The 115,343-nt window shown below is 40.4% G+C and carries 122 protein-coding genes, 2 pseudogenes and 1 riboswitch (2 of these 125 running past the window's edge); of the genes and pseudogenes, 98 read left to right on the forward strand and 26 right to left on the reverse strand.

Annotation, left to right across the window (positions count from 1 at the left end):
• A protein-coding gene (gene nirB, locus ACWPWY_RS01715; protein WP_454190095.1) for a nitrite reductase large subunit NirB crosses the window boundary here: on the reverse strand, positions 1-1,566 show its 5' portion. Its footprint begins 864 nt before the window's first position; only the first 1,566 of its 2,430 coding nucleotides appear in the window; it begins with the start codon at positions 1,564-1,566; its stop codon lies off the left edge, out of view.
• Positions 1,567-1,956: 390 nt separating this feature from the next.
• Between nirB and ACWPWY_RS01720 the strand changes: the two genes are divergently transcribed.
• The 11 genes from ACWPWY_RS01720 (at position 1,957) to ACWPWY_RS01770 (ending at position 10,631) form a co-directional block, all read left to right on the forward strand.
• A complete protein-coding gene (locus ACWPWY_RS01720) occupies positions 1,957-2,502 on the forward strand; it encodes a GNAT family N-acetyltransferase (protein WP_454190096.1) in 546 nt (181 codons plus the stop codon).
• A gap of 41 nt (positions 2,503-2,543) precedes the next feature.
• Positions 2,544-3,113, forward strand: coding sequence for a hypothetical protein (locus tag ACWPWY_RS01725; protein WP_454190097.1), 570 nt, complete (start codon positions 2,544-2,546; stop codon positions 3,111-3,113).
• A 168-nt stretch (positions 3,114-3,281) separates the two neighbouring features.
• Positions 3,282-3,878: a DJ-1/PfpI family protein gene (locus ACWPWY_RS01730; protein WP_454190098.1), complete on the forward strand. Its 597-nt coding sequence runs from the start codon at positions 3,282-3,284 to the stop codon at positions 3,876-3,878.
• Positions 3,879-5,337: 1,459 nt separating this feature from the next.
• Complete coding sequence (locus ACWPWY_RS01735; protein ID WP_454190099.1) at positions 5,338-5,601, forward strand: cytidine deaminase; 264 nt, start codon at positions 5,338-5,340, stop codon at positions 5,599-5,601.
• A gap of 8 nt (positions 5,602-5,609) precedes the next feature.
• The gene (locus ACWPWY_RS01740; RefSeq protein WP_454190100.1) at positions 5,610-6,197 is read left to right on the forward strand and encodes a haloacid dehalogenase; all 588 of its coding nucleotides are present in this window, start codon (positions 5,610-5,612) and stop codon (positions 6,195-6,197) included.
• A 29-nt stretch (positions 6,198-6,226) separates the two neighbouring features.
• Positions 6,227-7,138, forward strand: a complete 912-nt coding sequence (locus tag ACWPWY_RS01745) for a PhzF family phenazine biosynthesis isomerase (protein ID WP_454190101.1) — start codon at positions 6,227-6,229, stop codon at positions 7,136-7,138.
• 132 nt (positions 7,139-7,270) lie between these two features.
• On the forward strand, positions 7,271-7,897 hold the full coding sequence (locus ACWPWY_RS01750; RefSeq protein ID WP_454190102.1) for a histidine phosphatase family protein: 627 nt from the start codon (positions 7,271-7,273) through the stop codon (positions 7,895-7,897).
• Positions 7,898-7,931: 34 nt separating this feature from the next.
• Positions 7,932-8,453: a DNA topology modulation protein gene (locus tag ACWPWY_RS01755; protein ID WP_454190103.1), complete on the forward strand. Its 522-nt coding sequence runs from the start codon at positions 7,932-7,934 to the stop codon at positions 8,451-8,453.
• A 237-nt stretch (positions 8,454-8,690) separates the two neighbouring features.
• A complete protein-coding gene (locus tag ACWPWY_RS01760; protein ID WP_454190104.1) occupies positions 8,691-9,593 on the forward strand; it encodes a serine hydrolase domain-containing protein in 903 nt (300 codons plus the stop codon).
• A 24-nt stretch (positions 9,594-9,617) separates the two neighbouring features.
• Complete coding sequence (locus ACWPWY_RS01765) at positions 9,618-10,232, forward strand: M24 family metallopeptidase (protein ID WP_454190105.1); 615 nt, start codon at positions 9,618-9,620, stop codon at positions 10,230-10,232.
• Between the two features lie 39 nt (positions 10,233-10,271).
• A complete protein-coding gene (locus ACWPWY_RS01770) occupies positions 10,272-10,631 on the forward strand; it encodes a DUF3139 domain-containing protein (protein WP_454190106.1) in 360 nt (119 codons plus the stop codon).
• Positions 10,632-10,889: 258 nt separating this feature from the next.
• On the opposite strand, the gene ACWPWY_RS01775 is transcribed toward ACWPWY_RS01770, so the two are convergent.
• Together ACWPWY_RS01775 and ACWPWY_RS01780 are read right to left on the reverse strand one after the other, a co-directional pair.
• Positions 10,890-11,345, reverse strand: coding sequence for a DUF1097 family protein (locus ACWPWY_RS01775; RefSeq protein ID WP_454190107.1), 456 nt, complete (start codon positions 11,343-11,345; stop codon positions 10,890-10,892).
• Between the two features lie 99 nt (positions 11,346-11,444).
• On the reverse strand, positions 11,445-12,221 hold the full coding sequence (locus tag ACWPWY_RS01780; RefSeq protein ID WP_454190108.1) for an alpha/beta fold hydrolase: 777 nt from the start codon (positions 12,219-12,221) through the stop codon (positions 11,445-11,447).
• A 161-nt stretch (positions 12,222-12,382) separates the two neighbouring features.
• Between ACWPWY_RS01780 and ACWPWY_RS01785 the strand changes: the two genes are divergently transcribed.
• From ACWPWY_RS01785 to gdhA, 9 genes are all read left to right on the forward strand, one after another.
• A complete protein-coding gene (locus ACWPWY_RS01785) occupies positions 12,383-12,859 on the forward strand; it encodes an Rrf2 family transcriptional regulator (RefSeq protein ID WP_454190109.1) in 477 nt (158 codons plus the stop codon).
• A gap of 313 nt (positions 12,860-13,172) precedes the next feature.
• The gene (locus ACWPWY_RS01790) at positions 13,173-13,583 is read left to right on the forward strand and encodes a GNAT family N-acetyltransferase (protein WP_454190110.1); all 411 of its coding nucleotides are present in this window, start codon (positions 13,173-13,175) and stop codon (positions 13,581-13,583) included.
• A 48-nt stretch (positions 13,584-13,631) separates the two neighbouring features.
• Positions 13,632-13,808, forward strand: a complete 177-nt coding sequence (locus ACWPWY_RS01795; protein WP_454190111.1) for a hypothetical protein — start codon at positions 13,632-13,634, stop codon at positions 13,806-13,808.
• A complete protein-coding gene (locus ACWPWY_RS01800; RefSeq protein ID WP_454190112.1) occupies positions 13,808-14,596 on the forward strand; it encodes an alpha/beta hydrolase in 789 nt (262 codons plus the stop codon). The genes ACWPWY_RS01795 and ACWPWY_RS01800 overlap by 1 nt, the downstream gene beginning before the upstream one ends.
• 174 nt (positions 14,597-14,770) lie before the next feature.
• Complete coding sequence (locus tag ACWPWY_RS01805; protein ID WP_454190113.1) at positions 14,771-15,448, forward strand: hypothetical protein; 678 nt, start codon at positions 14,771-14,773, stop codon at positions 15,446-15,448.
• Positions 15,449-16,130: 682 nt separating this feature from the next.
• Positions 16,131-16,586, forward strand: coding sequence for a RidA family protein (locus ACWPWY_RS01810; RefSeq protein WP_454190114.1), 456 nt, complete (start codon positions 16,131-16,133; stop codon positions 16,584-16,586).
• A 62-nt stretch (positions 16,587-16,648) separates the two neighbouring features.
• Positions 16,649-17,647: an ROK family protein gene (locus ACWPWY_RS01815; RefSeq protein ID WP_454190115.1), complete on the forward strand. Its 999-nt coding sequence runs from the start codon at positions 16,649-16,651 to the stop codon at positions 17,645-17,647.
• A 22-nt stretch (positions 17,648-17,669) separates the two neighbouring features.
• Positions 17,670-18,200 carry a GNAT family N-acetyltransferase gene (locus tag ACWPWY_RS01820; RefSeq protein WP_454190116.1) on the forward strand — a complete coding sequence of 177 codons (531 nt, stop codon included), beginning with the start codon at positions 17,670-17,672 and terminating at the stop codon, positions 18,198-18,200.
• Between the two features lie 200 nt (positions 18,201-18,400).
• Entirely contained in the window at positions 18,401-19,780 is a 1,380-nt protein-coding gene (gene gdhA, locus ACWPWY_RS01825) for an NADP-specific glutamate dehydrogenase (RefSeq protein WP_454192765.1), read from the forward strand.
• A gap of 93 nt (positions 19,781-19,873) precedes the next feature.
• Here gdhA and ACWPWY_RS01830 read toward each other — a convergent pair.
• Positions 19,874-21,228 (reverse strand): IS3 family transposase gene (locus tag ACWPWY_RS01830; RefSeq protein ID WP_454190117.1). Its coding sequence is split into 2 segments (ribosomal slippage): positions 19,874-20,775 and positions 20,775-21,228, totalling 1,356 coding nucleotides; the frame shifts between segments, so codons are not numbered across the junction.
• A 228-nt stretch (positions 21,229-21,456) separates the two neighbouring features.
• On the opposite strand from ACWPWY_RS01830, the gene ACWPWY_RS01835 reads away from it, so the two are divergent.
• Complete coding sequence (locus ACWPWY_RS01835; RefSeq protein WP_454190118.1) at positions 21,457-22,017, forward strand: HAD-IA family hydrolase; 561 nt, start codon at positions 21,457-21,459, stop codon at positions 22,015-22,017.
• A gap of 77 nt (positions 22,018-22,094) precedes the next feature.
• Here ACWPWY_RS01835 and ACWPWY_RS01840 read toward each other — a convergent pair whose 3' ends face one another.
• Positions 22,095-22,238, reverse strand: a complete 144-nt coding sequence (locus tag ACWPWY_RS01840) for a hypothetical protein (RefSeq protein WP_454190119.1) — start codon at positions 22,236-22,238, stop codon at positions 22,095-22,097.
• 107 nt (positions 22,239-22,345) lie between these two features.
• On the opposite strand from ACWPWY_RS01840, the gene ACWPWY_RS01845 reads away from it, so the two are divergent.
• From ACWPWY_RS01845 to ACWPWY_RS01885, 9 genes are all read left to right on the forward strand, one after another.
• A complete protein-coding gene (locus ACWPWY_RS01845) occupies positions 22,346-23,365 on the forward strand; it encodes a GNAT family N-acetyltransferase (RefSeq protein ID WP_454190120.1) in 1,020 nt (339 codons plus the stop codon).
• 33 nt (positions 23,366-23,398) lie between these two features.
• The gene (locus ACWPWY_RS01850) at positions 23,399-23,569 is read left to right on the forward strand and encodes a hypothetical protein (RefSeq protein ID WP_454190121.1); all 171 of its coding nucleotides are present in this window, start codon (positions 23,399-23,401) and stop codon (positions 23,567-23,569) included.
• Between the two features lie 19 nt (positions 23,570-23,588).
• Entirely contained in the window at positions 23,589-23,990 is a 402-nt protein-coding gene (locus tag ACWPWY_RS01855; protein WP_454190122.1) for an NUDIX hydrolase, read from the forward strand.
• A gap of 268 nt (positions 23,991-24,258) precedes the next feature.
• Positions 24,259-25,026: an aminoglycoside adenylyltransferase domain-containing protein gene (locus ACWPWY_RS01860; RefSeq protein ID WP_454190123.1), complete on the forward strand. Its 768-nt coding sequence runs from the start codon at positions 24,259-24,261 to the stop codon at positions 25,024-25,026.
• Complete coding sequence (locus ACWPWY_RS01865; RefSeq protein ID WP_454190124.1) at positions 25,026-25,646, forward strand: NUDIX hydrolase; 621 nt, start codon at positions 25,026-25,028, stop codon at positions 25,644-25,646. The genes ACWPWY_RS01860 and ACWPWY_RS01865 overlap by 1 nt, the downstream gene beginning before the upstream one ends.
• A 124-nt stretch (positions 25,647-25,770) precedes the next feature.
• Complete coding sequence (locus ACWPWY_RS01870; RefSeq protein WP_454190125.1) at positions 25,771-26,229, forward strand: hypothetical protein; 459 nt, start codon at positions 25,771-25,773, stop codon at positions 26,227-26,229.
• Positions 26,230-26,281: 52 nt separating this feature from the next.
• On the forward strand, positions 26,282-27,064 hold the full coding sequence (locus tag ACWPWY_RS01875) for a GNAT family N-acetyltransferase (RefSeq protein ID WP_454190126.1): 783 nt from the start codon (positions 26,282-26,284) through the stop codon (positions 27,062-27,064).
• A 19-nt stretch (positions 27,065-27,083) separates the two neighbouring features.
• Positions 27,084-27,611, forward strand: coding sequence for a DinB family protein (locus tag ACWPWY_RS01880; protein WP_454190127.1), 528 nt, complete (start codon positions 27,084-27,086; stop codon positions 27,609-27,611).
• 249 nt (positions 27,612-27,860) lie between these two features.
• Positions 27,861-29,003 carry a YsnF/AvaK domain-containing protein gene (locus ACWPWY_RS01885; RefSeq protein ID WP_454190128.1) on the forward strand — a complete coding sequence of 381 codons (1,143 nt, stop codon included), beginning with the start codon at positions 27,861-27,863 and terminating at the stop codon, positions 29,001-29,003.
• 131 nt (positions 29,004-29,134) lie between these two features.
• On the opposite strand, the gene ACWPWY_RS01890 is transcribed toward ACWPWY_RS01885, so the two are convergent.
• On the reverse strand, positions 29,135-29,629 hold the full coding sequence (locus ACWPWY_RS01890; RefSeq protein ID WP_454190129.1) for a DUF2798 domain-containing protein: 495 nt from the start codon (positions 29,627-29,629) through the stop codon (positions 29,135-29,137).
• A gap of 168 nt (positions 29,630-29,797) precedes the next feature.
• On the opposite strand from ACWPWY_RS01890, the gene ACWPWY_RS01895 reads away from it, so the two are divergent.
• From ACWPWY_RS01895 to ACWPWY_RS01925, 7 genes are all read left to right on the forward strand, one after another.
• Positions 29,798-30,229: an NUDIX domain-containing protein gene (locus ACWPWY_RS01895; protein ID WP_454190130.1), complete on the forward strand. Its 432-nt coding sequence runs from the start codon at positions 29,798-29,800 to the stop codon at positions 30,227-30,229.
• Positions 30,226-31,029, forward strand: coding sequence for an HAD family hydrolase (locus tag ACWPWY_RS01900; protein ID WP_454190131.1), 804 nt, complete (start codon positions 30,226-30,228; stop codon positions 31,027-31,029). Before ACWPWY_RS01895 ends, ACWPWY_RS01900 begins: the two co-directional genes overlap by 4 nt.
• Before the next feature lie 31 nt (positions 31,030-31,060).
• On the forward strand, positions 31,061-31,714 hold the full coding sequence (locus ACWPWY_RS01905) for a hypothetical protein (RefSeq protein ID WP_454190132.1): 654 nt from the start codon (positions 31,061-31,063) through the stop codon (positions 31,712-31,714).
• Between the two features lie 125 nt (positions 31,715-31,839).
• On the forward strand, positions 31,840-32,268 hold the full coding sequence (locus ACWPWY_RS01910; RefSeq protein ID WP_454190133.1) for a hypothetical protein: 429 nt from the start codon (positions 31,840-31,842) through the stop codon (positions 32,266-32,268).
• A 169-nt stretch (positions 32,269-32,437) separates the two neighbouring features.
• Complete coding sequence (locus ACWPWY_RS01915; RefSeq protein WP_454190134.1) at positions 32,438-33,037, forward strand: hypothetical protein; 600 nt, start codon at positions 32,438-32,440, stop codon at positions 33,035-33,037.
• A gap of 61 nt (positions 33,038-33,098) precedes the next feature.
• Positions 33,099-33,587, forward strand: coding sequence for a DinB family protein (locus ACWPWY_RS01920; RefSeq protein ID WP_454190135.1), 489 nt, complete (start codon positions 33,099-33,101; stop codon positions 33,585-33,587).
• A gap of 14 nt (positions 33,588-33,601) precedes the next feature.
• Positions 33,602-33,802, forward strand: coding sequence for a DUF4177 domain-containing protein (locus ACWPWY_RS01925; protein WP_454190136.1), 201 nt, complete (start codon positions 33,602-33,604; stop codon positions 33,800-33,802).
• 16 nt (positions 33,803-33,818) lie between these two features.
• On the opposite strand, the gene ACWPWY_RS01930 is transcribed toward ACWPWY_RS01925, so the two are convergent.
• Positions 33,819-34,040, reverse strand: a complete 222-nt coding sequence (locus ACWPWY_RS01930) for a hypothetical protein (RefSeq protein ID WP_454190137.1) — start codon at positions 34,038-34,040, stop codon at positions 33,819-33,821.
• A gap of 83 nt (positions 34,041-34,123) precedes the next feature.
• Here ACWPWY_RS01930 and ACWPWY_RS01935 point away from each other — a divergent pair, with 83 nt between their 5' ends.
• On the forward strand, positions 34,124-34,807 hold the full coding sequence (locus ACWPWY_RS01935) for an HAD family hydrolase (protein ID WP_454190138.1): 684 nt from the start codon (positions 34,124-34,126) through the stop codon (positions 34,805-34,807).
• A 38-nt stretch (positions 34,808-34,845) separates the two neighbouring features.
• On the opposite strand, the gene ACWPWY_RS01940 is transcribed toward ACWPWY_RS01935, so the two are convergent.
• Positions 34,846-37,230 (reverse strand): putative bifunctional diguanylate cyclase/phosphodiesterase, encoded by a 2,385-nt coding sequence (locus ACWPWY_RS01940; RefSeq protein ID WP_454190139.1) that lies wholly within the window; start codon positions 37,228-37,230, stop codon positions 34,846-34,848.
• Positions 37,231-37,411: 181 nt separating this feature from the next.
• Between ACWPWY_RS01940 and ACWPWY_RS01945 the strand changes: the two genes are divergently transcribed.
• From ACWPWY_RS01945 to ACWPWY_RS02015, 15 genes are all read left to right on the forward strand, one after another.
• Entirely contained in the window at positions 37,412-37,897 is a 486-nt protein-coding gene (locus ACWPWY_RS01945; RefSeq protein ID WP_454190140.1) for a hypothetical protein, read from the forward strand.
• The gene (locus tag ACWPWY_RS01950; protein WP_454190141.1) at positions 37,894-38,385 is read left to right on the forward strand and encodes a hypothetical protein; all 492 of its coding nucleotides are present in this window, start codon (positions 37,894-37,896) and stop codon (positions 38,383-38,385) included. Before ACWPWY_RS01945 ends, ACWPWY_RS01950 begins: the two co-directional genes overlap by 4 nt.
• A 44-nt stretch (positions 38,386-38,429) precedes the next feature.
• On the forward strand, positions 38,430-38,582 hold the full coding sequence (locus ACWPWY_RS01955; protein WP_454190142.1) for a hypothetical protein: 153 nt from the start codon (positions 38,430-38,432) through the stop codon (positions 38,580-38,582).
• A gap of 62 nt (positions 38,583-38,644) precedes the next feature.
• Positions 38,645-39,181, forward strand: a complete 537-nt coding sequence (locus tag ACWPWY_RS01960) for an RDD family protein (RefSeq protein ID WP_454190143.1) — start codon at positions 38,645-38,647, stop codon at positions 39,179-39,181.
• 93 nt (positions 39,182-39,274) lie between these two features.
• On the forward strand, positions 39,275-39,778 hold the full coding sequence (locus ACWPWY_RS01965; protein ID WP_454190144.1) for a YcxB family protein: 504 nt from the start codon (positions 39,275-39,277) through the stop codon (positions 39,776-39,778).
• A 189-nt stretch (positions 39,779-39,967) separates the two neighbouring features.
• The gene (locus ACWPWY_RS01970; protein ID WP_454190145.1) at positions 39,968-40,771 is read left to right on the forward strand and encodes a glucosamine-6-phosphate deaminase; all 804 of its coding nucleotides are present in this window, start codon (positions 39,968-39,970) and stop codon (positions 40,769-40,771) included.
• Positions 40,768-41,973 (forward strand): N-acetylglucosamine-6-phosphate deacetylase, encoded by a 1,206-nt coding sequence (locus tag ACWPWY_RS01975; protein WP_454190146.1) that lies wholly within the window; start codon positions 40,768-40,770, stop codon positions 41,971-41,973. The genes ACWPWY_RS01970 and ACWPWY_RS01975 overlap by 4 nt, the downstream gene beginning before the upstream one ends.
• A 124-nt stretch (positions 41,974-42,097) precedes the next feature.
• Positions 42,098-42,493, forward strand: a complete 396-nt coding sequence (locus ACWPWY_RS01980) for an RDD family protein (RefSeq protein WP_454190147.1) — start codon at positions 42,098-42,100, stop codon at positions 42,491-42,493.
• Positions 42,494-42,655: 162 nt separating this feature from the next.
• The gene (locus ACWPWY_RS01985; protein WP_454192766.1) at positions 42,656-43,150 is read left to right on the forward strand and encodes a VanZ family protein; all 495 of its coding nucleotides are present in this window, start codon (positions 42,656-42,658) and stop codon (positions 43,148-43,150) included.
• A gap of 220 nt (positions 43,151-43,370) precedes the next feature.
• On the forward strand, positions 43,371-43,700 hold the full coding sequence (locus tag ACWPWY_RS01990) for a hypothetical protein (RefSeq protein WP_454190148.1): 330 nt from the start codon (positions 43,371-43,373) through the stop codon (positions 43,698-43,700).
• 15 nt (positions 43,701-43,715) lie between these two features.
• A complete protein-coding gene (locus tag ACWPWY_RS01995) occupies positions 43,716-44,546 on the forward strand; it encodes a VanW family protein (RefSeq protein WP_454190149.1) in 831 nt (276 codons plus the stop codon).
• A 63-nt stretch (positions 44,547-44,609) separates the two neighbouring features.
• Positions 44,610-45,047 carry a hypothetical protein gene (locus ACWPWY_RS02000; protein WP_454190150.1) on the forward strand — a complete coding sequence of 146 codons (438 nt, stop codon included), beginning with the start codon at positions 44,610-44,612 and terminating at the stop codon, positions 45,045-45,047.
• A 49-nt stretch (positions 45,048-45,096) separates the two neighbouring features.
• Positions 45,097-45,768, forward strand: a complete 672-nt coding sequence (locus ACWPWY_RS02005) for an HAD family hydrolase (RefSeq protein ID WP_454190151.1) — start codon at positions 45,097-45,099, stop codon at positions 45,766-45,768.
• Positions 45,769-46,056: 288 nt separating this feature from the next.
• Positions 46,057-46,671 (forward strand): hypothetical protein, encoded by a 615-nt coding sequence (locus ACWPWY_RS02010; protein WP_454190152.1) that lies wholly within the window; start codon positions 46,057-46,059, stop codon positions 46,669-46,671.
• Positions 46,672-46,753: 82 nt separating this feature from the next.
• Positions 46,754-47,170: a hypothetical protein gene (locus ACWPWY_RS02015; RefSeq protein ID WP_454190153.1), complete on the forward strand. Its 417-nt coding sequence runs from the start codon at positions 46,754-46,756 to the stop codon at positions 47,168-47,170.
• A gap of 92 nt (positions 47,171-47,262) precedes the next feature.
• Here ACWPWY_RS02015 and ACWPWY_RS02020 read toward each other — a convergent pair whose 3' ends face one another.
• The gene (locus tag ACWPWY_RS02020; protein WP_454190154.1) at positions 47,263-48,519 is read right to left on the reverse strand and encodes a cytochrome P450; all 1,257 of its coding nucleotides are present in this window, start codon (positions 48,517-48,519) and stop codon (positions 47,263-47,265) included.
• A 154-nt stretch (positions 48,520-48,673) separates the two neighbouring features.
• A complete protein-coding gene (locus ACWPWY_RS02025; RefSeq protein ID WP_454190155.1) occupies positions 48,674-49,447 on the reverse strand; it encodes a metallophosphoesterase family protein in 774 nt (257 codons plus the stop codon).
• Between the two features lie 129 nt (positions 49,448-49,576).
• Between ACWPWY_RS02025 and ACWPWY_RS02030 the strand changes: the two genes are divergently transcribed.
• The 4 genes from ACWPWY_RS02030 (at position 49,577) to ACWPWY_RS02045 (ending at position 51,404) form a co-directional block, all read left to right on the forward strand.
• Positions 49,577-49,711 carry a hypothetical protein gene (locus ACWPWY_RS02030; RefSeq protein WP_454190156.1) on the forward strand — a complete coding sequence of 45 codons (135 nt, stop codon included), beginning with the start codon at positions 49,577-49,579 and terminating at the stop codon, positions 49,709-49,711.
• Positions 49,712-49,859: 148 nt separating this feature from the next.
• Entirely contained in the window at positions 49,860-50,348 is a 489-nt protein-coding gene (locus ACWPWY_RS02035; protein ID WP_454190157.1) for a hypothetical protein, read from the forward strand.
• Positions 50,349-50,406: 58 nt separating this feature from the next.
• A complete protein-coding gene (locus tag ACWPWY_RS02040; RefSeq protein ID WP_454190158.1) occupies positions 50,407-51,027 on the forward strand; it encodes a CDP-alcohol phosphatidyltransferase family protein in 621 nt (206 codons plus the stop codon).
• 35 nt (positions 51,028-51,062) lie between these two features.
• Entirely contained in the window at positions 51,063-51,404 is a 342-nt protein-coding gene (locus tag ACWPWY_RS02045; protein WP_454190159.1) for a cupin domain-containing protein, read from the forward strand.
• Between the two features lie 186 nt (positions 51,405-51,590).
• Here the strand turns inward: ACWPWY_RS02045 and ACWPWY_RS02050 are convergent, their stop codons facing one another.
• Complete coding sequence (locus tag ACWPWY_RS02050; protein ID WP_454190160.1) at positions 51,591-52,103, reverse strand: hypothetical protein; 513 nt, start codon at positions 52,101-52,103, stop codon at positions 51,591-51,593.
• A gap of 211 nt (positions 52,104-52,314) precedes the next feature.
• Positions 52,315-52,974, reverse strand: a complete 660-nt coding sequence (locus tag ACWPWY_RS02055; protein WP_454190161.1) for a pentapeptide repeat-containing protein — start codon at positions 52,972-52,974, stop codon at positions 52,315-52,317.
• Between the two features lie 237 nt (positions 52,975-53,211).
• On the opposite strand from ACWPWY_RS02055, the gene ACWPWY_RS02060 reads away from it, so the two are divergent.
• The 5 genes and pseudogenes from ACWPWY_RS02060 (at position 53,212) to ACWPWY_RS02080 (ending at position 55,906) form a co-directional block, all read left to right on the forward strand.
• Positions 53,212-53,751 carry a hypothetical protein gene (locus tag ACWPWY_RS02060; protein ID WP_454190162.1) on the forward strand — a complete coding sequence of 180 codons (540 nt, stop codon included), beginning with the start codon at positions 53,212-53,214 and terminating at the stop codon, positions 53,749-53,751.
• Between the two features lie 57 nt (positions 53,752-53,808).
• Positions 53,809-54,285 (forward strand): NUDIX hydrolase, encoded by a 477-nt coding sequence (locus ACWPWY_RS02065; protein WP_454192767.1) that lies wholly within the window; start codon positions 53,809-53,811, stop codon positions 54,283-54,285.
• Positions 54,286-54,481: 196 nt separating this feature from the next.
• The gene (locus ACWPWY_RS02070) at positions 54,482-54,784 is read left to right on the forward strand and encodes a hypothetical protein (RefSeq protein WP_454190163.1); all 303 of its coding nucleotides are present in this window, start codon (positions 54,482-54,484) and stop codon (positions 54,782-54,784) included.
• A 139-nt stretch (positions 54,785-54,923) separates the two neighbouring features.
• Positions 54,924-55,187: pseudogene (locus tag ACWPWY_RS02075) on the forward strand (KGG domain-containing protein); the annotation flags it as partial.
• Between the two features lie 230 nt (positions 55,188-55,417).
• The gene (locus ACWPWY_RS02080) at positions 55,418-55,906 is read left to right on the forward strand and encodes a spore coat protein (protein WP_454190164.1); all 489 of its coding nucleotides are present in this window, start codon (positions 55,418-55,420) and stop codon (positions 55,904-55,906) included.
• Positions 55,907-56,062: 156 nt separating this feature from the next.
• Here ACWPWY_RS02080 and ACWPWY_RS02085 read toward each other — a convergent pair whose 3' ends face one another.
• Complete coding sequence (locus tag ACWPWY_RS02085; protein ID WP_454190165.1) at positions 56,063-57,421, reverse strand: APC family permease; 1,359 nt, start codon at positions 57,419-57,421, stop codon at positions 56,063-56,065.
• Positions 57,422-57,637: 216 nt separating this feature from the next.
• Positions 57,638-57,744, forward strand: a riboswitch (guanidine-I (ykkC/yxkD leader).
• A gap of 65 nt (positions 57,745-57,809) precedes the next feature.
• Here ACWPWY_RS02085 and ACWPWY_RS02090 point away from each other — a divergent pair.
• The 13 genes from ACWPWY_RS02090 (at position 57,810) to ACWPWY_RS02150 (ending at position 70,283) form a co-directional block, all read left to right on the forward strand.
• Entirely contained in the window at positions 57,810-58,532 is a 723-nt protein-coding gene (locus tag ACWPWY_RS02090; protein WP_454190166.1) for an urea amidolyase associated protein UAAP1, read from the forward strand.
• Positions 58,533-58,534: 2 nt separating this feature from the next.
• Positions 58,535-59,203, forward strand: coding sequence for an urea amidolyase associated protein UAAP2 (locus ACWPWY_RS02095; RefSeq protein ID WP_454190167.1), 669 nt, complete (start codon positions 58,535-58,537; stop codon positions 59,201-59,203).
• Positions 59,196-62,810, forward strand: a complete 3,615-nt coding sequence (gene uca / locus ACWPWY_RS02100) for an urea carboxylase (protein WP_454190168.1) — start codon at positions 59,196-59,198, stop codon at positions 62,808-62,810. The genes ACWPWY_RS02095 and uca overlap by 8 nt, the downstream gene beginning before the upstream one ends.
• Positions 62,807-64,549 (forward strand): allophanate hydrolase, encoded by a 1,743-nt coding sequence (gene atzF / locus ACWPWY_RS02105; protein ID WP_454190169.1) that lies wholly within the window; start codon positions 62,807-62,809, stop codon positions 64,547-64,549. Before uca ends, atzF begins: the two co-directional genes overlap by 4 nt.
• Before the next feature lie 228 nt (positions 64,550-64,777).
• The gene (locus tag ACWPWY_RS02110; RefSeq protein WP_454190170.1) at positions 64,778-65,377 is read left to right on the forward strand and encodes a GNAT family N-acetyltransferase; all 600 of its coding nucleotides are present in this window, start codon (positions 64,778-64,780) and stop codon (positions 65,375-65,377) included.
• Positions 65,374-65,916, forward strand: coding sequence for a hypothetical protein (locus tag ACWPWY_RS02115; protein WP_454190171.1), 543 nt, complete (start codon positions 65,374-65,376; stop codon positions 65,914-65,916). The genes ACWPWY_RS02110 and ACWPWY_RS02115 overlap by 4 nt, the downstream gene beginning before the upstream one ends.
• A 148-nt stretch (positions 65,917-66,064) precedes the next feature.
• Positions 66,065-66,250, forward strand: a complete 186-nt coding sequence (locus ACWPWY_RS02120; protein ID WP_454190172.1) for a hypothetical protein — start codon at positions 66,065-66,067, stop codon at positions 66,248-66,250.
• Between the two features lie 181 nt (positions 66,251-66,431).
• The gene (locus ACWPWY_RS02125) at positions 66,432-67,034 is read left to right on the forward strand and encodes a hypothetical protein (protein WP_454190173.1); all 603 of its coding nucleotides are present in this window, start codon (positions 66,432-66,434) and stop codon (positions 67,032-67,034) included.
• Positions 67,035-67,137: 103 nt separating this feature from the next.
• A complete protein-coding gene (locus ACWPWY_RS02130; protein WP_454190174.1) occupies positions 67,138-67,533 on the forward strand; it encodes an SRPBCC family protein in 396 nt (131 codons plus the stop codon).
• Between the two features lie 61 nt (positions 67,534-67,594).
• Positions 67,595-68,080, forward strand: a complete 486-nt coding sequence (locus ACWPWY_RS02135; protein ID WP_454190175.1) for an NUDIX domain-containing protein — start codon at positions 67,595-67,597, stop codon at positions 68,078-68,080.
• Positions 68,081-68,094: 14 nt separating this feature from the next.
• A complete protein-coding gene (locus tag ACWPWY_RS02140; protein WP_454190176.1) occupies positions 68,095-69,231 on the forward strand; it encodes a DUF4269 domain-containing protein in 1,137 nt (378 codons plus the stop codon).
• 19 nt (positions 69,232-69,250) lie between these two features.
• A complete protein-coding gene (locus ACWPWY_RS02145; protein WP_454190177.1) occupies positions 69,251-69,832 on the forward strand; it encodes a hypothetical protein in 582 nt (193 codons plus the stop codon).
• A 22-nt stretch (positions 69,833-69,854) separates the two neighbouring features.
• The gene (locus ACWPWY_RS02150; protein WP_454190178.1) at positions 69,855-70,283 is read left to right on the forward strand and encodes a hypothetical protein; all 429 of its coding nucleotides are present in this window, start codon (positions 69,855-69,857) and stop codon (positions 70,281-70,283) included.
• Between the two features lie 125 nt (positions 70,284-70,408).
• Here ACWPWY_RS02150 and pgmB read toward each other — a convergent pair whose 3' ends face one another.
• The 3 genes from pgmB to ACWPWY_RS02165 form a co-directional block, all read right to left on the reverse strand.
• Complete coding sequence (gene pgmB, locus ACWPWY_RS02155; RefSeq protein WP_454190179.1) at positions 70,409-71,068, reverse strand: beta-phosphoglucomutase; 660 nt, start codon at positions 71,066-71,068, stop codon at positions 70,409-70,411.
• A gap of 25 nt (positions 71,069-71,093) precedes the next feature.
• Positions 71,094-73,376, reverse strand: coding sequence for a glycoside hydrolase family 65 protein (locus ACWPWY_RS02160; RefSeq protein ID WP_454190180.1), 2,283 nt, complete (start codon positions 73,374-73,376; stop codon positions 71,094-71,096).
• 341 nt (positions 73,377-73,717) lie between these two features.
• Entirely contained in the window at positions 73,718-74,758 is a 1,041-nt protein-coding gene (locus tag ACWPWY_RS02165; protein WP_454190181.1) for a LacI family DNA-binding transcriptional regulator, read from the reverse strand.
• 446 nt (positions 74,759-75,204) lie between these two features.
• Here ACWPWY_RS02165 and ACWPWY_RS02170 point away from each other — a divergent pair.
• Positions 75,205-76,807 (forward strand): annotated as a pseudogene (locus tag ACWPWY_RS02170) (PTS transporter subunit IIBC).
• A 7-nt stretch (positions 76,808-76,814) separates the two neighbouring features.
• A complete protein-coding gene (locus ACWPWY_RS02175) occupies positions 76,815-77,636 on the forward strand; it encodes an endonuclease/exonuclease/phosphatase family protein (RefSeq protein ID WP_454190182.1) in 822 nt (273 codons plus the stop codon).
• A 59-nt stretch (positions 77,637-77,695) separates the two neighbouring features.
• On the opposite strand, the gene ACWPWY_RS02180 is transcribed toward ACWPWY_RS02175, so the two are convergent.
• The 3 genes from ACWPWY_RS02180 to ACWPWY_RS02190 form a co-directional block, all read right to left on the reverse strand.
• Complete coding sequence (locus ACWPWY_RS02180) at positions 77,696-79,681, reverse strand: FUSC family protein (RefSeq protein WP_454190183.1); 1,986 nt, start codon at positions 79,679-79,681, stop codon at positions 77,696-77,698.
• 117 nt (positions 79,682-79,798) lie between these two features.
• Positions 79,799-81,592 carry an ABC transporter ATP-binding protein gene (locus ACWPWY_RS02185; protein ID WP_454190184.1) on the reverse strand — a complete coding sequence of 598 codons (1,794 nt, stop codon included), beginning with the start codon at positions 81,590-81,592 and terminating at the stop codon, positions 79,799-79,801.
• Positions 81,585-83,321 (reverse strand): ABC transporter ATP-binding protein, encoded by a 1,737-nt coding sequence (locus ACWPWY_RS02190; protein WP_454190185.1) that lies wholly within the window; start codon positions 83,319-83,321, stop codon positions 81,585-81,587. The genes ACWPWY_RS02185 and ACWPWY_RS02190 overlap by 8 nt, the downstream gene beginning before the upstream one ends.
• A 374-nt stretch (positions 83,322-83,695) precedes the next feature.
• On the opposite strand from ACWPWY_RS02190, the gene ACWPWY_RS02195 reads away from it, so the two are divergent.
• From ACWPWY_RS02195 to ACWPWY_RS02250, 12 genes are all read left to right on the forward strand, one after another.
• Positions 83,696-85,189, forward strand: coding sequence for an alpha-N-arabinofuranosidase (locus ACWPWY_RS02195; protein ID WP_454190186.1), 1,494 nt, complete (start codon positions 83,696-83,698; stop codon positions 85,187-85,189).
• Positions 85,190-85,198: 9 nt separating this feature from the next.
• The gene (locus ACWPWY_RS02200; protein WP_454190187.1) at positions 85,199-85,480 is read left to right on the forward strand and encodes a DUF6171 family protein; all 282 of its coding nucleotides are present in this window, start codon (positions 85,199-85,201) and stop codon (positions 85,478-85,480) included.
• Positions 85,481-85,632: 152 nt separating this feature from the next.
• Entirely contained in the window at positions 85,633-86,355 is a 723-nt protein-coding gene (thyX, locus tag ACWPWY_RS02205; protein ID WP_454190188.1) for an FAD-dependent thymidylate synthase, read from the forward strand.
• 39 nt (positions 86,356-86,394) lie between these two features.
• Entirely contained in the window at positions 86,395-86,832 is a 438-nt protein-coding gene (locus ACWPWY_RS02210; protein WP_454190189.1) for a GNAT family N-acetyltransferase, read from the forward strand.
• 38 nt (positions 86,833-86,870) lie between these two features.
• Positions 86,871-87,215: a n-acetylglutamate synthase gene (locus tag ACWPWY_RS02215; RefSeq protein ID WP_454190190.1), complete on the forward strand. Its 345-nt coding sequence runs from the start codon at positions 86,871-86,873 to the stop codon at positions 87,213-87,215.
• 36 nt (positions 87,216-87,251) lie between these two features.
• Positions 87,252-87,584, forward strand: coding sequence for an SdpI family protein (locus ACWPWY_RS02220; protein WP_454190191.1), 333 nt, complete (start codon positions 87,252-87,254; stop codon positions 87,582-87,584).
• Between the two features lie 363 nt (positions 87,585-87,947).
• Positions 87,948-88,109, forward strand: a complete 162-nt coding sequence (locus ACWPWY_RS02225; RefSeq protein WP_454190192.1) for a hypothetical protein — start codon at positions 87,948-87,950, stop codon at positions 88,107-88,109.
• Positions 88,110-88,218: 109 nt separating this feature from the next.
• On the forward strand, positions 88,219-88,695 hold the full coding sequence (locus ACWPWY_RS02230) for an NUDIX domain-containing protein (RefSeq protein WP_454190193.1): 477 nt from the start codon (positions 88,219-88,221) through the stop codon (positions 88,693-88,695).
• A 211-nt stretch (positions 88,696-88,906) separates the two neighbouring features.
• Positions 88,907-89,563 carry a ribonuclease H gene (gene rnhA, locus ACWPWY_RS02235; protein WP_454190194.1) on the forward strand — a complete coding sequence of 219 codons (657 nt, stop codon included), beginning with the start codon at positions 88,907-88,909 and terminating at the stop codon, positions 89,561-89,563.
• 44 nt (positions 89,564-89,607) lie between these two features.
• Entirely contained in the window at positions 89,608-90,393 is a 786-nt protein-coding gene (locus ACWPWY_RS02240) for a Cof-type HAD-IIB family hydrolase (RefSeq protein ID WP_454190195.1), read from the forward strand.
• Between the two features lie 218 nt (positions 90,394-90,611).
• Positions 90,612-91,100, forward strand: coding sequence for an NUDIX domain-containing protein (locus ACWPWY_RS02245; protein ID WP_454190196.1), 489 nt, complete (start codon positions 90,612-90,614; stop codon positions 91,098-91,100).
• A gap of 108 nt (positions 91,101-91,208) precedes the next feature.
• Positions 91,209-91,841: a LysE family transporter gene (locus ACWPWY_RS02250; protein WP_454190197.1), complete on the forward strand. Its 633-nt coding sequence runs from the start codon at positions 91,209-91,211 to the stop codon at positions 91,839-91,841.
• Here ACWPWY_RS02250 and ACWPWY_RS02255 read toward each other — a convergent pair.
• Positions 91,822-93,252 (reverse strand): amino acid permease, encoded by a 1,431-nt coding sequence (locus ACWPWY_RS02255; RefSeq protein ID WP_454190198.1) that lies wholly within the window; start codon positions 93,250-93,252, stop codon positions 91,822-91,824. The genes ACWPWY_RS02250 and ACWPWY_RS02255 overlap by 20 nt on opposite strands.
• A gap of 174 nt (positions 93,253-93,426) precedes the next feature.
• Between ACWPWY_RS02255 and ACWPWY_RS02260 the strand changes: the two genes are divergently transcribed.
• From ACWPWY_RS02260 to ACWPWY_RS02280, 5 genes are all read left to right on the forward strand, one after another.
• A complete protein-coding gene (locus ACWPWY_RS02260) occupies positions 93,427-94,278 on the forward strand; it encodes a GNAT family N-acetyltransferase (RefSeq protein ID WP_454190199.1) in 852 nt (283 codons plus the stop codon).
• 20 nt (positions 94,279-94,298) lie between these two features.
• Positions 94,299-94,739, forward strand: coding sequence for a VanZ family protein (locus ACWPWY_RS02265; protein ID WP_454190200.1), 441 nt, complete (start codon positions 94,299-94,301; stop codon positions 94,737-94,739).
• A 201-nt stretch (positions 94,740-94,940) separates the two neighbouring features.
• Positions 94,941-96,410, forward strand: coding sequence for an N-acetylmuramoyl-L-alanine amidase (locus ACWPWY_RS02270; RefSeq protein ID WP_454190201.1), 1,470 nt, complete (start codon positions 94,941-94,943; stop codon positions 96,408-96,410).
• A 288-nt stretch (positions 96,411-96,698) separates the two neighbouring features.
• Positions 96,699-97,412 carry a beta-glucanase gene (gene bglS / locus ACWPWY_RS02275; RefSeq protein ID WP_454190202.1) on the forward strand — a complete coding sequence of 238 codons (714 nt, stop codon included), beginning with the start codon at positions 96,699-96,701 and terminating at the stop codon, positions 97,410-97,412.
• 259 nt (positions 97,413-97,671) lie between these two features.
• Positions 97,672-99,363: an extracellular solute-binding protein gene (locus ACWPWY_RS02280; RefSeq protein ID WP_454190203.1), complete on the forward strand. Its 1,692-nt coding sequence runs from the start codon at positions 97,672-97,674 to the stop codon at positions 99,361-99,363.
• A gap of 149 nt (positions 99,364-99,512) precedes the next feature.
• Here ACWPWY_RS02280 and ACWPWY_RS02285 read toward each other — a convergent pair whose 3' ends face one another.
• A complete protein-coding gene (locus ACWPWY_RS02285; RefSeq protein ID WP_454190204.1) occupies positions 99,513-101,153 on the reverse strand; it encodes a response regulator transcription factor in 1,641 nt (546 codons plus the stop codon).
• 11 nt (positions 101,154-101,164) lie between these two features.
• Positions 101,165-102,874, reverse strand: coding sequence for a sensor histidine kinase (locus tag ACWPWY_RS02290; RefSeq protein WP_454190205.1), 1,710 nt, complete (start codon positions 102,872-102,874; stop codon positions 101,165-101,167).
• 235 nt (positions 102,875-103,109) lie between these two features.
• Between ACWPWY_RS02290 and ACWPWY_RS02295 the strand changes: the two genes are divergently transcribed.
• The 4 genes from ACWPWY_RS02295 to ACWPWY_RS02310 all read left to right on the forward strand — a co-directional run bounded on the left by ACWPWY_RS02295 (position 103,110) and on the right by ACWPWY_RS02310 (position 110,264).
• A complete protein-coding gene (locus ACWPWY_RS02295) occupies positions 103,110-103,970 on the forward strand; it encodes an ABC transporter permease (RefSeq protein WP_454192768.1) in 861 nt (286 codons plus the stop codon).
• A 16-nt stretch (positions 103,971-103,986) separates the two neighbouring features.
• Positions 103,987-104,865 (forward strand): carbohydrate ABC transporter permease, encoded by an 879-nt coding sequence (locus tag ACWPWY_RS02300; protein WP_454190206.1) that lies wholly within the window; start codon positions 103,987-103,989, stop codon positions 104,863-104,865.
• A gap of 32 nt (positions 104,866-104,897) precedes the next feature.
• Entirely contained in the window at positions 104,898-109,343 is a 4,446-nt protein-coding gene (locus ACWPWY_RS02305) for a carbohydrate binding domain-containing protein (protein WP_454190207.1), read from the forward strand.
• 285 nt (positions 109,344-109,628) lie between these two features.
• Entirely contained in the window at positions 109,629-110,264 is a 636-nt protein-coding gene (locus tag ACWPWY_RS02310; protein ID WP_454190208.1) for a hypothetical protein, read from the forward strand.
• Between the two features lie 61 nt (positions 110,265-110,325).
• Here the strand turns inward: ACWPWY_RS02310 and ACWPWY_RS02315 are convergent, their stop codons facing one another.
• The 4 genes from ACWPWY_RS02315 to ACWPWY_RS02330 all read right to left on the reverse strand — a co-directional run.
• Positions 110,326-111,957 (reverse strand): ABC transporter substrate-binding protein, encoded by a 1,632-nt coding sequence (locus ACWPWY_RS02315; protein ID WP_454190209.1) that lies wholly within the window; start codon positions 111,955-111,957, stop codon positions 110,326-110,328.
• Between the two features lie 78 nt (positions 111,958-112,035).
• A complete protein-coding gene (locus ACWPWY_RS02320) occupies positions 112,036-112,905 on the reverse strand; it encodes a carbohydrate ABC transporter permease (protein WP_454190210.1) in 870 nt (289 codons plus the stop codon).
• A gap of 15 nt (positions 112,906-112,920) precedes the next feature.
• On the reverse strand, positions 112,921-113,877 hold the full coding sequence (locus tag ACWPWY_RS02325; protein ID WP_454192769.1) for an ABC transporter permease: 957 nt from the start codon (positions 113,875-113,877) through the stop codon (positions 112,921-112,923).
• A 397-nt stretch (positions 113,878-114,274) separates the two neighbouring features.
• Positions 114,275-115,343 carry the 3' portion of a MalY/PatB family protein gene (locus tag ACWPWY_RS02330; protein ID WP_454190211.1) on the reverse strand. 128 nt of this gene lie beyond the right edge of the window, so the window shows 1,069 of its 1,197 coding nt (coding positions 129-1,197); its start codon lies beyond the right edge, outside the window — the gene reads right to left on this strand; the stop codon is at positions 114,275-114,277.

Raw genomic sequence — 115,343 nt, forward strand, 5'->3', positions numbered from 1 at the left:
CGAACATCCTTCTGGCTGACTCCATCCCAGAGCTTTCGTTACTTCTGCGGTAGTATGAAGATTTTGCTGTTTAATCGCCTCAACAACTTCATCTCTCGATAGGGTCGTACATCCGCAGATCCCTTGTTTAACTTCTGTATCAAAATTATTTCCTAGGACAAGCTGCATCACTTGTTCTACCAGCGGTTTACATCCGCCGCACGAACGGGAAGCGCCTGTTTTCATTTTTACTTGATCAAGAGTGTTCAGTCCGTCAATCGTAACGGCATCGACAATCATTTTTTTCGTTACACCATTGCAACCACAGACGATATCTTCATCAGTTAGCTCAGCAGCTACGTTCGCTTTGGCTCCGCCGCCGCAACATCCGCCTGTACCCGTTAATTCTTTATATAATTCTTCCGTCATCAGTTCGCCTTTTTTCACGAACCGCTCAAGTCGGGAAGAGTCATCAATATCCCCAAACAGAACAGCACCTACAATCACGTTGTCTTGCATTACAATCTTTTTATAAGTGCCTTTCCATCCGTCATGCATTGTAATGGTTGTATGTTGTTTCTCTTCCATAAAAGTACCAGTTGAGAATACATCTACGCCCGAAATTTTAAGCTTCGTTGAACAGATCGATCCTTCGTATGGCTTCGTTTCCACACCTGCTAGGGATTTCGCAAGTACTGAACCTTGCTCAAACAATGGTGCTACGAGACCGTAACATACACCCCGGTGTTCCGTACATTCACCGACTGCGTATACGTCAGGTACAGAAGTCTGCATATAATCATCAACAATGATTCCGCGATTCACTTCGATTCCACTATTGCCTGCAAATTCAATATTAGGGCGTATACCTACAGACATAACGACTAGCTCAGCTTCCAGTTCAGTACCATCTGTAAAAGTAAGACCCGTAACACGAGTATCGCCTTTCAAAGCGGAGGTCTGTTTGCCTAATGCGAATTTAATTCCTTGGCTTTCCAGTTCTTTTTCCAGCATTTTAGCTGCAGTCACATCTAATTGACGTTCCATGAGATATTCAGGCAGATGAACAACGGTAACATCCATACCTAATTGAACAAGTCCTTTTGCTGCTTCGAGACCTAACAATCCACCGCCGATTACAGCCGCTTTTTTATACTGGGATGCTGCTACAATCATCGTCTCACAGTCTTCAATATCGCGGAACCCAATGACTCCTTCGAGATCAGAACCCGGAATAGGGAGGATAAATGGATTCGAGCCTGTCGCGATAATAAGGCGATCATAGTCAACTAGCGACCCATCATCCATTTGGACTGTTTTTTGATCTGTATTAATTTTTGTACCGCGTTTTCCTGTAATCAGGTGGATACCGGCCGATTCATACCATGCACGATCATTAATTACAATATCATCAATCGTTTTGCTTCCCTCTAATACATAAGAAAGCATAATACGATTATAGTTAGGGTGGGGCTCTGCACCAATTACTGTGATGTTATACTGGTCTGTAAGCTTAAGCAGCTGTTCGATTGTATTCATACCAGCCATTCCGTTACCAACAACAACAAGCTTTTGTTTTTGTGTCATAGTTAGTTCCTCCTCATTCATTCCACTGGATATCCTGCCAAGTTCTCTGTCTAATTCATTATCTTTATATAGTAGGTGAGGTAAATAAAGTATGTGACTATTTTCACATATATATTAAAAAAAAGAGAGTGTTTTAATTCCTATTACCTAAACACTGTTAATATATATCTTCTTTATATATCCAATAATAAACAATATAAATAACACATATTGTGAGAAAGTTCACATATTGCATTTATTTTGTGAGGAAATAGAGGAAGGGATGACTAGGAGCCATTTTTTTAGATTTCATAATCTAGCAGTAAAGGGTAGCATCCTTTTATCACTAGATGTATATTTATGGAATAAGAATATATTGATTTCCATATTCTTTTGCCTTGGGAGGTTTCTATGAAAGAACTACCGACTATTCCATTAGATAGACTTAATATGCGGCCATTTCGTCATGAGGATGCGGAGCAGGTTCAGGTGTTAGCTGGCGATAAGTATATTGCTGAGACGACATTATATATCCCGTATCCTTATGAGGATGGGATGGCAAAGGCTTGGATCGATACACATTCCGAGTCTTTTAATGAAGAGAGATCACTTACCTTAGCTATTGTACATAGAGAGGAATCCTATTTGATTGGCGCGATAACGATTGGTTGCAATAAGAAGTTTGATCATGGGGAACTTGCCTACTGGATTGGAAAAAAGTATAAGAGTAATGGTTATTGTACAGAAGCTGCAAAAGGGATCGTGCATTATGCATTTGAAGAAATGAAACTGAATCGAATCTATGCTCGTCATTTAGCGAGAAATCCTGCATCAGGTAAAGTTATGCAAAAGATTGGTATGAAATATGAAGGATTATTAAGACAGCATGTTAAAAAGTGGGGCGAGTATGAAGACCTTGTGTGCTATGGATTGCTAAAGGACGAATATGCATTTTAAGAGATCCGTTATTCGTGATGCATTAAGGAGGGGAGTGTGCGATGAGAATTAGAATCCGGCTTGCCATCATCATATTTATTCTCGGGTTACTGATGGGATGCGATGGAGAAACCGGAATCGGAAATCAGGTGACACATGTGGATACAGAATCCCGAACGGAAACAGTAATAGCCAATAGAGACGGAATTGCTGTTCCTTATAAACGACAGATCTATACTAAAACGGGTTTGGATTTCTCTTGGAAATGGCAGACGGAGGAGTTACCTGAGGAAGTGATAGAGCAATATGAGAACTATGTGAATTCAGTACCTGGTGGATTTATGATACAAGAAACCCCCGCCAACTATTTTATATGTGTGAGTTTTGGAAGGAAGGAATCCGTAACTAAGGGATTTAAGATTAAATCTGTAGCTGTGCACGATATAAATACAGAGCGAAGCTTTTTAAGGATTCATGCCATCCCTGTATCTAACGAAGATATGATGGATAAGGATGTGCAGGGAGAAGGAGAAGTCGCTATAAGAGCACTTATTAGTGTGGCAAAAAAAGATTTACCTGAGGGAATTGATATCAATGAGATGATCTTGAGTGTTGAAGAGGAAATGGAGTAATTTACATGAAGAATTATAAATATTAGAAGTTGTTTGAAGCCCATTAGGTTGCTCGCGCTTGAAGAATATCATTAACGGAAGAATTGGCGTTAGAGAACAAAAATTCATTTGGAGCGCGATCAAGCCTGGTTCATGATGAATAACTCATATATTTAGGAGCTGATCTTGGTGAATAGGACAAGGAATGTAGCCGTACTGCTGTATGAACATGTCGATGGTTTAGATTTTTGCGGAGCATTTGATGTATTTGCCACCGCAAGCGATTGGGGAAAAGATTTTTACACGTATACGGTCAGCGAGAAGTCGGAGTTAATAAACACAATAAGCTCTTTTACCATTGCTCCTAAATATAACTTTAGTAATTGTCCGAAGCCCGATATTTTAGTAGTTCCTGGAGGTATCGGGGCAAGGACAGAAATGAACAACTCAGACCTAACCTCGTGGATTAGGCGTACCTCGGAAAATTCAGAAATTGTATTATCCATATGTACAGGTGCCTTATTATTAGCAAAAGCGAATTTGTTAAGCGGACTTAAAGTAACAACGAATCAGCGGGCTATGGACTTGTTAGCACAAGTGGTACCTAAGGATTGTGAGATCATCAATAATGTTAGATATGTAGACAATGGTAAGATCGTGATGTCCGCAGGCGTTACCGCTGGAATTGATGCCTCTTTGCAAGTTGTCTCCAAATTATTAGGGGAAGAGCGAGCAGTAGAAACTGCTTCAAGATTAGAGTATAGATGGAATCGGGAACTTCTGTAGTCAGAGGCGAATTCATTTATTCGCCGCATGAAATCCTAAGTAACATACTAAAGAAATAACAGAAACATAAGTGATCACTCTAACATACGTAAATACGTCAATCAGGTGGATCTCAAAAAGATATAAAAAATCAGTATCATTTTGAATTCCAATAAATACAGCATCATTGATAAGTAAGATATTGATTATTACGGACAGAGCAAAGACAAGTAAAGAAAGTTTTGATAGATATCGTCCATCTTCACTTTTGACAATGAACAAGATGGAGAAAAGAGTACAGAAGATTAAAAGAGCTAATAGCATATGATATCCCTACATTTCATCAATATATTTTATATTTTCTTGGCGTTTTGAAGCTATTCTAGGAGGTTCATTCGAAATCGAATGTTTCTTTAATATATTAATATAACACATCAAACACAAATACCCTTATTTAGTAGAAACGACCCATTTTATTAGGTGTAAGAATTAAATTAACGCTGGAATTATCTCAATCCTATAAAGCACGAAAGTGTACGGCAGAACTGATTTTAAAGAGCGGGGAAAAGAAGGAATTATCCCTATGGATATCTGATGGGTCAAGTCTATTTACGGATCACGAGGATACGGGACATTATATATTAGACGAGAAGGCCAGAGTGACGATGATGGAGATTTTAAATGAGATAGAAGAGTGATGAGACAAATAATCAGATTTCGTAGCACTCGCCAGATATTAATGTTTATAAAATAGGGAGATTTAATAATATAATCAAACTTCCCATATTACACCAATCCAGTGTAAAATATAACACGATATGTGCTAATTATATAATTCTAGTACAAAAATATTAATTAGGAGGTGCAGGATAGTTTTAAATCTAAAGAAAGTTAATACAAAGAAATTGTTAATCAGTGCGTTAATGTTATTTGTAATATTTGCAATCTTATTATTTTTCGCAAACAGAGGCAGTATAGGAAGTGCAGTGGTGACACTGAATAAGATAAACGAGAAATCTATCAATGACGTTTTTGGATGAAATAACAAACGAGAAACTAGAGATACCTTCTATTGTGAAACCATTTCTTATCGAGGGAAAAGAGTACTTTATTACCTACCAGGTAACTTTATTCGGAAATAACAAAATAAAAACTATTTCTTATTCATCGAGTTAGTACAAAACTGATCTTTATGAAAATGCCTTGTCATGATTTATATGATGAGGTGATTTTTATTTAGATTAGAGGGTTATATTCTTGAACTACAGAACATTAAAGTACGGATCTAGATTTCTTTTTAGAATAGGAGTGTAATCTATGAGTTCATTAACGAATGAAGACATACAGCTACAGCTGATTGATGCTGCGAAAAAACAATAAAAGAATAATATAAAGAGGGAAAACACCATGTAGGAGCAGCGATACGAACGAAAACGGGCAAAACTTATTCAGCCGTTCATCTAGAGGCTATATCGGAAGAGTGTCCGTATGTGCTGAAGCTGTTGTATTAGGAAAAGCGATTTCAGAGGGAGAATGGGATTTTGATACGATTGTGGCAGTAAGGCATCCGGATCTCACTGAAGGAGCACAACAAGAAATAGAAGTCGTATCTCCTTGCGGGTTCTGCAGAGAATTAATCAGTGATTATGGACCAGAGATAAATGTAATCTTAAAGAAAGAAGACAAGTACATAAAAGTAAAAGTTAGTGAATTACTTCCGGAGAAATATACAAGAGGAGAATAGAATAAGAGATGAATCAATATCAACTGATTCTTGATGCAGCTGGAGTTCTTATTACCAATCTTTCTCCGACATTTTGGTATGAGATCGCCGAAAGGGCGGATATATCGCATGAACTTTTACGAGTTCAATATAAACAAGAAATTCGTGAATCCCTATGGTCTGGGAAGATAAGCGAAGAGGAGTTTTGGCAATGGCTCGAGATAAAGTGTCCATCGATAGAAATCGAAGAAGCAAAACGAATACTATTCAAACATCTTGGGCATTTACCTGCTTTTGATTATCTTCCAATGTGGAGTAAGTTAACTGACATTCATATCCTTAGCAATCACCGGACGGAATGGATTGAGCCGCTATTTAGACCCATGCTACCCTACATAAAAAGTTTCACAATCTCAAGTCATGTAGGACTTTGTAAACCTGATCCTAAAATATACGAGCTTGTTAATAAAAAACTGAACTCGATTGGACAAGTATGGTATATAGATGATCAAGAAAAAAACCTAAAACCAGCACAAGAGAGGTTATGGAATACGTATATTGCAGATCAGAATGGAAACTGGATTTATCATGTAAATGGATTATTAAATATCTCATAACAGAATATTAGTAAAGGAGGGTGTTCCATATGATGCACAGAAAAGTGCTGCATTATGATGCTTTTTCGTCTAAACCTAATAAAGGTAACCCAGCAGGGGTTGTACTAGATGCAGATGATTTAGATGAGGAATCAATGCAATCTATTGCAAAATCGGTAGGTTTTAATGAAACGGTATTTATGCTGAGATCCAAGAAGGCAGATGTAAGATTGAGGTACTTCACACCGGGACACGAGATTAATTTATGTGGGCATGCGACCATTGCTGCAATGTATTGTCTAAAGACTGTAGGAGTTCTTAACGAGGATCAAAATAAGATTGAAATCGAAACGAATGTTGGAGTATTATCTATCTTTTTTGAAACAAGGAATGGCGAACACTTTATTAAAATGAAGCAAGACATACCTCAGTTTACTCCGTTTCAGGGTTCTATATCGAAGCTTGCTGAAAGTATCGGGATCACAGAAGAAGATATTGATGCTACGATGCCGATTGTATATGGAAGCACGGGGACATGGACACTGTTACTACCTATCAAAAATGTACATAGTTTCTCTAAAATGAAGCCAAATAACTCCATGTTCCCTGAGATTCTTATTCAGAATTCAAAAGCATCCATTCATCCTTTCAGTCTGGAAACGATAGATGAGCATGCATTTATGCATGCAAGACATTTTTCTTCTCCGTATTCAGGAACCATTGAAGATGCTATAACGGGAACAGCTTCCGGTGTTATGGGGGCTTATTATCTAACTTACCTAAACCAAGATGTTTCTGAAGTGAATTTTCTTGTTGAGCAAGGACAAGAAGTAGGGAGAGAGGGAAACGTATGGGTAACTGTTAACCGTGATGAGCGGAATATGAACGTATATGTGTCAGGGACAGGCGTCTATGTCAATGAATTTGAAGTGTCATATGCAGTAGCGGAGGAGAGCGTATAGTGAATGAAACCTATCATATACAGTTAGGGTTACAAATACCATAATTGCTCTAAAAGCATATGAGGATATGATTCCAACCCTAGAAACTTGGCTTTACAGGTAACATTTAATAACGACAGGAGGTGTGGTTAGATGGGAATCACGTTCTTTCTTGTAAGGCATGGAATAAAGGAAAAAGCCATAGGAGATGTTCCAATCACTCCACAAGGTATCATCCAAGCACAATCTACTGCTCAGCATGTTAGTACGATACCGATCCATGCAATCATTTCTAGTCCACTTCGAAGAGCTATAGAAACGGCGGAGTATATTGCTGCTAAAACAAACGTAGAGATTATCGTAGACGACCGTTTACGGGAGCGTGCGAACTGGGGAGATCTACCGGAACAGACATTTCAAGAATTTATTCAGATGTGGGATAAATGCACTCGGGAACCAGACTATATTCCTCCTATAGGTGATTCTGTGAAGTCGGCTTGCGAAAGAATGTCCTCCATATTAGCGAGTCTAGCAGAGCAATATCCATCCGGTAGTAATATTATCATCGTTACCCATGGAGGATTGATTACTGATTACGTAGTGAATACATTTTCTGAGGATGTGCTCCATCATATTCATCCCCAGTTTGTTGCGGAGCAAAGCACTTTAGTATCCGAATGTTCGATTACTACACTTGTTTTTGATGGTGAGAATTATACAATTGATCGCTTTGCATCAATAGATCATCTAATGAATGAACCAGAGGAATCAACCCCTTGAAGAATATCTAATAGGTAAAGAAGGAAAAAGAAAAATGAAAATTATGGTCATTGGTTCAAGCGGTTCGGGTAAGTCAACATTTTCACGAGAACTTGGGGAAATATTGAGTTTACCTGTTTACCATCTAGATCTGTACTACTGGAAGCCAGGTTGGATTGAAACACCGAGGGATGAATGGGATGATGTTAACCGGCAATTAGTTGCCAAAGATCAATGGATTATAGATGGACACTATGGAAGAACGTTAGATATACGGTTACAAGCAGCAGACATTATTATATTTATTGATTTATCACCTGTAATCACGACATACCGGGTTATCAAACGCAGAGTACAATATCATGGCAAGACAAGGCCTGATTTAAATGAAGGTTGTCCTGAGTCGATTGACTGGGCTTTTATTAAGTATAGTTGGAATTTCAGGAAAAATAAAAGAGTGGGAATATTAAAAAAGCTAGAGGAACATGCAGATAAAAAAATCATCATTATCAAACGTCCTATGGAAGCCAGAAGGTTATTAAGTAGGATCAGAACAGATGGAGTATTAGATGAATGATGAGAGAGGTGATTTCCATACGGGATGAGATCGATGAGTTGATTGAGTAATATCTTGTAGATTCAAAGATTCAAGAAGCATTGAAATTGTATTTAATAGAGCATAAGTAATTCAATTCATACCAAGGAGATCGCAATGAACAATCCACAGTTTAATAAACTGAATCAATATGTTTCTGAAATACAAAGGGAGATTAGTGCTACAGCCGCAGCAACATATATTATTTAAAATGATGTAGTGATTAATGAGTGGTATTCAGGACGACATGATTCACTGACTTCATCTAGAATGGTTGATGCGGATTCCCATTTTAACGTGGCTTCTGTTAGAAAGACCTACCTCGGATTTGCGATTAGTTTGCTTATTGAATTTGGAATGATTCGTAGCATAGATGATGAAATTGGATATTACATAAATGAAGTTCCAGATCTGATAAAAGGAATAACCATACGGCATTGTTTAACTCATACGCACGGTCTGGATATTAGTGAAGGGGAGATAGTGAACTCTTTTTTGCCTGGTACAGACTGGGCCTATACAAATGTCGGTATTAATCTTTTAATCGAGTTGGTTCAATGTGTTACAGGTACATCGCTAGCCAACTATATTCAACATGAATTATTAGAACCAGCAGGACTAGTTGAGACGGGGTGGCGAACTCAATACGAAGAACGATTAATCTATAATTATTATGATGAACAGGATAATCGGGTTGGACCGAATGATAGTTCCGCAGGGGATCAGAGCAATCTTTTTGTCAGTGCCAGAGAATTAGCATTGTGGGGGAATCTACATCTTACTAAGGGTAAGATCCAAGGTGAAGCAATTTTCTCTGAATCCATTTTTAATAGAATTACAAGTCTGCAAACCCCAGAGACATTGCCATCTCATTTACCGAGACAGGGCTTCATCTGGTGGCTGCAAAGAAATACCCCCTTAAATCAGATAGGTAGTAACGTACCTGATGACGCATATCAAATTCTTGGTATAACCGGATGTGCTTGTTTGGTCATTCCTAAATATCAAGCGGTAGCGGTACGGATGTATAATCAATTAAACAATAAGAGGGATTACAACTATTTAAAAGATATAAGAGAGTTTGGTAACAAAGTGATTGAAGCTCTGGAAGTAAACCATTAAAAAATACTTACGAAGGAGTATCCTATGAATGCACAAGAACTAGCCATACAAGCCTGTAAGATTTCTAAAGAATATCTAAAACCAGGTATATCAGAAAAGGAATTTTCGGATATTTGTGAAAAAGTAATGTATTCACTAGGAGCAGAAGATTTATGGTATCCCATGCTTGTAAATTTTAATACAAATTCGAGATATTGCACCCGGGCAAACCATTTACCCTCAGATGATGTTTATTTATTGAAGGATGACATTGTATTGATCGATTTTAGTCCGAAGGTAAACGGATATTGGGGGGATTATTCGGAAACTATCGTGATTACTGAAAATGAAGCTTATACTCGTCTTGCAGCAGACGCAAAGGATGTTTTTGAACAGACCTTTGATTACGCAAAAAGATGTAATACCATCGGAGAATTATTCACCTTTTGTGACAGTCTAATTGAGTCAGTGGGATATCAATTACTAGATCCAAATGGGAATATTGGACATTCCATTGAGGACGAGAATAACCAATCAAAGAGGATATTTATTTGTCCTGACAATGCCAACACGTTGTTAGAAGGAAAAAGGTGGGCCATTGAACCTCATATCGGCAAAGGAAACTATGGGGCGAAATTTGAAAACGTAATTGACCGTTGATTAGGCATGAGGAACTTTAGACAAAATAAAATAAAGGATATGGTTGAGATCATAAAAAGACGAGTGCTACTTATTTTCATGGTGATTATCATCATTACAGTTGTTATAACACCTGTCCTATACGTGCAGGTAAACAAGTACAATTATGCGAATAGAGTAACAAATTATTTATTGGAAGAAGAGAAATATAGCAGAGAAGAAATAGAATCTGTAAAAGGGGTTTGGGGAAAGAAGTTACCTTCTTTTTATACTCTCGTGATCTTTAAGGATGAACCCTATGTGGAATATGTGTACTTTGCTCATAATGAGATTATGCAATTTGACTACCGATTAACTGAAGAGGGTGAGAAAAAAGGAGTTACGAAATCGAAGCTGAAACATTATGTACCCTCCAATTAGAGAAGTGAATTACACAACGCGATACATAAGACATATTTGGACTGTATACAAGTTATTGTATAATCATAATAAATATTCAGAAAAATAAAAAGGGAAGCCGCAAACCCATTTATGGTTAGCGGCTTCTTTATGAAATGAAATACTTATCTTTCATTAAGTACGATAGCTTGCATAAATACTTCTTTATTCCGGTAGCCGGTACTAAATCCGAAATTAAATATCTTGTCTTTCGATTGTTGTGTGGAACCGAGAAGACCTTCACCTAGACCACAGGCTATAGCTAATAATAATGCAAACAAAAACGGTGATGATAAGTTCTATTTCATTATTTCCACCTTGAGAGGAGGTTAAAGCAATACATATAAAAATAAAAGGTATTTTATTCAATATCGTATTGCCTAATACTCTAAGGTGTATGAACATAGCAATTGTAGTTACGATGACTACGTTCAGAAATATGGCTAATTGTTCAGGTACACCCATTCCAGTAAACATATCCGGGAATATAAAGTTAAGTTGCCCCCAAGTTAAACCTGCTAAAATATTTAAAAAAATAGCTGGAATATCCTTAAGCTTAGATCCAGTTCCAAAAAACAGAGCCAATATCACAAAGTTCATCCAACCGAGTGTAAAACCTGTATACGCATAAATGTGGAAGAAAACAGCGCATGTAAATGATATATAAAGGCTGTATAATAGCACGGATCTATTCATAAAATACCTCTTTCAAATGGTACACTTTTACAAAGACGATTGATCATTTTATCGTTGATAAGACGATACTTACTTTCAAGGATTTATACGTTGAACGTGTTAATTACCTTCAATTTCCGTATAAAAGTCACGAAGTAGTTTATTAATTGTTTCCGGAGCCTCCGTTTGAGGGAAATGGTTTAACCCATCAAGTTCTACCCATTTTGCATGAGGGAAGATATCGACAATGGTATAAACAGCTTCTTTATCAGAAACAACATCATGAGTACCATGAATAATTGTAATCGGCACTTGAAGATTTAAAACATTAGATTCCGGACGATACTGAAGGATAGTACGAGTTTGGTTTTTAAATACCGTTGGTTGCCATTTACCAGCTTCCAAAGCGATTTCTTCAGCGCATCCAAGTCGTTTATAGAAGTTAGCCGCATCACTCGGTGTAGTTTGGTGAACAGCAAACATATCTTCATGACCCCCCAACTGGGTCGCACCTTCACTAGTAAATACAGGTCCTCCCATCATGATAATTCCTTTCACAAGCTCCGGATATTTTCCGGCAAACGCAAGAGCTGCCATGCTCCCAATGGAATGACTTACTAACACAAACGGTTCTGTAACTTCAGTAGCATCAAGCACCGTTTTCAAATCGTCAGCATTTTTTTCTGTAGTGTAGAAAGAGGAGTCTACAGGTTTGCTAGAAAGCCCATAGCCACGATTGTCATGTGTAATTAAGCGATAAGAGTTTTTCATCGCTTCAACTTGGTGTTTCCATATATCATGTATCCCCATGTAACCCGATTGAAAGACAATGGTAGGTCCATTTCCCTCTACTTCATAATAAATTTCCAAACCGTCATTTGTTTTTGCCCAGCTCATATAATTGCACTCCCTTAATAGACTAATATCAACATTGTTGTTATTGATTTAATAACATCCAGTTGTTAAGTGTACAATAACATCAAACCTGAAAATGATCAAGATTTATAAGATTGTCTGATATGCTATACTACTAAAGCAGCATGATGGGAGGCAAATTAATGAAGTATTCAACAAAATTCAGTGATGCGATCCACATACTAGTATATATCCATGTTTCCAAAGATAAGGATTTATCCAGCAAGGCAATTGCTCATAGTATTAATACTCATCCTTCTTATGTAAGACAAATCATGTCCTCTCTGAAAAAAGGTGGTCTACTGATCAGTGTCCACGGACACGCAAACCCAAGTCTTGCTCGTGAACCAGAAAAAATAAATCTACTTGATATTTATAAGGCAGTAGAGGGGAATAAGCAGATCTTACACTTAGATACACACACAAATCCTGATTGTATAGTTGGCTGTAACATCCAAAAGATTACGGCTTTATACTTTCAAGAAATCCAAAACACCACTGAACGAAAAATGGAGCAGATTTACTTGTCTGACTTGGTGCATAAAATATCCGACATCGAGCTAAAGAGCTCTAGTGAGAAACAGAGTTTTTGGTTCATTGAGGTTGACCATGTAGATTAAGAAGTTTTCTGTATTTATTGAATTAACAGGAAACCTTTAATTAAAACTAAAAGGAGTAGTTCGCCGATGGCAGCTGCTCCTTTTTACGTTATTTTAATGGGCGGTATAGTTTAGTTATACTTGTTATTTACGAGATATATGAAAGCTCTCTATGGTTAACTAGGAAATTAGAGGAGAATGAATAGGGATGGTTGAAAAGATAAGATGAACGTAGTCTAGTTCAAGGATATACGTCTTATAACAAGGTGTTTCTCATCGTGTTTATACCTATTTAAATTGGCAAGTAGACTTTATATTAGCAAAGTAATAATGAATGGAGGGTATTCTCATAATTATTTACTCAGAGGAAAAGGTACAGAATGCGAATGATGTAGCACAAGTATTTAAGAATTCCGGAATAAAACGTCCTCATGAAGACTACGAACGAATACAAAGAATGATAGATAACGCAGATATTTTAATTACGGCTTGGACTAAAGGAAAGATGATCGGGGTTGCAAGAGCGATAACGGATTATTCGTATTGCTGCTATTTATCTGATTTAGCAGTAGATACAGCTTACCAAAAGGATGGAATTGGAACAGAACTGGTCCATCGTGTACAAGCTCGAATCGGAGATGAGTGTTCTTTGGTGCTTCTTTCTGCACCAGGAGCAGTAGAATATTATCCTCGATTAGGTTTTGAAAAAGAAGATAAAGCGTTTGTAATGAAGAGAAAGAAATGATCAGAGATCAAACATAGGACTAACACAATATAAAAAAGGGTGAAAAACATGTCTCATCAAGGTTTTACGAACTGTCTTCAAATGTTTCCAAGCACAGATATGGATAAAACAGCAGCATTTTATGTAAGCATTGGTTTTCGGGAAGTACGTTATTTTGATTCGGAAGAACCTCATATTTGTCTTTATAAGGATCGGCTTGAAATTGTTTTTAGGGAGGTGGACTAATGAAACCTTTTACTTTTGATGTTCCTATGGTAAAAAGAGCCTATAAAAAGGCGCATCGGGACTTATATTTGTACATTAGCAAACCGGAATCAGAAGGAGAAAATAGACCGGTCTTATTATTTTTTAATGGTGGGAGTTTTAAGAAGGATCCAATAACTCCAGATCAATTTCAGTATCAAGCTAAACATTTTTCAAGTAAAGGGATTGTTAGTATTTGTGTTGATTATCGGAACGGATCGGATGCAGATTTCACACCTGTACAAGCGATCTGTGATGTGAAGTCTAGCATTCGATGGGTAAAGGATCACCACCTAGAGTTAGGGATTGATCCGAATCGTATTATTGTGTGCGGTGCATCGGCGGGCGGGTATATTACCGTTTCGGCATTCATGTTTTCGGAAATTGATGATGAAGTGAATCATACAACTGATTATAACGTGAGCGAGCTGATTATTTTTGCGGCGGGTATGGATGCCGTTGATATTACAACTCGGCTTTTTCCTGAATTGGTGCCTATCTCGCAGACGATCTCTCCAAAGCATCATATTAAGCGTTGTTTACCGCCGACCCTGTGGATGTGTGGAACAGGAGATGTTCTGTATGAAGAGAATATAGAATTCATTAACCAGATGAAGAAAGCGGGCAATGAAATACAATTTTTGACCTATGATGGTATGGAGCATGGATTTTTTAATTACGGTAGGCATGAGAACCTATACTTTGATAGAACAATAAAAGACATGGAGAATTACCTTAAAGAAAAGCATTATGTACTGGAAGATCAATGATAGTCCTTACATATTTGATAAAGGAAAGGGAGCAGTGAAGTGAGGACTTGATTCTCAGTATTGCTGCTTTTTTTGTTATTTACTTGTCTGATATATAAATCGAAATAGAAGAAGATAAATTCTTCCATATCGTTTAAAATACAAAATAAGGAATTTTTAATTCAGAAAGGAGAGTTGAAACTTATCCCTACAGTTGGATTACTTGGAATGATACATGATGAAGAGCTGAGACAGAAATATCATTGTACATTACCACTTTATAAACAGATAATAGTAGACTTTGCACCTGATCTTATCTGCGGTGAAGTTCATCCGCTTAGTTGGAAGAGGTACCTGGAAGATAACACGGATAAGGGATATTGGGGAGAACCGGCAAGTGAATATTGGGATTTGATCTTTCCTTTATGTGAAGAGAAAAAGCTGGATTTTGTCCCGATTGATTGGTTTGAGCTAGATGTATGGAATAATTTTGGCGCTGATTTAGATTTCTCAGAAGATCAAAAAAAGGATTTTCAAGTTATGGAGAAGGATTGGTTTGCGAAGCAATTACAAACGTCTGAGTATGGAAAAATTCCATTTAACTCAAAAGAGTTTGATGTGATAACGAAGAAAAAGTATGAATGGCTAAAGGATCTGAATGAAAAGTCATATCAACTTCGTTGGCATATTCGTAATCAAATTATGGTTGAAAGAGTGAGAAATACTTACAAAAAATATCCGAACAAAAGAATTTTATGTACTGTTGGGGCGGATCATAACTACTTTTTTGAAAAAGAATTAAAGCAGGACTCGATTGAATTTATTTATCCGATTAGTAGTTTACGGGGAACAAATAAGATGATGGAGGCATAATAATTATGGCTACGTGGATCACTCATTTTAGAATTGCTGAGAGATTAATAGATTTGGGTTTACCTGTATGTAAAGAAGAATTCGTAGTCGAAATATTGGTCCAGATTGTGGAATTTATCGTGAGGGAGCAGGACTCATTCCTCCAAAGGAAATAACACATTTTGAAATCGATAGAAAAATAAACGCAGACCTATTTTATAATCAGTATCTTCTTCATAACGAGAACGATATCCATACGAAAAGGTTATCTTTTTATCTGGGCTATTATCTTCATCTTGTGACCGATCAGGAGTGGAGCAAATGTTATCAAGCTAAAAAGAAAGAACCACTATATCAAAATATAATAGGAACACCTGAATATTGGAGTTTAATTAAAGAAGATTGGTACGGAATCGATTTTGAGTATTTAAAAAACAATAAAGATCATATCTTCTGGACTACTTTTCAAAATATCACTGAATTTGAGGATTACTTAGATATTTTCCCTAAAGGACAAGTGACTTAACAGATCGGGCGGATCACATCGTTTTATTTAGAAAATACAATTCCGAATAATCATCATTTTATATATCTTACACAAAGTGAAGTAGATGAATTTGTGGAGCATACGGTATCTAGAATCATTGAAATACTAGAAACACGTATCGATAAAATGAGTTTGAGGGGAGATCAATATGACGCAATGGCGCAATCCATTGAGGCGAAATTAAAAGAAATGAATATTTCTTTGCCACCTTCGAGTAATCCTGCTGCACAGTATACGAATTACGTGATTGTTAATGGGATTATGTTTGTCTCTGGTAAAGGACCATCTGGACAACCGAAAGGTAAACTCGGCTCTACATACACAACTCAAGAAGGATATGAATTCGCTAGGACAACAGGAATTGAGATTTTAGCTGTACTTAAAGAGGCACTTGGTAGTCTAGATAAAGTAAAACGCGTTGCGAAGATCCAAGGTTTTGTAAATGCAGAACCTAGCTTTGAAGAACACCATAAAGTGTTAAACGGAACATCCGATCTCATGTATGAGGTCTTTGGAGAAAAAGGAGTTCACGCAAGATCCGTATTAGGGGCTGTATCGGTAAGAGATAATCTTCCCATTATCGTGGATTCTATATTTGAAGTGGAAGAGTAGATAACTATGAAGTTTTAGAAAACGCTATCACACCTAAGAATATAAGAGATTGGAGCTAACACATGAGTCAGTATACGATAGGAATCGATCTTGGTGGTACGAACATCAAGGCAGCCATTTTTAATAAAGAATTCAAAACGGTAGTTGAAAAAAACGTTCAAACGGAAGCAATCAAAGGTCCAACCCATGTGCTAAATAGAATGAAAGAAACCATAATTGAACTGTTGCAAACCTCTAATTTGTCGCAGGCTGACATAAGATGTATGGGAATGGGCATCCCCGGTCTCTTGAATCCGGATGAAGGTCTCTCAATCTTCTCCCCTAATTTTCCTAGTTGGGAGAACATTCATGTTGTAAATAAGATGGAGAATACCCTTGGAATTCCCACCTTTATTGACAATGATGTTCGTGTAAATCTCTATGGTGAATGGCGATTTGGATCAGGTATTGGATTCGATAATCTTGTGTTAATTACGTTAGGAACAGGATTGGGATCAGGAATAGTTAGTGGTGGCAACGTGTTATATGGAAAGACCTCAAGTGCTGGGGAAATTGGTCATATGAATATGTACAGAGAAGGTCGCCCTTGCAAATGTGGCAGTTCAGGTTGTTTAGGTAGATATGTTTCAGCTGTAGGAATGGTCAACACTTTAATTGAACGGCTCAGTGACGGTCATAAAAGTATCATTCAAGAATGGGTTCAACAAGATCAAAGCCAAATTACGGCTCAAATGATTTCTAATGCGTATGATGTAGGAGATAAAGTCGCAATTGAAGTAATGCATGAGACGGGGAGAATCTTAGGGTTTGGCCTTTCCAATGTCATTAATTTATATAACCCAGAGATGATTATTGTCGGCGGGGGAATGTCTGCAGCGGGAGATCGATTACTGAATGTGGTTCGGGAGACAACGGCTAAGCATGCATTAAAGTTATCCAATGAGGCATGTAAGATTCAGGAAGCTAAGTTAGGTGGAAAAGCAGGCATGATTGGTGCTGCTGTATATGCAAGCGAAAGAATGACAAAGAAACTCTCCAATGGAACTAGAATAGAAATCTGATTTGCGATGAGGGGGAGAAACAGTGGAAACGTCAGAGACATCTGAGATATCAAAGATATTAAGGCCATCAATGGTTATCAGGTCAGCTTCATTATCAGAAGCACCCATCATTCTAAACCTGTGGCAAAATTCGGCTAAGTGGCTTAATTCGAAAGGGATATACCAATGGCGTCCGGAGTTTTTTAATCTGGATCAGGTTATTGAATTTTTAACAAATGGATCTGATGTTTACATTGCGGAGCTGAATTCAGAGGTAGTAGGGACTTATATTATTACTTGGACAGATCCTTTTATATGGAAGGAACTGGATAATATAAATTCAGGTTATATCCACCGATTTGCCGTGAATAGAGATTATAAGGGAATGGGGATCGGAAATATTATCTTGAGAACAGCGGAACAGCAGATTAAAAGCCGGGGGAAGACTTTTGTAAGATTGGACTGTATGGCAGATAACAGCAGACTAAATGCATATTATCAAGATTATGGATTTAACTATATAAGATCAATAAATGGAGATGGATGGAGCGCTAATCTGTATGAAAAGCAGTAAATGAGCAGTATTTCCGCGTTAATAACGTAAAATAATCTTACTATAGAACATTTTAATAGCGTTATAAAAAACATTTTATGGATTTTTATCTCGTATTTTATTTTGTTATCCTGTATATTTAACTACAAACTTTTATGCGTTTTGACAAAGAGAAGCCTACAGACTTTAATACAACAAAGGAGTGCATCGAAAAAGTGTCCATGATAACGAGAGAAACTACAGATCAAAATATGCTGATTGCTACAGAGTATGTTCATTCCGTTTATGAATCGGTTGTTGCCAGAAATCCACAGGAGTTTGAATTTCATCAAGCGGTAAAAGAAATTCTAGATTCTCTTATTCCCGTTATCGCTGCTCATCCTAAGTACTGGGAAAACAGTTTGCTTGAACAGCTAGTTGAACCCGAACGTGTTATTACTTTCCGCGTACCTTGGGTTGACGATCAAGGTAAGGTACAAGTAAACCGCGGATTCCGCGTACAGTTTAATAGTGCAATCGGTCCTTATAAAGGTGGACTGCGGTTCCATCCTTCTGTGTACGCAGGGATTGTTAAGTTCCTAGGCTTCGAACAAATTTTCAAAAATGCATTGACGGGTCTGCCAATCGGGGGCGGTAAAGGCGGTTCTGATTTTGATCCAAAAGGAAAATCGGATCTTGAAGTAATGCGTTTTACGCAAAGCTTTATGACTGAACTATATAAGTACATTGGTTCAGATGCTGACGTTCCAGCGGGAGACATCGGCGTAGGCGCAAGAGAAATTGGTTATATGTTTGGACAATATAAACGTCTTACAAGTAGTCATGAGTCTGGTGTCTTGACGGGTAAAGGATTACAGTACGGTGGTAGTCTTGCACGTAAGGAAGCCACTGGATTCGGATGTGTGTACTTTGTTGACGAGATGTTGAAATCGAAAGATCTGAGCTTCGAAGACAGCACGGTCGTTGTATCCGGTTCCGGTAATGTATCGATCTATGCGATTCAAAAAGCTCAAGAACTTGGTGCGAAGGTTGTCGCTTGTAGTGACTCCGCTGGATATGTATATGATCCAGAAGGTATTAATCTGGAGACGGTGAAACGTCTAAAAGAAGTAGAACGTCTGCGGATCAGCGAGTATGTAAAAGAGCATCCTCATGCTACTTATACGGAAGGCTGTGAAGGAATTTGGTCTATTCCTTGTGATATTGCACTTCCTTGTGCAACACAAAATGAGATTGACGAACATTCTGCTATCTTGCTAGTTAAAAATGGAGTGAAAGCAATTGGTGAAGGAGCTAACATGCCTTCTACGCTGGATGCGATTGATATTTTCCATGAGCATGGCGTTTTGTTTGGACCAGCAAAAGCTGCCAATGCTGGCGGTGTAGCCGTATCAGCACTTGAAATGTCACAGAACAGCATGCGGTTGTCCTGGTCATTTGAAGAAGTAGATACCAGACTTCAAGAGATCATGCGTAACATTTATAGCAGCAGCGTTGAAGCAGCAGATCAATACGGTTGCTCAGGTAATCTGGTCGCTGGGGCAAATATCGCAGGTTTCCTTAAAGTAGCAGACGCGATGCTCGCTCATGGGATTGTCTAATTAAATAATTAAAAAGCGGTTATTAGCTTGTTAACAATGCAACCGTCTTCCCTAGGGTGAAGTGACCCCTTAAAGTTAGACACGGTTATTTCATTAGGCAACTTTTTCAAAATGAGTTCGGTATTGCACTGGACTCATTTTGAATTTTGCCTTGATCCGTTTCATATTATAGTAATTGATATATTTTTCTAATTCTGATTTAAAATGTTCTATACTTTCAAATTCCTTTAAATAGAGGAACTCTGACTTCATAATGCCAAAGAAGTTCTCCATTACAGAGTTGTCGTAACAGTTTCCTTTACGTGACATACTTTGAATAATTCTTCTTGATTCAAGGGCATGACGATATTGCTTCATTTGATAGTGCCATCCCTGATCTGAATGTATCAATAGTTTATGTTTTTTCGGGAGACGTTCTAAAGCCTTTTCTAACATCTCTGAAACAAGTGAATACGTTGGTCTAGAGCCGATTGTATAGGTAATAACTTCTCCGTTAAACAAGTCTAACACAGTTGATAAATAGAGCTTCTCACCAAATAATTTAAATTCTGTAATATCCGTAACCCACTTTTCATTCGGAGCTTCTGCCGTAAAGTTACGGTTTAGAATATTTGGCGCAATTTTGCCCACCGTTCCTTTGTACGATTTATATTTTTTCATGCGAACTACGCTTTTTAAGCCTAATTCTTTCATGATACGCTGCACTTTCTTATGGTTCACCTTTTGCTCACGATTGGCTAGTTCATCTCGAATGCGACGATAGCCATATCGACCTTCATGTTCCTCGTAAATCGCTTTGATTTCAGCCTTCAAGTCAGCATCTGGATCTGGACGATCTAGCTTCTTCACTACATCGTAATATGTGCTTCGTGGAATAGCAGCAAATGCCACAAGCGCCTTCACCGAGTATTTATGCCTTAATTCATAGATGACCTTTACTTTGTCTTCCTTGGTGATTTTTTCTTGTTTTGAACTAAGGCATTTAACTTTTTTAAATACTCATTTTCCATTCGTAAACGTTCCACTTCTGCCTGTAAGGCCTCTACGGACCCTTCTACTAACGTTTGATTCTTTCGTTTGATCGATTCTTTTTTCACGGATGGACGCCCCTTTTTCTTTGGTCTTAGGGCGTCCATTCCATGTGATTTTAAGCTCTCTTGCCAGCTTAAAATGGTGCTATGACTTGCAATATTAAATATTGCAGCCGTTTCTCTAGCAGACGTCCCGAATTCGTTCATATAATTAAGTACGTCTAGTTTATCCTGTATGGAATACGGTGTATAGCGCTTTTTAAAAACTTCTTCACCATGGTGCTCATATTGCTTAATCCAATTTAATAAGACAGAATGATGGATTCCTATCGATTTCGCAATCGATTTTATTCCTTCCGATCCATTTTGATAACGCATAACTGCTTGTAATTTTTTATCTGAACTAAACTTAGCCATATAAAAACTGCACCTCCAATGTTAGTTAATGTCTAACATTTGGGGTGCAGTTCAGGGAAGGCGGTTTTTAATTTTAATTTTTTGCGTGAATAGAATAAGGTGTTTACATTTTAATGATTAGATAGAGGATTTTTACATATAGGTCAAGAAGTATAGAGGTTATCGCATTAGCAATATGTTAGCTGGATATCAAAGATTCTATTACAGTAAAGAAAGGAGTTCATACGGGTGAATATCCTATGGGATTTTGATGGCACCTTGTTTAATACATACCCTGCTTATACTGAAATTCTTTATGAGATTCTTGACCATGCGGTTTCTAAAAAAGATATACATAATCACCTGAAAATTTCATTTACTCATGCTGTTCAGTATTACGGTTTATCAGAAGAACAGGTAAAAAGACTATTTGCTATGGAGAAAGCAATACACCCAGCAGATGCGCCTCCCTTTCCGTTCGTTGAGGACATTGTGAAATTTGCCGATCTGAATGTCATCATGACGCATAAACCTCGTAAAGATGTAGTACATATTTTGGAATATTATGACTTTGAAGATTACTTTACAGAAATTGTTGCTATCGATGATGGGTATCCGAGAAAACCTGATCCTGCATCGTACATTTATTTACATCATAAATATAAGATTGATCTAGTGATTGGTGATCGCGAGATTGATATCGTCCCGGCAAAGTCTATCGGAATAAAGACATGTCTATTTCAGAACAGTACTCCTGGAGCAGATTTATACTTATCGGCATATGAGGACTTTTTTGAAACTGTTGAATAATAGTTCTGACTAATCGATTGACTAATCGAAAGTTAGCCACAATAAAAAACCTCCAAACTATATTGGAGGATAGAAAATTATTTACTGTCAGATCCTGATTGTGCTAGTACAGAACCTGCTAATGATTTTGAAGTTTTAGTAGCGGAGTTACTTTGCAAAACGGCTGATGCTTTCTTAGACATTTTTTTAGAAGATACCTTATTCGTACTAGATTTAGCCATAGTAACGACACCCCTTAGTTTTTAATTTTATATATATTTAAACTACTGAGTTAATTGTAAACATGGATGCAATCTCACCAAGAAAGAATTTTAAGGAGAATGAGATAATGAATATCCTTTTACGAGAGCTTAACGAAAGAGATCCTGAAATCATTTCGAATGCTTTTAAACAGCAAGGTTGGGAGAAGCCAGCCGATTTATATACAAGGTATCTGGATGAACAAAAAAAGGGTGAACGTGTATCGATTGTTGCTGAAGTAGATGGCGATTTTGCTGGATATGTCAATGTGTTATGGGATTCGTATTATCCTTCTTTTCGAGAAAAAGGGATTCCTGAAATTAATGATCTCAATGTGTTAATTAAATATCGCCGATTAGGCATTGGCTCTAAGTTGATGGATAAAGCAGAAGAAATTATTGAAGAACGTTCTGATTCTGCCGGAATTGGGGTGGGGTTATTTTCGGATTACGGAAACGCTCAAATCTTATATGCAAAACGGGGTTATACCCCTGACGGCAGAGGAATACATAATGGTCAGCGATATATTGAATATGGAGATGTTGCCACAATCGATGATGATCTTACCCTTTATTTAACTAAAAAACGGATCAAACCAGAGATTCACATCAAGAACATAAAAGAAGAACAAGCAGAAGCGTTTTGGAAAATAAGACTTGAATCATTAAAAGTAAGCCCCGAGGCATTTGGAACTTCTTACGAAGATTCAGTTGCTACTCCAATCCATGAAGTTGTGAAAAAGATCAAAAATGAACAAGGCGAGTATATTTTAGGAGCATTCACAAAAGACGATCGAATCGTAGGCATTGCCGGTTTCAGAAAAGGGCAAGGAATGAAATTTAAGCATAAAGGAATGGTATGGGGAGTTTATGTTTCACCCGAATATCGAGGGAAAGGAATCGGCAAGAGCCTCATGGTAGAAGTATTGAACCGAGGCAAAGATATAGAAGAGTTGAAGCAAATCAATCTCAGTGTAATAACGGTAAATAGATCCGCAGTAGAACTGTATAAGAAATTAGGGTTTGAATCTTATGGTGTTGAAAAGAATGCTTTGGAGTATATGGGTGAGGCATATGATGAAGAGCACATGACTTATTTTTATAAGTAAACTTAGAAGACAGCGCAGAAAGAAGGTAGCTTGATGGGAACGTTCTTTATTATCTTATTACTATTCATTATTACAACCAGTGTTGTCACTATGGAAGTAAGGTTAAAGAGAAAAATCGAAAGAGACGAAGGATTACATTCGAGACTTGATTTAGTTATAAAAGAGATAAGAGAGATCAAGGAAGTTATTAACAAAGAATCTTAAGAACAGGAAGGGTGAGTGGATGAAGTTCATCGTTTCGGCAAGTGTGATTGTATTGAATGAGGACAATAAGATTTTACTGATGAAAGGTCGCAGAGGTTGGGAGATGCCGCAGGGTTGTGTAGAAGAAGGAGAGTCCATACGCCAAGCAGCCATTCGTGAGGTTAAAGAAGAAACAGGAATTGATATTGAACTAACTACTTTTTGCGGTACCTATCAGAATATAACAAGAGGTGTATGTAATCATATTTTTACCGGTATACCGATGGGTGGAGAACTTAGGACAAGTATAGAGAGTGATGAAGTTGGCTATTTTTCACTAGAAGAAGCGGATCAGTTAATTACCTGGGGGAACTTCAAAGAAAGAGTTCATCTCGCATTGGATAAAGCGAAGCATCCTTTTCTCATTGAGTTTACAGAATAAAATACCTTGGTTTAAGTAATTCAGTTTATAAAACTTGTTATCATGAAATTAAAGTTGAAGAACACTCCAGATACAGGAGAGCGATATCTCTCGGTACCGGGTCTTTTTCCAGAAGTATAATAGAAGAGCAGTTACATGCTGAATGTAGCTGCTCTTTTTTTATTTATTTTGAAGCCACTTTATCGGTTTATGGGAGAAAATGACTTAAGACTATCGCTACTCATGCACAATATGTATAATTATGGTAATAAAAGTAAAGGAGGATGAAATGAGCGGGATCATGAATTTAGATCAGGTTGTTCATCTTTTTCAGGAAGAATTCCAAAAATCCCTTATTGGCATATACTTGCATGGCTCGATGGCAATGGGATGTTTTCATCCGGATCATAGTGATCTAGACATCTTAGTGATCGTGAAGAAGGGACAATCCAGAGATACATATAAGAGAATTGCATCCGGACTTATTCGGATTGAAGAAGAGTTACATCTGGCAAAAGGCATAGAGTTAAGTGTGGTTTTGGAAAAATATACAGAAGAATTCGTATATCCTACTCCGTTTGAATTTCATTATTCTTTAGCGCATAAGGAAAAATATAAAGCGGACCCGGATTATCTATGCGGTGGTTATGGAGATACGGATTTAGCAGCTCATTTCGTAGTTATCTATCACCGGGGGATCGTACTCTATGGAAAATCGATTAGAGATGTTTTTACAGCGATTGATAAGTCGTATTTTATAGCATCGATTCAATCGGATGTAGATGAAGCGACCGAAGGGATTATTAAGAATCCGGTTTATTATGTCTTGAATTTATGCAGAGCGTTACTCTTTCTCAAAGAAGAGGTCGTATCTTCTAAAAGAGAAGGCGGGGAGTGGGCCACTCAGTTTGTCCCTAAGAAATATGTAGTGGTCATACATAACTGCCTTGCCGCATATCAAGGTAAAGCTGATGTGATCCAGCAGGATGATCCGTTGTTGCTTGAGTTTGCTTCTTATATGTTAGAAGAAATTGATAAAGCAGGGAGTGTAGTCTAGTGGAAGAAGTAAAATGGCTTACATGGGCAAAGCAGATCCAGGCAATCAGTCAGAATGGACTCGCCTATGGTAAAGATATTTATGATATTGAGAGATACGAGCAGCTGAGAAGCTTAAGCATAGAAATAATAAACACCTATACGAAAGTGGATTCGAATCTGATTACCGATTTATTCGCAAATGAAACCGGGTATGCCACTCCCAAGGTAGATGTGAGAGGTGTCATTTTTCAGGAAAATAAAATTCTTCTGGTTAAAGAAAAAGCGGATGGAGCTTGGGCGCTCCCTGGTGGATGGGCAGATATCGGTTTATCTCCACGCGAAATTGTAGTGAAAGAAGTAAAAGAAGAATCGGGATTTGATGTAGTGCCTCGGCGGTTACTTGCTGTGTTGGATAAAAATAAGCATCATCATCTCCCTTCTCCGTACCATGTGTACAAAATATTTATATTATGCGACATCATTGGTGGCAGTGCGATGGAAGGCATGGAAACAAGTGAAGTGAATTTCTTTGATCGATCCGATCTACCGCAGCTCTCCGAGGAGAGAAATACATACGGACAGGTCCAAATCATGTTTGATAAAGGTTTACAAGCGAATAGTGAAGTGGTTTTTGATTAACTAAGGTAAGAAATATTCATATAAGTGACGGGTCATCTCCTAAATTTCCTCGATCTAGGGAGGAGTAATTCGAATCAATACTCAAAAAATGAAATACATTACATTCATCATGGTGATTTCTTTGTTGTTGAACATTATTTTAGCCAGGATGCTGATTACGAAAAACAATACGATAGACGATGCGATTTCCAGCCATACCTTTCAAATTCAAGTCGATTTAGTGGAACTAGAAAGCGCAATTAATTATCAAATGGAGCAAAATTGGCAAGATGATAACGTTGTTTTGGAGAAATTGGAAGATGTTAAAGAAGAATTAGATTCTTTAATGAAAATAGGTCAAAGCTTAGGAAGATTAACCAAAGAACAAGAAGCAGAGCTGTCCATCTTTTATAACTATGTATCCAAATATCCTGATTATACAGGCGTTCCTAATACAGTTCTAAGTTCTGAAGATAGAAGAAAGCTAGCAGCGCTAGCAAGTAATCTTCCTAAAGCAGGCTGGGGAATGAACATCGGTTATAGTGGCGATTGGGACAGCTTTTCTGAAAAATTAACAAAATTACTTAAACAAAGTACTAATTAGAATGGCCGGTGCTCATATGATAACGGAACTAGATAAACAAGAGTTTTACAAGGTGAAACCTATCACGGATCAGTGTAGAAATGTGGAAGTCCGTGCAGTGGTGAACGGGATGAATCCCGGTTCGATTTATGTAGATCATGGGACGGATGTTACTGCCGCTATGATTTGGATCCAAGGTCAGTCCGGGTTTCATATAGTCGGAGATCCTAGAAGTGAATCTTTCTTGACGCATTTAGAGACTTACATGAACAATGAAGTTGAACCTAGACTCAAAAAGTTGAATATGGATGGTGTGGAAATAAGTGTGGAAAATGATCGTTGGGCCGAAACACTGCAAACTATATTTAAAAAGCGAATCCTATTAAATGCTAATCAATATGTGTTCAAAATGAATGAAAAAGACGGAAAACAAAGTAGTAATCATATGCAAGATACGATGATTCATAGAATAGATCGAGATTTATTTGAATCTAGCGGATTTAATAATAAATCATTCCTCGAACAGAAGATCGCTATGTTCTGGGAATCGAAAGAACAATTCTTTGAGCACGGTTTTGGATATATGGCAGAACATAATCATAATGTGATAAGTGTATGTTTTTCTGCTTTTGTAGATGGCCACACGCATGCGGTAGATATAGAAACACTAGTTGAGTATAGAAATAAACAGGTCGGAACAGCAGTAGCGGAAGCATATATGGAAGAGTGCAAACATAAGGGAGTAAAACCATATTGGGATTGTACGCCAGAGAATGTGGGTTCATTGCGCCTGGCTGAAAAGATGGGAATGTCTCTTTCCTTCGATTATCGGATTTTCTGGTATAACATCACCTAAATATAGGGAGGCCATTAACATGATAGACATGAAGCAGATCTTTCTTATTACTGATATTTCTGGGTATTCCCCTCAAATCAGCCGGTTACTATCGATGATGAACTATGTCAGATTTACTACTATAGAAGAGGTAAAGGATTTAACCGTTCAAGAGTTAGATTTTTTAATGGATTCCAAGAGTAATTCGATTGGTGCCTTGTTATTACATTTTGCAGCGGTGGAATATGCTTACCAGGTGGGTACGTTTGAGAAAAGAGGATTGAATGAGGAAGAAACAGCGATCTGGGGCGCAGCACTCCGCCTTGGAGAAGAAGGCCGAAATAAAATTAAGGGAAATGAACTAAGCTATTATATCGAAAAGCTACAATCAGTGAGGCAACGAACGTATGAATTATTTAAAACAGTAACGGATGAATGGCTCTATACAGAAGAAGAATTTTGGGCTCAGCAACAAGCCAATTATTATTTTATGTGGTTTCATGTATTCGAAGATGAGATCAATCATAGAGGCCAGATTAGAATGATAAGAAAAAGAATGGATAAGTAAATAGGTACGAATAAAAGTTGATTTTGCGGGGTTTTTCTCAGCGGAATCAACTTTTTTATTTGTCTTTACTGGGGAACAGAAAAGAGTAAGAATCAATAAATCATACATAACTTAATTTAATTAATGTCAAGTAAAATGTTTTAAATTATTTTAAGGGGTTTAAATCTAGAACAAGCAAGCATCACTAAGATATCAAAAATTAAAAAAATATGAAAAACAAAAAGTGAGAATCTCAAGGAGGAATTTATCATGTTAAACAAAAATACAAACAATTTGGAAAATGTAAAGAAAACGGACAAGGTAGACGCAAATGAAAGAATCGTAGGTTCATTTAGAACAGAAGAAGAAGCAAGCCGCGCTATTGAGCAGTTGAAATCGGAAGGTTTCCGTACAGAAGATATTTCAGTAATTGCAAAAGATAAAAAAGATATGAAAGCAATTAGTGAAGAGACAGGAACGAAAGCTCCTGAAGGTGTAGCAACAGGTGCAACAGCAGGCGGATTGGTCGGCGGAATCGCTGGTCTATTAGCAGGACTTGGAATCATGGCTATTCCTGTATTTGGTCCAATTATGGTAGCAGGTCCAATCGCAGTAACACTTACAGGTACTGCTGTTGGTGCAGGTGCCGGCGGACTCGTGGGCGGTTTGATTGGTCTCGGTATTCCAGAAGAAGACGCGAAGGAATATGAGTCTAATGTTAAAGAGGGTCAAATCTTGGTGCTGGTGGAAGAAAACGCGGGTAATAAAACAAATGTACACGATATCTTCCGTAATAATAACGCTACAAATGCGCACCTCTTTAATAAAAAACAAGGAGTACGTAATTCCTCGGTAACAGCTACTCCGGATACGACAGGTGCTAATCTTGATCGTAGAAGTGCCGATCTAGATCGAAAAGTTACAGCTGAGAATGTGGGCACTGGCCGTTTTGACTCAGGTGAAGATGAAAAGACAATGCGTCTTCGTGAAGAACAACTGGACGTGTCTAAAAACAAGTCTAAAGTTGGCGAAGTAGAAGTTCATAAAGAAGTTGTTGAAGAGCAGAAAACCATTAATGTTCCTGTAAATCATGAAGAAGTCGTAATAGAACGCAAAGCAGTTACTGATAATACGACAAACGAACCTATTGGAAAAGATGAGAGCATTCGTATTCCAGTAAGTGAAGAACAAGTAGAAGTAAATAAACGTAATGTAGTAACAGGAGAAGTGGAAGTTCACAAAGAAACCGTTCAAGATACAGAACAAGTAAAAGATACGGTGAAACGCGAAGAAGCTCGTATTTCCCGTGAAGGTGAACCAGCAGTGAATGGAGATTTGGATACAAATAATGGGCGTGAAGCACTTAACCGTGGAACGGTAAGTGACAATACAATCAACCGTCCAAGACGCTAATCTTGGTACAATGAACGGAAAATAAAGAAATAAACAAACCCGATGAGTCTTGTACTCATCGGGTTTTTTACTGTAGAAAGAGTCATTACAACTTATATTCATAAATAGGAACTACAATCACAATTAGTTATTCAGTTATTCGATGTACTTAAGTTGACTGCAGCCTCATTTTTAACGAATTTAACAAATAGAAACCTTACCAAAGGTCCAATCACCAGTAATTGAGCAGGGTAGGCGACAATCACATTTTTTAGAATCGTCCGTCCATAGTTTACGAGGATCGAACCTTCGATGCCATTCATAATCATAGATGTAATAAGTCCGTAGACCGACATGCAGAGCACCATACCTATAACCATACAAGTAGATGTAGCGAGAATGACATATAGCGTCTTGGATTTATCATAAGGCAATGAAAATGCGGCTTTTCGAGCAATAGGTCCAACAATAAAAGATTCTACTAAAAAAGCAATGACGAATGTTAAAGCAAATTGTGATAAAATACCAGAAATAGGTAATGTGGTTAACAAACCATTCAAATACATGTTGTAAAAGAACATGACACATACCATTCCAAAACACATCATTAATCCAAAAATAATTCCTTCTTTTTTGTTACTAGGCAATTTCTTTTTCTTCCTTTCGTTTTGCAGATAAGCTTTAGTATAGTGACATAAAAATTTCTTAGTAAGTGAACATTTTGTGAATTTTAACACGGAATTTATAATTTTTTTATTAACTCGGTTGATCGGTGTAAATTAAACTCGTTTTTAATCATGGAGAAGAAGGTGTGAATGATGGATCAATATACCCATCTCGGCGTATATGGCATACTCGTGAAAGATGATCGAATCTTGCTCGTCCAAAAATCGAGAGGTCCGCATAAGGGGAAATGGGATCTTCCCGGTGGATCGATTGAGTTTGGTGAAGAGCCTCTGTTTACGCTAAAGAGAGAGTTCCAAGAAGAGACAGGAATTGAAGAGTTAGAGGCGGTTATTCATAGTGCTCCGTCATATACTCTTATTCATCCGTTTAGAAAAGATCAGCTAGAGGAAATGCATCACATCGGGATCATTTACAAAGTGAGTATAAATAATGAAAATTTCATCTTGAAGACAAGTGGAGATGGTCATGATTCTCTTGGAGCAAGGTGGATCTGTAGGGATGAATTTATTGAACTGGAAGTCACACCGTTTGTAGAAGGAATAAGGGGGGAGATTTTATGAAATATAAAGCTGTAGTTCTAGATTTGGATGGAACATTATTAAACACAGATAAAAAAATATCGGATCGAAACAAGCAAGCGGTTCTTGACTGTCATGAGCAAGGGATGAAAATCATTTTTGCTACGGCAAGACCTCCAAGGACGGTCACTTCTTTTTTACCGCAGGAGCTACAGGATATTGGAGCATTTATTTATTATAACGGTGCGGAAGTGTTATGCAGAAGAACTAACTATTTATTTTCTCATCGTATTTCTGCACTGCTCACAATGGAGATTATTGAATTTTGTTTACTTGTGGAGCCGCACGCTCAAGTGACGATGGAGGTCAGTGATCAGTGGTTTAGTTACAAGGAATATGATGCGATGAGCATTATGAAGGTAACGACCAATCCGCTTGTTCTGCCGTTAGAAGAATTCAAGAAAAATAAAGCAACGAAGATTTTGATAACGGGTTCTTCTGCTGAACTTAAACAAGAACTTCTTACTCGTTTTGGAGATAAAGTACATATGCTAGTCACTGACCAGAATGAATTGGTTCAGATTATGCCGCTAGATACATCGAAGGAGAGAGCAGTGCGCGAACTCTGTCAGAATTACGAGATTCCAATGGACATGGTCATCGTTTTTGGGGATGATATGAACGATTTAGGTTTGTTTAAAGAAGCAGGTTATTCGGTTGCGATGGGAAATGCAATCCCTGAACTGAAACAAATCGCAGATGAAACGACAGCTAACAACGATTTGGACGGGGTAGCAATAGTACTTGAACAATATATAGTAAAGAACGCACCTTTGGTGTAACGGATTCTCATTTGAAAGGGGAATTAAAGATATGCCATGGCCAATGGTCCATTTTGCTGTAGCGAATGAAATATATGATGGGCAGGTATCACCGGCTTTCTTACTCGGAAGTATTGCACCGGATGCAATTCATGCAAGGGAAGGGGCAACACGGGAAGAGAAAATGCGGTCTCATTTTGTTGTAGATGATTGTTTTGCTGATACAACGCTACTTACTAGTAAATACCTGGAGTATATCGGTCTCAGTGAGGATCCATTGTGGAAAACCTATGTAGCAGGGTATATCATACATATCTTTACGGATGAACGATGGACGGCAACACTTTATGATGATTTTGAGCGCAAAGTTCGGAAAGATCCGGTGGAGATTCGGAGGATTTACAATGAAGAAGTAAGCCAGCTGGAGTACGATCTTCTGCGGAACAGTTCCTGGGTGGATGTCATCATAACCAAACTTGAGACAGCTAATGGATTTGAGATGGCCCCTTTTATGAGTGCGAATGAAGTAGAAAAATACCGTGATATGAAGCTCGATTGGTTGAAGGATCCGATGAATGAACCGGGAATTGAGCTGGTTTATTTTACAGAAGACAAGGTTCATGACTTTATTAAGAAAACGGCGGATGAGGCGAAAGAACTTCTCACAGCTTGGGAAGCGTTAGAAAAACGGACGGTAAAGGGCTGAACCATCACGTCATCACTTGCCTGCGTTATACAATGGGAATAATTGCTTGATCAACTAGGGCTGTAAAGTTTAGGATAGATATACAGAAAACATGTTTCTGATACAACGATGAGGGACTGAACTTGATGACGCAGCTAAGAATAGCAGATATGATGAAAGCTTATGCTGAAGATGCCGTGGAATTTGCGGATCAGATGGACGTAAAACTAGACTATAGTGAAACGAGCTTGAAGGCTCTTGATTTGATCCTCCAGAAATTCCATGATGAGCTTCCCAAGGGATGGAGAAAGATTTTTAATAAAGGACCTTCGGAAGAACAGATCGCCTACATGGCAAAGATGTGGGGTAGCTACCTGGGAGAAATTATAGTCAGATACCTTGGTGGAGAATGGAAAGCTAGCGAACTGGCGGATGATACGATTGCGTTACAAATAGGGGAAGCAGAGCTATATCCTCCTTCTAGAGTGTACAGAAGAATAATGAATGGGGCAGAAGATAGCGTCGAAGATTATTATAAAATTGTAAAACTTGAACAGGATTCAGTCAGTGTGTGATCCGATCTAGAAACGTAAAGAACATGGAACCGATATCTGATTCATGTTCTTTTTTTATGAGAAGGCTCCATGGTGGAAAAGAATCAAGAGATATATTATTACAAGATATAGTATAATCGTGTTTTACTATAGTAACGAGACATGACATCTGGGGGCGTACATAAGGAATATGAACAAGAAAAAACTTGCTGTTATTATTGGTGTTCTACTTGGATTACAAGTTTTGAGTAGCTACACACAGAACTGGCACCTAACTGCTTCAGGTGCGATTCCTGGAAATCACAAGATTATGATTTCTGAGGATACGGTTTATGGTAAGGCTGCGATCTATGAAGATACCATGAATAATACGTTCGGAGCCGTTAAACTCAGAGAAAAATTAGGGTTATTTTATGAATTTGGTGGTCATGCAGTAAAAGAATCCCCAGATCGAGACATGCCTTTTGAGGCGGTAGGATTTGAAAATGATGTAAAAGAAGATGACAGCTATGTTGTCGGCGTTAAAGTCAATCGCGACTCTAATATTGCCTCAGTATCACTTGGAAATCACAAGAGAATCACATACTATAATGAACCCTATGAGTTCAGTATGAAGGACATCGAGGCCCATCCAGATCAGTATCTTGTCGAAGAAGTGAAGGGTGGTTACGCACTGTTCGTCATGGATGAGTACACACATGAAGGGTGGACCATAAGAGGTTTTGATAAGGAAGGGAATATGGTTGCTGACAAATTGTTCTCTGCCCAGCCGCGGTATACGAACTGGTAAAGATCATGAATACCCAGGATTTTAAAGCATGAATAATAGCAAAATCTGAAAGGGGTAGGGGATGGAAACTTTTTTTCGATATAACTGGATCGTAAGAGAACAATGGTACGAGTGGTGTGAAGATCTGCCGGAAGAAGAATTGTTACGTCCCCGAACGGGAGGAGTCGGAAGCATTTTACAGACGCTTTTTCATATCATAGATGTAGAGTGGAGCTGGATTCGAATACTTCAAGGTAAACCGGATGATCAGGAGAATTTTAATGAATACGCTACACTTCAGAAGATAAGGGAGCTCGATCAGCGATACAAACCTGAAGTGGAAGTGTTCGTAGCTGCGTGGAACGATTCCATGGAGACAAGACTGTTCTACGACCAAAAATCTGATAGCAATGTGGAAGACACATGGGGCGAAGTAGTGCGCCATATTATTGCACATCAGATTCACCATATGGGACAACTATCTGTTTGGGCAAGAGAAAAAGGGATTGAGAAGAATCCAATTTCTCCTAACGTGATAGGTAAAAATCTAATTACAGTTCATCCAAAATGAGAGGGGAAATCTACATGGAACAATGGGAATACAAAACGATAAAATATAAGACGGGTGGATTCATGGGAGGGAAGGTAGATACGGAAGAGTTCGGACAGCTATTAAATGAACACGGACTGGACGGCTGGGAACTCGTATCCTGCTTTGATACAAGTATTTCGCAAGGCGGATCGAAAGATGTGATCGTCGTTTTTAAGAGAAGAAAATCACTCTAATTAACAATCGTTTCTCTTAATCGGAGATGGTCTCTTTTGATATTATCTGATCGTAGACCTGGTAGTAAAAAGGAGCACCGATAATGAGAAGAACAGCAAATATGAGCATTAAATTTCGAAATAGTTTTACGGTCTTTTCTTTCTTCGCATACAGCCAAAAAGGAAAACAAATACAAGCAGCTAGTAGAAAAAATATCTCAGCAACAACGATCACTAGTGCGTAATCCTCAAGATTCATCACTTTACCTCCACTTTTTTAACCCATTATAGTTTAATTCTCTCGATTGTGCGACAATAATTCTCCAAGCAGGGGGCTAGCAGATGAAATTCAAAGCGATATTTCTCGATTTCTATGGCACCTTAGTACATGAAGACGATGATATTCTTCCTCTTATTTATGATGAAGTGAAACGCTTTAGCTCAGATGATATAGAAGTAAGTCACATTGGGAAGTATTGGTCCACCGCATTCTTTGACCTGTCGAGAGAAAGTTATGGCGACTCGTTTATCACTCAAAGGGAGATTGGTATTCGATCTTTAACGGATACAGCCCGTAATTTCAATTCAACTTGTATAGCCGAAGATATCATTCAGACTCAGTTTAATCACTGGATTCAGCCCCGATTATACGAGGATACTCTGCCTTTTTTGAAATCGATTATAGGAAACCCGGTTTACATTCTATCCAATATTGATCGAAACGATATTATCGCTGCCTTGAGCTTTCATGGGCTCTCCGTAACAGACGTAATTACAAGTGAAGATGTGAGATCTTATAAACCAAGAACAGAATTATTTGAAGAGGGTCTGCGCAGAAGTGGATGTACAGCAGATGAAGTTATTCATATAGGGGATTCACTTACGAGTGACATCGAGGGAGCTCAGCGCCTTGGAATAAAAGCAATCTGGATCAATAGACTTGGTAGAAAGCTGCCGGATCACGTTAGACCAGATTACATATATATTCAAAATTTAAGTGAAGTTCATTTGGAAGCTTTAGAATAAAAACAAAAGGGATACCCGATGAACGGGATCCCTTCTTTTTAAGGCTTATAATCTGCTAAAAAAACTTTGAGTTGTTCTGTTGGCATAGGGCGCCCTCTAAGATAGCCTTGAATTTCATGACATCCCAGTTTACACAGCAAGGAAAATTGTTGCTCCGTTTCTACACCCTCTGCGATAACTTTCATACCTAGTCGATCTGCTAATTCAATAATGGTCTGTACAACTTTTACTTCATTAACGTTCATTGCAATGTCTTGAATGAGGGAACGGTCAATTTTGATATATTTGAATGGAAACCGATTTAACATACTTAGTGAAGAGAATCCAGTGCCGAAATCATCGATAGACAGTGATACACCCAGCTCTACCAGAGCACGGCAGATTTCCAGTGATTTTTTCGAATCAAATATTGCCGTTCTTTCGGTGATTTCAAGACCTACATTCCGCGGAGAAAGCTCATGTTGCTGGAGTAGCTCCGCAATTCGTTCTGCAAACAAAGGTTCTCTGAGTTGATGCGCAGATAAATTAACAGAAACCAAGATTTCAGCGTACCCCTCATCCACTAACTGCTTCGTTTGTTTAAAGGCAGCATTGAGAACCCAATCACCAATGGATTTTATCATTCCTGTATCCTCGGCGATCGGTATAAATTGAGCGGGTGAAACGAATCCCAGTTCTGGTGAATTCCATCGAATTAAAGCCTCTAACCCAACGATACGATTTGTACGTGTATCGATCTGCGGCTGATAATATAATGTGAATTCATTTTTCGCAAGAGCCGTGCTGAGACCATTCACGATGGTTAAGTTTCGTTCGGCCATGGCTTTTAAATTAGGAGTATATGAATAATACTGGTTACGTCCTGCTTGTTTTGCAGCGTACATAGCAGTGTCTGAACTGCTATACAAGGCTTCGATGGTTGTACCGTCATCAGGCGCTATACTGATTCCGATTGATGCCGTAACGGTGTATGGCTTTCCAAAGATATGAACGGGCTGCTGTAGAGACGATAAAAGTTTATTAGCGTAACGAATGGCCTCATCACTATGGCTCACAGGCGCGGTTATGGCGAATTCATCTCCACCCAGCCGGGATACGACGGCAGAGGAGGGCATAATTTTGCGGATTTGAGCTGCGACATGCTGAAGTAAAAAATCTCCAGCCGAGTGTCCAAGCGTATCATTGATCCATTTAAATTGATCGAGATCTACCATAATAACAACAGTTTTTTGATCATCAGCGTTTTGGAGTGACTGTTCTAAATTTTCCATGAAATGAAGCCGATTACCAAGACCCGTCAAATTATCCTCATAAGCTAGTTTTTGCAGCTTTGCCTCAGCACTCTTCGTTGTAGTGATATCACGTGTAACCAAATAGCAAAAAATCTGATCATCAATATCCAAATAGGCGGTGTCAATTTCCACGATCTTTATTTCGTTTTCGAAATTAATGATTTTCTGTTCGATATGAATCGGCGTCATCGTGTCAAAGCTCTTCTTATATAATTCTTTTATCATGTGCTGCTCTTCTTCAGGAATTAGGGAGATTAGATCAATTCCTTCTTCGGGAATTGTATTCGAAATTCCAACCGATTTCCGAAAAGAGTCATTTATTTCTACAGCGAATCCTAAATCGTTTACTAGTGCAATCCCTTGTCTTGATAAAGAAAACAGAACTTCGAACCGACGATTAGGGGAAGCAAGAAAGTCATAGTGAATCATGGCAGAACGAATATAATAAGCCCAAATCAAAATACAATAGGCGGGCATGATTTCATAAGGGAGTACTCTAAAAAGAGTCTCAGAGCCAAATGAATCTTTAAATAAGGAAAACACTGCCCAAAAGGCAGCCCATAATAGACAGAGGACGAGCCCTCGTTTGATTTTATGCATACGAAGATGTTCTTTTTGCGACCATTTCTTATCCCTTCGCTGCCGATTACCAATCCATAAAAAGAGAAACAACATCAAAAAATTATACCCTGCAATTCCCATGATCATGATCACCAGGTAGATATCCAGATGTTCAGAACGCCAAAATATACTTTGTGTACTGGACACAAAGGCTTCAGGGGGATTCATTAAGACTGGAAAGATGCCCATCGACGGGACTAAACAAAGTAAATGTCGGAATAACGGTTTTATTCGTATTTTACTAACCATGCTGTAGAGATAAAGGCCGAGTGTCATTGTTACAAAAGCACTGATGTATTTTACATACATCGTTACGTATAAACCAGATTCCATGGGCAACGTTTTTGCCCAGAACCCTCCTAGAAAAAATAAACTGAGTGAAAACAGTAATAACATACTTAAGCGATTTAATGTACTAGGAGGATTTTTGAAATAAACTTCAATTCCCATGGCGAATAAAATTAAAAATGGAATAAATAAGAATAAAATTTGTAGGATCATGTTGTACATTACCATCGCTCCATCTACTAGACTTCATTAACTCTTATTCAAGCGGCAAGATTCTATTTTACAGTATATAACAGGTTAATAGATAAAAAGGTTGAATATTCATTATAGATGTGGAATCATAAACTATAATAATTGGAAAATAAACCTAATACTAATTGAAATGAATGGGGAGAATTCATTAATGAAAAAGAGACGGTATACAACAAAGCTCTCCCAAAAAGAATGCATATCCTTTATTAAAGATAATATTGATTTTATTCGCTTTGATTTTTATAATGAATCCTTTCGTGGATGGACAAAGTTCGGCATTTTTAGTATTTCGTATAACGATGGGGAACACAATAGGAGAAGAATTGTCCGTAATAAGGCGGTAGGCCGGATTTCTGTAAAAGAGGGAATAACTCATGTTCGTTTTCGTCTATATAAAGGATGGACCGACATTTTTTCTCTTATGTACACGATGTTGCTTTTTTCATGTATGAATTTATTTATGGGTCCTCCGTTTATTTCGGAAATGTTTTTCTTTAGTGTAACCCTGATACCTGCGATTATGGTTTTATATTCCTGGTTATACACGATTTTATCAGAAGATGGCCATTCCAATGAGGCGATTTTACTTGCTTATGTGGAGCGAATATTCGAACTGGAACCGGAGATGAAAGAGTGAAATTGATAAGTGAAAGAATCAAGAGAAAGAAATACTTCTTCATTTTTGCAATCGTAATAAGTTGTACGGTTGCTACGCTTTATTATCATCGGGATCTACCCTTCCATCACAATATAGAGGCAGTAATCTATGCTCCAGGTACGACATTTGAGAAAAAGACAATGATAACACTGGATGGGGAAAAATACAGAAGATTATCGGGAAAGCACCGAATTACAGGAGAGATTATGGTGGACCAAGAGTGGTCATATCACTTTACTGCTGATTTGGACGAAAATCAGTACGTATATATGATTCCTTATTATGATGAGGGTGGGAATCAGCGTACGCTTGGTGTAATTCATATATCCAAAGATGTAGACCAGGTATGGTTGAAATCAAGTGAACTTAATAGCCGTTATCAGCTTGATGATGGGTATGTCTATGGTCCGGCAAGGTCAAAAAGAGATGTGAGTGATTCGTTAACGAAGATGCTTTATGGTGAGTAAGCAGCGTAGACTACCCTATTAGAAGTATAAGGAGAGAAATGGTATTGTTTGTTATCTCATTAGTGTTTGCATTTTTAATAGGCGTATTAAGTGTGAAGTTTGGAATGGATAATTCAAAACAAAGTAAATACAACGAGGAAATGCTTCAAGAGCTTAGGGATATTAAAGAATTACTTGAGCAAAGAAGAGAAAAGTAGAGTATAGGTCACAGCGCGATGATACATACAGCAAGAAGGAACATACAGGAGGATTTTACACAATGGATGGAACAACACCAATTCCGTGGAGAAGATATTTTGCTAGAATGTTTGATTATGTGCTTCACGCTGCTCTTTTTTTATCTCTATGGGCAGTGATCGATGAACCAAGTCTCATACGGCTAATGGAACAACACAGTTCCGCGACCATTGATTTTGTAATGCTTTTCGTGTGGATTATGATTGAAGGATGCTATATGAATATTTTCAAAACAACACCAGGCAAGAAACTCCTTCATATTCAAGTTGTTCATGCAGATGGAAGTCCAATTGGCAGATATGAAGCTTTTGTCCGTGCACGAATGGTATGGTATCGAGGAATGGGGATGGGTATCGGAATCTTGCAGCTGATTGCAGGTGTGATCGGATATAGAAGATTAACTAGAAAGGGTTATACCAGTTGGGATGATGATCTGAGGCTTACTGTGAGGCATGGCAGGATTGATACGTACCGGGTTATTCTTTACACGATAATCGTTAGTATTTGTTTCTTTTGGCTGATCTTTTTATTTGTGAGGTATACCCTAGCAATGAATTAGAATAAAACGGTGGTTTAGGTCAGCAATGTACCGTATGATATGAACAGGGTAGACGAATATCTTTATAGGAAAAGAGAGGGATACACCGTATTCATGAAAATTACGATTGATTTAACAAAAGAAGATTACTGGAATATGAATAAGTTTGTCATGTTCCATATTCCGAAATACCGAAACTTGTTGATGCTCACATTCATCAGCCTGCCGATCATTATCATGGCAATGCTCCGTTTCGTACTGGGCTATTCGTGGGCAGCTTCTATTATTATCGGAATACTAGTGAGTGCATTATCTGCGTTTTATATGATTTTTTCGATCAAACGCAAAGTTATGAGACTTGTAAAAACAAACGCTGGAACGGTCGGTAAACATACTATTGAACTACATGGGGAAGGTATGTACGAAGCCACTGAATACAATAATCTCCAATATTCCTGGAAAGAGATCGAAGCTATTAAATCAGATAAGGACTATATTTATATTTTCGTCAATAGTGTTCAGGCGATCAACATTCCTAAACGTGATTTTGCGGATAATGAACAAGAGCAGGCATTTGTACATCAACTGGAACAATATACTCATAAGAAAATATCTTAATAAACAAGGACCAAGAGCGATTATAAAGCTTTTGGTCCTTTTTTGTGATTTTATACAGGATAGTCGCATCTCGGTCACGAAAGAGAAAACAAAGAACCTCGTCATTTACGTAATTAGGAAGTCATAAAGTAAATAGATCGATCAAGAACACAGTTTGAGATAGGGACGATTCCAAAGGAGGAATGAACGATGGAACAAACCACATCAAGCATGACTTTTTTTCGTGACAGCCTAAAGGTACAGGTGTATAGAGACCGCAGACAGATGGGAGTAGATGCAGCTGTTCTTGTGGCAGATCAGATGAGAAATCTGCTTCAAAAGCAGGAGCGAATCCGGATGATTTTTGCTGCAGCTCCTTCTCAAAATGAATTTTTGGATGCCCTGGGAAAAGCGGAGGGAATCGACTGGAGACGAATTGAGGCCTTTCATATGGATGAATATGTAGGATTGTCGGAGTCTGCTTCACAGCGGTTTGGTCTTTTTTTGAAACGTGGTTTGTTTGATCGGGTCCCGTTCGGAAATGTTCATTATATCAACCCATCTAAGGATGCAGAGGAAGAGTGCATTCGGTATACGAAACTGCTGACTGCTTCTCCTGTAGATATTGTCTGTATGGGGATTGGAGAGAACGGACATATCGCTTTCAACGATCCGCCGGTTGCAGATTTTTCTGATCCCGTCTGGATGAAGCGTGTAGAACTTGATGAGGCATGCCGAGAACAACAGGTGAATGATGGATGTTTTGCGAGTCTGGATCAAGTTCCGACCCATGCGTTAACCCTTACCATTCCAGCGTTGTTGTCGGGAAAATGTATCTACTGTATGGTTCCAGGCCCGCTTAAACGGGCAGCCGTTACAGCAACCTTAACAGGACCTATAGAAACAAGTTGCCCTGCTTCTATACTGCGAACGCATCAAGGAGCAATTTTATACCTAGATGAGGCGTCATATGATTCTGAGCTGGGTCTTGGAAGGATTGATCCTAATCGATGAGTGAATATAGCGGTGCGGCTGTGGAAGGAATTCACTACAGGACAGGGGAGAGAATTAGACTCTCCTTTAAAGATGGAAAGATCAGTGAAATCAAAGTCTTATCTAACACTCAAGATAAACGTAATGCTACAAGCCATTCTCTTCATGAGATAAAGAAGGAGCCTAGACTTCCTCTAATTGGTCCGGGACTCGTTGATCTGCAGATTAATGGATTCCAAGGCTACGATTTCAATGATCCGCATCTGACTCCAGAAACAGTTAAGTCGGTAACCAGGTTACTGCGGCAGCAAGGCGTGACATCCTATTATCCGACGCTGATTACAGAAAGCTCAGAACATATTGAGCAAGCTCTTCGCGCGATAGCTGTAGCCTGTGCGGAGGATCTAGAAGTGGCAAATACAATAACCGGAATTCATATAGAAGGCCCTTATATCTCGCCTAAGGATGGTGCTAGGGGAGCGCATGCTTTGAAGTGGGTCAGAAAGCCGGATTTTGAGGAATTTACGCAGTGGCAACAAGCTGCCAAAGGTAGAATTAAGCTAATTACACTCTCACCTGAATGGGAGAATGCAGAGGTTTTTATCCGTAAATGTGTAGCCGCAGGAACTACCGTCTCCATTGGACATACCTCTGCGTCTTCCTCTCAGATCAAGGCTGCGGTTACCGCTGGAGCATCGATGTCAACGCATTTCGGTAATGGTATACAGTCGGGGCTTCCTCGTCATCCGAATGTCCTATGGGCTCAGCTCGCAGCAGATGAATTATCGTGTTGCCTCATTGCGGATGGGTTTCATCTGCCTGAGGAGGTGCTTAAAGTAGCCATGAAGGTAAAAGGAGATCAGGCACTAATCGTAAGTGATGCTGTTGCCCTCTGCGGAATGCCGCCAGGATATTATGATACGCCTGTTGGGGGCAAAGTGGTCCTTACTCCGGAAGGTAGACTACATCTAGCTGATTCCCCCGAACTGCTTGCTGGCTCTGCACAGCTGTTGACTAGAGGGATCGAACATCTTACTAGAAGTGGGATCTGCCGTTTAGAACGTGCCTGGGATATGGCTTCTGTAATTCCCTCTTCCATGATGGGCTTATCTTCAGCACGTGGAATTGAGGTTGGTGCACCAGCGGATGTACTCCTGGCTTCCTGGGATGGGGAGCAGTTCAAGGTCCTTCGTACGTATAAAGCAGGAAAGTGCAGCGAGTAGAGCCAGACCTCTAAGAAAATCACGTTTTTTATCATGGAAGAAGTAACTACGCCCACTCTATTGTTGTTATTACATATGAGCTAATCATAAAAGGGAAAACAAAATAGAGCGGAGAGTGAGTGTCATGAGTGTGGTAGCAGGTAAACCTGCGGGATTTTGGAGACGCTTAGGAGCGTATATCTTAGATTCAGTTATTATTGGCATTTTAATGAATACATTTATCGGTTTGATAGGTAATACAGCAACAGAAGTGTTGCTCATGCTATACTTTTTGCTGCTGCCTGTGTTTTGGAATGGGTTTACTGTAGGCAAGTATCTATGTGGTATCCAAATTCGAAGAGTACTGGATAAATCACCTCCAACCGTAAAGAACATGTTACTCCGATTTTTTGTAGGATCTCTGGTGTACGCTGTTACACTCGGAATTGTTCAGATCGTTAGTGGCTATTTTGTTATAACTCGGGAAGACAAACGTTCCATTCATGACCTCATTGCCGGTACAGAGGTAGTGCGCAGATAGCTGCATATCGTCATAAGAGTTAGCAGGGGAATTCAAGGAGGATATATGCTCTCATTCATTCCATTCGCATTAATAATGATCTTAGTTTATTTGATTGTAGCTAATGTACGCAGCAAGCGAAAACAAATATCTATCATAAAACAAATATCTATCATAAAACAAATGATATCCTTTTTCTTTTTTGCATATGTTCTGGTTCTTATATGGATCACCTTTTTTCCAGTTCCTATCGATCCTGAGTTGATTAAATTTTATAGATTAAGCGGAGATGCAATACATCAAAACTGGGTTCCTTTCAGTACTATATCTTCCATGCTGAATTCTTCAAGTAATAATCTAAATTCTTTTTTGAATCTTATTGGTAATATCTTGTTATTTACTCCATTCAGTTTCTTACTATTGATTTTAAACAGAAAATTATCTGTTAAAGTAATACCACTAGGCATTTTAGTCATATTGATAATTGAAATGAGCCAACTATTGTCCTCCTACCTATACAGGTATACCTACCGTATATTTGATGTTGATGATATCATCCTGAATACGATCAGTTTATTGATCGGGGTTATCCTGTTTCGTGTCTTTCGCATAATTATAAAGAATAATACAGTACAGAGAACGTTAAGATTAGATAAATTGTACTCAAAATCACAATAAAATGATAATTCTCTTATTCTCGTATTCACTTATCTTATAACCGTGTGTTTTTATTATCTATTCACGTAGTTCTGATGCAATGCATTTACAACAAAACCGACTGCTACTATAAAAAGCAGTTGGTTTTTTTATCAGAGAGGTAACAAAACAGGCCTATGCTCCGTCCTTTACTTATAACCTTAACAGCTCATAACAACAGGTTATGGAGAGGAATCTCATCGTGGTAAATGGTTCAAATCATCAGCGGAGTGTTCTTAAAAAGTGGTTGCTGGCGCTCGGTATCATCATGTTGGTCTTTGTGGTGCTGTGTCCGACTGAGGGTAGGTATCAAGTTTGGCTGGAGCGAGAATATGGACTTTCATTAGAAGAGTATGACTATATAGACGGTAAGACTTTTGTTAAAGATGGGAAACGAATGTATGAAACAGGACATACCCGAAATGCTTTATTTTTCACAACAAAAGATATGGAATATTACAATATGGATAACGAACTAGTAAATGAAATCAGAACAATTGGGATCCTGGGGACATTTTTTGAAAGAAAATAAATAGGAGGAGAAACCATGAAGCCGATCAAAAGGTCTAAACTCCGTATCAAGCTGGGAACGGCATATTACCGTAGTAGACGATATGTAGAGTGGTATTTGGGAGGAACGCGGTTTGCTCAAAAACAAAGCAGCACCGTATTACCATATAAAGTTGCATCCCACCAGACACCGCTGTTACGGAAGCTAAAAGATGTAGATATGTGGCTTCAACACAACAAGATCATCAATTTAAAAATTGCAATGAAACGTTTGAATGGGATCATCATTCAGCCTGGAGAAACATTTTCTTATTGGAAGCTAATCGGTAATCCTAATCGCAGAAAAGGATATGTGGAAGGAATGGTTTTGTTCTATGGTGGCTTTAAACCGGGAATTGGGGGCGGCTTGTGTCAGTTGTCTAATCTTCTCTACTGGATTACCTTACATACTCCTCTGCAGATAACAGAAAGGCATCGACATAGCTATGATGTGTTCCCTGACTCAGGCCGAAGTCAGCCATTCGGAAGTGGAGCAACGTGCGCCTATAACTATCTTGATTTGAGGATTACCAATCCTACTGACCAGCCATACCAGCTTACTCTACAAATCACAGATGAATTTCTCATCGGTTCATGGAATAGTGTAAATCCACAAGAGCTGACTTATGAAGTGTATGAGAAGGAGCATCGGATTACCCAGGAACACTGGGGCGGGCATATGAGACATAACCTGCTATACCGGCGTGTATGGAATCAGCAGGAGGAACTGATTGATGATCAGTATATTACAGAGAACCATGCGCTGATGATGTATCAGCCATTTTTGAAATCGGAGAATGAGGTGAATGAACAACAGGAACAAGCTTAGGATAACCTTGAAGGGCTACATGTAAGTCTCCAACTATAAGGAAAAATAGGTAGGAGGTTGAGCGTGAGAGGGAAGGACAGAATGCGGAGATCAGGTGGTTTTCTACTTCTATTCGTATGTTTCCTATGTGCTGTGTGTTTACAAGGCTGTACTCCTTCTCGTCCTGCTCTTCAGGGGACAACATTATCCGAGATCTACCCAGGTGATATAACAAAGGTAGACAGGGTTGAACTGCTTGATATGACAACAGGTAGAACGAAATGGCTGGATGATCTGGATGAGATCCGTCTATGGATTGGAGGTTTAAAGGATGTGGTACTCATTCCTGAAAAGAATCAGGAGGGAAGTGTCGGCGGGATGTATGCGATCGGATTCTATGAGGGTGAAGATAGAAAGCTTTGGTTTAGTCCACAATCCATAGAAGACGTTTATTATGAAACAAATCGGCTTTTTACAGGTCAAATTCAGTTACTATTCGAGCGTAAATTCAGTACACCGTAAGGAAGGGTAACAGATTAAATACATAAGAGATCCTAAGGGGGATGTTTAGATGGAACATATGAAAGCTGTTATTTTTGACCTAGACAATACGTTGCTGGATCGAACAACGACATTCCGAAGGTTTGCAGAGGGATTTATGAAGCAATATTTTGGGCATATCGAAGCAACGGATTTATGGTTGGAACAAATGATTGAGCGTGATGAGGATGGTTATAAAAATAAACCTGTGTTATTTGCAGAGCTGTTAAACGATTTCCCTTGGCACAATGAACAAAATAAACCGCTCGTAGATGATCTGATGAATTACTATGCTGAGAACTACGTCATAAGTGCTGTCCTTATGGAACAGGCAGAAGAGGTCATTGCTTACGCGAAAGGAAAGTATAAGACGGGGATCATTACGAATGGCAGAAATGCGGTCCAGTATGGCAAGATTGATCATCTTGGATTAAGAGAACATTTTGATGTGATTGTAGTATCCGAGGAGGCGCGATGCAAGAAACCGGACCCGCGTATTTTCCAGGTGGCTTTAGAGAGGCTAAACGTAAAACCAGAAGAATGTTTATTTATTGGAGATCACCCGATTAATGATGTAGAGGGGGCACACACGCTGGGAATGCACACGATCTGGATGAGGGTTAACCAGCCTTGGTGTGAGGCGAACACTGCAAGACCACTGCACACCATCGATCAGATTGGAGAACTGCTACGCATAATGTAATTCTCTTCCTTCTTTCTTACTGGTTAACTTCATTAACTTCTGACCCTATTCTTGTAAAGAAAGGATTGTAGAAGTGAACAACTATTCATGAATACGACTATGTTAATATTAATAAATATCCCGCTTGGAAGTATATAACATATATTAAAAATGAGTCTATATTTAATTTAGTTATGGGATTTCTATTGTGACTGTCAATTACAGCGAGCAGCATGAGTCCTTTTATATAGAATGTGGGTTTACACCTTGCGGCGGTGCAGTATGGAGGTCCAGAAAGGAAGTAGAGGGATGAGGATACTAGCGGCTCGCAAAATAAAAATAGGCGCTGGTGTGTTGCTTGTTGTGATTGGTGTCTTCCTTATCCTAACTGGTAACTCAGGAAACGAGGAGGAATTAGAGATTCATACTATAGCCCAGTCTATTCCTGCAGAAAAGATGGAACTATATTTAATGAATGGCGTTGGGGAACGTTGGGAGGTCCAGGACTATATGATCTTAATCAGCAATGGACAAATCTTAAGAGGAAATGCAGAGCTCACTTACACAGGGGATCCTAACGACCTTGCTCAAACACGGAATTTTGAAATTAGTTTCTACGAAATAAATGAGGGTGGAGAAAGAAAGGGAGTCTTTTCGGAGGAATATCATCTAGATAGTAGCGACAGTATAGTAAATGCCCCTCTTAATATTTTAGACAACGCAAAAAACCTAGGTACTAGCATTCAAGAGTATTCTTATGACGAGGTAAATAAGGATGAAATCACCTATGAGTCTACTTTTGCTGAAATGATATGGGATGACGAAACGGGTAGGACCAATAAAGAAGTGGTTGATCTGACCATTCGTAAACAAGTGAAGGTAGATAATGATTCAGAAAAAGAGGCATCTTCTGAAAATAAGTAGGGGTTTGTCTTATGTGGGATGCTAATTAAATCCCATAAATACGTTACATATAACGAGCGAGTACAAGAAATGGGGGACCTGTATGAACTTAATCTCAAAGCGTCATTTCTTTATTCTCGCAGTTACCTGCTTACTCTTAATCTCAGGTTGTGGGGGTCCAAGTAGACAAGATGTTATGAATCATTTAGAACCTTCTGGGCAAGAAAAGTATGCTATCCATTTTTTTTACGAAGATAGCTTGCCCATGACGGAAACAAATGAATTAAATATCTTCCACAATTCTCACCCTATTTTTCTAGATACCATTAATAAAATTCAATTTTGGAACCAAGACATAGAACCTTATGAGAAATGGGCCAAGCTACTGGGTATTAAGGATTTTCCCGTGTATTTGGTCATGGATGCAGAAGGGATCGTATTAGAAACTCCCTATTTAAGCAGAGTAAAAGAATTTTTAACGGAAGAATTGTTTCCAAAAGACACTAATTCTAATCAGTAAATAACCACAGTAGAGAATCAAAAAAAGGGGAATCAGAATGAATCCTGATTCCCCATTGTAATGAAACTATTCTTTCAGCTGAATTAAATAATTTATTTTGACCTTACATTTTTCAGCACAATGTTGCTGTGAGGTAGTGATGGAATGTCATTAAAGCTATAACTGAAATCCTGCTCTGGGATATCATAACTCATCTTATTAGCAAGGTAGTCGAGGCTTTCCTTCATAATTTCAATCGTAATAAATTCCCCAGCGCAGCGATGTCCTGTATCATAATCACCGCCGCCTTGCGGAATGAAATTAAACGGAGTTCCTCTCCAATCTTTAAAACGATCGGGTCTAAACTGCTCCGGCTGATCCCACAGGTCAGGATGGTGATTGGTACCATACAGATCGAGTAGCGCAAGTTCACCCTTTTTAAATTCATAGCCTTGCCATGTGAAATCTTCCTTCACTCTTGCTCCGGTAAAAGGGAAGAACGGATAAAAACGTCGTACTTCCTGGACAAAGTTTTGCAAGTAAGATTCTTCGCCGGTTGCTAGTTTTTCACGCTCTTCCGGTTGCTGAATAACGGCTAAGGCCGTAAAGGTAACATAGATGGAGACCGCTACAATGGGCCGAATAATATTAAGAATTTCAACGGATGCAGTCTCTGGATCAAGCAGTTCTCGTGTTAGGTCGCGATGCCAAGAGAAGGTATAGAGCGCTGTATCTTCTGCTGGATGGATCTTGCCTTCGCGTACTTCTTCTACAAGACCAGTTATCCATTTTTCTGCTTTGGAACGTGCGCGTTTACCTTTCATATGCGATACGCCAATCGCAGCCGTTGCTTCAATCATGGAACCGAGCCATTCACTTTTTTCCTTCACTTCATCGATCGCTAGAGGGACGCCTGCCCATTCACAGGCAATTCGGCACAGAAGCTCCTGTGACTCCTCATAGATTTCGATTTCTTTTTTACTTTCCCAGCGGCCTACGGCAAGACCCCAATGTTTGCTCGTAATCTCTCTTATTTTCTGAAGACCTTCACGAGACATAAGGGACATGAACATCGCTTTCCGGTGATGGTGTTCTTCTCCATCTAAGGTTTGCACTCCGTTCTCACCAAAAAGCGTCTTCAATACTCGCTTAGGAGCTGCACCTTCTCTAACAAATTTCTCATTGTCATAAAAAAGCTCAGCAGCTTCTTCGCCGCGCATACAGATTGTTTTTTCCCCAAGCAACCGTGTCTCAAACAGATTGGATTGAAATCCAATAGAGCGATTTGTGATATATAAGTAACCTTCTTTGAGAACATTCAGTGTATTATCTAATCCTTCTTCTCTTGGAAATGCTCTTGTTTCTTCCACTTGATATGACACCTCCTGAATAGGAATCCTATGTAATTTGTATTATTAAATTAATACCCGAATATGAATTCTTTATAACAAAAGGTGTGAGGGAGAAGGATTATTTATGGCATGTTATTCGTTTCCAAGAGCTTATCTAATACTAATTCTTTGTTTATGTAGTCGTTTCACTGCTCACCGCTACGGTCCCTGCGGGGATTGAATAAGTATGGTAGCTGCCATCTTCTCTAATTTCTAATGCATTTAATTGTTTTCCATAAGCACAGGCTCCATCAATTCCAATCTTATCGTCTTGAAACCAAATATCGGCTCGTTCGTGTAAATGGACGGTAGGGGTATGACCAAAAATAACCATTTTGTCTAGGTTCGTAGCCTGATCGTGAAACATCTCTCTAATCCAAATAAAATCATCTTCTGGCTGTTCCTTGAAATCGGCATAAAAAGGATTGATTCCGGCATGCACAAAAAGATGGGTAGCGTTTTCATAATATAAAGGTAAAGTAGTAAGGAATTCAAGATGGTGGGAAAAGTGTGTTTTAATAAAGACTTTGGCATCTTCATACGTTTCCTGATCCAGCTCTTCAGAGGAGCAAGATAAATCACAATAACTGGCTAACGTTTGACGGGCACCATTTCTAATCCACCTTGTATCTTCATCCTTTAGAATAGCATCGAGAAACAGTTGATCATGATTGCCTTTGAGAACAATAACCCCATGATCACGGTGAAGTGTCATGATCTGGTCTACGATCTCTTTACTGCGGGGGCCACGATCAACATAATCTCCTAAAAGTATAAGCTGATCTTGCTCGGGCTGATATTTTACTTTGTGGAGTAAGGCGTTAAACTCTTCGTAACACCCATGTAAATCACTGATAACAATGGTTCTGATACCGAGCACTCCTTTCAAAAAGATAGATGAAAACAAAGCCAGATTTCATTATTTTCCATTATATCTGAATCAAACGGATTTTGGGATATTTTAATCTATCGTTTATAAAATCCTCTATACGTTTAATATAGTTAACAACAACGAAAATAAAGGGAGAGAGCAAACATGGCAGATAATAGAGAGCGCCCGACAAATCGCAAGAAAAATATGACGATTGTCGGTATAATCGCAGTGGTTCTTATCATAGCCGCATTCTTAATGAATTACTTTGGTAACTATACAACAGTAACTGGCGGTTAGGTTAATAACATTATATAAAAAAAGTAGATTGAGCTACATACGATAAGCCCTTGCTTTTAGCAAGGGCCTTTTTGTATTTTCATTAATGAATAATAAAAACGTAGATTATCCATTAATTGTAAGATAGACTGATGAAAAGGAGGTATCGATGGTGAAATATCTGCTTTTTCTAGGAATGATAATCCTTCTAGTTGGATGTGGGAATACATCTTCTCCATCCATTACACAGCCAAAAGTGCAAGCGGAAGAACCGTTTGTACAGGATCCGTTGGAAACAGAGAGCAAACATCTTACATCTCTATCTCCTCAGTACTTAGATGAGAGTAACTATACAGGAGATGAACTTGAGATCGTAAGATTAATCAATCAGAGAGCCCAATTTTTGTGGGAAGGTAACGAAGAAGAATATCTTACGTTATTTACAGAGGATAGTCCGTTATCTCAAATTCCAAATTACCAGATTCAAGAACTTGTGATAGAAGATGAGATCGCTTTTCAAGAACAGAAGCAAATCTATCAAGCTGCGTGCAGAATCAAAGAAATTCATATAGACAAAACAGAGAGTTCTAGAGGATATGTATTCAAAAAAGATAAACAAGCTGCGCAAGCAGCTTGGAAGATAGCAGATATTGATTAAGGTAATTGGTCTTGTTTTGTATTTTTGTAGGAGCTCAGTGAAAAAGGAGGCAAGAGCAATGAACCTCGCCAATCGGATTACTATCGCTAGAATAACAATGATTCCTTTATTTATGCTCTGCTTTTATTTTTATTCCAATGTCGCAAGTTCGGGAGAGGCACCGATCTGGACCACAATGAGCTATGTCTTGACTGTATTCTTGTTTGTTCTTGCTGCGGGGACAGATAAGCTTGATGGTTATGTGGCACGGAAATATAATCAAATTACGAACTTGGGTAAGTTGCTTGATCCTTTGGCAGATAAGTTGCTTGATCCTTTGGCAGATAAGTTGCTTGATCCTTTGGCAGATAAGTTGCTTATCTCTGCTTCCCTAATTATGATGGCAGAGGTGGGTATGGTTCCCGGATGGATGGCTGTCATTATTATCGGCCGAGAGATTGTGATTACCGCTCTAAGAATGGCTGCTTCTGCGAAAGGAATTGCTCTTGCGGCAGATCAGTTTGGTAAAATAAAAATGGTCCTGCAGGTGATCGCCATTACGGCTGTACTTTTACATAACTTTCCGTTCAGCTTGTTTACGACTTTTCCTGTAGATCAGGCAATTTTAGCTACCGCTACATTCGTAACCTTGTTATCAGGCTGTAACTATATTATCCGCAACCTTACCTATTTCAAATAAGCCCTTACTGGAGGAAACCTAGGTGATAAAATATCATGATAAGAAATAAAGAAACGGCTGAACATTATATTTGGGGAGCAGGCTGTGATGGTTGGAAGCTTGTGAATGATCCGAGTCTAAGCATCATCCATGAAAAGATGCCACCGGGTACATGTGAATCGAGACATTACCATGAGCTAGCGAGACAGTTTTTCTTTATACTCTCTGGTGTAGTAGAACTAGAAGTGAATGGAGTTACCTACTGCCTCTCCCAACAGGAGGGGATGGAAGTTCATGCGGGAATCCCGCACCAAATCTTCAATCGTACGGAGGAAGATGCAGAGTTTCTTGTAATCTCTTCACCGAGATCAGCTGGAGACCGAGTTGAGCTAGCTTAATCAGAGGAGATTTCACCATAGTCGGTATTATTTCCTTCAGTAGACAAAAGTGAAAAAGAGACTTCTGGGATTTATATTTAAAAAGCCCCTCATCCTAAAAAAATGAGAGGCTATAGTGCTAATACCTAGAAATTTATCTTTATCGGCCTTTGTAATTTTTAGCATTGAATGGTGACCCCTTCATATTTAATATTCGCTCAGGTTATATCTTTCCATGAACTGCATTAGGCAGTCTGTATGATAATTGGCTAGATCTTTGGCAAATTGTTGATTGGAGAATCCTCTCTGTTGCAGCTTCAAACCACCCGAAATCAACGAGATGTGGTGATGGAACTTGTAGAATAACATCCGATCAGGATCTAGTGTATCATTCTTTAAGTACCGGTAATAATCCCCAAACCGAAATTTTAAAAAGCTATGTTCATGCTCGATATCAAAGAATCCAGCTCCTTCAATATCGATCAAATAGGGTTCTAGATTATTATTGATCAGTACATGATCAGGACCCAGTTCTCCATGAATAAACCCATACTGCGTTCTAGGTTTGATTTTCGATTCAAGTGCATACAAAGTATCGATTATTTTGTCGCGATGTTCTCGAATATTCTCCATATGCTGAGCACTGTAGGATAGCTGTATTTTTGCATTATCGAATTGCTCCATATGACATTGTTCAAGAATGTTCTTGTTTTGATTCACTTTCCCAACTTCTTTTGTTTCCATGCATGACAGTAAGCATATCACCCAAACGCTGAAATACTTTATTTTGAACCCCAAAATCGGAATGATGAAAATAGGTTTCGGCCTTTTGTCCGTTTATGTATTCCACCATTGCGTAATCAAATGGATAACGTGTTAACTATTAGTAGGAAATTTTCAAACGATTAATAGCCCTCACAAAGAAATGCGATCATTCTTTAATAACAAGTCCAAAAATCTTGGTGAATAGAATGGCCTGTGCTGGAGAAATAATACAACCTTGAAGATCTTCAAGTGTGGCGCCCAGGTTAAAAAATTCGTTGTTACTGAGATCTATTCCTTTGAGACTTGCTCCAGAGAACTGTGCCTCGTTTAGCATACAACGATCGAACTCTACCTTCGCGAATTCCGAATGGTAAAAGTCTGACTTCAGTAAAGAACAGTTTACGAAAGATACCTGTTTCATATTACTGAATCGGAACGTAGCATAATCACCTGCGCAATCTTGGAATACGATGTTTCGAAGGGTGGCAGCTGTGAGGTCCATTCCGATGATTTTGCAATGTTCAAATCGTACGCGGTGCAGAACGGACTCGTTAAAATCGATATTAGACAAGTCACAGTGAGAGAATACAACATCCGTAAGTTCTGCATTTGGAAAGGATACTTGGCTAAAAGTAACATGGCGAAATTGCATTTGATCAAAAAGAATCTTTTCAGCCGTAACATAAGATATTTCTTGTTCTTGACATTCCGACTGCACCCATTCCATTCGGTCGCTTATCATCGCGTTAGAGAGATCTAGCGTATGTAGCTGATGAGGCAGTTTAGGGTGAATGATTTTAATTGGAGATTTCTCTGTATTTGTCATGATATTCCTCCTGCGATTTTTAATGTTTTATGTTAAGAAATCTAAGATTAAAGAAATAGAGAAGAGTACCTTTAAGTATTGTAACAAAATCGAGATATCTTGGATTGGTTAAATGTTCGTGAAACGTGGTATGTCTTGTTATAATAGGGGTAACGAAGCAAATAGCTAATAATGACGGAGCAAGTTAAACCGTGTGTGATAGCTAGGTTTATATTATAGATAGGGAGTGCTAGTGCAATGAGACAACAATTTCTGATGAGTTCCTGGAAGACGGCGTCCAAGTTAGTATCATCCTATTTTAAGAAAAACTGGTCCATTCACGACTATCCTACCGAATATAGACAGATATCAGGACAAGATGCGGGAGAGGAAGAGTTTCCTTGGGAAGCTCGAATCATTAACTGGTACTGGATGAGCGGAAAAGGACATACCAAACAAGAAGCTTATCAGGCGTTGCAAGAGAACTTTATGGATTATCAGGTAAAGGGGAATGATCTGCCTAGACCCGGAAGTAAATCAGGTATGGTGTTTACTTCCGTCGATCAGATTAACTATTTAGAGCCGGAAGGAATTATTTTATTCAAAGAGATCTTTGGAATGGATTATTATGGGATGTTCATATCGGATGATTCTACGCTGTATGATTTCTGTGATTCAAAAGAAAAAGCCCAACGGAAAATCGCCAAAATTCAGGAGAAGTATGGAATCCGGGTGGAGGATATTACGGGTCTGCGAATTGTAGGTATTCTGGAACGCATGCGGGAAGCAGGCGTGTGATTATTTTATAGTAAAAGGATAGAGCATTTCATTACAAAGGGGTCACTTTAGTTGCAGATGCCAACCCATATTGTTGCTGCAGGCGGGATTGTCCAAAATGAGAACGAACAGATCTTACTGGTTAAGACATATCATGGCGGCTGGGTTTTTCCTGGTGGACAAATCGAGGTAGGAGAGAACCTCATGGATGGTCTACGAAGAGAAGTGGAAGAAGAGAGTGGAATTCATACTCAGGTTATGGAGCTAATCGGTGTTTATTCCAATACAGGGATGTATAAGTGGCATGATGGCATAACGAACGTACCGACGAAGATCATGTTTGATTTCCTATGCAAGCCGGTCGGCGGGGAACTCTGTACCTCGGAGGAAACTTCAGAAGTAAAGTGGGTAAAGAAAGATAAGGTTCTCGATTATATTACATCGGGTGCGATCCGTGCTCGGTATGAAGTATTTATTGAATATAAAGGGATTGTCACGTATATGGAGTATGTAACAAAACCAGAGTTTGTTGTAAAGGAGAGCCGGAATATTTAGGTTCTCATAATAATACATATAAAAATGAATAATGATTAACGGATGTGTTCTTTTTTTCATCCATGTCCTCATATCCTGTATGCATAACGCATTGCATCTGTAATGAATGGAAAACCCGGTCTTTGAGATTTAATATCTTAAGTCGGGTTTTTATCGTTTTTAGCTCTGATCCTAAAAAAGTTCAGGAGGCAGGATTATGTTTGTGAAAATGTATATCTATCATGTGAACCTCGATCGGCTTGCAGAATACAAAAAAATAATGGAGCGAGCTGACAAGCTGTATAGACGGTATGTTAACTATGAGCTTTTTTATATGGAAAGTGAAGAAGAGCCAGGGAAGTTCGTTGAAGTTCAGACGTATGCATCGGAAGAGTTATATGAGATAGGTCAAAAGTTAATTAACAAAGATTTTGAATTAATGGATCTAAATCAATCTTTTGAAGCCATACTAGCACCGAATAACAAGGAGATTCAAGAAGAAACCCTTCGAGATCATTGAACCAAATCGAAAGAAAGGGTGGAAATCTATGAGAATATGATATCGGAAGAGTTTAATAATTTATGAGGCGGGTAATCAATAACAAGCGGGAGGTAAGATTACTTTCTGTAAACTAATCCAACATAAGGAGTGATTTCAAATGGCAAATGACAATCGAAATGATAAGATGAGCCGCGAGGAAGCAGGACGTATGGGTGGAGAAGCAACATCCAAAAATCATGACAAGGAATTTTACCAAGAGATTGGTGAAAAAGGTGGAGAAGCAACATCCAAAAACCATGATAAAGAGTTCTACCAAGAAATTGGTCAAAAGGGCGGAGAGGCCCGCGGTAACTCTGACAATGATGGTAAAATGAGCCGGGAAGAAGCAGGCCGTAAGGGTGGACAAGCAAGTTCTCGCTCGAAATAATGGACTTCTGAATGAATCTAAGATAAGTTTAATGAATTGGATGACTTGGAAAGATAATAAAATATGATTGTTAACTAGTAAGAGGATGACTTCTGATAATAATCGGGGGTCATCCTCTTACTTGTATTTTATCAGTACATAGGCATAAAAATTAATTTACTCCGAACTTTTTTCAACTCTAGGCATATGCTGACGTCATAACGCTTTTGGAGGGGAAAATAAAAATGAATAATGAAAATCGGCATGATACGTTAGCTTGGCATGAAACCCTGGAAATCCACGAATTAACTGCTTTTCAAACGAATAATTTAATTAATTTTAAACTGATGTTACCCGAGGTTACAGATCCGGGGGTGAAAAGCCTCGTACTCGAAACGATTGCTGCTTTAGAGAACAATTTAAAAGACCTTCTTGGTTTTATTCCCATGGCTCCTATGTATCCGCGTAGCTCAGGAGCAGATGTAATGACAGCTTTTCAGCTTGGGCAACTGCTCGGCGTACTTAAAACAAGCGTTCGTAATTATTCGATTGCAATAACAGAGACAGCAACACCACAGGTTCGTGAAATGTTGAAAAAACATTTGAATGCAGCGATCGATCTTCATGCTAAGGTATTTACTTATATGCTCGAGCGAGGTCTGTATCCTTCTTATGATCTTCCAAGGTTGTTACAAAACGATGTTAAAAATGCGCAGACAGCGATATCTTTATAGGAATTGCTAAATAAGAAATAAGAGAAATATTATGTTTTTGAGGTATTCTCTGAGTCATGTATACATGACGAAAAGAACAGGTGTGGTCTCTTTATAGAGCTACCACCTGTTCTTTTCGATTGCCGCGAAGCTACCCTTCATTGGTAAAAAACATAGTCACTTAAAAGTCGCCACATTTGGCGGCTTCACAGCCTCCTCAATCTCCGCTATTAGTGATCCATTCCTCGAAGCTCTAATTCGTTTTACAAGGTAAAAAAGTAGACCAAGCGTGATCCATCCTGTTCCTAGGAGCAGCGAGGACGTTTTCAGCAAAGTGATGAGATAAAACATAAACCCAGCACCGATGAGCGGACATAACAGTCTATATACGAGATCTCTAGGCCTATGTTGTTTTTCGCGAATGATGTAATGGAAAATAACAGATAAGTTCACAAACAGGAAGGCAGTTAATGCTCCGAAGCTGACAAACATAATCGCTGTCTCTAGATTAATAAATAATGCAGATAAGGAGATAACGCTGACTAGCATGATATTGAATACAGGTGTCCGAAATTTGGGATGGATGGAGCTGAACTTTTTTGGGAGTAACGAAGATCTGCCCATAACGAAAAGCAGACGAGAAACAGTGGTCATTGAGGACATGCCCTGTGCGAGCACAGAGAAAATAATGACGAAAGTGAAGATCGATGAAAGTCCGTTTCCACCAATCAACTGCATAAGTTCAAAGCCGGCGGAATCTGTATGACTAAATGTAAGAGATGGATACATCTGCTGTATCAGATAGGCAGTTACAAAATAAATGAGTCCAGCGACGATAACAATGATCATAATGGCTCGTGGGATTGTTTTTTTAGGATCTTTCGTTTCTTCGGCCATTGTAGTAATCGAGTCAAACCCAAGAAAGGAGAAGCAAACAAGTGAAGCCCCAGCCAAAATAGCTGAGAAGGAAACTCCTGTACTGATACTCAGCGGATTCAACTCGGAGGTGAATCCTTCATTCGTAGCTTTATATGTGAGAAGAGCGCAAAATCCTGCAATAAACATAATTTGCATAAGCACAAAAATCTTATTCACATTTGCTGATGTCTTGATTCCAATTATATTGATGGCCATAACGACTAGGGTAAGCAGTATAATCCACACAGAAGAGGGTATGGAAGGGAACTCAGCATGGAGATTAACACCAAACATAAGAACTGCGACAATGCAGGAGAATAGATAATCAAGTAAAATGACCCAACCAACGAGAAATCCCATAAAAGGGTTCATCGCCTTGCTGACATAGGTGTATGCTGATCCCGACAAAGGAAATGCTTTTGCCATCTGTCCGTAGCTGCCAGCTGTGAACAAGATCGCAATAAATGCAAGCATATAAGCGGCAAGAAGCATCCCTCCAGAACCTTCATGAAGCACTCCGAAACTTGTAAAGAAGATCATAGGCGACATCCAAGCGAGTCCCATTGCCACAACATGGGAGAGGGATAAATTTCTCTTCAGTGTGATGTTCGATGACATGATTAATCCTCCTTTTAAATAAAAAGTACGCTTTCTTCGTGTTATAATTTCTAACATTTTTACAATTAAATCTGTAAAAATCAAGGGTTTTTTTTGGTGTTTGTTGTTTGAATCCATCTTATATGTATTTTAATGCAAACTTATTTATGTATTTCAAAATAAGTATTGCCTTGTCAAATAATCTGAGTTAGTATTTATGACATACAAAAAATACCATAAAAAGTTTTCTAGGGTTCCGGGCTGAAATCGGCTGGCTGGTCCGAGAGAAAACATCAAGCATTTGTTCTTCTTGATGTACACGGCGGGAAAAAAGCCCGGGAGAATCGATTAAAGTTTCTTTGATGTTTTTCTCCGGGCTTTTTTTATTTTTTATAGAGGAGGAATGAACATGACAACATTATTTTCATTGACAGTAGAGCCGGGTAGCAAATGGTCGGCTCATGTAGGAAGAGGGAAATCCATCACATTCACAGCGACGGGAGACAGAGCGAACCTCTCCGTATTATTGTTTCACGCTACGCAGCCGTATGAACGATACAATATGCCCGATACGCTCAAAGCTCAGCACACCGCTTTTTTGACAGCCGGCCATATACTGATGAGTGATCAGGGAAGAGTTCTGGCCTCGATCACAGAGGATTCAGTTGGTTGGCATGATCCATTGTCAGGATATACGACGAAACAAAGCACAGATGCAAAGTATGGAGTAACTTGCTATCAGAAAGATCGAAATGCTCGCCATCGAAACGGTGAGGAAAACTTTAAGGTTGAAATGTACAGACATAATCTATCACCTCGAGATTTGAGCGCTCCGCTGAACTTGTTCTCAAAAGTAATCTGTGAACGGGATGGAGAGATGAGATTTGTGTCCCAAGATACTGCAGGGAGATCTGTCACATTACGAACTGAAATGGACTTACTACTCATTCTGTCGAATACGCCGAATCCACTGGATCCTTCCACAGATTACCCTTTTTCAAGCATTCAGATTGAAGTGACCGAGGCAGCACCTGTCACAGACAATGATCCCTGTGTGATCCACTGCGGAGAGAACAGACGTGCTTTTGAAAATACTTGGAGCGCTAATGCGCTGATGAAAGGGGCTAACTAATAATGAGCACACTGAATCTTGTGCAAAGTATCCGGAAACCGGAAGAAGCCTTATGTGAACGGGTCATACCCGCAGGGGAAGGTTGGTTGTACGATCTCACGCCGGGTCAGGTCCTAAGAATTGTGGATGTAGAAGGAAATCAGGCAGTAGATACTCTTTTTTATTCCAGTGAAGATCCGAGCGACCATTACAGCGCAGTTCGGACTATATCGACACAGCAGAATCTGTATTTAACGACCGGTTCAACGTTACTAGCAGAATCCGGAAAAGAACTACTCCAAATCACGGCAGATACTTGCGGCAGACATGATACGATCGGCGGTGCGTGTTCAGCGCAAAGTAATACTGTTCGTTACGCACACGATAAGCTGTTCATGCATAATTGCCGTGATACATTCATGCTGATGTTGTCTGAACGAAACGAATTTACAAAGCGCGACTTAGCCTCGAATGTTAATTTTTTTATGAACGTACCAGTGACACCGGAAGGTGAGTTGACTTTTGCAGATGGAATCTCTGGACCGGGTCGTTATGTGGAACTGATCGCCTTAGCTCCGGTTACAGTGCTCATCAGTAATTGTCCTCAGCTTAACAATCCGTGTAATGCATACAATCCTACGCCGGCAAAGGTACTTATCTGGGATAGGGAAGGAGCACCAGGCCATGTTTAAAAAGGTGTTGATCGCTAACCGTGGTGCAATTGCCGTAAGAATCATTCGAACTTTACGTAAAATGGGTATTCCCTCTGTTGCTGTTTATACGAAAGCAGATCGTGACAGCCTTCATGTGGAGCATGCGGATGAAGCCGTGCTCATTGGAGAAGGACCAGCAAAAGATAGTTATGTGAATGCAGAGCTAGTCCTTAAGACGGCGCTTGCTACAGGTGCGGATGCTATTCATCCCGGCTACGGGTTTTTAAGTGAAAATGCTTCTTTTGCCAAATCTTGCGCTAGTCATGGGATTACTTTTATCGGTCCGACTCCCGAGCATATTCAACTCTTCGGTCTTAAGCATACTGCTCGTGCAATGGCAGAAGAAGCGGGAGTCCCGCTTCTTCCCGGAACAGGTCTGATTGATACGCTAATCGAAGCAACAAAGCAAGCAGAATTCCTTGGATATCCTGTGATGCTGAAGTCTACAGCTGGCGGTGGAGGAATAGGAATGCGAATCTGTAATGATGAGGATGCACTTCAGGATGCTTTTGATTCCGTGACCCGGCTGGCAGTATCTAACTTTAATGACGGAGGCGTATTTTTAGAAAAATACATAGCTCGAGCGCGCCATGTTGAAGTGCAAATCTTTGGTAATTCATATGGAGAAGCGGCTGCGCTTGGTGAAAGAGATTGCTCTGTACAGCGCCGTAATCAAAAAATCATCGAAGAAACTCCAGCACCCCTTCTACCTGAAAACGTCCGCACACAGATGCATGATAGTGCCCGAAAACTCGCCGAGAGGGCAGGTTATCGTAACGCAGGAACCGTTGAATTCTTGTATGATCCTGAACAGGAACAATATTATTTTCTTGAAGTGAATACTAGGCTCCAGGTGGAGCATGGGGTAACGGAAGAAGTACTCGGTATTGATTTGGTGGAGTGGATGGTAAAAGAAGCAGCCGATGAGCTGCATTCACTCCATGATTTTAAACCAGAGCCTAAGGGTCACAGCCTTCAGGTTCGATTGTATGCCGAAGATTGTGTCAATGATTTCCGTCCAAGTGACGGGCGAATTGATGCAATCGATTGGCCGAAGGATGTTCGTGTGGAAACCTGGATTCAAGGCGGTACCGAAGTGACGACATTATATGACCCGATGTTGGCCAAGATCATTGTACATGCCGAATCAAGAGATGAAGCCATTATCAAGATGACGGCAGCACTGCAAAACCTTCGTGTCTATGGAATAACAACAAATCAGTCCTATATTGAAGCTTTTCTTCAGAAAAAACATTTTCAGAAAGGTGAAGTATTTACCCGAATGCTGGATGGGTTCATTCCAATCGAGCATGCCATTGAGGTGCTGGATGGCGGCGTGCAAACGACCATACAGGATAGCCCAGGAAGAATAGGTTATTGGGATATCGGTGTCCCGCCATCAGGACCAATGGATCGCCTTGCTTTCCGTATCGGGAATAAGCTCCTTGGGAACAAGGATCAGGCTGCAGGTCTTGAATTGACACTGCGAGGCGGTGCGTATCTTTTTAGAGATGAGATCATCTTTTGCCTTACCGGGGCCGATATGAATGCGGATTTGGATGGTACACCTGTTGAGATGTATACACCAACGAGAGCTTCAGCAGGATCCATACTTACTTTTAGTGAAGCGAAAAAGGGAATAAGAACCTACTTTCTCGTTGCTGGCGGGCTCGATATGCCGCTCACACTTGGAAGTAGCGCCACATTTACGCTTGGTGGATTTGGTGGTCATACCGGAAGTTCACTAAGACCTGGGGCTATCCTCCGCGTTGCCAAGGAAAAAGGGACGATATTGCCTTCCCTTGCGGAAGAATCACGACCACAGTACACAAACGAATGGACAATCGGGGTTATCCCAGGTCCGCATTGTACGGCTGAGTATTTGGTGCCCGCTTATTTGAATCAGCTCGAAGATACGGAATGGGAGATACACTTTAACAGCTCAAGAACAGGCGTACGTTTAATCGGTCCTGCTCCGTTGTGGGCAAGAGAAGATGGTGGGGATGCAGGTCTGCATCCTTCCAATATTCATGATAATGCCTATGCGGTAGGTGCTCTCGATTTAACCGGAGATATGCCGATTTTGCTAGGTCCTGATGGTCCGAGTCTTGGAGGGTTTGTATGTCCGGTCACGACGGCAACGGCTGAGCTGTGGAAAATCGGGCAGTTAAGCCCCGGAGATAAAGTGCGATTTAAACTGATAACCGTAGAAGAGGCCGAACAGTTAAGAATGGAACAAGAGTTATATCTACAGTTGCTGGCCGCAGAGCCGAAACTACCTATGTTACCTGTGCAATCTACGGGTCAGTACATGCCTATTCTAACTTATGCAGAGGAAAAAAGACGTTTTCCGATCATAGTCCGCTGTTCAGGTGATGAGAATATTTTGGTGGAATATGGTGAACGTGAATTGGATATTCTTTACCGATTCCAAGTATATGTGCTTATGCAGGCAGTAAAAGAGAATGGTGAGATTCCTTATATTGAGATGACACCTGGCATCCGGTCGCTACAGATTCACCTAGATGCTTCCAAGATCACTGTAAAAGAAGCAGCTGCTCTTATAATGGATATCGATCTTCATCTGCCGACACTGGATTCTATTGAGGTTCCCTCTCGTATTGTGAAGCTACCACTATCTTGGGATGACCCTGCAACAAAGCTTGCTATTGAACGTTATCAGCAAAATGTACGACCTGATGCTCCTTGGTGTCCAAGTAATCTCGAATTCATTCGGAGAATGAATGGACTTGGATCATTGGAGGAGGTTGCCGAAATCGTCTTTAATGCCTCCTATCTTGTAATGGGACTAGGTGATGTCTATCTCGGAGCACCCGTAGCGGTTCCACTTGATCCGCGTCATCGGCTTGTGACAACGAAATATAATCCAGCACGAACATGGACTCCGGAAAATGCGGTAGGAATTGGCGGCGCTTATCTCTGCGTATATGGAATGGAAGGTCCTGGAGGGTATCAATTTGTAGGACGCACCGTTCAGATGTGGAATAAATTTCGTCAAACGGATAATTTCGAACAAGGTAAGCCGTGGCTTCTTCGTTTCTTTGATCAGCTTCAATTCTATCCTGTGACGGAGGAAGAGCTGCTCCAAATGAGAGAAGATTTTCCTCGCGGCGAGTTCAAAGTGGAAGTTGAGGAAACAACTTTCCATCTGGGAGATTATTTGAGGTGGCTTGAAACCATCGAGAAGGAGTCTCGAAATTTCCGTCATCAGCAGCAAGCGGCTTTTCAGCAGGAAAGAGCGTTATGGAAGGAACTCGGTATAAAGGAGTACGTATCTGAACCTGAGGTTCAAGCATCCATGGATCAGGAAGTATTACCTGAAGGAAGTCTGGGTGTTAACAGTTCCATGTCAGGAAGTGTGTGGAAGGTACTGGTTACAGAAGGACAATTCATACGAAAAGGCGATACTATTATAATAGAAGAAAGTATGAAAATGGAATTCCCACAAATCGCACCGTTTGACGGAATAATCACATCTATTTACGTTTCTTCCGGCGATCAGGTTCGATCCGGCGATCGTATTGCAGCGATAACTCCGATGGAAGAGGAGGCGACAGCATCATGACGATCGGTGCAGTACCGCAAATGATGACCATCGAATCTATCCGAACAGGATATTTAAATAAGAGTTTTACTCCTCTTGAAGTTATGGAAGCTATTATTCAAAGGGCGAATGAGGACGAGGGGAAAAATATTTGGATTTTACCGCCTTCTATGGAACGGTTTAAAGTTTATTTAGAGCAACTGAAGAATAAAAATATAGCTGAATATCCACTATGGGGAGTTCCCTTTGCTGTTAAAGATAATATAGAGGTCGCCAATTGGCCTGTTACTGCGGGTTGTCCGGATTATACTTATGTCCCTGAACAACATGCGGGCGTAGTGGAACGATTGATCGCAGCCGGAGCTATACCCGTCGGGAAGTGCAACCTGGATCAGTTTGCCACAGGCCTTGTAGGAACAAGAAGTCCCTATGGAGAAACACACAATGCGCTGAGGCCTGATCTGATCAGCGGGGGTTCAAGTTCCGGATCTGCTGTAGCAGTTGCTCTTGGCCATTCGGCTTTTTCTCTCGGAACCGATACGGCTGGCTCAGGCCGAGTTCCTGCAGCACTGCATGGACTTGTAGGGTATAAACCTGCAGTGGGCGCGTGGCCGTCATCTGGTTTAATTCCTGCATGCCGCAGCATTGATTGCATAACGGTATTTACGCATACCATCGAAGAGGCGAAGAATATAGATCATATCGTGCGAGGTAAGGAACAGGGAGAAGCTTATTCCATAGATCGTCCTCTTCGAACTTCTGTTATGCCACAGAAATGGCTACTTCCAAAAGAAACGCTCACTTTTTTTGGTCCTTTTTTCGCAGAGTATGAGATGGCTTGGGAAGCAGCGAAAGATAGAATTTATAGTTCTGGAATTTGTGTGGAGGAAGTGGATATCAACCTTCTTCAGGAAGCAGCTGCGTTACTCTATGAAGGTCCGCTTGTCGCAGAAAGATGGGCCGACTTGGAATTCTTTATTGAAGCGAGTCCAGGTTCGACTTTCCCAGTTACAGAGATGATTCTTAGATCGGGTGGAAAAAAAGAATTTACTGCAGCTGCTTTATTTCGTGCTCAGCATAGGCTGGCTGAGATTCGATGCATGATTAAAGATCTGCTCTCAAATGCGGTACTGGTTCTTCCTACCTGCGGAGGAACATGGACACGGGAGCAGGTTAGAATGGACCCTGTTCATACAAATAGTCAAATGGGACTTTATACGAATCATTGCAATTTACTTGATTTGAGTGCTATTGCCGTACCTGCCGGAAATGCAGCAAAGGATTTGCCGTTTGGTATAACGATGTTTACCCTGCCCGAAGAGGAAGGGAACATGACTCAGGCAGCGACATTTTATCAAGAACTTGAGGAGCAAGTTATTGTAGCTGTATGTGGACTTCATATGCGAGATATGCCGCTTGAACAACAGATGACCGGACTTCGTGCCGTCTTTGTAGAAGAAGTTAAAACCGCTCCTTGCTATCGATTATTTAAGCTAAACACTACACCGCCGAAACCAGGGTTGGTTCGAACAGAGGGTGATGGAGCGACAATCAATATGGAACTGTGGAGAATACCAATATCCTCATTTGGACGATTTTCAGCTTCTATTCCATCCCCACTTGGTATCGCTAAAATAGAACTAGCGGATGGCAGATGGGTCTCTGGTTTTGTATGCGAGACTTTTGCTGTCCGAGAAGCGGAAGATCTTACATTACAGGGAGGCTGGAGAAATGCGATGGGTGAGTTCATAAATAAATGAAATAATTATGTGAATGCTTAGAATTAAGTGCTGTAGATGAAAGTATCATATCTCAATATAATGCAGAAACATAAAAATCAGCTTATCCCTGTTGGGAATGGCTGTTTTTTTATGTTCGAAATAACTTACCCTGTTATCACTCCCCAAAAATCAAAATTCAGTCTCCTAGAAGAAGGATTTATGTGATAATGAAAAGAAAAAGGACATAAGGAGAGGAGGATAGTAAAAATGAATAAAGAGGTACTGTTCACAGAAGAACCAATTTTTGAAACGGAACGAATTATACTTAGAAGATTAGATATGGATGACCTGGAAGAATACTTTAGCTTTGCTTCGGATCCCCTGGTATCGGAACGGACATTATGGGATCGGCATGAATCTACCGAGGATACCCGAGTGTTTTTAGAGAAAGTAATGAGATCGTTTGTAGAAAAAACAGCATATCGTTGGGCTGTTATCTATAAGTCGGAACGGAGATTGATAGGAAGAATTGGATTTATTCATTTGGACGAAATACATAGCTGTGCAGAAATCGGATATGCTCTTTCTAGTAGATATTGGGGGAAGGGTATCACTACCGAAGCATTACAAGAAGTGACCCAATATGGGATTAGTCATATGAATATAAACCGGATTGAAGGAAGATGTAATGTAGATAACCTTAGTTCAGCTCAGGTTATGAAAAAAGTCGGAATGCAGCAGGAAGGCATACTTCGGGAAAAGTTTCAGATCAAAGGAGAATTTGTGGACCAAATTCAATTTGCAATGATTAAAAAAGATGTGCAGCAAGAAATAAAGAGCGATAAGCAAGGAGAAAATAACACATGAAATCGACGATGAAAGTAGCGGGAATGTTTATCCTTTTTGCTTTACTCGCGTATGTGATTGTATCTTATAGTCTTACGACTACGAATTCCAGCAAGAATAAGCCTTACGATGGAAAGGAACTCCGCATTGGTATGGTTGGTGAGGCACCTGTGGTGCGCGAGAAGCAGGTTTCTTTTCATAACATAAATCTTCAGCAGATGAAGGAACAAAGTATCCATTTGGATGCTATTTTTATTAGCAAAGAATTTTTAGTGCAGGCAGCTGCGCCGGAGTTTGCAAAAGTATATAAGGAACTAGAGATCCCAGTGTTCTTTTTACAATCCCAGCGGAGTTACATCCCATTTTTCTATGAAGGGATTAGCTATGAAGATGCACCAGATACATCCGCTGATCTTAGCTTTGCAACTGCACTCGTTCCAAAGCAAGGAAATGAAATGGGATACTGGCAGTTTGAAGTCTACAATGACAGACGGAATAAAAGAAACATTCAGTCGGTCTACTCCAAAATGTTTGGAGCAATTGACCAAGGGAGTGAGTGAAGAAAAGTAGTGGATTTTATCATTTTATGAAATTTATTAGTAATAAATATATATTATTTTACATATTGATAGTATGATTGGAAACGAACCGTTGGAGAGTGCCTCGATAAGGAGGAAAGTTTTAATTATTTAAAAGGAGGTGTATTTCATGGATGGATCTGGTGTTTTCAGTATTTTATCTGTATTTTTAGTCATTTGGTATATCGTTTGTCTTGGATTAGGTATCTATTGTTTTGTGTTATTCGTGAAACTAGCGCGAAGAGGGATTACTGCGTTAGACATTTACATCGGTAAACATAGGAATCCAAGCCAGCGGACGGATCAAGAGTTATAGTGCTAACATCTATATAATTGAATACATAAATAGCCGCTGTTTAGCCTAGTGCTGAGTGCGGCTGTTTTTTGTGATAACGACTTGCTTTTCTTTTTGAAACAATACACCTACTAATCACGTTATTAATCATGTAGAATAGATAGTTTCTAATAGACAACTTAGAGAGGAACACACATACACCATGAATAATAAATGGAAGAACCTTATTTTGATTCTTACCTCCATATTACTAATTTTCGGAACTTTGCAAGCGAAGAAAAAGTATGCTCAGTATCAAAATACACACAGATATGTGCTGTCATTAATGAATCGCGAATTAATTACCAACGGTATGGGTAATTACAGTTATTTAAATCAGCTGCTGAATGAACTGGATAGAGGCAGTATCTCGATGATTCAGTTTGAGGATGGACTTCTGGATGTTGTTAAGGATTTAGATAGAGCTGCGCTTGCTGAATATACACTTGCGAATACACATTGGAATTACACATATGACCAGCCCATAGGTGCAAATGATATCACAGGATTTTTAACTTATATCTCTTATCAACTGAAATATATTGCTCTTTCGAATCATGAAGAAGCCAAAGTGGAAGCAGTGAAAGAACTAAAGGAGATCTTCCTGACTATGGAAAATAATTTAGATCAAGAACGCATGATGAGTGGGAATTATCCTACCATTAAAAATAGTTGGACGGCTGCGATGAAAGCAGTATATAAGGAACATGGAGATTCAGATCTCGTGAAGCCTTTTTTTGAAAACAATGAGAGATATACAAAATAAACAGGTGGATTCATTCAATAAGGGGGGATGACCTCTGATTAGTATTCAAACCGACATCACGATTGATAGGCCGATACGTTGCTGTTTTGATGCAGCGAGAGATTTGGAACTGCATACCCAAACGGTATGGAAACATACTCACGAGAAGGTCATTTCATCCCCTGGAGGCAAAGATGGACAGCTGATCGGGTACGGTGAGATGGTAACCTTTGAGGCAACTCACTTCTTTGTTCGCCAGCAGCTTACATCCAAAGTGGTAGCTTTTGAACCGCCCTACATGTTTACAGATCAAATGCAGCAAGGCGTGTTCCGCAGCATGACGCACATTCACGAGTTTGAAGTCCTTGGTCCAAGTAAAACACGGATCAGGGACACGCTTTATTTTGAAGCTCCTTATGGATGGGTAGGAAGGCTTGCGGAACGTTTTATTTTACAATCGTATATGAAGAACTTTTTGGAATTCCGTAATAAGCAGTTAAAGAAGATACTTGAATCCTAGAGAGGGTACAGATTACAAGTAGTACGTATATAACTTACTCTTCATAAGGAGAAATAACATAATGACAAACGGATCAAATGATATCGAAGTTAAACTGTACACGATGTGCGTAGTACGCGACGAGGATCGAATCTTATTAATGAACCGCCCTAGTGAAAACGGATTTCCAGGATGGATTGCTGCCGGAGGGAAAGTGGACTTTCCCGAGAGTTTAACCGAGGGGGCCATACGCGAAGTAAAGGAAGAAACGGGTCTTACGATAAGCAGTTTAATATATAAAGGTCTTGATGAGTTTGTTGATGTGAACGAGAGATACCGGTATATGGTATTTAACTATGTAACGGATACGTTTGAGGGAGAGCTGTTGGATAACCCTCCTGAAGGAGAACTTCGGTGGATCCCGCTTGATGATCTGGTACACTATCCGATGCAAGATTGGTTTAGAGAGAGACTGACGTATTTTTTTGAAGATGGAACCTTTGAAATTTATGCTCTATGGGATGAAAAGCGTAACGAAACACAAAAGCGAACCATTACAAAATTGTAGGGAGAAAGATAAAAGTGAATCATATTCGATACGAAGATTTAACCTATCTACTTAGTGGAAACGAAGTACAACAAGCAGCATACCTGGCATTGCAGAAACACCATGTGATGGAGATTTTAGCTCTTTATACTCCAGTTCTAACGGGGACGATTCCCATAGATATCAATATTGAGGACAGTGATCTCGATATTATTTGTGAGGTGCATGATTTTTCGGCATTTGAACGACTTTTACGAAGTGAATTTGGAGACTTTCAGGATTTTATCTTGACGGACAAAATAGTTAACAACATCAGGAGAATGAAGGCGGACTTCCGGCTTGAGCAGTTTGAGGTTGAGATATTTGGACAGTCTATCCCGGTCACTAGACAGAACGCCTATCGTCATATGGTGATCGAAGACCGTATACTTCGTCTTTATAATGAAGATTTTAGACAGCATGTACGTTCTCTAAAGAGAGAAGGGGACAAAACAGAACCTGCTTTTGCCAAGCTGTTGGATTTAGAAGGAGACCCTTATGAGAGCCTGTTAGAGGTAGAATCATGGGCTGACGAGAAGATTGAAGCAATGGGGTTCCCTTCTTTTATAGGTATTGCTACAAGAGTATATCAATTTACTGAGAAAGAGAAATACCACTTTCCTTTGCACACGAAAAACATAGAGTATACAGAAGGGAACGAAGGATCCGAATTATTTGCTGAAAGATATCATAAAGATCATTCCATTCATGTATCACCGGGGAAAAATCGAAACGAAGCACATTTGTTTTTTCGAGGTGCTCATGACTTCACTTGTCGATGTACGATTCTTGATCTTTCTCAGGAACAATCTCCGATTCTTAAGGAGATGGAGGCAAGTATTATCGAAGATACGAGTGATTATCATTATGAATATTTCGATGGTTTCGATTCCTATGGGGTTATTGAAGTGAAGAACTTTGAGTGGAATACCTATATCACCTCAGATGTTGAGAAGTGGGGCACGGAGTTTTTTGGTTTTATCGAAACATTTTTGCTTAGATTTTTTACTCAGCTTGTCTTTCCCGCAAAAGACATAAAAGCGATAGAGATCTATATGAAGCAAACCTTGCCCTTCGCTAAGGCTTTTTATTATGAAGAAGAATTGTACTATCGGTTTAAAGATTTTTGGTAACAGTAAAAGGAGGCATTTCATGCAGAATAGAACTGCTTGGATGATTCTCATGGTAATCGTTGTAGCCTTGGTTGTTTATGTGACCTATCTGTATATCCCTAAGACGGTCTATATTGATACGAATGGGATCATGTATCGCAATGAAACAGAGAACACGCTCGAGAAATCTCTCAGAGTACAAATTAAAGGGAAAGTGTATAGAGAGTGGGTTAACAAAAAGTATTTTCGGGGTGATATTCAAGTAGAAGGTCAAACTTTTCCGGTTCCAAGAGAAAAAGCGTCGTTGATTGAAATACCTGTGGGTTTCTCCACACCCACATCCATCGTATATTCCTTCATATGGCCAGAACAAGAACCCGGTCTTTATCAGTATGGTTCAATATCTATGAATGATAATTATACAGAGGCTGTTATACTCGTTTCAGAGAAAAGAGAACCAAGTGAGGCTGAGATTAAACAGAATGTAGAAGATACGAAAGGTTGGAGTTTTGATAATGGACTTATGATTGCTGTGCCTGCAAAGAACCGGGAAGAAGCAGTGGCTCTTACTAATGAGATATTATACTCATATACTGGCATAATGGGACTTCTTTTTAAATGAACAATAGAGAGGAAGATTGCTGATGAACGTAAAAAAACGCAAGGTTTTTACTAGAATTCTACTTCTTCTTCCGTTTATTTTGATTCTAGTCATACTGCCCTTTGCCTATTCAAGTAAAACATATTATCCCGCTGCCCCTTTCTCTGCAATCAGTAAAAAAGCAGCGGTTCAAGCATTAGAACCGTCTTCCAAAGAATTGATCTATTTAACGGAAGAGGAAGGGAATCACTGGTATGGATTTAAGGGCAGTCAAGGAGATGGTGCAGAGGCTGTTATCTCTCTTATGAAGAACAAAGGATGGTCATTCCAAACGCAGGAGGGGGCAGGCTATTTCTTTGGCAAGGAAAGCGGAGAGAGTTCCGAGAAAGAAGCTTCTGCAATGGTACATAGTGAAATGTGGACAGGACAATATGTTCTCTACAGCATCCCTGTTCGTTACTTGGAAGAATAAATATCTAGGAACGAAATACCAAATATGTAATGATGAACAGCGCTAGGATAAAAAACAAAAAGACGTGAGGGAATGGATCGCAGGTAACGATCTATCCAACACGTCTTTTATTTATTGAGTAACCATTAATTTATTTTTTGCTTAAAATGCTGTTTCAGCAAAGAGAGAGACAACTCCGCAGTGGAAGAGACGATAAGGTCTGCTTTTTGCATTTGAGCTGGAGTGCCTACACCAACAGCGTACATACCAGCGGAAAGAATAGACTCGATCCCCGCTTCGGCATCCTCAATACCGACACAGTCCTCAGGCAGAACGCCAAGTTTAGCAGCACCCGTTAAGAAGATTTCTGGATCGGGTTTCCCTTGTTTAATCAAATTCACATCAACGACATGATTGAAATAGTGGGTAACACCTAGACGATCCAGAATAAACGGCGCATTCTTACTTGCGGAAGCAAGAGCAATACCTATACCGGCTTCTTGCAACTCTTTTAGCAGCGATTCAATTCCCGGAAGCAAGTCGGCAGGTGTTACTTTTGCAATCATCTCTTTATAGAGATCATTTTTCTTTTCAGCAAGTGCTTTTTTCTCTTCATCGGAGTAAACCGCATCTCCTAGAGACAGGATGAGTTCCAAGGATTCCATCCGGCTGACCCCTTTTAATTTTTCGTTGAATTCCTTATCAAAAGGAAGGTCCAATTCGTCAGCTAAACTCTTCCACGCTAAGAAATGATATTCTGCTGTATCCGTAATAACTCCATCGAGATCGAAAATAACGGCTTTCATTTTTTCTCCACCTTTTCTTATCCACTTAGGAAGTGGTTTTTGTAATGAGTGGCTCTTCTTCTGTAATGAGCACTTCTTTATCATAAAGTTCCATCGTCAGCGGTGCACCGGAAACAAGCGTGATCTTCACTTCGTTCTGATCTACACTTACGTTAATCAGGCGCTCGCGATAATTGATGTGGAAGCTGTACCGTGACCACTCTTTTGGCAGGAATGGCGAGAAGTGCAGAGTCTCTCCATGCGTACGCATGCCAGCAAATCCTTGCACGATAGCGAGCCAGCTACCCGTCATGGAAGTAATATGAAGACCATCTTCCGTGTCGTTATTATAGTTATCAAGGTCAAGTCTTGCTGTACGTTTGTACATCTCGACTGCTTTTTCTTCCATCTTCAGTTCAGCAGCAAGTACCGCATGAATGGAAGGGGAGAGAGAAGATTCATGAACCGTCATTGGCTCATAGAAGTCAAAATTCCGTTTCTTTTCTTCCATCGTAAACTCATCACTGAAGAAATAAATTCCTTGCAGAACATCCGCTTGTTTGATGAATGGAGAACGCAAGATTTTATCCCATGACCATTTCTGATTCAGAGGAAGATCCGCTTTATCCAAAGAGGATACAGGACGCAGGTCCTTATCAAGGAAGGTATCATGCTGTACATGGACACCGAGCTCTTCGTCGTAAGGGAAATACATACGATCTACAATATCCTGCCAGTGAGCCAGTTCTTCATCAGAAATATTCAGTTGCCCTTTTCTCTGTTCGTCGATATTCGCGAGACTTTCCATGGTATATTTCAGCACCCATGTTGCCATGGTGTTGGTGTACCAGTTGTTGTTGACGTTGTTCTCATATTCATTAGGTCCGGTTACCCCATGAATCATATATTTATTGTGGCGCTTCGAAAAATGAACCCGGTCAGCCCAGAATCTGCTGATTTCGGTTAGTACTTCAATACCTTCATTTTGGAGATACGTTTTGTCTCCCGTATAATTCGTATAATTATAAATGGCGTAAGCGATTGCTCCGTTACGGTGAATCTCTTCAAACGTAATTTCCCACTCATTATGACACTCCACACCAGTGAAGGTAACCATCGGGTAGAGTGCACCTTTCAGGCCTTGTTGACGTGCATTATGTTTCGCACCATCTAGTTGATTGTAGCGATAGCGCAGCAAGTTTTCAGTTACTCGTTTGTCGGCAAGCGCAAGATACATCGGAACAGCGTAAGCTTCTGTATCCCAGTAGGTAGCGCCGCCATATTTTTCCCCTGTAAATCCTTTAGGACCAATATTCAGACGTTCATCGTGTCCATAGTAAGTCGAGAATAATTGGAAGATATTAAAACGAATTCCTTGCTGTGCTTCTACATCGCCTTCAATGGTAATATCTGCTTTATCCCAGCGCCGAGCCCATTCCAGGATATGTTCTTCTTGAAGCAGGTTGTATCCTTTGTTCATTGCGTCTGCCATCAGACGTTCTGCCGTAGGGATCAAATCTTCTTTCTCCATATCTCGAGAAGTGGTAACCACGATATATTTCTGGATTTCCGCAGAAGCTCCGGAAGGAATTTCATACTCATAGTGAGCGGCTGCATAGAGTCCTGCTTCTTCCGTTGACATAGATAACGCATGGTTAGTTACAATCCCCATTGTTGCATTAATGGTAAAGCGCTCGATGTCAAACGCATTTTCTTTTGTCATAGCAGAAAGACTGATGTAAGGTTCGCCTATTTTTCGATCGGCTTCAACCCAGAACGTTTCTTCATAGTTCGAATCTTCATTCTTCGTATTTCCGTCCAAGTAAGGAATCAGAGTGACTTTAATATTCTCATCTGTCAGATTCGTTACGTTATATTTAATTAGACATAGTTCAAGGAAAGATGCACTGAGAAAACGTTCTGTTTCAATGCGCACCTGTTCATTTACGGTGAAAGAACGGCGTAAAATTCCTTCTTTCATATCCAGCTCTTGATAAAAATCAGTGACTCTATCTAGATACGTATCGATTTCGTGATCATTAACAAGAACGCGTATCCCAATGAAATTCATGGCATTAATGACCTTGCCAAAATATTCAGGGTAGCCGTTTTTCCACCAGCCAACCTTTGTTTTGTCAGGGTACCAAACCCCAGAAATGTATGTGCCTTGATGGTGATCTCCGGAATACGTCTCTTCAAAATTTCCTCGCATTCCCATGTATCCGTTACCAATGGAAGTCATACTTTCCTGAAGGCGTAGATCTTCCTTGTGAAGTGTATTCGTAGTGAGTTTCCAAGCGTTCGTGTCAAAAATACGTTTATATGACATGATAATCCTCCTTGAAGGAGTGTGAGTCTCCACAGCTCCTGTGTTAGTTAATCGCTGGTGAAACTTTGATACCTCATCGTGTTATGAAAGCCTATTCTTATATCGTTAAAACTCATAACTACTATCGTATGAATAACCCTGATCATTTGCTTTAAAAACGTACGATGTTGCATCATGTAAGTGCTATCATTTGATTGCGTTTTCAGTATATAGTGCAACCGGTTGCCCTGTCAACCTAAAAAAGAATAATCTCGTATTCGACTTCTCAGGATACTTTATTAAAAGCAGCTTGATGCAAGATCAAATGCGTGATCATTCTTTTTATGTGTTAAGCAAGGGAATTATGAAAATCCTTCGACTGTAGTATTTTTCATTGTTCTGCGCTGAGAAGAAGCACGCTCGATAATTCGGTGTGGGACAATAATATGTTTTGTCATTTCTTTGGGATCTAGAATTTTCTCAATCAGACTTTTAGCTGCTTGATATCCCAGAGTAAAAATATCAATATCGACCGAGGTGAGCGGGGGGTTCAGCATCTCAGCAATACGGAGGTTATTGAAACTCACAAGCGAACAAGCTTCTGGCAGCGAAAACCCCAGCTGACTCAACATCGTTTGCAGAGGGAGCGCATGCATATCATCGACGACAATAAGGGCGGTTGGCCGATTAGGCATTTTAAAGAGTGAATCTAAATCTGCTTTAGTAAAACTTGAGTCTAGTACATATGTTTCATCAGCCAAGAGACCAGAATCTAGTAAAGCTTCTCGGTACCCGCGAACCCTTTCTTTATGAACCGTGCGGTTTACATCAGCTCCCACATAGGCAATGTACTTATGACCAAGCTCTATTAGGTAATTGGTTACGTCTTTGCCCGCTTGGAAGTTGTCATTATCGACATGAGTAGTTTCATTTACGTATTGCTGTGGTTTACCGATCACGGTATAAGGGATTTTTTCATTATGGAAATAATCAACTACCGGGTCTTCTGATTTAGAATAGAGGACGATGAAGCCATCCACCCGATTGGCTCTTGTCATCATTTTGACACGATCCAGCAGTTCTTCATCGGTTCTTGCTGTGACAATGGCTATCGTAAAATTTTTTTCATTCGCAAGGTCACTGATTCCTCGAATGCTTTCTAGAAAGAATGGATTTTGAAAAATAGCAACATCTGCATCTGGCATGATAATTCCGATCGATTGCGTCATCTTGTTAGCCAGGCTTTGTGCGGAGAAATTAGGTTCGTATCCAAGCGCTTTCATTTCTTTCCTTACTCTGGCTTTTGTTGCTTCGCTGATTTTAGGACTATCCTGTATGACACGAGATACGGTGGAGGTAGCAACATTCGCCCGCTTTGCTATATCTTTAATTGTTACTGCCATCGGTAACGCTCCTTTACGATATTCTTTTGTTATATCATACACACCCCTTGGCAAATGAACAACGTTTAAACCAAGGGCTAAAATTACAATTATAAAAAAGGGTTGCAAAATGAAAGCGATATTATTTATAATGAGTTTGCAACCGATTGCACTGATTTGCACCATGTTGCAAATCAATCTGTTTGAATCCCTAACAAGTCTAGAAAATAAAGTGTAAACGCTTAAGAAGTACGGGCTAAATCAAGCTTATGTATTTCAACTGTAGAAACATTCTTCTGTAAGGGATTTCTGAATGCGATATCAATTCCAATTATGTTAAATGGGGAATCATAATGGATCAAGCGAAGGTTGCGAAATAATAGAACATGAGGTACTCATTATGAAAAAATTATTGTCTTGAGTTCTGGCAAAAGTTTGGGAAAGCACTGCTTGTCGTTGTAGCAGTTATGCCAGCGTGACCGGTATTATGATTTCGCTTGGTAAAGTAATCGCCATGTTCGGGGCAGATCTTTCATTCCTGGTGACCGCAGGCGGGGTTATGGAGAATCTCGGTTGGGGAATTATCAACAATCTTCACATTCTCTTTGCCGTTGCTATTGGTGGTTCTTGGGCGAAGGAGCGTGCAGGAGGAGCTTTTTCGCACTGATCGCGTTTATCTTAATTAACATTACGACAGGAACTCTTCTTGGCGTAAGTAGTGAGATGCTCTCACAAGAGGGAGCGACGACAACGACCTTATTCGGTCAGGAGATTCTAGTATCGGGCTACTTTACTTCCGTACTGGGTGCACCAGCGCTGAACATGGGTGTTTTTGTCGGTATCATCTCTGGTTTCCTCGGAGCTGTAGTCTTCAATAAATATTATAATTATCGTAAACTACCGGAAGCATTAGCTTTCTTTAACGGTAAACGTTTTGTACCTTTCGTCGTTATTTTATGGTCTGTTATTATTGCCGTTTTGATGTCTGCTGTATGGCCTTTCGTACAAACGGGAATTAATAGTTTTGGTAAATGGCTTGCTGCCTCGGGAGATACAGCACCGTTTATGGCACCGTTCTTATATGGTACGCTAGAGCGGGTACTTTTACCTTTCGGTCTACATCACATGCTAACTATTCCAGTGAACTACACCGAGCTTGGAGGCATCTATACGGTACTAACTGGAGCGAATGCTGGCGGAACGGTAGCTGGACAAGATCCACTCTGGCTCGCTTGGGCAAGTGACCTTGCGAACTTGCAAGGAACAGATCCGGCAGCGTACCAGCAGCTTATTTCTACGGTTACTCCTGCACGATTTAAAGTAGGACAAATGATCGCAGGAGCCGGTATTTTGATGGGTATTGCCCTTGCAATGTATCGCCGTGTAGATAAAGACAAACGTTCCAAATATAAATCTATGTTCCTGTCCGCAGGTTTGGCTGTATTCTTGACAGGGGTAACGGAACCGCTTGAGTTTATGTTCATGTTTGCGGCACCGCTATTGTACGGTGTGTACGCAGTCATTACGGGTCTAGCTTTTGGTATGGCAGATTTGATTCATCTGCGGCTGCATTCCTTCGGTATGATTGAGTTATTAACACGGATCCCGTTATCGATTAATGCGGGCCTTGTCGCAGATATTATTAACTTTGTCATTACAACAGCTGTATTCTTTGGGGCTTCGTATTTTATTTCTTACTTTATGATTGGTAAATTTAAATTGGCTACTCCGGGCAGACTTGGGAATTATACGGATGATGAGTCTGATAAAACAGCAGCTGAGAATAGTGGTGCTGCATTGTCCTCAGAAAAATCAGCTGTAAATGCTGAAGGGGAAGATCTTCCTTCTAAAATCATTAACATTCTCGGTGGACCGCAAAATATTGTCGATGTAGATGCATGTATGACTCGTCTACGGATTACAGTCAATAATGTGGATGCCGTGGGTAATGAAGAGGAATGGAAGAAACTTGGGGCACTTGGGCTGATCAAGAAGGATAATGGGATTCAGGCGATCTATGGACCGAAAGCAGATGTACTCAAATCCGATATTCAAGATAAGCTAGGGTGATGAAATTTTGAGAATATTAACACTGAACACACACGCATGGATCGAAGAAAATCAGCTTGAGAAAATAGAGCAGCTTGCTCATTTTATAAACGAGCACGATTTTGATGTGATTGCACTTCAGGAAGTCAATCAATCCATGCAGGAAGAAGCACTTCCTGCTTCGGAAATGACCTATTTTCATGAAGCAGAAGAGAATACGATCGTCAAAGCAGATAATTATGCTTATGTTCTTCGTAAACAGCTTCAATCCGAGTATTACTGGACGTATATACCTATCCATGTTGGATTTGTTAAGTATGATGAGGGTCTGGCTATTCTGTCCAAGACACCGATTAAGGAAGCGTTCGGAGCATATGTATCCGATATGCGGGATTATGCCAATTTCCGTACACGCAAACTGCTGGGAATCAAAACGGAAATCTCCGGTAAGGATACCTGGTTCGTGAATGGCCATTACAATTGGTGGCATGATGAAGAAGAACCATTTGAGCCTCAATGGAAATATTCTCTTGCTGTGATGGACAAGTATGTTGGTTCTCTGCCTGCCTTTATTATGGGAGACTTCAACAATGCGGCTCACATTGAGGGCGAAGGTTATTCCCTGGTGACAGGGAGTGAATGGCATGATTGTTATGAGCTTGCTGCTCAGAAAGACGATGGATTCACGGTTGTTAAGGCGATTGCGGGATGGGAAGATAATAAGCAGAAGCTGCGAATTGATTACGTCTTTTCGAATCAAGAGGTTCCTGTCCATTCTTCAAAAGTCGTACTGAATGGAATCGATAGTCCTGTGGTATCAGATCATTTTGGTGTCGCTGTGGAAATCTAAAGTTAACAAAAAATAATCCCACAATCCTGGAAGGAGGATGTGGGATTATTTTTTGTGCATCAATTGGTTAGATTCATATCGGTCTCCACTGATAGAATCTCTTGATAAAGATCCAGGATTGCAGTAAAGAGGGGGATAGACTTGTCCTCTATTAAAGAAGAAACCCCAAGATTTTGATTCAGTCTTATCCTTCCTTTGTAGGAAATACGGGTTGTTTTAAAATAAGCTGACATGTCTGTCAGCAGTTTGCTGCATGCAAGTAGTTCCTCTTTATTTTCCTTGAGTTGTTCATTCCTAATCATGTGAATGGTAAGATAGCCTACTTTTTGAACACGGATTAGGATAGGAAAGTCTCCTTCGACATGGTACGGACGATGTGTAATTTCATTAAAAGCTTGATCATACAAGGTACTGGTTCTTTTTAACGACCGAAGTACGATATTAGACAAGATTGTTATTTCTTGGTTATGTTGTTTTTTTGCATAAGTCTTGAGCAGCTTGGCTTGGGCATCCAAAGCGGCAGCAAAAGTCCGATCCAGCCGTTTTGAAGCAGAATGAGGCGACAGTACAAGCATGCCGGCTAAACCAAGAGAACAACCAAGCAAAATGTCTATAATTCTTACATTTACAAAGGTAAGCGGTGAATCTACCGGATGTGCCAGTGATACGAGCAGAAGAGAGATCGGCGTAATGAATATCGCAGCAAGAGCATAGTTTTTGGCAGCCAGTGTTTTAATAATGAATTGCATGAGAGCAACAGTCAGCACGATCACAAGACTAGTGGGTTCTAAGAATAGCAAGAGGGAGGCGACTAATCCTCCTAAGCATGTACCGATCATAAGCTGAATCCCGCGATAAATACTGGCCGTTGCTGTAGAAGCGATCAGAACCGATGCACATCCGATAGGAACCCAAGAAGGATGCGGTGCCTGAATCATACTCGCCACTCCATAAGAAATGAGAACAAGCAGCCCCATTTTCATTGAGGCTGAGAAGATCGTTGTATAGTGATACAGACCTTGAATACTCCACCTAGTGCTAATCGCTTCTTTTAGTGAACGAGTGGACACTTCTAGTTTGGGAGAAGGGCTATCTATTGCCTCAATCATGTAAAGAAATGCTTCTTGTAGGGCAGGATGAAAATGATCTTCTTCCTTTATTTTGTGTACAATTTGCCGATCCACAGTCAAAGTTGAAGATCGTTTAGGTAATGTACGGGCTATCGTTCTCAGCATACGTGGATAGGCAGCAGGAACGGATATTTGTTGATCTTCTATAGAAACAGTCGCCCAGAATAACTGATCTGCAGCCTCTGTAATCTCGTATATTTGCTGAAGGGAAAGATCCTCTTTTTTTCGGGATATCATACTTCTATAAATCTTCTTTTTCGTTTGCTGGAGAAGTTCGCCCGTCTCCAAGCGAAGCAGCGGATAGTCGCTCGTGTTCAATGACTCAAGCATAGCTGCGAGTTTTTGGTACAAGGAAGACAGCATTCTTTTTTCTGGTCCATAGCGATGAAACGCAAGGGGAATCATACATAATATAAGCGCAGGAATACCGCCAAGGAGCACAATTAGCCCCCGATAGGCGAATAACCCTGGATTTGGGGGAAGGCTGATTGCCATACCGCATACGAGAACAAACATGTATCCTGCGGGAAGTAGAACACCTGCTATTCCACAGAAAAAAGTAGCTGCTGCACCAATAAAACTAATGGCAAGTGCACTTGCAAGTAAAGAAGGAGCTGCAAGGGTACCCAGCATAATACTGAAAGCAAGTCCTAAGAGAATGCAACTCAGTTTAACAAAACGCTGTCTTGCAGTTTCATCCCTCATATAGACATTCACAAAAGCACCTGTCGTTGCCAGCATTCCAAGCCCAGGTTCATGTAAGATGATACCGGTTAGCAGAGGAATACCGGTGCTAAGCCCCGCAATAACAGCCGGTCCCCAAGGGACCGGGACTTTATTAATGCGAAAAGCTTTCTTAAGATGCTGTGCGATATACGTTCTTGTTTTAGGTATTGATTGCTTGTTTGAATCCAAATGATATGGCACCTCTTTAGTCATGGGTAATTCAAGTATAGGTTTTCATACAAAAACTCTATTTACCACAAGACCTCGGAGTTTAAACTTGGTTCAGCTTTCTTCAGCTTTCATCTATTAAGATACAACTTGTTGAAACTGACTATGGTACAGCTCATAATAAGGACCTTTTGCTGCTAGTAATTCCTCATGTGTCCCTTGTTCTACAAGACGTCCATGTTCAAGGTAAAGAATGGTATCTGCATCCTGAATCGTACTTAGCCGGTGGGCGATAACAAAGCTGGTTCTCCCTTGCATAAGAAGCTTCATTGCCTCTTGAATATGCATTTCGGTTCTTGTATCTACACTGCTTGTCGCCTCATCCAAAATAAGAATAGCGGGATCTGCCAGAATAGCCCTCGCAATCGTTAACAGTTGCCGCTGTCCATGACTCAGGTTGCTGCCTTCCGTACTAAGCATTGTGTCATATCCCTGAGGAAGTCGTTTAATAAACGGGTCTGCATTCGCAAGTATAGCCGCTTCCTCTACTTCCTGGTCCGTCGCATCCAGTTTGCCAAAACGGATATTTTCCCGAATCGTTCCAGAGAAAACATGAGCATCCTGAAGTACCATACCCATCAGCCTGCGGAGATGATCTTTGTCGATTTGGCGAATGTCTACATCGTCAATCGTAATTGCTCCATCCACAATATCGTAAAAACGGGTCAACAGATTTACGACCGATGTTTTGCCTGCTCCAGTAGGTCCAACGAGAGCAACCTTTTCACCAGGGCGTGCAGTAAAGCTTATATTTTGCAAAATAGGTTTATCTGCTTGGTAGTGAAAAGACACGTCATGAAAACTTACAGCACCTTGAATGTTCTTGATAGGTTTTCCATTCTCGCCTTCGTGCTCTGACTTCATATCCATAATCTCAAATACTCTCTCTGCACCGGCGACAGCTGACTGAATAAGGTTATACTGATTCGCAAGTTCTGAGATCGGACGCCCAAATTGACGAGAGTAACTGAGAAAACTGACAACAATACCGACTTGGGTTGAACCTTGGAATACCAACCAGCCTCCGACAGCCGCAATCAGGGCAAAACTAAGGTTATTGATGACATTCATGAACGGTCCCATCATCCCAGACATAATTTGCGCCTTAATCCCAATCTGATTTAGCCGTTCACTAATCTCCCGGAATCGGAGGGTTTCTTTTTCTTCCTGACGGTATAGTTTCACCACTTTTTGTCCACTGATCGTTTCTTCAATCATTCCATTGAGATCTCCCAGATGTTGCTGTTGTTCTTTAAAATATTTCTTTGTATATTTAGCAATTTTCCGGGTTACTACAAGAGCTAGTGGGATGCTAATCAGTGCTACTAAGGTGAGCGGTATATCCAAAATAATCATAATAACAAGTGAACCAATGAGTGTCACAATACTATTCAGTAGCTGAGTAACACTCTGATTCAGCGTATTGGATACATTCTCTATGTCATTGGTTGCACGGCTCATCAGTTCTCCGGTACTGCGCTTGTCAAAGAACGAAACCGGCAGTTTTTGATATTTTGCAAACAGATCTTTTCTCAGATGCAGCACCGTTTTCTGGGAGAGGGCGGTCATAATATATGCCTGCACCCATGTAACCACCGCACCGAATAAATGAATAGCTAGCATGATCAGGCAGATTTGAATCAGCCCAATATAATTTCTAGGAATAATGTAATCATCAATCGTTACCCCAATAAGGTAGGGGCCTAGTAGAGCAGTAAGTGAGCTTAGTATGGTGAAAATATAAACCATGAGCAGTGCAGTGCGCTGTTTGTTTAAGTAATTCCAGATCCGTTTTATCGTAGCGCCCGTATGTTTCGCTCTTACTTTTGGCATCTGATGTACAGGGACTCGGGGACGCATTTGATTAGACATAGGATATATCCTCCTTGCGCTGTGAACGGTAGATATCTTGGTAAACGGAACTTGTTTTCAACAGTTCTTCATGTGTTCCTTGCGCTACGATCATTCCATCGTTTAGGACAAGAATAAGGTCTGCTTTTGTTACAGAAGAAATCCGCTGTGCGATAATAATTTTGGTAACGTTGCTTTTTTGTTGTTCCATCGCTCTTAGTATGTTAGCCTCTGTCTTTAAATCAACGGCACTTGTGCTATCGTCCAGTATAAGGATAGAAGGGTCCGTAACGAGTGCTCTAGCGAGTGAAATTCGTTGTTTTTGCCCGCCAGACAGGTTCACTCCTTTTTGTCCAAGGACCGTGTCATACCCTTTTTCTAACTGTTCGATAAAAGGAGCAGCTTCTGCTGCTTTTGCAGCCGCCATAATTTGTTCGTCACTAGCGGAAGGATTACCGTAACGGATATTATCCCGGATGGTTCCGCTAAACAGGATCGCTTGCTGCATCACTATGGCAACCTTGCTCCTTAGCTCCTCCAGATCATAGTCCTGTATGGGGACATCACCCACCCGAATTTCCCCGCTATATACTTCGTAAAGTCTGGGAATGAGATGAACTAGGGTTGTTTTTCCGGCACCCGTTGCTCCGAGAATAGCTACCATTTGACCCGCTTCTGCTTTAAAACTGATATCTGTAAGGACAAGGTCATCCTCCTGATTACGATAGGAGAAGCTAACATTGGAAAACTCGATAGACCCTTCCTTATCGCTAGAAACGTGTTTTGGATGAATCGGGTTTTCAATCTCGGAATATGTACTCAGCACTTCATTTACCCGATCTGCAGATACTTTCGCTCTAGATACAAAAACCAGCATGTTACTTAGCATCAGCATTGACATCAAGAGCTGAGTGACATAGTTAATGAAGGCAATGAGCTTACCTATTTCCAGAGTTCCTTCGTAATACTGCAATCCCCCAAACCATAATACCGCTACGATACTGGCATTTAGTACAAGCGTCATCAGCGGCATACTGAGTGCCATCAACCGATTAGCCCGAATTGCTGCCTGAGTGTAATCTTCATTTGTTTTGTTAAATCGCTGCTCTTCATAATCTCTCCGGACAAAAGCTTTAATGACACGAACACCAGACAAGTTTTCTTGAAGGACGGTGTTTACATGGTCAAGCTTACTTTGCATTTTCGTAAATAAAGGAAAGGACCGTTTGGTTAAGAGATAGAGAATGAAGAACAGCACGGGTACTGAAACTACTAATACGAAGGCTAAATTCGGACTCAGCATAATTGCCATCGCTAAGCTTCCGATCAGGAGTAGCGGTGTACGAACAAAGATTCTTAGAATCATCTGAACAAAAGCTTGCAGCTGTACCACATCATTCGTCAAACGAGTAATAAGCGAGCCTGTTTTTCGTTCATCCAGATTCCGAAAGGAAAAAGATTGGATCTGTTCAAATAATCGAATTCGCAGATCTTTCCCAAAGTGCTGTGCAGCAATGCTCGAAAAAATCGTACAGCCGGCTCCGCCCACTAGACCGATCAGCGCGACGCCGATCATAAAAAGTCCGGTTTCCTGGATATGATCCAGATTATTTTTCATGATCCCTTCATCTATGATACTTGCCATGAGTCTCGGCTGAAGCAGATCCATGGAAACTTCGAGCAGCATAAGCAGAGGAGCGAGTAAGCTCGCTGCCCAGTAGGGTTTGAGAAAAGGAAGTAGTTTCTTCATTAAAATAAGGACACCTTTCGTAAGTGAGATAGAGGGACAACCTTTTAGTATTTAATTTCATAACTCATTAAAACGATGAAATTAATTCAAGTAAACATAATTGTAACTTAAAGGCACGACAGAAAAATTGTCAATTGATTCCTTCCGGAATTAAAATGTATAAAATACGTATTCAAGTTTTTCCGTTTTTCATTTGGATTAACTATTATATTATTTCATTATTTTGTTTAAAAAAGCGTTTACAGAGTCAACTCATTAGGTTTATTATGTAATTGTTAGAAAAGGTAGTAAGTAGGATTTATATTTTAATTAATTCAATGACACTAGGAAACACACAAAGATCCATTCATTTTAATTAGGTGGAGGTAATTATTATGGTAAAAGTTCTTGTACATACGGAGAAACGAAAAAGCCAAATCAACAAAAACATCTATGGTCAATTTTCTGAACATTTAGGACGTTGTGTTTATGAAGGAATATGGGTTGGCGAAGATTCACCCATTCCCAATACGGACGGCATCCGAAATGATGTAATAGAAGCATTGAAACAATTAAAAGTACCTGTACTGCGCTGGCCGGGCGGCTGCTTTGCTGACGAGTATCACTGGGAAGATGGGATTGGTCCTCGTGAGAACCGTCCGCGTATGCTCAACACTCACTGGGGCGGAGTAGAAGAGAATAACCACTTCGGTACTCATGAATTTATGAGACTCTGCGAACTCATTGGGGCAGAACCTTATATTTGTGGTAATGTCGGCAGCGGTACAGTGTATGAGATGCAGCAATGGGTAGAGTACATGAATAACGGCGGACAGTCGCCGATGGCAAGTCTTCGTGCACAGAACGGTCAAGAAGAACCGTGGAACGTGAAGTATTTTGGTGTAGGTAATGAGAGCTGGGGCTGCGGCGGAAACATGCGTCCTGAATATTACGCTGATCTATATCGCAGATACTCCACTTATGTGCGCAATTATAGTTCTGAGCCGGTATACAAAATTGCTTGCGGACCCAATACAGCAGACTACCACTGGACAGAAGTTCTCATGCGGGAAGCTCATCAGCTCATGAACGGACTAAGTCTTCACTATTACACAACAGGTACGGGAGTATGGGAGAAAAAAGGCAGTGCGACGGGATTCACAAATGAAGAATGGTTTACAACACTGAAATCTACTCTATACATGGAAGAACTGATTGTAAAGCATTCTGCCATTATGGATAAATATGATCCAGACAAAAAAGTAGGACTGATCATTGATGAATGGGGAACTTGGTTTGAAGTAGAGCCAGGAACAAATCCAGGATTCCTATATCAACAAAATACAGTACGTGATGCGCTCGTAGCGGGAATTAACCTCAACTTATTCCATGAACACTCCGATCGCGTAACGATGACGAATATTGCACAGATCGTGAATGTCTTGCAAGCAATGATTTTGACGGAAGGTGCGAATATGGTACTGACTCCGACGTATCATGTTTTTGATATGTATAAAGTTCACCAGGATGCACATTTGCTTGAGTCTCAATTTGTAAGTCCATCTTATAAAATGGGTGATGAGGAGATTCCGCAGCTCAGCCTATCTTCTTCCATAGATCATGAAGGACACATTCATGTATCTGCTTGTAATCTTAGCCATGCAGATTCCTTAAACGTAGAACTTGACCTGCAAGGAATTGTAGATGCAGCTGTAAGCGGTCAAGTGCTGGTTTCAGCTAATGAGCTGGATGCACATAACTCGTTTGACAACCCGGCTCAGGTTGCACCGAAAGAACTCGAAGGAATCAAAGCAGAGCAAGGAAACGTAAGTTTCACACTGCCTGCTGCTTCCGTAGCGGTCATTACGATTGTGCCAAAGAGAGGCTAAGGAAAGAAAATGACAACAAGAGCTGATAACGAATGCAAAGGTTGTACGGCAAGTGTGCATGTCAGCGAATCACAACTTACCGTTATGGAACAGTCCACTATTACATCGGATCAAGGGATGTCAGAACAGGCTGTTCAGGAGCTGTACAAAGAACGTCTAGCGATATGCCGTACATGTGATGGATTTAAATACGGTACCACTTGTAAATACTGTGGGTGTCTCATTCCTTTGAAAGCTAAGGTAGTCAGCGCTACCTGTCCGTATCCTTTTGAACCGAAATGGCTTAGATAATACGAATGAAGAACAATAATGAAAGCATCTTCCTTTCCCAGGAAGGTGCTTTTCTTACATGGAGATCAGGTTGATCATCATACAAAATCGCTAGACATATTTTTGGGAAATACAGTAAAATAATGGGATTAGAATAAAGGGGTGCAGCTGATATGTCTTTTGAAAAAGTGCTTGATCAAGGTTATGTTCGTCTAGTGAATCATATGGGGTCTGATCTGACCATAGCGAATGCGGCAAGAGTGTCTTATGCCAAAGAATCAGTGGAACTCACGGAGAGAGACATGAAACTGATACGGTTTCTAGCAAGGGAAGGACATACTTCTCCCTTTCGCCACGTAATGCTTCAATATGAAATCTACGCACCGCTGATGGTGGCTAGACAGTGGTGGAAATACATAGTCGGCTCAAGTCATATGGAAGGTACAGGAGATAGCCTGGATGCGTGGAATGAGTCTAGTCGCAGATACATAACAGAAGAACCCGAGTTTTATATTCCAAATCACCAGGAGTGGAGAGGAGCACCCGCGCATTCAAAACAAGGGAGCGGAGAGACACTTCCAATAGAGCAGGGCGAGAAACTGAGTAAAGAGTTACTAGCGTATGTAGAATTGGGTATAAAAAAGTATGAAGCAGCCCTTGAATCGGGGGTATGTGCTGAACAGGCAAGGCTTTTTCTCCCATCTTACGGGATGTATATCCGCTGGTATTGGACAGCTTCGCTGCAATCGGTATGTCATTTCTTAAATCAGCGTCTTATGCATGATGCTCAGCAGGAGATCCAAGCGTATGCGAAAGCAATTCTAACCTTAAGTGAACCTCTGTTCCCGGCAGCAATGAATGAGATGGTGAATTATAAAGAGGAGACTTCGATATAGTAGAGGGCATAAACTAAAGATTTCCCAGGAGGTAACGATTTGGAATACCGTAAGATGGATGCCCGTGATTATGAACAGTGTATTGCTTTATGGAGAAGGACGGAAGGAATGAGCATCAGCAATGCAGATTCCAAGGAAGCCATCGAAAGTTATTTGGAACGTAATGAAGGATTCAGTTATGTAGCCGTTCAGAATGAAGATATCATAGGGACTCTACTGGCTGGCCATGACGGAAGACGAGGTTATCTATACCATTTGGCAGTTAAGCCAGATTACCGTGGACAAGGAATTGCCAAAATTCTCGTACAGACTTGTCTGGACCAATTACAAGGCGCAGGGATTGAGCGAGCCCACATTATGGTGATGGGTTCTAATGAGAGTGGTCAAGCATTTTGGACGGGTCTCGGATGGACACGGCGCGGAGATATTTTGATATGTTCCCGAGATGTTCATATGAATACTACAGGAAAGGAATGACGACACAATTTCTTAAGTAGAATAGGAGGCTGACAGCGATGAGCAAGATGGATTACAATGGACGAATCTTTACCTCATGGGAGAATTCAGGCAATGGGGAGGTCAATCGAGAGACACTTTTTCATTACTTTCAAGATGGGAACCTCGTATGGGCTAATTATGCAGGGGGCGGTATTATAGCAGGTCACCTGATTGCGACAATGGGAGAAGATGGAGTTTTAGATATGCGTTATCATCATGTTAATGAAAAGAATGAGATCATGACAGGGATATGCACGTCAACTCCCGAATTATTGGAGAGCGGAAAAATACGCATCCATGAAGAATGGACGTGGACAAGCGGAGACCGATCAAGCGGGCGTTCTATACTGCAAGAAGTCTGAAAGATGATTGTATTGTTGTATTAGAAGGAGGTAGCCATGGATTTGGATAATCTGGTCGTGTTTAGTTTTGTAGGGATCATTTCCGTTATCATCGGTGTGGTAATGAAATGGAAGCCTCCAAAGCGAATAAACAGCTTGTTTGGATATCGAACCCATCGGTCAACTCAGAATCAACGAATGTGGGAAGAAGCAAATCGTTATAGTGCGATGTGGATGATCTATGTTGGTGTGTTTTTTATACTCATCGGATTAATCGTCGCTAAATTTGTTCAAGGTATTCAGGGACTTGGTATTTTGGCAGGTGTGTTTCTGACCGTTCATCTTCTTGTATTTGTCATGGTGGAGAGAAGGTTAAAAGAGCTGGAATAACAAATGGAATAGAACTACAACCGCTTACATTATAAAAGAGAATTACAGAATAACCGAACTATTTCGACATTTATAAATAAAACATATGTGTTTACAATATAAGGAAATTATGAAGTTGTGCGACCTGCATAACTTCTTTTTTATTCCATATAGACTACGAATTAGGAGTAAAAATTAGGATGTCAGCAGTAAAATAGAAATTCATAAATATTTTTTCGGAAAATCAAACTATTTCGTCTTAAAGCTTGTTATTATAGTACTGAACGTTGTCTTATATGCATCTGAATAGAAAATGAAAATTCGTAAAGTGGACAAAATCTATTATGAAATAAGAATGATGTAATGAGGTTTCACATAGGAGATATGGAAAATATCTTCATGCAGGATGCCCATCAGATAGTACTTACGGCAGCTCAGATAGCAGGAACAATCCGGTGTACATATTTTGACCAAATTGTGTCATTAAAAGCAAAAGACGAACATCGGGTAGGTTATGGTTTTTCACTTCGTTCAAAAACATGGTAAGAGCTGGATTGGGGCAAGCTATTCCTGATCAACAAGTGATGGTAAGAGTATAGTGTAATACAAAATAAACTAAAACGAGTAAGTGGACTGTACTTAAGGAGGAATAGTGATGATGATATCCTACAACCATGAATCCATCGAGTATCACACAACTACAGGAGGAATAATTATTCAGAATGGCAGAGTTCTTCTGCAAAGAGAACAAAACCAGCCGTATTGGTTTTTACCGGGCGGTAGTGTAGAAGTAGATGATACACCTGAGTATACAATCGCTAAGATGATATATGAACAGCTTGGTGTACCTGTAATTCAAGAGCAGCAAGTATGGGTGATTGAAAATATTGTCGACTTACCGCTGGGTCCCCATATGCAGGTTCATGAGACGGGGATGTTCTTCGTTCTCGAACTTCCGTATCCACATCCGATCTTTAATAAAGATGGTGAATTTACAGGTACAAATAAGGAGTATAGATATCGATGGATTGATCTTGACCTTCTTGATCAGCACCTCGTCGTTCCAGAGTTTGTCGTTCCCGAGCTGTATGTGCTGGAAGTTGGTAAGGGTGTCAAGCATATCGTCAGCTAACCATCTCTGTTTCTTATGAATTTGAACAGGGAACTATACATAAGCTGCGTCTTACAAATGGAAATAAATAGCATTAATCTGATGAAGCCTGGGTTCCTACACTCAGGCTTTTCTTATGTCCTTGTAATAACAGATGACTTTGCATCTTTCCTTCTGAAAAGGTATTGTAGAAAGTAATGTGAAAAGGGAAGTATGGAGGGAACCAGGGGATATGGCTAAGCAAAAATATTATGTGGTTTGGGAAGGAAAAAGCCCGGGTATTTATACTAGTTGGCCCGCATGCCAGCAGCAGGTAAACGGAGTGAATGGTGCTAAATACAAGGCATTTGAAACCAAATCTGAGGCCGAGAAAGCCTATACGGCTGGCTGGAAAGGATATTGGGGGCAAGGGGGAGCACAGAAATCTGCAGGGAGTTCCAGCAAGCGTACATATGGAACTGTTGATACTGCCCCTATAGAACCTGTTGACTACAACAGTATCTCGGTTGATGTAGGAACCAGAGGAAATCCAGGCCCTACGGAATACAAAGGGGTGGATACGAAGACAGGAGAAGTATTGTTCAGTGTAGGTCCCATTCCCAATGGTACGAACAATATCGGCGAGTTTCTTGCCATAGTTCATGCGCTGGCTTATCTTCAAGAACAAGGAAGTAACAAGACCATTTATACGGACTCGGTAAATGCAATGAAATGGGTTAGACAGAAGAAAGCAGCGACTACGCTAAAAAAAGATGCCTCCACCCGTCAGATTTGGGATTTGGTAGAGCGGGCTGAAGAATGGCTCAGAACAAATACGTACCAGAATAAAATCGTGAAATGGCAAACGAAGCTATGGGGAGAAATTAAAGCAGATTATGGACGCAAGTAAATAGAGAAACCATAACATGGAGAGATCATGGAGGGAACCCGAGAATGACGAATTATAAAGCAGTGTTTTTTGATATAGATGGTACGTTAGTAAATGATGAGAAGGTTATTCCTGCCGATGCAGTGGAAGCGGTGAATCAGCTGAAAGCTCGTGGTATTGATATTTTTATAGCGACGGGAAGAGCGCCTTACTATATTACAGAATATTTATCACAGCTTGGTCTGGATTCCTTTATCAGTCTGAACGGATCGTATGTAGTATACAAAGGACAACCTATTCATAAGACTCCCATCTCTAAGTCAACAATGGAGAAACTGGAGAATACGGCACTCAGCCACAATCATCCCATAGTGATGCAAGGAGCGGAGGCGAGTTTCTCTAACGCGGAACTGCACGAGTTTATTGCGACGTCTTTTGAGACCCTTCGTGTCGAGGTACCGGGTTATCGTACTTCTTATTGGAAGGAAGCACCGATCTATCAAGCGCTGCTTTATTGTCAAGAACATGAGGAACATCTCTATACATCGGAAGAAGCCGGTTTTCAAGATCTCCAGTTTGTTAGATGGCATCCTTATGCTATGGATGTGATTCCTGCTGAAGGTTCCAAGGCCAAAGGGATTGAGGCGGTACTCAAAGATTTGGGAATATCGAAAGATGAAGTGGTTGCTTTTGGCGATGGACTAAATGATGTAGAGATGTTGTCCTACGTCGGGCTGGGGATCGCAATGGGGAATGCCAATGATGAGGTTAAATCCTATGCAAAATATGTGACCAGTTCAGTTGATGAAAGCGGAATTCGTAAAGGTTTGGAGTATGCCGGATTACTGTAATGAGGTCTTGGGTTTATATAGGATACAGGCGGTGTGAGAAAAGGATGGTCCATGGATCATCCTTTTTCTATGCTTGCAGCCTTCATTTTCCGCATAAAAAAATTCACATGATAATTACATAATGAGGGAACCAATGCACGTAAAAAAGGATATATATGGTATTATTGATCTTAAGAACGGAAAGAGGATTCGGGAGTTTTCCTGTGAGGAGGATGTTCATGTTCTATGTTAATGCAAGGGCTTTTATTGAAAGAGAAGGGAAACACGGAACCGAGCTCGTCATTCAAACCCGTAACAAGCCGGGAGAGGAAGCACTTGAACTTCCAGGTGGACGAATTGAACTGTTCGAATCCGTACACAAAGCGTTAATCAGAGAAGTCCAAGAAGAAACAGGTCTCACGATTACTCGGATTGAGGGAGCTTCAAAAAGAGTAGATACGATAGGGATAAATCCAGACTTCGAGGTCGAATGTGTCGAACCTTTTTGCGTATACCAGACCCTGAATGGCCCAATTGATTCGATTGGTATGTACTTTATCTGTAAGGCAGAAGGTAAGCTGCTTGAACAAGGAGACGAGGCGAAGGGAGCTGCCTGGAAAACGCTACAGAGTCTTCGTACGATGATCGATCAGAATCCACTGCAGTTTAGTAATGTAGATCGAGCAGGTCTTAAATATTACTTGAAACATAGAGTTGTTCGTGATTAATGTTACATTTTTAATTTTCTTTTAAATTCACTTTGTTGTCGTACATGCCTTCCTTCTTGAATAAGATGAACAATAGGTTGTCTTTTTATTCAAGAAGGAGGAGGCTGTATGATTACAAGTGTTTTTTTGGGTTACATATTGCTTGGAGTTTCCCTTGCTGCACCCATTGGTCCGCTCAATGCTGCCCAGCTCAACATTGGAATCAGACGTGGTTTTTTTCATTCCTGGTTTTTCGGACTGGGTGCAGTGCTTGCTGATATGTTGTACATGCTTTTAGTGTATTTGGGAGTCGTTCATTTACTAGAAGCTCCCTTTATTCAAACGTTTCTATGGTTGTTTGGTTTTTTTGTGCTGTCGTACACCGGAATAGAAAGTATGCTTAGCAGCGGTGAGATTAAGGAAACAGAACTTAATCATAAAGAACCATTGGGTAAATCTTTGATGTCTGGATTCTGGTTATCGCTTTTTAATCCAATGTCCATTTTATTCTGGCTTGGCATTTATGGTTCAGTTCTTGCAAAAGAGACAAGCTCTGGAGGCGTGCTACAAGTAGTCATATTTAGCTCTGCCATCATTCTTGGTATTTTTATATGGGACCTTTTGGTTGCTACCATGTCCAGTTTTTTTCGGCGCTATTTAAGTCCTGCACTTTTAAAAACCATCTCTGTAATTTCAGGATTATCCTTATTAGTATTTGGATTATATTTTGGTTTTCAGGCAGTTAAGGCTTTATTTTTTTGACCCTTCCAGGGAAGCGATACTTATTGTTTTTTAAGCTTTGAATCAGTTTACGGTCAGGTTTGGTTCGTTTGGGCTTGTCTGAAGTCCATACTTTTTTCTGCATATACAGGGTCAAGAGACCAATACATGCAACAAACAGAAAGCTGATCAAGAAACCAGGTCTACTCGTTTTATGAAAGAGTGTTCCGGTTACAGCCAGTAGAATTAGAGTCAGTCCTCCGTATCTTTTGATTTGTCCAAAAGTAGTCAGCTTTAATAGTTTGCCTGATGTGATCAGAATGAAAGACCAATTGTACAGAAGCATGAGCCCAGCCGCCGTCGTTATTGATTCATAGACCGTATCAGGTAAAAGCAGCGCAGTAACGATGGAGATCGACAATAGTAGGGCATTAAATCCATAAGCAAAGATAGGAAAGCGTTCCTTTACTTTTCGGCCGAAAAGAGAAGGGGCGTCTTTGTCTTGAGCAAGAGTAACAAGCATGGTAGTTACCGCGTATAAGGATGCAACCATTGTCGAGAAACCCGCAATAATAAGCACACCATTAAATAGGTGAGGGATAAAAGGCAGTTCATAAGTGGCCAGTGCCTGGATAAATGGACTCTTTTTAGTTCCATAACTCTGCCAAGGCGCCAATGTAAGAACAAGAAACAAGGAAGTTACATAGATTACGGCAAGTACCGAGATCATAATCCTTCCTGCTTTTGGTGCTTCTTCTGGCTTCTTTAAGCGGAATGCCATGAGACCCATGACTTCCACTCCCCCAAAGGCATAAAAGGAAAAGAGTAAGGCTGCCCATGTACCTGTAATTCCCGTTGGGAATATCTCACGCAAACTAAGCGGGGCATGGGGTGTGATTCCACCCGATAACCAGCCGAATAAACCAGCAGCTCCAAGACCAATGAACATAAGGATCGCTGAAAGTTTGATAATAGCAGCTGTACTCTCCAGCGGATCAAACAACTTATTACCGATCACGATGATCAGGAGTCCAAGCAGTGCATATACAGATGCGAACACCCACATTGGAATATTCGGAAACCAGAACCTCGTAAATAGGGACAATGCAGTGAGCTGACTTCCCATAATCAGTAATTCTGATGAAAAATATCCCCATCCACTGCTGAATCCAGCCCATTTTCCATAAGCTTTCTTAGCATAGGATCGGAAAGACCCTTGCTCTGGTTCAGCAGCTGTCATACCGGCGAGTGCATTAAATACACAATATGTACCAAGAGCAGCCAGTACAAAAGTAAGTAAAACGGATGGACCGCCCACCTGAATTGCAAGAGCAGAACCTAAAAAATACCCCGTTCCGATGGTTCCAGCAACGCCAAGCAGAGAAAGTTGCCACCATGTTAAATTACCTTTTGGTTCTGATGCTTGTTTTTTATTGCTATTCTTTTCGCCCATTTTTCTATACCTCATTCATGTCATATTTACCTTTGTAATATAAGAAAAGAAGGACAAAAAGATACTGGGATAATTTACTGCATAAAAAAGCGGGATTAAATTGGCAAAATATAGGTATTGGACTATGATAGATAAAAGGCGAATAGAGCAAAAAAATGGGGAAGGTGTCAGAACATGAAAGATGAAGTACTCGAAGTAAGCACTGCCGAGCGTCTCGAACGTTCTGAGATGGAGTACATGATAGACCGAATGAGAGCAATGGAAGAGCGACCGGGGAATCCAATGGGTATGGAGACTCGGTATTTTGGAGAAGCTGTCGCTTTTTACAGTAGGGAGATGCCCTGGCCTCAGTTTAATACAGTGAAGGGAATGGGTTCAGCGGAAGAGTCATATCTATCCGAAATTATTTCCTTTTATCGCTCAAGGAACCGTAATCCGCATATAGAGATTACTCCTCTCAGAGCAGAGCCAACACTGTTTAGATCACTAGCTAGGCAAGGTTTTTTTCAATCTTCTTTTCATACCACGTTATATACAGAATGTAAGAAAAAGAGGGCTTCTCCGTTAGAGAAATGGACAAAAGACAAGGCAAGCGTAGAAATTATAGAAATTAACTCGAATCAATTTGATGATTATGCTACGGTTCATTGTCTAGGAACAGGATTACCGATTTCAGGGAAACAGCATATTGCAGATAACAACCGTATTCTTCATGGAAGAAGAGGATGGAAGTATTATGTAGCCTATGATAATAACGAACCCGTGGGCGCAGCTGCAGCTTATATTCAAGAAAACACCGCCTCATTGACCTTTGCAACTACCTTGCCGGCATACCGAAATAGAGGAATCCAAGCCCTGCTAATTGAGCGGAGAATGAGAGATGCAGTTCAGGAGGGTTGTCATCTCATCGTTGGACAAGCCTCGTATCTATCTTCAAGCTTTCGGAATATGCAGCGAGCAGGGTTGCAGCTTGGTTACACAAGATCGACATGGAGTAGTCTAATGCCTCTGAGTGGTCTTATGTAGAGAGAAAGGGGATGTAAGGATTGAAGCAACAAACTTTTTATCGGGTGATCCTTTTTCTTTATTTAGTAATGCTCCTATATTTTATGTTTGCTGGATTTCATCGATCTATTCATGGTAACTACCGATATAACCTGATCCCATTACATACGATTTCAGCTTATGTGAGGAATCTGAGTCTAGATAATGTAATCGATTCAGCAATAAATTTGATTGGTAACATTGCAGTTTTTATCCCGCTGGGTTTTCTTATTCCAGCATCGCTGTCTCGTCCCTGGTTCTATGGTAGGTTCATTCTATTCTTTAGTGCTTTTATCATTTTTCTTGAGTGTATGCAGACTTTGTTACGAGTGGGAACTGGAGATATTGATGACCTTTTACTAAACGTAATCGGTGGTTCTGTTGGATATATAGTATACACACGATATCAAAAAATAAGTTTCATAGATGTTCAGAAAACATAGAAGAAATGTAATATTCAGAAAAAGAGTAAAGAAACCGATATATATAGGGGATTTCAGGTTTCAATTTTATGACAGAACGGAAAAGAAAAGGTCATTATAGACGCAACTATTACCAGATTTCTGCGTTCATTATAGTAGTGAATGTAAAAAAATGTTGGATGCCGGCGAGTTTACTAGACGACCAAAAGGATGTGTGAAGGATTGAAGAAAATTGTTCTATTCATGTTGTTGTTTGTAGGGTTATGGGTGATTCCTGGGCTCAGTCATGCAGACGGTGGACAAGCTAAGATTTATCTTAACGATCAACAGCTTGGAACGACGGGCGATACGAAAGTCGAGATTATTAATAAATCTGTCATGATTCCAATCCGTATGGTGGCAGAGGAACTCGGCTATGGCGTTAAGTGGGAACAAAAAACAGGCACCGTTACTATAGAGCAAAATGGCTCCACCATTAAAATGGTCGTAAATAACAAAAATGCTACAGTTGATAAACAATCCGTAAAGCTGGACAATGCGCCCGTCCTTAGAAAGGGAACGACTTTGGTTCCGCTGCGTTTCATAGGAGAGCAGTTCGGAATGAAGGTGAAATGGAACAATACGACAAAGACAGTATATCTGCAGGATGAGAGTGGATCTGGAGCAGGTAGTCAGCCTCCAGCGGGTTCACCTACAACCCCTAGTGAAGGGGAAAACAGTACGGTAATAAATCCTAGTGGTCTTACTGAAATAAGCGGGCTCAGCTTCAGCGAGAATCGTCTGCTGATTGCAACAAGCGGTAAAGTTATTCCTAAAGTATTCACGATGACTGGACCTGATCGAATTGTCATTGATCTGCCTGATACTAAATTTAGTTCAACGTATGGACAAGATCTGAATCAGCAGGGAGCAGGTACTTTAGAAGTTACTGATTACCCGGTCGTATCTAAAGTCAGATACTCTCTGTTCAGTGATAAACCTTCTACCGTCCGCATTGTTATCGATTTAACACAGTCATCTGGGTACCATGTGACGCAAGAAGGGACAAGCTTACTGGTACTCGACTTAAATTCAGATTCAACATCTACACCAAGTACCGAGAATCCGGGGACAACCCCTGTCATACCGCCGAACACTGCGAACCCTGACGGAAATAACGGCAATAAAGTCATTGTTCTAGATGCAGGTCATGGAGATCATGATTCTGGTGCAGTAGGAGTCACGGGCAAATTAGAGAAAGATTTAAACCTCAGTCTGATCCTGAAGGTAGAGGCATTACTTAAAAAAGAATCGGGCGTTGATGTAATTCTTACCAGAGATGATGATACATTTGTTTCTTTAACAGGTCGTGCGAAGGTAGCGAATGACCTCGGAGCGGATGTGTTCATCTCCATCCATGCCAACTCTGCCGCTGCGTCAGCGAGTGGGACAGAAACATTCTATTACAAAAATCAAGATAAAGCTTTAGCTACGATCGTTCATAAACATATGGTTAGTGCAACAGGTTTTAAAGATCGTAAAGTGAAATCAGGCAATTTATCCGTATTAAGAAATACAAAAATGCCAGCTGCATTACTGGAGATTGGTTTCCTTTCTAACAAGACAGAGGAAGCGGCTATGTTCAAAGAAGATTTCCAGAACCGTGTTGCTCAGGGCATTGTTGATGGCATTAAAGAGTATTTGAACTTATAAAATTACTATTAGAATATAGAAATGATATGATCCCCTCTTAATAGACAAGAAAAGACATCTGGTAAGATGGGCTTCATCTTGTTGAACGGAGGGGATTTTTCATGGCTATCTTTAGAAATGAATATCTATTCTTTCAATTTTGTTATAGTTAATGGATCCACATCCGTTTAGAATAAAAAAACAAACATGTAAGCGCTTTATAATTATTGAGCCAGAGATTCACCGAATTTCGGTAGAATGCTTGCCTCAACTTCGTTACATGTTTGAAATGAATCAGGAGGTGTGTTGATGAAAAGAAAGACTTGGTACACGTTGGTGGTGGTTATGATGATTTCTTTATTTTCTTCGGTAAGCGCTTTTGCAAGTTATGTTTTCTTTGAACCGTTAAGCTATTTCAACTCAAGCACATGGCAAAAGGCAGATGGTTACTCTAACGGAGGAATGTTTAACTGCACATGGCAAGCAAACAATGTTAATTTTACAAGTGATGGTAAACTTAAGCTTAGTCTAACCAGTTCTGCTCAAAACAAGTTTGATTGCGGTGAGTATCGTTCCACCGATAGTCACGGATACGGGTTTTATGAAGTGAGTATGAAACCCGCTAAGAACCCTGGGATCGTCTCTTCCTTTTTTACTTACACAGGGCCCACTGATGGCACACCATGGGATGAGATTGATATTGAGTTCTTAGGAAAAGACACGACAAAAGTACAGTTTAATTATTATACAAATGGCGTAGGGGGTCATGAGAAGATTATCGATCTTGGATTTGATGCATCACAGGGATTTCATACGTATGCTTTTGACTGGCAGCCAGGATATATCAAATGGTATGTGGATGGCGTATTGAAACATACGGCAACCAGTAATATTCCCGAAACACCCGGCAAAATTATGATGAATTTATGGAACGGAGCCGGGGTTGATGAGTGGTTAGGTTCATATAACGGTGCTAACCCGCTCTATGCAGAATATGATTGGGTTCGATATACGAGTAACTAGAAAGGTAGAAGCGACCGTCACTGGTCGCTTTTTTTTATCTCATAACCGGATTCATTTTATAACTCATTAATACAATAAATTTGTAACGATAGATAGCCTTATAAAATAGATTCACCCAAGTATCATTTATCCAATATATACATTCAATTTCAAATATCCTAAATTAATGCAATAAATGTTGTAATATTAGTATGGGCATTTGTATCTATCATTCATTATGATTAAACGGTAAGCAACATTACATAGACTGGGGGAAGCAATGTTGGACACAAATAAAAAAAGAAGAAGAATAGGCAGTATGGTAATGGTAGGGATGCTAGCTCTATCTGCGGTACTGAGTGGATGCGGTAATGGAGGGGACAAGGAAGCTGAGCCAAGCACTCCATCTGCACCCTTGGAGCTTAAAGACGGGAAATACGATCCGCCGGTGACAATTAGCTATCTACGGCCCTGGGGTCCAGACGTTACGTTTAAGTCAGGCGAGGATCAGGATAACAATGTTCATACCAAATGGGCGAAGGAAAAGCTGGGCATTGAGCTGAAAAATGAATGGGTTTCTCCATCTACCAATAATGCTTTCGAGACGAAGCTTCGTCTATCCCTTGCTTCCAATGCAGAAATGCCGGATATTATCTCATATCGTGGTGAATTTAATTTGGTGCGTGAGTTGATTGAATCTGGAATGTTTGTTGATGCAGGCGAGTTATTTGATACCTATGCCAGCGATACATGGAAAGATGCCATTAACGAAGATCCTTCCGTTTGGTATCCATATATGCAAGACGGCAAACGCATTGGTATCCCGATTCTGGATTATTCTTATAATGGTGACCCGGTTATGTGGATTCGGGAGGATTGGCTGAAAAAGCTCAATCTGAAAGGACCGGAGACATTGGATGATCTTGAAGTTGTTATGGATGCGTTTACAAATAAAGACCCGGATGGGAATGGTAAAAAGGATACATTCGGATTGACCATTGGATTCAAAAATTGGGTAAATACCTGGATGTCGGATGCTGGATGGGTCTTTGGAGCATATGGCACAATGCCAAACCAATGGAACCTTACAGAGGATGGAAAACTTGAATACGGTTCAGTGACACCAGGAGCAAAACAGGCACTTGCAACATTACAAAGTTGGATGAGCAAAGGATATATCCCAGAGGAAGTAGGCGTATACGACGAGACGAAGGCTGCTGAAGAATTCACTGCCGGCAAGGCAGGGATTGTGGTTGGCCCTCACTGGATGCCAACTTGGCCACTGGAAGACGTGAAGAAAAACGATCCAGATGCTGAATATAAAGCGTATCCTATTCCTTCTGGCCCCGATGGCCAAGTGGGTAGACGTGGTACGCCGAATGAGAATGGTGTTATTCTGATTAACAAGAACATGAAGAATCCGGAAGCGTTTTTCACCTATCAAAATTATCTGTTTGAGAATTTTGCTAACCCACAAGCAGGCGGTGAATTCGAATATGGATTTGCTGAAGGATACGATTATGTTATAGTTGACGGCAAACCGTCAACGGATCCAAGTCTTACAGAAGGTTATGCTCCTGAGAAATACACATTGGCCTTTGATGGGGCGCGGATTCCAAGTCTTAGTATGAATACGCTGGCGAAGCTGGCAAATGGTGAGACGCCATCAACGCCATTTGAGAAAAAGTTACATGCAAGTGTTCCAACAGCGATGCTGGAAGCAGCAAAACTTGTTCTGGATCAAAAGGATATCTCTCTTAAGCAAATGTTTACTGGTGCGCCAACGATGACGATGCAGATGAATAATGATATTCTGACCAAGATGGAGAAGGATACATTCTCCCAAATCATCTATGGTAAAACTTCAATTGATGCATTTGACTCCTTCGTTGAGAAGTGGAAGTCTTCAGGCGGGGATCAGATGACGAAAGAAGTAAACGAATGGTATCAGTCCGTTCAGAGCGGAAAGTAAGCATTGCAGGGAAGGTAGATTACACATAAACTGCAAATTTCAACAAAAGATTAACATCGCAAAAGGCATTGTCGGGAAAACTCCGGCAATGCCTTTTCGCAATTTAGTAACATAGAAGTAACGGGCTTAAATCTAATCTTGATTCTTTTTTAAACGGGCAGAATTTCCCGATATTCCTGCGGAGTAACGTCATAAAATTTCTTGAATACACGAATGAAGTAGGCGGTATTGTTGTAACCGACGAGCTCTGAAATTTCAAATATCTTGGCAGTTGAAGTTCGTAAGTAATACGCTGCCTTCTCCATTCTTAATCGGTAGACGTAGGCTGTAAGTGCTTCTCCCGTCTCCGATTTATAGACTTTGGACAAATAGACAGGATGCAGGTGTACATGGTCAGCAATCGCCGGCAGGGACACATCGGAAGCCAGATGGAGATCGACAAAACTTTGTACACTGCGAACGATCGTGCTGTGATTGTCCTTCAGCTCTTGTTCAGCGTCATCACGGATGTAATGCAGTGTTCGTATAGACCAGTCCATTAATTGCTTTGTCGTCGAATAGCTAGGAGCTTGAAAGTAACGATAGGACTCTACTGGTAGAATGGAAGAGAGCTGTTTCCCATTTTTATGTATGATATAAGTAAATGCACCAGCTAAAGCGTAGTACACTTCAATCGTTGACTCTGCGATATCATGATATTCGTTTGAATGCAACAGCTCTTCAAAGATCTGTTCGATCTTCAGTTCAGCATCTTGGAAACGTCCGGCTTCTAACAGACTTATTAAAGTCGGCGGTTTATAAAGCGACCTGATTGTATAAAGAGAGGGCACATTTTTTTCGTCGGAAGCGGTAACGAACAAGCCTTGGACTTGTCCCATCCGCTTACGCATGGATATAACTGATCGCTCATAAATTTCACCGATCTCATTCGGAAACTCTCCCCAATGGGAAACAGAGATTGAGATCGCTCCCTTTAAGTACGCCTGAACGTTCGTTTGAATCTGGGCAGCATATTGTTCTAGCATCGTCTGAGGAGTCTCGTGTTTATTCGAGGACTTCTTGCTTGGGTCCTTCACACTCACCAGGACAACGATATAATCATGAACATCTCGGGTATGCCAGATATGAAAATGGGCTTGAACAACTTCATTAATGATATTACAGATGGCATACTCCATGAGAGCAATATCGCTGCTTCCCATCTCGGAAAAATGTTCTTCCATGCGAATAATCAACATTGCTAAATCTTCTCCTATAGTATAGGGAAGTTCCAGCAGCTCAAGTTTATCTGTCAGCGTCTTTCGATCATAGGTTTTACCAGTCAGCAGCTCATGGAGCATCGTAGATTGCAGTAGTGGCAGATTATCCTGAAAAGCGTTTAATGCTCTTTGATAAGATGCCGCGGTTTCCCATTTGTTCTGAATTCGATTGACGACACGTTGGACTGAATCAATCAGGTCTTCGTCACTTACAGGCTTGAGTAGATAATCAAAGCTTTCTTGAGCCATCGCCTGCTTTGCATATTCAAAATCGGCATGACCTGACAGCAGAATAGTTTGTACATGGGGCCATCTTTTATGGATCTCCGTAATCAGTGCAATGCCAGATATTTCAGGCATACGAATATCGCTGATTACAATATCGATGTCATGGTTTTCCATAATTTCAAGTGCCAATTTTCCAGATAACGCCTCATGGACAGTGCCAATCCCACAGTTTTCCCAAGGAATGGTCTCCGCCAGCGTCTCGACCACTGAACGTTCATCATCCACTAATAAAATTTGCAGCATGGGTAATTCACCTACTTGTTAGTATTGTCGTGCCATATGATATCCACTTTAACCCCGCCGAGTGAAGAATGATGATAGGTCAGACCTGCTCCTTCACCGTATAGAAAAGATAAACGCTGATGAACATTCCACGTGCCGCAGCCCATATTCTCATCCAGCGGTTTAAGGAGATCATATTTCATTTGTTCAAGCTGTTTCTCTGACATGCCAAGTCCGCTGTCTTCCACCGTAAGCGTATATACACCATCTTTACAGTCCCCATATATTCTGATTTCCCCATTCTCTGCTTTAGGCTCGAGTCCGTGAATGACAGCGTTCTCAATAATAGGCTGGAGGGTCAACCTGGGTACCGTTTTATCTAAAATAGCATGGGAAACGTCGATTGTAAAATGCATACGTTCTAGTCTAAGCGATTGGATCTCAAGATAATTTTTCACCATTGCTAATTCTTCTCGTATGGTTGCCATGTCATTTTCCGATCTTGTTATGTACCGGTAGTATTCTCCTAGATTCAGTGCCATGGCCACCACCGCTTTTTCATTTTTCATTCTCGCCATATTTTTGATATAGAACAAGCAGTTATAGAGAAAATGTGGATTGATCTGGGATTGCAGCTGCTTCAAGGTTGCTTCGCGTCTTCTCAGTTTCTCCTCGTACACATTTTCGATTAACTCCTGAATACGCTGCGCCATGATGTTGAACCTAGCGAACAAGAGACTGAATTCGTTATGTGCAGTGTGATTCAGTCGCACGGAAAAGTCCCCGGTGGATAAGCGATTTGTTCCTCTCACCAGTTGAAGAAGAGGGACCTGAACACTGCGAAAGAGCGTATACAGAACCAGGATGCTCATCACGATTAAGACAGCGATAGAGGCATAGAACAGGTTACGACTGCTTGTAATCGGCTTTAATATTTGCTGCATAGGTACATAATCCACATAGTACCAACCGAGACTCTTGGATTGAATATAGGAGACGTAGTAATCGGTTCCATCCAGTGTTGTTCTGAATCCGCCTCTAGCTTGCAGTTCTGCGCTTTGCAGTGAAGGCAGAATGGATTTCAGGGTACTCTTCTCCGTGCTGTTGCTAATTAAGCCGAAATCAGGATGAAACATAAAAGGGTCGCCTTTGTTGTTTAACTTATTCTGATTAAGCAGCAATTTGAGATGGTGAACTGGAAAACTAATTTTGGTAATCAACTTGGCCTTACTAGGATTGCTCATCGCTGTCGTCGGATCGGTAGTATGCCAGATAAATTGATTGTCGTCGTAGGTCCAGGACTGAGAGAGTGGTTCTGCAAACTCATTTTCTCTGTAAGGTATGTAAGCATAATAGTCAGTTGATATTACTTTTTTCATACGGGGAAAGTACAAGGTAATGGTCGAATGCCATTTGCTTGCTGCATTATACAGATTTATCTTCTCTAGAATGGCACTTCCCGCTTTGGCACGCTCATAGGGAATATCTTTGTAGTCGGGACGTTGATACTCCTGAATACTGGAATCCTGTCCAATCGATATCCCGTAAAGGGACAACTGATAAATGTTGGACTCCACGGATTCTGCAAAAGTCGATAGCTGATTCTTCGTGTTGTTCTGAATCTCATGTTCAATGACTCTTACGCTTTCTCTATTCGAGTAGGTATAGAGGAACAAAACCAGAATAAGCAGTATCACAACTAACAATGCAATTTTAGTAAAAACATTTAAACGGTTAAGCAAAGCTCTGCCTCCTCATCTCATTAAAATATTCATATCATTCTTGCAATATTAGGATATAGATCGCAAAATCCCATTGTTATAATTTTACTATACAAGTTTGGGTTAACTTGTAAAATATAAAAATTAGAACATGGGGGATGCAGGGGTGAAGGAACATACTTTAAAAACAACGCATAAACAGCGTTCTACCAGGGTGAGACAGCGCTGGAATTTCCAGCGGAACTGGCCATTGCATATGATGCTCATTCCAGCCGTATTACTCGCGCTGGTGTTTCAGTACATACCGATGGGCGGAATTGTAATCGCTTTTCAAGATTACAAACCATACCTTGGATTTTCAGGATCTGAATGGGTAGGGTGGGACAATTTCCGTTACCTGTTTTTATATCCTGACGTTGGTCAAGTCGTTTGGAACACACTCTTTATTGCCTTTTTTAAGATTGTGGCAGGGCTGATTGCCCCTTTGTTGTTTGCCATTTTATTAAATGAAGTACGACTGGTTGGTTTTAAAAGAGTGAGCCAAACGCTGGTTTATCTGCCGCATTTTCTCTCATGGGTCATACTCGGCGGGATTTTACTTGACATCTTGTCTCCGCAAGGAGGGATTGTGAATCAGCTTATCGTAGCACTTGGAGGGGAACCGATCTTTTTCCTTGGAGATGGTACGTGGTTTCGGGTAACGCTGATCGTCAGCGACGTCTGGAAAGAATTTGGTTTTGGGACTATCGTCTTTCTTGCCTCTCTCGCAGGGATTAACCCGGCGCTTTATGAAGCGGCCGAAGTGGACGGGGCTAACCGGTTCAAGCAGACGCTGCACATTACGGTTCCGGCTTTGATACCGATCACAATTGTGCTTATGACGCTTTCCATTGGTAATATTCTAAATGCCGGTTTTGACCAGGTTTTCAACCTGTACAATCCGCTTGTGTATGACAAAGGAGATATCATTGATACTTTTGTTTACCGACTGGGAATTTTGAACGGGAAGATGAGTTTTGCTACAGCGGTAGGATTATTCAAATCTGTGGTAGCTACCGTTCTGATCGTGATCTCGTACAGACTTGCTTACAAACTAGCCAACTATAGAGTTTTTTAGAGAGGAGAAACGCAGCTTGTATTATAAAACAAAAGGATATCGAATATTCAGCATAGTCAACTACACGTTCCTTGGTATTTTATCGTTACTCTGTATTCTGCCGATCATTCACATATTAGCCGTTTCATTCAGCAGTATGGCGCCGGCTTCCTCCAATATGGTTACATTCTGGCCCATTGGTTTTACGACGGACGCCTATGTAAAAACATTCGGAAATTCAAACTTTATCAATTCCCTTTGGGTATCTGTCAATCGAACCATACTAGCTACAATCATTGGTATCGTCATCATGCTGATTACAGCTTTTCCCCTGTCGAAAGAAGATACCAGTTTCAAAGGGCGTTCATGGTACACTTGGTTTTTTGTGTTCACCATTCTATTCAGCGGCGGACTTATTCCAAGCTATATTCTTGTACAAAAGCTTGGTTTGATGAATACGATCTGGGCACTCATTTTGCCAGGAGCTTTGTCCGTGTGGAATGTCATCCTGATGATGAACTTTTTCCGTGGATTACCAAAAGAACTGGAGGAAGCCGCTTATTTGGATGGAGCAGGACATATCAAAACACTCGTTTTGGTTTATGTTCCACTGTCGCTTCCAGCTATCGCTACCCTGTCCTTGTTCACAATGGTATCCCAGTGGAATTCTTGGTTCGATGGCATGATCTACATGTCTGATATTAAAGATTATCCACTTGCTTCCTTGCTACAAACCATCATTGTTCAGCAAGATCTCAGTAAAATTAATGTAGATCCTTCTATGCTGGAGAATATCTCACAGCGAACCGTACGCGCAGCACAAATCTTTATCGGTGCGCTGCCGATCTTGCTTGTATATCCATTTTTGCAACGCTTTTTTGTTAAAGGAATCGTCATTGGGGCGGTTAAAGGCTAAGCAAGGAAAACTAGGCTAATGGAGGATATAGGATGAAAAAAGGATTGGCATGTATGGTTACAGGGTGTTTAACAGCTTCACTCTTTTTTCCATCATTTTCTGGAGCGGAAGGTGCAGATACGCAGGTGAAAATGGGAGACTTGCAGGCGAAAAGCCTGCAAGCCTCTGTTCCCTATAAAGACCTGAACGGTCATTGGTCTCAGTCTGCAGTATTCCGTATGCAAGATATGAATTTATTGCAAGGATATGTAGATGGTACATTCAAGCCGAATCATATGATTAACCGAGCTGAGTTTGTTATGATACTCGATCGTGTGTTTGGATTTACAGGCGGAACAGAGTCTCATTCGTTTGTGGACGTTACCGCAGGGGATTGGTACTATGATGCGGTGACAAGAGCAAACGGGTCAGGAATTATCCAAGGAACCGATGAGAATCATCTATCTCCTAAACAACCGATAACTCGTCAGGAAGCTGCCGTAATGGTGGATCGTGCTTTTCAGCTCTCGAGTGGAGTGGAAGAGGAAAGTGAACTGTCGAAGTTTCATGATGCAAAGGATGTTTCCAGCTACGCTAAGAAAGCGCTTACTTACTTAACGAATAACCATATCATGAAGGGTTATCAGGGTAAGTTACATCCTAAATCTCCAATCACACGTGCAGAGACGGCAGGTCTCCTAGCTGCGATGATCGCGGATATTAAAACCTCTCCGGGAACTTATGAATCCAGCGTAGAGGGGAATCTGATTGTTCGGTCTTCAGATATTACACTCAAAAACACAGTCGTAAAAGGAAACTTACTGCTTACAGAAGGAATTGGGGATGGGTCCATTGTACTTCAAGGGGTAAGTGTTACAGGAAGTGTCATTGTTAAAGGCGGCGGCAGTCATTCCATAGACATCAGCGACTCCAAGCTGAATCGTATCGTGATTGACAAAAGCGGAGAGCCTGTAAGTGTGAAAATTAAAGAAGGCAGTAACGTACAAGAGATAACCGTTATGCAGAAAGCTAGTGTGGAACTTTCCTCAGATAGCTCGGTCGATTCATTAACGGTCCTCACAAAAGCAGATCAGACACAGATTAATTCTAAAGGGAAAATTAACAAACTGAAAGTCGATGCAGCAAATGTGGTTGTTAATGGCGAAACAGTAAAACCAGGCTTTGTTACTTCTATTAAAGGAGAATCTACACAGCCTGTTCCCTCCCAGCCTGGTAACTCAACAACCGATTCGAGCACTTCCAATCCATCTTCTCCGGGTGGACAAATACCATCAGTACCAGATAGCCCGTCAAATGAGAAGCCACCAATGACAATTCCTGATGAAGACTGGAAGCTTGTCTGGAATGATGAATTTAACGGACCTGCTATTGATGATACCAAGTGGACAGTACAGGACACGGGTCTAGTCTATAACAATGAAATGCAATACTATAGTCCGAATAATACCCGCATTGTAAAAGATGAGGATCGAAGCGTTCTTCAAATTGAAGCAAAACGCGAAGAGAAAAGCGGTCAAAAATTCACTTCCGGTAAACTCATCTCCATGGGAAAAGGCGACTTCACATACGGTAAAGTGGTTGTACGTGCGAAACTCCCTAAAGAACAAGGTATGTGGCCTGCTTTTTGGATGATGCCGACAGACGAAGCACATTACGGAGGATGGCCTGCCTCTGGAGAGATCGACATTATGGAGCTGATTGGTGGCGAAGAGAGCCACAACAAAATATACAGTACCTTGCATTATGACAGTGTGGAGCCCGATGGGTCTCATGGACACGATCAGGGTAGCATCACACTTCCGGATGGGGAATCATTCGCTGATGATTATCATGATTTTCAAGTGGAATGGCTCCCAGGAATGATACGGTTTTATGTTGATGGCAAGCTGCATCATGAAGTGACCAATTGGCAGACAAAGGCTTCGGGTCAGCCGGAATACTATACGTTTCCTGCTCCTTTTGATCGTCCGTTCTACCTGATTCTGAATTTGGCGGTTGGAGGAGATTGGCCGGGATCACCTGATAATGACTTTACTTCAGAAGCGATGAACGTTGATTTTGTTCGCGTTTATTCTTACGGCAAATTAGACGAATGGCCTGATGTGACAACAGATCCAATAGAGCCTGAAGCACAGCGTGAACCACAAGCGGATGGCAACCAGATTCACAATGACCGTTTCTTGGAAGGTGCGGAAGCAAGTGGTGTTCCACAGCAATGGCAGTTCATTACAAACGCGGATGGGGCAGGAGATGTCAAGGTTGTAGATGATGTAGAAAAAGGAAAAGCAGTGCAGGTGAGCATTGACAAAGAGGGGACTCAAAACTATTCAGTTCAGCTCACACAGATGCCGATCTACGTGAAGAAAAATAAAAAATACAAGATAGAGTTCGACGCGAAGGCGTCAGCAAATCGTACGATCTCTTCTAAGGTGACCCAATTTGAAAAAAGTTGGACGAATTACTCGGGAGATCACCCATTTGCGATCACGACAGAGTGGAGTAAATACGAGTATACATTTGACATGCGAGATGGAACAGACAATAATGCCAGATTTGAATTTAATTTAGGATTGGATAATCATACCGTTCTGATCTCTAATGTTAAGCTGAGCGAGGTAGGAGAAGCAGATCCGCTGACTGTAGAGCGGAAGCCGCTGCCTGATGGCAATTACATCTTTAATGGAACGTTTGATCAAGGCAAGAACCGTCTTGGGTTCTGGTCAAGTAGCATTGCTGAAAATGCTTTAGCTGATATCAGCGTGAACAACTTCTTGAAATTCCCGATCATGGAACGTCAACTGGTTGTTGATGTGAAAAAAACAAATGGAGATCCTGAGCAGGTTGCGGTGAATCAAGGAGATTTGAAGCTGGAGGCGAATACCACCTATGGTTATTCTTTTGAAGCCAAAGCAGATGCGCCGCGCAGTATGGACATTGATCTGATTAGCAGTGAAGGACATTCCATACAGATTCATCAGGGTCAGAACATTCAGCTTGACCAGCAGATGAAGACGTATACCGGGGAAATCAGCATTGGAGATGGAGAGCCAACTGCAAATTCTGAGTTTAAGCTGTTATTCGGTAGCTCTTCAGGTACCGTCTATGTGGACAATGTCCGTCTAACAAAACGTGGAAATCCTATTTCCGTTGATGGCTACGCACATATACCCGCAACGGAAGCCTGGTCCATGCAGGACTTACAACTGGAGAATTCAGATGAAGGCGGCCAGCATATCAGTCATATGGAAGAAGGGGATCTCCTCCAATACAAGATTGATGTAGCTGATGACGACGATTATGTATTATCTGCCCGAATGGCTAGTGCGAACAATGATTCGAGTGTCCGTTTCAGCATCAAAGACGAACAGGGCACTACGGTTGCACAGTCTGTATACGATCTTGGGGATACGGGTGGATGGCAGTCATATAATACAGTGTACTTTCCACCCGTTTCTCTAACGGCTGGCAAACATTATTATGTAGATTTTGAAGGTAAGGATTATAATACACGCTGGGTGGATATTTCGCAGAATAAGGTGAAAAATGGAGAATTTGCAGCATCCCAAGAGCATTGGGAGAAGATTCCTAATGATCTGACAACTTCTGATGCCGAAGGCGGAGGAGTGTTGATTCAGTTACCCGGCACAAGTAATGATGATTGGTCAGGTGTCTTGCTGCAGCAGCAACAGATAAAACTTGATGAAGGAAAGACATACCGGCTCGCATTCGAGGTATCTGCATCCACTCCGAGATCAGTGCAAGCTGTCGTCTCAAAAAGTGAAGGCGATTATACAAAATATATGAATGAAAAAATCGAGCTAACCGAACGTAAGCAACAATATGCTTATACATTTACGATGAATGGTGCTTCGGACCCCGCAGCTGTACTTGCCTTTGGGTTAGGGTATCCGTTATCAACCGAACCGCATACCGTGTCCATCCATAACGTATCGTTAATTGAGGTGAATCAGAGTGCGGACCAAGGTGGACAGCCTATTCACGTGAATCTGATTCCAAACGGAGAATTTTCCAAAGGAACGGAAGGTTGGTTTACTCATGTGGACGGTGATCCCAAGGAACTTGAGATGAGTGTGAGTAACCAGCATCTCCAAGCCAAAGTTGGAGATGCCGGGCAGAACCCTTGGGATCGTCAAGTCATTAACGAAGGGTTTAGCATTCAGCAAGATTATAAATACAAAGTTACTTTTAAGGCGAAAGCCGAGAAGCCCAGAATAATGAACTTAGGCATCGGATGGGTCGATGAAGCATCCAACTATGCATGGCATGGATTTTTCGGACAGCAGGTTGATTTGACTACAGAAGAAGAACTTTTCACCTTTACATTCGATGCGACAGAGGAAAGTTATCCTAATACTAGAATTTCATTCGATATGGGTAATCTTTCGGGTGCGGAAGACGGCGATAACATCATCACGTTGTCCGATATCAGCTTGATTAATTTGGGGCCTGTAAAGTAGATTACAAAAGCTTGTGCAGGATATAGATCAGTATGTTAGCGATAATTTTAATATGATGAGGCACCACCACAGTATGGAGTGTTACAAGTTATTTTACTTGTGACTGAGACTAAGGTGGTGCTTTTTCTATAGGAATACAAACGGAATTAAAACCATCGTGAATAACTACATGAACCTTATTCAGTTCATTTTTCCACTATTTTATCAATAAACCAATTAATTCACTATATTATTCCGCTTTCATATATAATGATATAGATTATACAAGGAGGAGAGGTGCAGTTCTTGGAACATCATTTGATCTATGAAGAATCCTTTTGGGGACATGACGTTCGATTAAGACACATTACACAGGGTTCCAATACGCTCGTGGTTTTCTTTCCCGGGCAAAATTACTCTTGTGAACTGCCTGTCCTGTACTACGCTGTTCAAAGCGCTACCTCTCAGGGTATGGATGCCCTGATCTTGGAGTACGGCTTTCAGAGTGCTCGTGTGGCATTGGAGAGAGAACAACGTTCCATCCTTGAAGAAGAAGTATTACAGATGGTTAGACGCGGAAGTGAGGGGTATGAACAGCTTGTTTTTGTGAGTAAAAGTCTGGGCACTTTGCTTGCGGGATACACGGCTACACATCTCACGAATCATTCTATCCGTCACCTGTACTTAACACCGCTTGATAGTACACTCGCGTATATGCAGCATTCAAGTGGTATGGTCATTTACGGGGCTAAAGATTCTTTATTTAGTGAAGAGAGCAGAGCCAAGCTCGCTTCTTGTTCCGAACTGAAGGTCCATAAAGTACGGGACGCAGGTCATGGCCTGGAAACATCAGATCCTAGGAAATCGGCTGAACTAACGTCACAGCTAGTAGAAGAATATATTCGTTTTTTTACGTCAATAGAAGAAATACATTCATTATAAAATAGAAAAAGAGAGTGAGCTAAGGGATGTACCCTTTTGCTGCACTCTCTTTTTTTCGGAATTAACGAGCTTGGTAACGTGCGTAAGCATCCTGGTGTATTTTAGTTACTTCTTCAATACCCATTCCTTTAATGGTCTCAACAAAGGTTTCGTAACTTGTAAGAGGCTCATCACCTAAAATAAATTTCGTAACCATTTCATCAACATAAGTGTTAACCTGACCCATGATTTGGGCTTCTTTTCTTGCTTCATCTTCCGTTTTACGCAGGTTAGGAAGGGCCATAGCATAATCAGCTTGCATCCAAGCGTTATTTGCTTCTTTTTGCTGATCAAAAGTCATCAGTGCATCAAGATAACGCGTATCTTGGTTCATCGGTCCATCCATAATAGAAAGTGCATAACCAGCAAGGGCTTGGTCATAAGTCAGACCATCTGGATTTTTAAGAATCGTATCTGTAAATTCGATAGCGTCGCCATTACGGGTATAACTTTCATTCTCAATACCGAAGTTAAAGAGATCATGTCCTTCTGGACTGTAGTTATAATCCATCCACTGAACAATCGCTTTCAGTTTGTCTTTATCGACAGAAGTAGTGATCGCTTCACCGTAACTTAATACTTTGGTATCAAAACGGAAAGTACTTCTAGATACACCATTCTGATCTTGTGACCAAGGAGCGCCGACAAGGTTAAAGTTTGGATCTTTTTCAGCCATCATATTAAGATACTTCGCCATCCCGCTAAATACACCGCCATAGTAAGAACCAGCTTGGTTGTTCGTGATTTTGTAATCAAAAGCTTTTCCGTCATTTGTCATGACTTCAGGATCAATCAAACCTTCTTCATACCACTTTCTCATCGTTGTTAAAAATTCTTTGTAACCTGGTTGAATTGGACCATATTCAATTGTTTCTCCGTTCAACTGAAACCCTGCAAGGACACCGAAGGCAGGTGCGAAATCATTCAATTTACTCATGTTACCTGGACCCCAGTTAGCTGTAAAAGGAATTTCATCTTTTTTGCCGTTGCCATTAGGATCCTGTTCTCTGAATGCTTTCAGTACAGTGTACCACTCATCCATATTTGTAGGCGCTTTCAGATTCAGTTTATCAAGCCAATCTTGACGTAGAATCATACCTGTTGTTCCATTAAGCTTCACAGCATCTGTACGTAGATAAGGGAACATAAAGATTGTACCGTCATCGAGTGAAATTTGTTTACGAACGTCTTCATCTTCAGCAATGATTTTCTTTAGGTTTGGAGCATAGAGGTCGATATACTCATTCAGTTTTATAATTCGTCCATCCGCGAGTAGTTTCTCTGGTCCGCCGGATACATCAGCCCAGTTGTAATAAATAATGTCGGGAAGCTGGTTACCTGTAACTAAAAGATTGAATTGATCTTTTTGTTGACCGAGTGGTGGGTGTGTGAAATTCACCTTAATCCCGGTGCGTTTTTCTTTTTCCTGATAAGCTTTTACATCGCTGAATCCATTGCCCGAAGCAATTTTTCCGTCATTCGCTCTCCAATAATTGATTGTCATTTCTTCATCTACAATGGGAAGAGAAATTTCGGTAATCGCTTGCTCGCCATCAGCTGGCTTAGGGCCTTCCGCCTCTTTAGCTCCACTACATCCTGCAAGAAGCCCTGTTGTCATTACCAAACCAAGCATTAAAGACATGACCCTCTTCATATAAACCCTCCTTAAAATCTATAGGATAAAGCTGTACTTGCACCATTTTACATTCAAAGATGATGCAAGTACTTTGCTCTATTCTTTAATAGCGCCAATCAGTGCACCTTGAACAAAATAACGTTGGATAAAAGGATATATCAACAAAATCGGGAGTGTAGAGACAATGATGGTGGCGTACTTGATGTTTTCTCCGATCGCAAATCCGGTGTCATTAGCAGAACCCATTGCTTCGGTACTATTACTAAGCAAAATATCTCGAAGAATGATTTGAATCGGATATAGATCCTGAGATCTCAAGTACAAGAGAGGACCCATAAAATCGTTCCAATGATCAACAGCGTAATAGAGAGTCATTACGGCGATGATCGGCTTCGATAGAGGAACAACGATCTGGAACAGAATCCGAAAGTCATGAGCCCCGTCGATTTTAGCTGACTCGATCAAAGGGAGTGGGATACTCATAAAATTCGTTCTCATAATGATAAAGTTAAAAGTACTGATGGCTGTAGGCAGAATCATGGCAAGCCTCGTATCCAGGAGACCCAAATTCTGAATAAGCAAGAAAGTAGGGATCATCCCGCCGCCAAAAAACATGGTGAAAGTAATCAATTTCATGAAGAAGCTGCGTCCGTATAAATCAGGTCTTGAAAGAGCATACGCAGCGAGTGTCGTCATAAAGAGGTTAAGTGCAGTTCCGACAATAACATAAAACAAAGTGTTCATATAACCACTGTAGATCTTGGGATTCTGAAATACTTTCGTATAAGCTTCTATGGAAAATCCTTCTGGGAGCAGCATGAGCGATCGGCTTGCTAACAGCTGCTGAGGATCACTTATAGAAGAGTTGAATATGTAGAGCATCGGATAAGCGCAAAGTAACATTACTAGAAGCAGCAAGAAAAAATTGATAACATCAAATACGTTTTCGCCAAAGGTTTTTTTCATGTTTGGTTCACCTCTCTACCACAGACTGGTTTCATTTGCTTTTCTGCTAATGTAATTGGCACCAAGCAGTAAGGCGAAATTAATGACGGAGTTGAACAAACCAATTGCAGTGGAGTATGCCTGATCGCCAAGAAGCATCCCTTGCCTATATACAAAGGTAGAAATAACATCTGATGTTTCATACGTTGCAGCGGTTTGCATAAGTAAAATCTTCTGGAAATCTGCGTTCATAATGCTGCCCATCCGTAAAATAAGTAGAATGATGACAGTTGGCATGATACCCGGCAGCGTAATATGTAATAATTGATTCCATCTGCCTGCGCCGTCCATCCTTGCAGCTTCATATTGCTCTGAGTTAATACCGGCAAGTGCTGCGAGGAATAGAATAGAGGCCCATCCTGCACCCTGCCACACATTAGAGAGAATGTACATAGGACGAAACATGTCTTTATCGGTAAAGAACATCATCGCCTCAAGTCCGAAGAAGCTTCGGATTATATTAAATAGTCCACCATCTAACGATGAGAAAGTCTTCAACATACCTACAACAACGACTACCGAAATAAAGTGAGGCAGGTAGCTGACCGTTTGTACGGCGCTTTTAAAATAACGGTTTCGCACTTCATTTAACAGGAGTGCAAGAATGATGGGTGCAGGAAATCCGATAACGAGACTAAGTAAGCTAAGGATTAAGGTGTTGCTCATCAGTCTCCAGAAATTATAGCTTTCGAAGAACATAGTAAAGTTCTCAAAACCAATCCAGTTTCCACCCATAATTCCTTTAGCCGGGCTGTAACCGCTCTGGAATGATAGGAGGATCCCATACATGGGTCCATAACAAAAAATAAAGTAATAAGCTAAAACGGGAACAAGCATTAAATAAATGTACTTATTGCGGCGCCATTCTCTCTTGAAAAAATGCGTTGCTCCTTTACTTTGAACCGTCTGTTTCACAGCCAAGGGATTATTCATTCCCATGGTTCTGATTCCTCCCCCTCAGGTACATATAATGAATCGGAAATAAACACTATCAAAATATCTGTGAACATCTGTGTTGTAAACAAAATACTACCGAATAAGCGCTTTCATTGTCAATATTTATTTTTAATGTATATTATTTGATTTAGATAGCTGTTTATTTAAAATAACTCATTATTGACGGAGAATCTTTAATAAACAGTGTTTTATAAGGTTATATCCTAACATTAAAAGGATGAATTTATAATAATGGTCGTAAAATCAGATATATTCAGCATAAAAATAATAAGAAAAAACAAAATGTCTGAAATAAAGAAAAACAAACAAAAAAGAGTGGGGTTTCGTCATTAGACGTATTCCCACTCTCCATTTTTGATTGCATATTGACCTTTTATCGAGACTGTAAAGCTTCCTTTAGTTGATTCATGGCTTGTTCCAGCAAACGTCTTGAACATGCGACATTCATGCGCATAAATCCTTCTCCATGTTGGCCAAAGTCAGTACCGCTGCTGAAGACGAGACCCGCTTTATGAAGCAAAAATTCATAGAGTTCTTTATGAGGTATTTGCAGATTGCGAAAATCAATCCATAGTAAATAGGTTGAGTCGGGCAATTTCACCCTTAATTCCGGTAGATGCGTATGAATGAATTCAGTTACATATACCATATTTTCATGAATATATTCTAGGGTCTCCGAAAGCCAAGGTTCACCTTCACGGTATGCTGCTTCCGTTGCTGCGATACCGAAAATATTCATAGAAGAGACCGCATTTTTTTCAATGATTTTTTTGAACTTATCACGCAGTTCTTCATTAGCTATCACGACATTTGACGTATGCAAGCCTGCGATATTGAAAGTTTTGCTTGCGGCAGTACAGATGATAGAATGCATTTTAGCTTCTTCAGATATCATAGCATAAGGTGTATGAAGTCCTTCTGTGAATACGAGATCTGCGTGGATCTCATCGGAGATGACGATCAGGTTATGTTTAACGGCAATCTCCATTACAGAGCCTAGTTCTTCTTTGGTCCATACACGTCCAATCGGATTATGAGGGCTGCATAATACGAGCAGTTTCGCTTTTTCATGTTTTGCAACTTGTTCTAAATGAGCAAGATCCATTTTATAATCAAGCTCATCATGAAGGAGGGGGTTTAATACCAGTTCCCGTCCATGATTCGATGCTAATTTGTGAAAAGGTCCATAGACAGGAGGCTGTATGATAATATGATCTCCAGGCTCAGTAAAGGCTTCTACTGCCATATTAAGGGCTGGGACGATACCTGGTGTATATACAAGCCACTCTGGGCTTACGTTCCAACCATGACGTTTTTGCATCCAATCTGTAATGGATTGCTGAAATGAAGCATTTGGCGTAGCGTAACCGAGTATTCCATGATCTGCTATTTCACGTACCGCACGCAGAACCGGCTCCGGTGCAGTAAAGTCCATGTCTGCA

The sequence above is a fragment of the Paenibacillus sp. Marseille-Q7038 genome, assembly GCF_965111595.1.

What these genes read in the sequence shown, in the direction of transcription:
- ACWPWY_RS02135 (WP_454190175.1), top strand. Translation starts at nt 67,595, where the DNA reads ATGACAAACGGATCAAATGATATCGAAGTTAAACTGTACACGATGTGC.
- ACWPWY_RS01740 (WP_454190100.1), top strand. Translation starts at nt 5,610, where the DNA reads ATGAATCAATATCAACTGATTCTTGATGCAGCTGGAGTTCTTATTACC.
- ACWPWY_RS01945 (WP_454190140.1), top strand. Translation starts at nt 37,412, where the DNA reads ATGAAAAAGAGACGGTATACAACAAAGCTCTCCCAAAAAGAATGCATA.
- ACWPWY_RS02085 (WP_454190165.1), bottom strand. Translation starts at nt 57,421, where the DNA reads ATGTCATCGAACATCACACTGAAGAGAAATTTATCCCTCTCCCATGTT.
- ACWPWY_RS02125 (WP_454190173.1), top strand. Translation starts at nt 66,432, where the DNA reads ATGAATAATAAATGGAAGAACCTTATTTTGATTCTTACCTCCATATTA.
- ACWPWY_RS01930 (WP_454190137.1), bottom strand. Translation starts at nt 34,040, where the DNA reads ATGAATCTTGAGGATTACGCACTAGTGATCGTTGTTGCTGAGATATTT.
- ACWPWY_RS02245 (WP_454190196.1), top strand. Translation starts at nt 90,612, where the DNA reads ATGTTCTATGTTAATGCAAGGGCTTTTATTGAAAGAGAAGGGAAACAC.
- ACWPWY_RS02090 (WP_454190166.1), top strand. Translation starts at nt 57,810, where the DNA reads ATGACAACATTATTTTCATTGACAGTAGAGCCGGGTAGCAAATGGTCG.
- ACWPWY_RS02015 (WP_454190153.1), top strand. Translation starts at nt 46,754, where the DNA reads ATGAACTTAATCTCAAAGCGTCATTTCTTTATTCTCGCAGTTACCTGC.
- gdhA (WP_454192765.1), top strand. Translation starts at nt 18,401, where the DNA reads ATGATAACGAGAGAAACTACAGATCAAAATATGCTGATTGCTACAGAG.
- ACWPWY_RS02190 (WP_454190185.1), bottom strand. Translation starts at nt 83,321, where the DNA reads ATGAAGAAACTACTTCCTTTTCTCAAACCCTACTGGGCAGCGAGCTTA.
- ACWPWY_RS02145 (WP_454190177.1), top strand. Translation starts at nt 69,251, where the DNA reads ATGCAGAATAGAACTGCTTGGATGATTCTCATGGTAATCGTTGTAGCC.
- ACWPWY_RS02010 (WP_454190152.1), top strand. Translation starts at nt 46,057, where the DNA reads ATGAGGATACTAGCGGCTCGCAAAATAAAAATAGGCGCTGGTGTGTTG.
- atzF (WP_454190169.1), top strand. Translation starts at nt 62,807, where the DNA reads ATGACGATCGGTGCAGTACCGCAAATGATGACCATCGAATCTATCCGA.
- ACWPWY_RS01940 (WP_454190139.1), bottom strand. Translation starts at nt 37,230, where the DNA reads ATGTACAACATGATCCTACAAATTTTATTCTTATTTATTCCATTTTTA.
- ACWPWY_RS02095 (WP_454190167.1), top strand. Translation starts at nt 58,535, where the DNA reads ATGAGCACACTGAATCTTGTGCAAAGTATCCGGAAACCGGAAGAAGCC.
- ACWPWY_RS02260 (WP_454190199.1), top strand. Translation starts at nt 93,427, where the DNA reads ATGAAAGATGAAGTACTCGAAGTAAGCACTGCCGAGCGTCTCGAACGT.
- ACWPWY_RS02070 (WP_454190163.1), top strand. Translation starts at nt 54,482, where the DNA reads ATGTTTGTGAAAATGTATATCTATCATGTGAACCTCGATCGGCTTGCA.
- ACWPWY_RS01745 (WP_454190101.1), top strand. Translation starts at nt 6,227, where the DNA reads ATGATGCACAGAAAAGTGCTGCATTATGATGCTTTTTCGTCTAAACCT.
- ACWPWY_RS01925 (WP_454190136.1), top strand. Translation starts at nt 33,602, where the DNA reads ATGGAACAATGGGAATACAAAACGATAAAATATAAGACGGGTGGATTC.
- bglS (WP_454190202.1), top strand. Translation starts at nt 96,699, where the DNA reads ATGAAAAGAAAGACTTGGTACACGTTGGTGGTGGTTATGATGATTTCT.
- rnhA (WP_454190194.1), top strand. Translation starts at nt 88,907, where the DNA reads ATGGCTAAGCAAAAATATTATGTGGTTTGGGAAGGAAAAAGCCCGGGT.
- ACWPWY_RS02200 (WP_454190187.1), top strand. Translation starts at nt 85,199, where the DNA reads ATGACAACAAGAGCTGATAACGAATGCAAAGGTTGTACGGCAAGTGTG.
- ACWPWY_RS02325 (WP_454192769.1), bottom strand. Translation starts at nt 113,877, where the DNA reads ATGAATAATCCCTTGGCTGTGAAACAGACGGTTCAAAGTAAAGGAGCA.
- ACWPWY_RS02315 (WP_454190209.1), bottom strand. Translation starts at nt 111,957, where the DNA reads ATGAAGAGGGTCATGTCTTTAATGCTTGGTTTGGTAATGACAACAGGG.
- ACWPWY_RS02040 (WP_454190158.1), top strand. Translation starts at nt 50,407, where the DNA reads ATGAACCTCGCCAATCGGATTACTATCGCTAGAATAACAATGATTCCT.
- ACWPWY_RS02225 (WP_454190192.1), top strand. Translation starts at nt 87,948, where the DNA reads ATGGAAAATATCTTCATGCAGGATGCCCATCAGATAGTACTTACGGCA.
- ACWPWY_RS01855 (WP_454190122.1), top strand. Translation starts at nt 23,589, where the DNA reads ATGAAGTTCATCGTTTCGGCAAGTGTGATTGTATTGAATGAGGACAAT.
- ACWPWY_RS02080 (WP_454190164.1), top strand. Translation starts at nt 55,418, where the DNA reads ATGAATAATGAAAATCGGCATGATACGTTAGCTTGGCATGAAACCCTG.
- ACWPWY_RS01935 (WP_454190138.1), top strand. Translation starts at nt 34,124, where the DNA reads ATGAAATTCAAAGCGATATTTCTCGATTTCTATGGCACCTTAGTACAT.
- ACWPWY_RS01980 (WP_454190147.1), top strand. Translation starts at nt 42,098, where the DNA reads ATGAGTGTGGTAGCAGGTAAACCTGCGGGATTTTGGAGACGCTTAGGA.
- ACWPWY_RS01845 (WP_454190120.1), top strand. Translation starts at nt 22,346, where the DNA reads ATGAATATCCTTTTACGAGAGCTTAACGAAAGAGATCCTGAAATCATT.
- ACWPWY_RS01765 (WP_454190105.1), top strand. Translation starts at nt 9,618, where the DNA reads ATGAATGCACAAGAACTAGCCATACAAGCCTGTAAGATTTCTAAAGAA.
- ACWPWY_RS02165 (WP_454190181.1), bottom strand. Translation starts at nt 74,758, where the DNA reads ATGGCAGTAACAATTAAAGATATAGCAAAGCGGGCGAATGTTGCTACC.
- ACWPWY_RS02220 (WP_454190191.1), top strand. Translation starts at nt 87,252, where the DNA reads ATGGATTTGGATAATCTGGTCGTGTTTAGTTTTGTAGGGATCATTTCC.
- ACWPWY_RS01800 (WP_454190112.1), top strand. Translation starts at nt 13,808, where the DNA reads ATGAAACCTTTTACTTTTGATGTTCCTATGGTAAAAAGAGCCTATAAA.
- ACWPWY_RS01900 (WP_454190131.1), top strand. Translation starts at nt 30,226, where the DNA reads ATGAAATATAAAGCTGTAGTTCTAGATTTGGATGGAACATTATTAAAC.
- ACWPWY_RS01995 (WP_454190149.1), top strand. Translation starts at nt 43,716, where the DNA reads ATGAAGCCGATCAAAAGGTCTAAACTCCGTATCAAGCTGGGAACGGCA.
- ACWPWY_RS01790 (WP_454190110.1), top strand. Translation starts at nt 13,173, where the DNA reads ATGGAGGGTATTCTCATAATTATTTACTCAGAGGAAAAGGTACAGAAT.
- ACWPWY_RS01965 (WP_454190144.1), top strand. Translation starts at nt 39,275, where the DNA reads ATGAAAATTACGATTGATTTAACAAAAGAAGATTACTGGAATATGAAT.
- ACWPWY_RS01775 (WP_454190107.1), bottom strand. Translation starts at nt 11,345, where the DNA reads ATGAATAGATCCGTGCTATTATACAGCCTTTATATATCATTTACATGC.
- ACWPWY_RS02110 (WP_454190170.1), top strand. Translation starts at nt 64,778, where the DNA reads ATGAATAAAGAGGTACTGTTCACAGAAGAACCAATTTTTGAAACGGAA.
- ACWPWY_RS02005 (WP_454190151.1), top strand. Translation starts at nt 45,097, where the DNA reads ATGGAACATATGAAAGCTGTTATTTTTGACCTAGACAATACGTTGCTG.
- ACWPWY_RS01755 (WP_454190103.1), top strand. Translation starts at nt 7,932, where the DNA reads ATGAAAATTATGGTCATTGGTTCAAGCGGTTCGGGTAAGTCAACATTT.
- ACWPWY_RS02295 (WP_454192768.1), top strand. Translation starts at nt 103,110, where the DNA reads ATGATGCTCATTCCAGCCGTATTACTCGCGCTGGTGTTTCAGTACATA.
- ACWPWY_RS01795 (WP_454190111.1), top strand. Translation starts at nt 13,632, where the DNA reads ATGTCTCATCAAGGTTTTACGAACTGTCTTCAAATGTTTCCAAGCACA.
- ACWPWY_RS02035 (WP_454190157.1), top strand. Translation starts at nt 49,860, where the DNA reads ATGGTGAAATATCTGCTTTTTCTAGGAATGATAATCCTTCTAGTTGGA.
- thyX (WP_454190188.1), top strand. Translation starts at nt 85,633, where the DNA reads ATGTCTTTTGAAAAAGTGCTTGATCAAGGTTATGTTCGTCTAGTGAAT.
- ACWPWY_RS01905 (WP_454190132.1), top strand. Translation starts at nt 31,061, where the DNA reads ATGCCATGGCCAATGGTCCATTTTGCTGTAGCGAATGAAATATATGAT.
- ACWPWY_RS01915 (WP_454190134.1), top strand. Translation starts at nt 32,438, where the DNA reads ATGAACAAGAAAAAACTTGCTGTTATTATTGGTGTTCTACTTGGATTA.
- ACWPWY_RS02060 (WP_454190162.1), top strand. Translation starts at nt 53,212, where the DNA reads ATGAGACAACAATTTCTGATGAGTTCCTGGAAGACGGCGTCCAAGTTA.
- ACWPWY_RS01750 (WP_454190102.1), top strand. Translation starts at nt 7,271, where the DNA reads ATGGGAATCACGTTCTTTCTTGTAAGGCATGGAATAAAGGAAAAAGCC.
- ACWPWY_RS02150 (WP_454190178.1), top strand. Translation starts at nt 69,855, where the DNA reads ATGAACGTAAAAAAACGCAAGGTTTTTACTAGAATTCTACTTCTTCTT.
- ACWPWY_RS02240 (WP_454190195.1), top strand. Translation starts at nt 89,608, where the DNA reads ATGACGAATTATAAAGCAGTGTTTTTTGATATAGATGGTACGTTAGTA.
- ACWPWY_RS02215 (WP_454190190.1), top strand. Translation starts at nt 86,871, where the DNA reads ATGAGCAAGATGGATTACAATGGACGAATCTTTACCTCATGGGAGAAT.
- ACWPWY_RS01975 (WP_454190146.1), top strand. Translation starts at nt 40,768, where the DNA reads ATGAGTGAATATAGCGGTGCGGCTGTGGAAGGAATTCACTACAGGACA.
- ACWPWY_RS01840 (WP_454190119.1), bottom strand. Translation starts at nt 22,238, where the DNA reads ATGGCTAAATCTAGTACGAATAAGGTATCTTCTAAAAAAATGTCTAAG.
- ACWPWY_RS02045 (WP_454190159.1), top strand. Translation starts at nt 51,063, where the DNA reads ATGATAAGAAATAAAGAAACGGCTGAACATTATATTTGGGGAGCAGGC.
- ACWPWY_RS01970 (WP_454190145.1), top strand. Translation starts at nt 39,968, where the DNA reads ATGGAACAAACCACATCAAGCATGACTTTTTTTCGTGACAGCCTAAAG.
- ACWPWY_RS01815 (WP_454190115.1), top strand. Translation starts at nt 16,649, where the DNA reads ATGAGTCAGTATACGATAGGAATCGATCTTGGTGGTACGAACATCAAG.
- ACWPWY_RS02160 (WP_454190180.1), bottom strand. Translation starts at nt 73,376, where the DNA reads ATGTCATATAAACGTATTTTTGACACGAACGCTTGGAAACTCACTACG.
- ACWPWY_RS02320 (WP_454190210.1), bottom strand. Translation starts at nt 112,905, where the DNA reads ATGAAAAAAACCTTTGGCGAAAACGTATTTGATGTTATCAATTTTTTC.
- ACWPWY_RS01985 (WP_454192766.1), top strand. Translation starts at nt 42,656, where the DNA reads ATGATATCCTTTTTCTTTTTTGCATATGTTCTGGTTCTTATATGGATC.
- ACWPWY_RS02195 (WP_454190186.1), top strand. Translation starts at nt 83,696, where the DNA reads ATGGTAAAAGTTCTTGTACATACGGAGAAACGAAAAAGCCAAATCAAC.
- ACWPWY_RS01780 (WP_454190108.1), bottom strand. Translation starts at nt 12,221, where the DNA reads ATGAGCTGGGCAAAAACAAATGACGGTTTGGAAATTTATTATGAAGTA.
- ACWPWY_RS02115 (WP_454190171.1), top strand. Translation starts at nt 65,374, where the DNA reads ATGAAATCGACGATGAAAGTAGCGGGAATGTTTATCCTTTTTGCTTTA.
- ACWPWY_RS01850 (WP_454190121.1), top strand. Translation starts at nt 23,399, where the DNA reads ATGGGAACGTTCTTTATTATCTTATTACTATTCATTATTACAACCAGT.
- ACWPWY_RS02120 (WP_454190172.1), top strand. Translation starts at nt 66,065, where the DNA reads ATGGATGGATCTGGTGTTTTCAGTATTTTATCTGTATTTTTAGTCATT.
- ACWPWY_RS02255 (WP_454190198.1), bottom strand. Translation starts at nt 93,252, where the DNA reads ATGGGCGAAAAGAATAGCAATAAAAAACAAGCATCAGAACCAAAAGGT.
- ACWPWY_RS02250 (WP_454190197.1), top strand. Translation starts at nt 91,209, where the DNA reads ATGATTACAAGTGTTTTTTTGGGTTACATATTGCTTGGAGTTTCCCTT.
- ACWPWY_RS02230 (WP_454190193.1), top strand. Translation starts at nt 88,219, where the DNA reads ATGATGATATCCTACAACCATGAATCCATCGAGTATCACACAACTACA.
- ACWPWY_RS01910 (WP_454190133.1), top strand. Translation starts at nt 31,840, where the DNA reads ATGACGCAGCTAAGAATAGCAGATATGATGAAAGCTTATGCTGAAGAT.
- ACWPWY_RS02030 (WP_454190156.1), top strand. Translation starts at nt 49,577, where the DNA reads ATGGCAGATAATAGAGAGCGCCCGACAAATCGCAAGAAAAATATGACG.
- ACWPWY_RS02055 (WP_454190161.1), bottom strand. Translation starts at nt 52,974, where the DNA reads ATGACAAATACAGAGAAATCTCCAATTAAAATCATTCACCCTAAACTG.
- ACWPWY_RS01770 (WP_454190106.1), top strand. Translation starts at nt 10,272, where the DNA reads ATGGTTGAGATCATAAAAAGACGAGTGCTACTTATTTTCATGGTGATT.
- ACWPWY_RS01960 (WP_454190143.1), top strand. Translation starts at nt 38,645, where the DNA reads ATGGATGGAACAACACCAATTCCGTGGAGAAGATATTTTGCTAGAATG.
- ACWPWY_RS02305 (WP_454190207.1), top strand. Translation starts at nt 104,898, where the DNA reads ATGAAAAAAGGATTGGCATGTATGGTTACAGGGTGTTTAACAGCTTCA.
- ACWPWY_RS02065 (WP_454192767.1), top strand. Translation starts at nt 53,809, where the DNA reads ATGCCAACCCATATTGTTGCTGCAGGCGGGATTGTCCAAAATGAGAAC.
- pgmB (WP_454190179.1), bottom strand. Translation starts at nt 71,068, where the DNA reads ATGAAAGCCGTTATTTTCGATCTCGATGGAGTTATTACGGATACAGCA.
- ACWPWY_RS01725 (WP_454190097.1), top strand. Translation starts at nt 2,544, where the DNA reads ATGAGAATTAGAATCCGGCTTGCCATCATCATATTTATTCTCGGGTTA.
- ACWPWY_RS01920 (WP_454190135.1), top strand. Translation starts at nt 33,099, where the DNA reads ATGGAAACTTTTTTTCGATATAACTGGATCGTAAGAGAACAATGGTAC.
- ACWPWY_RS02280 (WP_454190203.1), top strand. Translation starts at nt 97,672, where the DNA reads ATGTTGGACACAAATAAAAAAAGAAGAAGAATAGGCAGTATGGTAATG.
- ACWPWY_RS01860 (WP_454190123.1), top strand. Translation starts at nt 24,259, where the DNA reads ATGAGCGGGATCATGAATTTAGATCAGGTTGTTCATCTTTTTCAGGAA.
- ACWPWY_RS01720 (WP_454190096.1), top strand. Translation starts at nt 1,957, where the DNA reads ATGAAAGAACTACCGACTATTCCATTAGATAGACTTAATATGCGGCCA.
- ACWPWY_RS01880 (WP_454190127.1), top strand. Translation starts at nt 27,084, where the DNA reads ATGATAGACATGAAGCAGATCTTTCTTATTACTGATATTTCTGGGTAT.
- ACWPWY_RS02185 (WP_454190184.1), bottom strand. Translation starts at nt 81,592, where the DNA reads ATGTCTAATCAAATGCGTCCCCGAGTCCCTGTACATCAGATGCCAAAA.
- ACWPWY_RS01810 (WP_454190114.1), top strand. Translation starts at nt 16,131, where the DNA reads ATGGCGCAATCCATTGAGGCGAAATTAAAAGAAATGAATATTTCTTTG.
- ACWPWY_RS01895 (WP_454190130.1), top strand. Translation starts at nt 29,798, where the DNA reads ATGATGGATCAATATACCCATCTCGGCGTATATGGCATACTCGTGAAA.
- ACWPWY_RS02285 (WP_454190204.1), bottom strand. Translation starts at nt 101,153, where the DNA reads ATGCTGCAAATTTTATTAGTGGATGATGAACGTTCAGTGGTCGAGACG.
- ACWPWY_RS01885 (WP_454190128.1), top strand. Translation starts at nt 27,861, where the DNA reads ATGTTAAACAAAAATACAAACAATTTGGAAAATGTAAAGAAAACGGAC.
- uca (WP_454190168.1), top strand. Translation starts at nt 59,196, where the DNA reads ATGTTTAAAAAGGTGTTGATCGCTAACCGTGGTGCAATTGCCGTAAGA.
- ACWPWY_RS01785 (WP_454190109.1), top strand. Translation starts at nt 12,383, where the DNA reads ATGAAGTATTCAACAAAATTCAGTGATGCGATCCACATACTAGTATAT.